The sequence below is a fragment of the Clostridium sp. OM05-5BH genome (genome assembly GCF_003481505.1).
GTDB lineage: Bacteria > Bacillota > Clostridia > Lachnospirales > Lachnospiraceae > Otoolea > Otoolea fessa.
Map to the genome: position 1 here is coordinate 1 of NZ_QULJ01000010.1, position 102516 is coordinate 102516.

Annotated in this window: 93 protein-coding genes, 2 tRNA genes, 5 pseudogenes and 1 riboswitch; of the genes and pseudogenes, 73 read left to right on the forward strand and 27 right to left on the reverse strand. The window is 45.9% G+C overall.

The annotated features are described in order from the left end of the window. The first annotated feature begins 21 nt into the window (after positions 1-21). The 5 genes from tnpA (at position 22) to metA (ending at position 6005) form a co-directional block, all read left to right on the forward strand. The gene (gene tnpA / locus DXB70_RS11510) at positions 22-462 is read left to right on the forward strand and encodes an IS200/IS605 family transposase (RefSeq protein WP_118673392.1); all 441 of its coding nucleotides are present in this window, start codon (positions 22-24) and stop codon (positions 460-462) included. A gap of 8 nt (positions 463-470) precedes the next feature. Continuing rightward, positions 471-1796, forward strand: coding sequence for an IS200/IS605 family accessory protein TnpB-related protein (locus tag DXB70_RS11515; RefSeq protein WP_118673362.1), 1326 nt, complete (start codon positions 471-473; stop codon positions 1794-1796). 250 nt (positions 1797-2046) lie between these two features. Further along, positions 2047-2835 carry a pseudouridine synthase gene (locus DXB70_RS11520; protein WP_117796006.1) on the forward strand — a complete coding sequence of 263 codons (789 nt, stop codon included), beginning with the start codon at positions 2047-2049 and terminating at the stop codon, positions 2833-2835. Between the two features lie 112 nt (positions 2836-2947). After that, the gene (ligA, locus tag DXB70_RS11525) at positions 2948-4909 is read left to right on the forward strand and encodes an NAD-dependent DNA ligase LigA (protein WP_118673363.1); all 1962 of its coding nucleotides are present in this window, start codon (positions 2948-2950) and stop codon (positions 4907-4909) included. A 172-nt stretch (positions 4910-5081) separates the two neighbouring features. Beyond that, complete coding sequence (metA, locus tag DXB70_RS11530) at positions 5082-6005, forward strand: homoserine O-succinyltransferase (protein ID WP_118673364.1); 924 nt, start codon at positions 5082-5084, stop codon at positions 6003-6005. 308 nt (positions 6006-6313) lie between these two features. Here the strand turns inward: metA and DXB70_RS11540 are convergent, their stop codons facing one another. From DXB70_RS11540 to DXB70_RS11555, 4 genes are all read right to left on the reverse strand, one after another. Beyond that, positions 6314-7729 (reverse strand): alanine/glycine:cation symporter family protein, encoded by a 1416-nt coding sequence (locus DXB70_RS11540; protein ID WP_118467008.1) that lies wholly within the window; start codon positions 7727-7729, stop codon positions 6314-6316. A 40-nt stretch (positions 7730-7769) separates the two neighbouring features. Beyond that, on the reverse strand, positions 7770-8702 hold the full coding sequence (glsA, locus tag DXB70_RS11545; RefSeq protein ID WP_107001281.1) for a glutaminase A: 933 nt from the start codon (positions 8700-8702) through the stop codon (positions 7770-7772). Positions 8703-8935: 233 nt separating this feature from the next. Beyond that, positions 8936-9868 (reverse strand): LysR family transcriptional regulator, encoded by a 933-nt coding sequence (locus DXB70_RS11550; RefSeq protein WP_107001280.1) that lies wholly within the window; start codon positions 9866-9868, stop codon positions 8936-8938. 118 nt (positions 9869-9986) lie between these two features. Then, complete coding sequence (locus DXB70_RS11555; protein WP_118673365.1) at positions 9987-11477, reverse strand: polysaccharide biosynthesis protein; 1491 nt, start codon at positions 11475-11477, stop codon at positions 9987-9989. A gap of 292 nt (positions 11478-11769) precedes the next feature. On the opposite strand from DXB70_RS11555, the gene DXB70_RS11560 reads away from it, so the two are divergent. Then, positions 11770-13065: a Na+/H+ antiporter NhaC family protein gene (locus tag DXB70_RS11560; protein ID WP_118673366.1), complete on the forward strand. Its 1296-nt coding sequence runs from the start codon at positions 11770-11772 to the stop codon at positions 13063-13065. Between the two features lie 19 nt (positions 13066-13084). Then, entirely contained in the window at positions 13085-13999 is a 915-nt protein-coding gene (locus DXB70_RS11565) for an AEC family transporter (RefSeq protein WP_118673367.1), read from the forward strand. A gap of 186 nt (positions 14000-14185) precedes the next feature. Here the strand turns inward: DXB70_RS11565 and DXB70_RS11570 are convergent, their stop codons facing one another. Beyond that, positions 14186-14986 (reverse strand): helix-turn-helix transcriptional regulator, encoded by an 801-nt coding sequence (locus tag DXB70_RS11570; protein WP_107001276.1) that lies wholly within the window; start codon positions 14984-14986, stop codon positions 14186-14188. 436 nt (positions 14987-15422) lie between these two features. Here DXB70_RS11570 and DXB70_RS11575 point away from each other — a divergent pair, with 436 nt between their 5' ends. From DXB70_RS11575 to DXB70_RS11585, 3 genes are read left to right on the forward strand one after another with little or no spacing between them, the layout of a single operon-like run. After that, positions 15423-15926: an NAD(P)H-dependent oxidoreductase subunit E gene (locus DXB70_RS11575; RefSeq protein WP_107001275.1), complete on the forward strand. Its 504-nt coding sequence runs from the start codon at positions 15423-15425 to the stop codon at positions 15924-15926. Between the two features lies 1 nt (position 15927). Continuing rightward, positions 15928-17391 (forward strand): NADH-quinone oxidoreductase subunit NuoF, encoded by a 1464-nt coding sequence (gene nuoF / locus DXB70_RS11580; RefSeq protein ID WP_181357230.1) that lies wholly within the window; start codon positions 15928-15930, stop codon positions 17389-17391. Continuing rightward, positions 17388-19112 carry an NADH-dependent [FeFe] hydrogenase, group A6 gene (locus DXB70_RS11585; protein ID WP_329751004.1) on the forward strand — a complete coding sequence of 575 codons (1725 nt, stop codon included), beginning with the start codon at positions 17388-17390 and terminating at the stop codon, positions 19110-19112. The genes nuoF and DXB70_RS11585 overlap by 4 nt, the downstream gene beginning before the upstream one ends. Positions 19113-19118: 6 nt before the next feature. Here the strand turns inward: DXB70_RS11585 and DXB70_RS11590 are convergent, their stop codons facing one another. Beyond that, positions 19119-20075 carry a DUF3878 family protein gene (locus DXB70_RS11590; protein WP_107001273.1) on the reverse strand — a complete coding sequence of 319 codons (957 nt, stop codon included), beginning with the start codon at positions 20073-20075 and terminating at the stop codon, positions 19119-19121. Positions 20076-20439: 364 nt separating this feature from the next. Between DXB70_RS11590 and DXB70_RS11595 the strand changes: the two genes are divergently transcribed. From DXB70_RS11595 to DXB70_RS11620, 6 genes are all read left to right on the forward strand, one after another. Beyond that, entirely contained in the window at positions 20440-20661 is a 222-nt protein-coding gene (locus DXB70_RS11595) for a DUF1858 domain-containing protein (RefSeq protein ID WP_107001272.1), read from the forward strand. A gap of 321 nt (positions 20662-20982) precedes the next feature. Beyond that, positions 20983-21939 (forward strand): LysR family transcriptional regulator, encoded by a 957-nt coding sequence (locus DXB70_RS11600; RefSeq protein ID WP_117795998.1) that lies wholly within the window; start codon positions 20983-20985, stop codon positions 21937-21939. A 626-nt stretch (positions 21940-22565) separates the two neighbouring features. Further along, positions 22566-23495: a fumarylacetoacetate hydrolase family protein gene (locus DXB70_RS11605; protein WP_118467031.1), complete on the forward strand. Its 930-nt coding sequence runs from the start codon at positions 22566-22568 to the stop codon at positions 23493-23495. Between the two features lie 66 nt (positions 23496-23561). Further along, the gene (locus DXB70_RS11610) at positions 23562-24356 is read left to right on the forward strand and encodes an SDR family oxidoreductase (protein ID WP_107001269.1); all 795 of its coding nucleotides are present in this window, start codon (positions 23562-23564) and stop codon (positions 24354-24356) included. Positions 24357-24629: 273 nt separating this feature from the next. Then, positions 24630-25877 carry a dicarboxylate/amino acid:cation symporter gene (locus tag DXB70_RS11615; RefSeq protein WP_107001268.1) on the forward strand — a complete coding sequence of 416 codons (1248 nt, stop codon included), beginning with the start codon at positions 24630-24632 and terminating at the stop codon, positions 25875-25877. 129 nt (positions 25878-26006) lie between these two features. Beyond that, positions 26007-27185, forward strand: coding sequence for a pyridoxal phosphate-dependent aminotransferase (locus tag DXB70_RS11620; protein ID WP_107001267.1), 1179 nt, complete (start codon positions 26007-26009; stop codon positions 27183-27185). Positions 27186-27455: 270 nt separating this feature from the next. Here DXB70_RS11620 and DXB70_RS11625 read toward each other — a convergent pair whose 3' ends face one another. Next, the gene (locus DXB70_RS11625) at positions 27456-28394 is read right to left on the reverse strand and encodes a LysR family transcriptional regulator (protein WP_107001266.1); all 939 of its coding nucleotides are present in this window, start codon (positions 28392-28394) and stop codon (positions 27456-27458) included. A gap of 781 nt (positions 28395-29175) precedes the next feature. On the opposite strand from DXB70_RS11625, the gene nifS reads away from it, so the two are divergent. From nifS to DXB70_RS11650, 5 genes are all read left to right on the forward strand, one after another. Next, complete coding sequence (nifS, locus tag DXB70_RS11630; protein WP_022358754.1) at positions 29176-30363, forward strand: cysteine desulfurase NifS; 1188 nt, start codon at positions 29176-29178, stop codon at positions 30361-30363. Between the two features lie 173 nt (positions 30364-30536). After that, positions 30537-30974 (forward strand): Fe-S cluster assembly scaffold protein NifU, encoded by a 438-nt coding sequence (nifU, locus tag DXB70_RS11635; protein WP_022358753.1) that lies wholly within the window; start codon positions 30537-30539, stop codon positions 30972-30974. Further along, complete coding sequence (mnmA, locus tag DXB70_RS11640) at positions 30974-32053, forward strand: tRNA 2-thiouridine(34) synthase MnmA (protein WP_118493206.1); 1080 nt, start codon at positions 30974-30976, stop codon at positions 32051-32053. The genes nifU and mnmA overlap by 1 nt, the downstream gene beginning before the upstream one ends. Positions 32054-32193: 140 nt before the next feature. Next, on the forward strand, positions 32194-33414 hold the full coding sequence (locus tag DXB70_RS11645; RefSeq protein ID WP_118673368.1) for an N-acetylmuramoyl-L-alanine amidase: 1221 nt from the start codon (positions 32194-32196) through the stop codon (positions 33412-33414). Between the two features lie 80 nt (positions 33415-33494). Continuing rightward, positions 33495-33584 (forward strand) — tRNA-Ser (locus DXB70_RS11650). Between the two features lie 175 nt (positions 33585-33759). Here the strand turns inward: DXB70_RS11650 and DXB70_RS11655 are convergent. After that, positions 33760-34608, reverse strand: a complete 849-nt coding sequence (locus DXB70_RS11655; RefSeq protein ID WP_118673369.1) for an aminotransferase class IV — start codon at positions 34606-34608, stop codon at positions 33760-33762. Between the two features lie 117 nt (positions 34609-34725). After that, positions 34726-35868 (reverse strand): hypothetical protein, encoded by a 1143-nt coding sequence (locus DXB70_RS11660; RefSeq protein WP_117795991.1) that lies wholly within the window; start codon positions 35866-35868, stop codon positions 34726-34728. 212 nt (positions 35869-36080) lie between these two features. Here DXB70_RS11660 and DXB70_RS11665 point away from each other — a divergent pair, with 212 nt between their 5' ends. Next, positions 36081-36992, forward strand: coding sequence for a LysR family transcriptional regulator (locus DXB70_RS11665; RefSeq protein ID WP_118522614.1), 912 nt, complete (start codon positions 36081-36083; stop codon positions 36990-36992). 210 nt (positions 36993-37202) lie between these two features. On the opposite strand, the gene DXB70_RS11670 is transcribed toward DXB70_RS11665, so the two are convergent. Together DXB70_RS11670 and DXB70_RS11675 are read right to left on the reverse strand one after the other, a co-directional pair. Further along, positions 37203-37547, reverse strand: a complete 345-nt coding sequence (locus tag DXB70_RS11670; RefSeq protein ID WP_107001261.1) for a cupin domain-containing protein — start codon at positions 37545-37547, stop codon at positions 37203-37205. A gap of 143 nt (positions 37548-37690) precedes the next feature. After that, a complete protein-coding gene (locus tag DXB70_RS11675) occupies positions 37691-38488 on the reverse strand; it encodes a 4Fe-4S binding protein (RefSeq protein WP_118673393.1) in 798 nt (265 codons plus the stop codon). Positions 38489-38842: 354 nt separating this feature from the next. Between DXB70_RS11675 and DXB70_RS11680 the strand changes: the two genes are divergently transcribed. From DXB70_RS11680 to holA, 8 genes are all read left to right on the forward strand, one after another. Beyond that, positions 38843-40018 carry an aminotransferase class I/II-fold pyridoxal phosphate-dependent enzyme gene (locus tag DXB70_RS11680; RefSeq protein WP_118673370.1) on the forward strand — a complete coding sequence of 392 codons (1176 nt, stop codon included), beginning with the start codon at positions 38843-38845 and terminating at the stop codon, positions 40016-40018. Between the two features lie 44 nt (positions 40019-40062). Continuing rightward, the gene (locus tag DXB70_RS11685; RefSeq protein ID WP_118673371.1) at positions 40063-40632 is read left to right on the forward strand and encodes a VanZ family protein; all 570 of its coding nucleotides are present in this window, start codon (positions 40063-40065) and stop codon (positions 40630-40632) included. A gap of 26 nt (positions 40633-40658) precedes the next feature. Continuing rightward, entirely contained in the window at positions 40659-41414 is a 756-nt protein-coding gene (gene truA, locus DXB70_RS11690; protein WP_118673372.1) for a tRNA pseudouridine(38-40) synthase TruA, read from the forward strand. A 120-nt stretch (positions 41415-41534) separates the two neighbouring features. Further along, a complete protein-coding gene (locus DXB70_RS11695) occupies positions 41535-42125 on the forward strand; it encodes a sigma-70 family RNA polymerase sigma factor (protein ID WP_118471852.1) in 591 nt (196 codons plus the stop codon). Next, positions 42122-43576, forward strand: a complete 1455-nt coding sequence (locus tag DXB70_RS11700) for a hypothetical protein (RefSeq protein ID WP_107001257.1) — start codon at positions 42122-42124, stop codon at positions 43574-43576. The genes DXB70_RS11695 and DXB70_RS11700 overlap by 4 nt, the downstream gene beginning before the upstream one ends. Positions 43577-43862: 286 nt before the next feature. Next, positions 43863-43935 (forward strand) — tRNA-Gln (locus DXB70_RS11705). A gap of 254 nt (positions 43936-44189) precedes the next feature. Then, the gene (gene feoB / locus DXB70_RS11710) at positions 44190-46550 is read left to right on the forward strand and encodes a ferrous iron transport protein B (RefSeq protein WP_118638522.1); all 2361 of its coding nucleotides are present in this window, start codon (positions 44190-44192) and stop codon (positions 46548-46550) included. Between the two features lie 212 nt (positions 46551-46762). Next, complete coding sequence (gene holA, locus DXB70_RS11715; protein WP_107001255.1) at positions 46763-47746, forward strand: DNA polymerase III subunit delta; 984 nt, start codon at positions 46763-46765, stop codon at positions 47744-47746. Between the two features lie 160 nt (positions 47747-47906). On the opposite strand, the gene rpsT is transcribed toward holA, so the two are convergent. Next, positions 47907-48170, reverse strand: a complete 264-nt coding sequence (gene rpsT / locus DXB70_RS11720) for a 30S ribosomal protein S20 (protein ID WP_022358531.1) — start codon at positions 48168-48170, stop codon at positions 47907-47909. A gap of 516 nt (positions 48171-48686) precedes the next feature. On the opposite strand from rpsT, the gene DXB70_RS11725 reads away from it, so the two are divergent. Then, positions 48687-49181: a DUF2798 domain-containing protein gene (locus DXB70_RS11725; protein ID WP_117795985.1), complete on the forward strand. Its 495-nt coding sequence runs from the start codon at positions 48687-48689 to the stop codon at positions 49179-49181. Positions 49182-49221: 40 nt separating this feature from the next. On the opposite strand, the gene DXB70_RS11730 is transcribed toward DXB70_RS11725, so the two are convergent. Next, positions 49222-49698, reverse strand: coding sequence for a GHKL domain-containing protein (locus tag DXB70_RS11730; RefSeq protein ID WP_182426599.1), 477 nt, complete (start codon positions 49696-49698; stop codon positions 49222-49224). Positions 49699-50193: 495 nt separating this feature from the next. Between DXB70_RS11730 and DXB70_RS11735 the strand changes: the two genes are divergently transcribed. From DXB70_RS11735 to ytvI, 8 genes are all read left to right on the forward strand, one after another. Then, positions 50194-50709 carry a hypothetical protein gene (locus DXB70_RS11735; RefSeq protein ID WP_227589619.1) on the forward strand — a complete coding sequence of 172 codons (516 nt, stop codon included), beginning with the start codon at positions 50194-50196 and terminating at the stop codon, positions 50707-50709. Then, entirely contained in the window at positions 50706-51641 is a 936-nt protein-coding gene (locus DXB70_RS11740; RefSeq protein WP_022359167.1) for a hypothetical protein, read from the forward strand. The genes DXB70_RS11735 and DXB70_RS11740 overlap by 4 nt, the downstream gene beginning before the upstream one ends. Positions 51642-51739: 98 nt before the next feature. Continuing rightward, positions 51740-52615 carry a diadenylate cyclase CdaA gene (cdaA, locus tag DXB70_RS11745; protein ID WP_118467076.1) on the forward strand — a complete coding sequence of 292 codons (876 nt, stop codon included), beginning with the start codon at positions 51740-51742 and terminating at the stop codon, positions 52613-52615. Then, positions 52593-53969, forward strand: coding sequence for a CdaR family protein (locus DXB70_RS11750; protein ID WP_118638523.1), 1377 nt, complete (start codon positions 52593-52595; stop codon positions 53967-53969). Before cdaA ends, DXB70_RS11750 begins: the two co-directional genes overlap by 23 nt. Positions 53970-54012: 43 nt before the next feature. Next, entirely contained in the window at positions 54013-54276 is a 264-nt protein-coding gene (locus DXB70_RS11755; RefSeq protein ID WP_107001249.1) for an HPr family phosphocarrier protein, read from the forward strand. A 53-nt stretch (positions 54277-54329) separates the two neighbouring features. Beyond that, positions 54330-55631, forward strand: coding sequence for an O-antigen polymerase (locus DXB70_RS11760; RefSeq protein WP_118673373.1), 1302 nt, complete (start codon positions 54330-54332; stop codon positions 55629-55631). 139 nt (positions 55632-55770) lie between these two features. Further along, positions 55771-56961 (forward strand): pyridoxal phosphate-dependent aminotransferase, encoded by a 1191-nt coding sequence (locus tag DXB70_RS11765; protein WP_107001247.1) that lies wholly within the window; start codon positions 55771-55773, stop codon positions 56959-56961. Positions 56962-56999: 38 nt separating this feature from the next. Continuing rightward, positions 57000-58115, forward strand: a complete 1116-nt coding sequence (gene ytvI, locus DXB70_RS11770) for a sporulation integral membrane protein YtvI (protein ID WP_118467082.1) — start codon at positions 57000-57002, stop codon at positions 58113-58115. Positions 58116-58278: 163 nt separating this feature from the next. Here ytvI and DXB70_RS11775 read toward each other — a convergent pair whose 3' ends face one another. Next, complete coding sequence (locus DXB70_RS11775) at positions 58279-59205, reverse strand: AraC family transcriptional regulator (protein ID WP_118673374.1); 927 nt, start codon at positions 59203-59205, stop codon at positions 58279-58281. A 542-nt stretch (positions 59206-59747) separates the two neighbouring features. On the opposite strand from DXB70_RS11775, the gene dapF (DXB70_RS11780) reads away from it, so the two are divergent. From dapF (DXB70_RS11780) to DXB70_RS11820, 9 genes and pseudogenes are all read left to right on the forward strand, one after another. Then, a complete protein-coding gene (dapF, locus tag DXB70_RS11780; RefSeq protein WP_118673375.1) occupies positions 59748-60608 on the forward strand; it encodes a diaminopimelate epimerase in 861 nt (286 codons plus the stop codon). A gap of 220 nt (positions 60609-60828) precedes the next feature. Beyond that, complete coding sequence (locus DXB70_RS11785; protein WP_118570476.1) at positions 60829-62148, forward strand: glutamine synthetase family protein; 1320 nt, start codon at positions 60829-60831, stop codon at positions 62146-62148. 31 nt (positions 62149-62179) lie between these two features. Continuing rightward, a complete protein-coding gene (locus DXB70_RS11790) occupies positions 62180-62734 on the forward strand; it encodes an ANTAR domain-containing protein (protein ID WP_117795975.1) in 555 nt (184 codons plus the stop codon). A gap of 46 nt (positions 62735-62780) precedes the next feature. Continuing rightward, complete coding sequence (gene dapF / locus DXB70_RS11795) at positions 62781-63581, forward strand: diaminopimelate epimerase (protein ID WP_117795974.1); 801 nt, start codon at positions 62781-62783, stop codon at positions 63579-63581. 72 nt (positions 63582-63653) lie between these two features. Continuing rightward, on the forward strand, positions 63654-64454 hold the full coding sequence (locus DXB70_RS11800) for an N-acetylmuramoyl-L-alanine amidase (protein WP_118673376.1): 801 nt from the start codon (positions 63654-63656) through the stop codon (positions 64452-64454). A 170-nt stretch (positions 64455-64624) separates the two neighbouring features. Continuing rightward, entirely contained in the window at positions 64625-65257 is a 633-nt protein-coding gene (locus DXB70_RS11805) for a cytidylate kinase-like family protein (RefSeq protein WP_022358543.1), read from the forward strand. Between the two features lie 131 nt (positions 65258-65388). Next, entirely contained in the window at positions 65389-66771 is a 1383-nt protein-coding gene (locus tag DXB70_RS11810) for an MATE family efflux transporter (protein WP_118673377.1), read from the forward strand. Positions 66772-66803: 32 nt separating this feature from the next. After that, positions 66804-68207 carry a 23S rRNA (uracil(1939)-C(5))-methyltransferase RlmD gene (rlmD, locus tag DXB70_RS11815; protein ID WP_118673378.1) on the forward strand — a complete coding sequence of 468 codons (1404 nt, stop codon included), beginning with the start codon at positions 66804-66806 and terminating at the stop codon, positions 68205-68207. 340 nt (positions 68208-68547) lie between these two features. Continuing rightward, positions 68548-68667: pseudogene (locus DXB70_RS11820) on the forward strand (TnpV protein); the annotation flags it as partial. Between the two features lie 2 nt (positions 68668-68669). Here DXB70_RS11820 and yeiL read toward each other — a convergent pair. Next, complete coding sequence (gene yeiL, locus DXB70_RS11825) at positions 68670-69341, reverse strand: transcriptional regulator YeiL (RefSeq protein WP_118673379.1); 672 nt, start codon at positions 69339-69341, stop codon at positions 68670-68672. A gap of 109 nt (positions 69342-69450) precedes the next feature. Between yeiL and DXB70_RS11830 the strand changes: the two genes are divergently transcribed. From DXB70_RS11830 to DXB70_RS11905, 17 genes and pseudogenes are all read left to right on the forward strand, one after another. Then, positions 69451-70068 carry a class I SAM-dependent methyltransferase gene (locus DXB70_RS11830; protein ID WP_243032329.1) on the forward strand — a complete coding sequence of 206 codons (618 nt, stop codon included), beginning with the start codon at positions 69451-69453 and terminating at the stop codon, positions 70066-70068. Next, the gene (locus DXB70_RS11835) at positions 70062-70721 is read left to right on the forward strand and encodes a DUF6198 family protein (RefSeq protein ID WP_118673380.1); all 660 of its coding nucleotides are present in this window, start codon (positions 70062-70064) and stop codon (positions 70719-70721) included. Before DXB70_RS11830 ends, DXB70_RS11835 begins: the two co-directional genes overlap by 7 nt. Positions 70722-71860: 1139 nt before the next feature. Further along, entirely contained in the window at positions 71861-72076 is a 216-nt protein-coding gene (locus DXB70_RS14415; protein ID WP_243032327.1) for a hypothetical protein, read from the forward strand. Positions 72077-72273: 197 nt separating this feature from the next. Continuing rightward, a complete protein-coding gene (locus tag DXB70_RS14185) occupies positions 72274-72438 on the forward strand; it encodes a hypothetical protein (RefSeq protein WP_182435390.1) in 165 nt (54 codons plus the stop codon). Positions 72439-72442: 4 nt separating this feature from the next. Continuing rightward, entirely contained in the window at positions 72443-72802 is a 360-nt protein-coding gene (locus DXB70_RS11845; protein ID WP_118673381.1) for a DUF4406 domain-containing protein, read from the forward strand. Next, positions 72762-73100: a hypothetical protein gene (locus tag DXB70_RS11850; protein ID WP_118684813.1), complete on the forward strand. Its 339-nt coding sequence runs from the start codon at positions 72762-72764 to the stop codon at positions 73098-73100. Before DXB70_RS11845 ends, DXB70_RS11850 begins: the two co-directional genes overlap by 41 nt. Then, entirely contained in the window at positions 73073-73537 is a 465-nt protein-coding gene (locus DXB70_RS14420; protein WP_243099960.1) for a zinc ribbon domain-containing protein, read from the forward strand. Before DXB70_RS11850 ends, DXB70_RS14420 begins: the two co-directional genes overlap by 28 nt. Next, positions 73500-74810 (forward strand): recombinase family protein, encoded by a 1311-nt coding sequence (locus DXB70_RS11860; RefSeq protein WP_243032320.1) that lies wholly within the window; start codon positions 73500-73502, stop codon positions 74808-74810. The genes DXB70_RS14420 and DXB70_RS11860 overlap by 38 nt, the downstream gene beginning before the upstream one ends. Positions 74811-74943: 133 nt before the next feature. After that, positions 74944-78069 carry a metallophosphoesterase gene (locus DXB70_RS11865; protein WP_118673384.1) on the forward strand — a complete coding sequence of 1042 codons (3126 nt, stop codon included), beginning with the start codon at positions 74944-74946 and terminating at the stop codon, positions 78067-78069. A gap of 342 nt (positions 78070-78411) precedes the next feature. Next, positions 78412-78918 carry a hypothetical protein gene (locus DXB70_RS11870; RefSeq protein ID WP_118673385.1) on the forward strand — a complete coding sequence of 169 codons (507 nt, stop codon included), beginning with the start codon at positions 78412-78414 and terminating at the stop codon, positions 78916-78918. A 343-nt stretch (positions 78919-79261) separates the two neighbouring features. After that, complete coding sequence (locus DXB70_RS11875) at positions 79262-79771, forward strand: hypothetical protein (RefSeq protein WP_118673386.1); 510 nt, start codon at positions 79262-79264, stop codon at positions 79769-79771. A 523-nt stretch (positions 79772-80294) separates the two neighbouring features. Next, positions 80295-80557: pseudogene (locus DXB70_RS14425) on the forward strand (penicillin-binding transpeptidase domain-containing protein); the annotation flags it as partial. Further along, the gene (locus tag DXB70_RS11885; RefSeq protein ID WP_243099961.1) at positions 80505-80993 is read left to right on the forward strand and encodes a DUF6070 family protein; all 489 of its coding nucleotides are present in this window, start codon (positions 80505-80507) and stop codon (positions 80991-80993) included. The pseudogene DXB70_RS14425 and the gene DXB70_RS11885, both read left to right, overlap by 53 nt. 37 nt (positions 80994-81030) lie before the next feature. After that, positions 81031-82263, forward strand: a pseudogene (locus DXB70_RS11890) (DUF6070 family protein). 59 nt (positions 82264-82322) lie between these two features. Then, complete coding sequence (locus DXB70_RS11895; RefSeq protein ID WP_118538395.1) at positions 82323-82763, forward strand: hypothetical protein; 441 nt, start codon at positions 82323-82325, stop codon at positions 82761-82763. 16 nt (positions 82764-82779) lie between these two features. Next, complete coding sequence (locus DXB70_RS11900; RefSeq protein WP_118297735.1) at positions 82780-84006, forward strand: hypothetical protein; 1227 nt, start codon at positions 82780-82782, stop codon at positions 84004-84006. Positions 84007-84058: 52 nt separating this feature from the next. After that, positions 84059-84499 (forward strand): hypothetical protein, encoded by a 441-nt coding sequence (locus DXB70_RS11905; RefSeq protein WP_107001154.1) that lies wholly within the window; start codon positions 84059-84061, stop codon positions 84497-84499. A 96-nt stretch (positions 84500-84595) separates the two neighbouring features. Here DXB70_RS11905 and DXB70_RS11910 read toward each other — a convergent pair whose 3' ends face one another. The 3 genes from DXB70_RS11910 to DXB70_RS11920 all read right to left on the reverse strand — a co-directional run bounded on the left by DXB70_RS11910 (position 84596) and on the right by DXB70_RS11920 (position 87231). Then, entirely contained in the window at positions 84596-86392 is a 1797-nt protein-coding gene (locus tag DXB70_RS11910) for a BlaR1 family beta-lactam sensor/signal transducer (protein WP_118673387.1), read from the reverse strand. A gap of 1 nt (position 86393) precedes the next feature. After that, positions 86394-86780: a BlaI/MecI/CopY family transcriptional regulator gene (locus DXB70_RS11915; RefSeq protein WP_118652847.1), complete on the reverse strand. Its 387-nt coding sequence runs from the start codon at positions 86778-86780 to the stop codon at positions 86394-86396. 190 nt (positions 86781-86970) lie between these two features. Beyond that, positions 86971-87231, reverse strand: coding sequence for a helix-turn-helix transcriptional regulator (locus DXB70_RS11920; protein ID WP_118673388.1), 261 nt, complete (start codon positions 87229-87231; stop codon positions 86971-86973). Positions 87232-87259: 28 nt separating this feature from the next. Here DXB70_RS11920 and DXB70_RS11925 point away from each other — a divergent pair. Continuing rightward, positions 87260-87610: pseudogene (locus DXB70_RS11925) on the forward strand (terminase TerL endonuclease subunit); the annotation flags it as partial. A gap of 1 nt (position 87611) precedes the next feature. Here the strand turns inward: DXB70_RS11925 and DXB70_RS11930 are convergent. After that, complete coding sequence (locus DXB70_RS11930; protein WP_118638240.1) at positions 87612-88133, reverse strand: type III toxin-antitoxin system ToxN/AbiQ family toxin; 522 nt, start codon at positions 88131-88133, stop codon at positions 87612-87614. Between the two features lie 382 nt (positions 88134-88515). On the opposite strand from DXB70_RS11930, the pseudogene DXB70_RS14565 reads away from it, so the two are divergent. From DXB70_RS14565 to DXB70_RS11945, 4 genes and pseudogenes are all read left to right on the forward strand, one after another. Continuing rightward, positions 88516-88884, forward strand: a pseudogene (locus tag DXB70_RS14565) (PcfB family protein); the annotation flags it as partial. 37 nt (positions 88885-88921) lie between these two features. Then, a complete protein-coding gene (locus DXB70_RS14055; RefSeq protein WP_147354054.1) occupies positions 88922-89158 on the forward strand; it encodes a hypothetical protein in 237 nt (78 codons plus the stop codon). A 287-nt stretch (positions 89159-89445) separates the two neighbouring features. Next, positions 89446-89536, forward strand: a riboswitch (cyclic di-GMP riboswitch). A 434-nt stretch (positions 89537-89970) separates the two neighbouring features. Next, positions 89971-92976, forward strand: coding sequence for a response regulator (locus tag DXB70_RS11940; RefSeq protein ID WP_347559618.1), 3006 nt, complete (start codon positions 89971-89973; stop codon positions 92974-92976). Positions 92977-93129: 153 nt separating this feature from the next. Continuing rightward, a complete protein-coding gene (locus DXB70_RS11945; RefSeq protein WP_118673390.1) occupies positions 93130-93327 on the forward strand; it encodes a histidine kinase dimerization/phospho-acceptor domain-containing protein in 198 nt (65 codons plus the stop codon). Positions 93328-93358: 31 nt separating this feature from the next. Here DXB70_RS11945 and DXB70_RS11950 read toward each other — a convergent pair whose 3' ends face one another. The 8 genes from DXB70_RS11950 to DXB70_RS11980 all read right to left on the reverse strand — a co-directional run bounded on the left by DXB70_RS11950 (position 93359) and on the right by DXB70_RS11980 (position 99756). After that, positions 93359-94867, reverse strand: a complete 1509-nt coding sequence (locus DXB70_RS11950; RefSeq protein WP_113993191.1) for a recombinase family protein — start codon at positions 94865-94867, stop codon at positions 93359-93361. Positions 94868-94956: 89 nt separating this feature from the next. Continuing rightward, a complete protein-coding gene (locus tag DXB70_RS14190) occupies positions 94957-95133 on the reverse strand; it encodes a hypothetical protein (RefSeq protein ID WP_005927581.1) in 177 nt (58 codons plus the stop codon). Between the two features lie 133 nt (positions 95134-95266). Then, positions 95267-95470: a hypothetical protein gene (locus DXB70_RS11955; RefSeq protein WP_117506436.1), complete on the reverse strand. Its 204-nt coding sequence runs from the start codon at positions 95468-95470 to the stop codon at positions 95267-95269. Positions 95471-95977: 507 nt separating this feature from the next. Then, the gene (locus DXB70_RS11960) at positions 95978-96400 is read right to left on the reverse strand and encodes a sigma factor-like helix-turn-helix DNA-binding protein (RefSeq protein WP_027643547.1); all 423 of its coding nucleotides are present in this window, start codon (positions 96398-96400) and stop codon (positions 95978-95980) included. 496 nt (positions 96401-96896) lie between these two features. Continuing rightward, positions 96897-97244, reverse strand: coding sequence for a YxeA family protein (locus DXB70_RS11965; protein WP_118324795.1), 348 nt, complete (start codon positions 97242-97244; stop codon positions 96897-96899). Between the two features lie 20 nt (positions 97245-97264). After that, the gene (locus DXB70_RS11970) at positions 97265-98035 is read right to left on the reverse strand and encodes an ABC transporter permease (protein ID WP_005927592.1); all 771 of its coding nucleotides are present in this window, start codon (positions 98033-98035) and stop codon (positions 97265-97267) included. A 1-nt stretch (position 98036) separates the two neighbouring features. After that, entirely contained in the window at positions 98037-98840 is an 804-nt protein-coding gene (locus DXB70_RS11975) for an ABC transporter permease (RefSeq protein WP_118673391.1), read from the reverse strand. After that, positions 98833-99756 (reverse strand): ABC transporter ATP-binding protein, encoded by a 924-nt coding sequence (locus tag DXB70_RS11980; RefSeq protein ID WP_055150037.1) that lies wholly within the window; start codon positions 99754-99756, stop codon positions 98833-98835. The genes DXB70_RS11975 and DXB70_RS11980 overlap by 8 nt, the downstream gene beginning before the upstream one ends. A 158-nt stretch (positions 99757-99914) precedes the next feature. Between DXB70_RS11980 and DXB70_RS11985 the strand changes: the two genes are divergently transcribed. The 3 genes from DXB70_RS11985 (at position 99915) to DXB70_RS11995 (ending at position 102445) form a co-directional block, all read left to right on the forward strand. After that, complete coding sequence (locus tag DXB70_RS11985) at positions 99915-100610, forward strand: response regulator transcription factor (protein WP_005927600.1); 696 nt, start codon at positions 99915-99917, stop codon at positions 100608-100610. After that, the gene (locus DXB70_RS11990; protein ID WP_005927602.1) at positions 100607-101977 is read left to right on the forward strand and encodes a HAMP domain-containing sensor histidine kinase; all 1371 of its coding nucleotides are present in this window, start codon (positions 100607-100609) and stop codon (positions 101975-101977) included. Before DXB70_RS11985 ends, DXB70_RS11990 begins: the two co-directional genes overlap by 4 nt. 102 nt (positions 101978-102079) lie before the next feature. Next, positions 102080-102445 carry a helix-turn-helix transcriptional regulator gene (locus DXB70_RS11995; RefSeq protein ID WP_005927604.1) on the forward strand — a complete coding sequence of 122 codons (366 nt, stop codon included), beginning with the start codon at positions 102080-102082 and terminating at the stop codon, positions 102443-102445. The last annotated feature ends 71 nt before the right edge of the window (positions 102446-102516 follow it).

Consider the following 102516-nt stretch of genomic DNA (forward strand, 5'->3'; position numbering starts at 1 on the left):
GGCATATGGTATAATATAAACATGGAAAAAGATATATTTACTATTAAGAGAAATACACTTTCATATGGTAGAGGATATGTGTATTCTTTGCAATATCATCTTGTCTGGTGCACGAAATATCGAAAACAGGTTCTGAAAAATGGGATAGACGCAGAATGTAAAAAAATGTTGTATGGACTTGCGGAGGAATACAAATTTAAGATTCTGGCGATGGAGGTTATGCCAGATCATATTCATTTACTTCTGGATTGCAAACCGCAATTTTTTATATCAGACATGATAAAGATTATGAAGGGGAATCTGGCACGTCAGTTGTTTCTTTCGCATCCGGAATTAAAACAGGAGCTGTGGGGAGGACATTTGTGGAATCCATCGTATTGTGCAGTCACCGTAAGTGACCAAAGCAGGGATCAGGTAGTGGCATACATTGAGGGACAAAAAGAGAAGGAAAAAAGAAAGTAGGAAATTTTATGCAGATTGTATCCAGCTATGGAGTAGAAATTAAAAAAAAGAATATACCGCTCCGCTCTACGCTGGATATTTTTCGGAAGGCAGTTTCCTATCTGATTCCGGTGTATGCAGAGACCTGGGAAGAACTTTCAGAAATCAGAAATCCACAAAAACGCTTTAATGAAGCGGAACATCTGGTACATGAGACAAAAAAGAATCATGCCAGATTTCTGTTTGACCGTCATTTCCCTAAGATGCCATCTTATCTGAGAAGAGCGGCGATTCAACACGCACTTGGAGCCGTGTCCTCCTATCAGACACGCCTTAGTTTGTGGGAAAAGGGAGAACTGAGAGGAAAACCGAAGCTGGTCTGTGAGAATCATGCGATGCCGGTATTTTATCGGGATGTCATGTATAAGGAAGCAGAACCGGGAGAAGATGCGGCACATTTAAAGCTGTTTGATGGGCGGGAGTGGAAGTGGTTTCAAGTAAAATTACTTCATACCGATATGGAATATCTGCGAAAAAAATGGAGTGGTAAAAAGGCATCTGCCCCTACTTTGGAAAGGAAACATCATAAATATTTCCTTCGGTTTTCATACACAGAGGAAGTAAGCTTATCAAAAACAGATGTAAAAGAGCAGGTGATATGCAGCGTTGATTTAGGAATCAATACGGATGCGGTCTGCAGCATCATGCGTGCAGATGGCACTATCCTGGGACGTAAATTTATAAATTTCTCCAGTGATAAAGACCATTTGTATCATGTGCTTGGCAGAATCCGCCGTTTTCAGAGGGAACATTCCTCCAGACAGGTCCAAAGCCGATGGGATTATGCAAAAAGGCTGAATATGGAGCTGTCCCGCAAAATAGCTGCGGAGATCACGAAATATGCCGCAGAGTATCAGGCAGATGTAATTGTGTTTGAGTATCTGGAAATGCAGGGAAAAATATCCGGAAAAAAGAAACAAAAGCTTCATTTATGGAGAAAGCGGGATATTCAGAAACTGTGTGAACATCAGGCACATCGGAACGGAATTCGTGTGTCCATGGTCAGTGCCCGGAACACCAGCAGGCTGGCCTGTGACGGAAGCGGAGCGGTAGTAAGAAACCAGGAGAACCATAGCCTATGTACCTTCCGGACCGGAAAACAGTATAACTGCGACCTGTCAGCATCCTATAATATCGGAGCGAGATATTTTATACGGGAACTTTTAAAACCCTTGCCGGAAACGGAAAGGTCTTCACTGGAGGCAAAAGTACCTGCAGTGAAGCGTAGAACCTCCTGTGTTTATGCAGATTTAAGAAAGCTTTATGTAGAAGTAAACAATTTAAAAGCGGCATAAATGCAGGCAGATATACAGCGGACTACCTGTAATGTGGAAACCAGCCGTATCCGGCATGGGAAAAGTGCGTATCCGCACGAATTCTAAGTTACTGGCGTATCCGCCGATATTTAGTCTTGCCGTTTAAAACGGCTGAGAAGCATGTGACTTTAGCCATGTGAGGTTCACCCCCATGGACGAAAATGTTATAATTTTTATACTTTGGTTGCCGGAATCCTACGGCACAATAAATCGAAATGAGATGAATAAAATGCAAAAAAATCAAAATGATAAATCATACAAGAGAGTACAGCCAAGTGAAAAGCAGGAATCCCGGATTCCAGCGGAAGGCGTTCGTTTAAACCGCTTTTTGAGCGAGGCGGGCATCTGCTCCCGGCGGGAGGCGGATCGGCGGATCGCGGACGGGCGTGTGACGATCGATGGGCGCGTGGCAGAGGTCGGACAGAAGCTGATGCCGGGACAGCGCGTGGCGTGCGATGGCGTAGCGGTGTCCGGCAAGGATGCGCCGGTGCTTTTAGCGGTTAATAAGCCGCGGGGGATTGTCTGCACGACTTCTGATAAAGATCGGGCAGAAAATATCGTAGAATTTTTAGATTATCCGGTCCGGATTTATCCGATCGGGCGTCTGGACAAGGATTCAGAAGGGCTGCTTCTCATGACGAATGAGGGCGAGCTGGTCAATCGGATTCTAAGGGCTCGTTACGGACATGAAAAGGAATATCTGGTAACGGTGGATAAACCCATTGATAGTGAGTTTGTCCGGAAGATGAGCGCAGGAGTGAAGATTTTAGATACGGTTACCCGTCCTTGTGAGGTGGAAAAGACCGGGAAGACGAGTTTCCGGATCATCCTGACCCAGGGACTCAACCGCCAGATCCGCCGGATGTGCGAGGCGCTTGGGTACCAGGTACAGACATTAAAACGCGTCCGGATGCTGAACATTACGCTGGATGGGCTGAAAACAGGCGAGTACCGGGAAGTGACAGCGGCAGAGAGACAAAAATTAGAAGATATTTTGAACGGAAAGAAGAATGGCTGAGACAATGTTGTCTGGCAGTCAGTGCAGGTTCACATATGAGGTTGCATAGAAATGCTTGAAAACGCATTCAGAGGTAGTTGGAGAGAGCGATGGGAAAGGTGGAGTCAGATAGATGGCAGAGGACAAGACAAAACGGATACGGGAGCTGATTGGGACGCTGCGGGCAGCAGGGCGCGCCTATTATCAGGAGAGCCGGGAGATCATGAGCAACTTTGAGTATGATAAGCTTTATGATGAACTGGTTTCATTGGAGAAAGAGACGGGAATTGTATTTGCGAACAGCCCGACGCAGAATGTAGGATATGAGGTAGTCAGCGCGCTTCCGAAGGAGCGCCATGAGAAGCCGATGCTTTCGTTAAATAAGACGAAGAGCGTGGAAGAGCTGGCAGACTGGCTCGGCGGGCAGACCGGGCTTTTATCCTGGAAGATGGACGGTCTGACGATCGTCCTGACCTATCAGAATGGAACACTTGTCAAGGCGGTTACGCGTGGAAATGGTGAGATTGGCGAGGTTATCACGGCAAATGCAAAGGCGTTTGTCAATGTGCCGTTAAATATTTCCTACCAGGGTGAGCTTATCCTGCGCGGTGAGGCGATCATCCGGTATTCGGATTTTGAGAAGATCAATGAGCAGATCGAGGATGTCGATGCGAAATATAAGAATCCGCGAAACTTATGCAGCGGTTCGGTGCGTCAGTTAAACAGCGAAATCACAGCGCAGAGACAGGTCCATTTTTATGCGTTCAGCCTTGTAAAGGCGGATGGCATTGATTTCAAAAATTCGCGGAAAGAGCAGTTTGAGTGGCTGAAAACACAGGGGTTTGAGGTCGTAGAGTACCATGAGGTGACAAAAGAGACGCTGCCGGAGACGGTCAAAATGTATTCTGAGGCGATTGCGGAAAATGATACGCCGTCGGATGGACTGGTGCTTTTGTATGATGATATTGCCTACGGCCAGTCGCTGGGGCGGACGGCAAAATTTCCGCGCGATTCGATCGCATTCAAGTGGGCGGATGAGATTCAGGAGACGAAGCTTCTCTATATTGAATGGAGCGCGTCGAGAACGGGGCTGATTAACCCGGTGGCAGTATTTGAACCGGTTGAGCTGGAGGGAACGACGGTCAGCCGCGCCAGTGTCCACAACATCAGCATCATGGAGGCGCTGGAACTGGGGGCAGGCGACCGGATTACGGTTTATAAGGCAAATATGATCATTCCGCAGATCGCGGATAACCTGACGCGCAGCGGCGTCCGGGATATTCCAGAGGCATGTCCGGTGTGCGGCGGTCAGACGGAGGTGCGCCAGCTCAACGATGTAAAATCACTCTATTGCACGAACCCGGACTGCCAGGCGAAGAAGATCAAGAGTTTTACTCTTTTTACAAGCCGCGATGCCTTAAATATTGCGGGACTTTCAGAGGCGACGCTGGAGAAATTTATCGGCGTCGGCATGATTCATGAGTATGCGGACATTTTCCATCTGGACCGCCATCAGGAAGAGATCGTCGAGATGGACGGATTCGGGCAGAAATCGTATGACAATCTGATTGCGGCGGCTGAGAAAGCGTCCCACACGACCCTGCCGAGAATGGTGTACGGTCTGGGCGTTGCAGGCATCGGTCTGGCAAATGCCAAGATGATTTGCCGTCATTTTAAAAATGATTTTGAGGCGATGCGCCACGCCACCGTGGAAGAGCTGGTCGAGATTGATGGAATCGGGGAAGTTCTGGCGCAGGCGTGGACGGCATTCTTTTCGGATGAAAAGAATAATGCGATCGTCGATCATCTGCTGGCTGAGCTGACCTTTGAGGCAGGAGACGAAGAAAGCAGCGAGGGTGCAGATGAGGCATTCGCTGGGATGAATTTCGTCATTACCGGTTCGCTGGAACATTTCAAAAACCGGAAAGAGCTGCAGGAGCTGATTGAGCGCCGCGGCGGCAAGGTGACCGGAAGCGTGACGTCCAAGACGAATTATCTGATCAATAATGATGTGGCGTCGTCGTCCTCGAAGAATAAGAAGGCGCGGGAATTGGGGGTGCCGATTCTTTCGGAGGAGGAGTTTTTGAAGCTATAAGAGAGGTGAAAAAGCCGGACGCCAGACAGTGTTTAGCTGGCTTTTTTTTGCAGCTTGTGTTATGATTAGGAATGCTGATATAGTTTTTATTGTAAGTAGAAATGAATCATATCGGTATATAATAGAATCCTAAAATTCAAACGAATTTTATATAAAAAGGGGATATATAACTATGCCAATTAAAATACAAAAGGATCTTCCTGCTAAGGCAATTTTGGAATCGGAGAATATATTTGTGATGGATGAGGATCGGGCGATGAGCCAGGATATTCGTCCGCTTGAGATTTTGATTCTGAACCTGATGCCGATCAAGGAGGATACGGAGACGCAGCTTCTGCGGGCACTTTCGAATACGCCGCTGCAGGTGGACTGTTCATTCCTGATGCTGGAAACGCACGTTTCGAAAAATACATCGCAGACGCATTTGAATAAGTTTTATGTGACGTTTGACGAGATCCGCCGCAAGCGCTTTGATGGTATGATTATTACCGGCGCGCCGGTGGAGAATATGGAGTTTGAGGAGATCAACTACTGGGACGAGCTGACGAAGATCATGGAGTGGAGCAAGACGCATGTGACCTCGACGTTTCATATCTGCTGGGGTATGCAGGCGGGACTCTATTATCATTATGGAATTCAGAAACATCAGAGAAAGACAAAGCTTTCCGGCATTTACAGACATCGTCTTTTGAACCGGAAGATCCCGCTGGTCCGTAGCCTCGATGATTATTTTTACTGCCCGCATTCCCGTTACACGGAAGACCGGGAAGAGGATATTCTGAAACATCCAGAATTGCAGATTCTGGCGAAATCGGATGAGGCTGGCGTATTTCTGGTGATGAACCAGGATGGAAGCCAGATTTTCGTTCAGGGGCATCCGGAGTATGATCGCATGACGTTAAACAACGAGTACCACCGCGATCTGAAAAAAGGCTTAAATCCGCAGGTACCGTGCAACTATTACCCGGACAACGATCCATTTTCCATGCCGGTGCTGAAATGGAGAAATATGTCCAACACGCTGTACTCGAACTGGCTGAATTACTATGTATACCAGATGACGCCGTACGTGCTGAAGGAGGACGAGCAGGAGTAGGAACAGAAATCTGCTATTTATGAGAGTATAAGATATAGAAATAGAGATTTCGATAAAATTGATCGGGGAAAATATCTTCTTCGAACTGGATGGTGGGAGCCGCCGTCGGAGTGGTGCTGCTGGCAGCTGGAATGTTTTTGATTTGGAAGAACCGCAAATAAGGCTGCAGATTAAAAAAACGGTAAAAAGATAGATATAATACAGATATGAAAAAATACAGGCAGGGCTGTCGGAATTTTGCACAGTGTGGTTGAAACCATGTGTGGGAAAGATTCTGACAGCCCTGTTTATGCGGATTTTTGTTTTTATTAATTCCAGAAATCGGTTTCTTCTTTCAACTCAATATCAGCTGCTTTAAAGACCGGATTCTTCCCAGCCTGTTTTTGAGCCCGGTAGTCTTCCAGGCAGCGGAGCGCCGGCTTGGCAATCAGGAAGATAATTGGTACGTTGATGACTGCCATCAGTCCCATCAGAACATCGGCGGTATCCCACACGATGCCGAGACTTGCCACAGAACCGATGAGGACAATCACGATAGCGATCACTCTCTGGGTAATCCGGACGCCCTTGACCGGAGTTTTGCCGCAGAGATAAGCCATGCCGGTTTCAGCAAAATAGTAGTTTCCGAGTAGCGTAGTAAAGGCAAATAAAATCAGGGCAACTGTGATAAATACAACACCTGCGGTGCCGAATACGTTATTCATAGCTGCCTGCACATATGCCATGCCAGCCATGTCTGCACTCGGTGCAACGCCGGAGCAGAGCAGTAAAAATGCGGTTGCAGAGCAGATGACAACAGTATCGATAAATACGGATAATACCTGAACAAGACCCTGTTTGACCGGGTGGCTGACACCCGCGGAACCGGCTGCGGTAGCGGAAGCACCGACACCTGCCTCATTGGAGAACAAGCCTCTCTTGATGCCGAGCATCACAACGGATCCCATGAAGCCGCCGAAGATAGCCTGAATATCAAAAGCCCCTTCAAAAATGCTTGCGAACATACCCGGAATCATGTTTCCGTGGAGAATAATCATCAGCAGGGCAGCTGCAATGTAAAGTCCGCCCATTACCGGAACAAGAATTCCTGTGATTTTAGCGATCTGTTTGCCGCCGCCGCTGATGCAGATGCCGAAGATAACAGCCTGGATGATACCGATGAGAATCGGAGTCAGGCTTGGATTGTAGAAACTGTATACTTTAAAAGAATCTGCCACATTGAAGGATGCAACGAGGTTAAATCCAACCATGTAAGTCAAAATCATGAAAATAGCATAGAGAACACCCAGCCATCTTTTTTTCAGAACGGCTTCAATATAGTAGGAAGGACCGCCGTAGCAACTTCCGTCCTCGGCACGGCGTTTGTAGATCTGTGCCAGCGTACTTTCTACAAATGCGGTTGCACTTCCGAGGATCGCGGTCATCCACATCCAGAAGATAGCGCCCGGACCGCCGAAACAGATGGCGGTAGAAATGCCGGCGATATTTCCGGTGCCGACGCGCGAAGCAGTGGAAACCATCAATGCCTGAAAGGCGGAAATAGACTCATCTTCCTTGTCGGATGGCTCCAGGATAACCCGGATGGATTCAAGTAAGTAACGAAGCTGTACCCCTTTGGTGCGGATGGTAAAATAGATGCCGCCGCCTACCAGCAGGATGATTAACACGTAGCTGTAAAGATAGTTGCTTGCTGTGCCGATTATCTTTGCGTATAAATCTGCCATTTTAAAATACCCCTCTCATACAATTTACATATTGTTTTTGCTATAAAGTGTGCCGCTGCGGATCAAACATATGGAGATGCAGTTCATGTGACATATATTCAAGCACGCATTCTCCAGCGACGCTGTTCCCCTTTTTATCTAACGCCGGTCCGAAGATGCCGATTCCCATCTCGCCGTCTACCACTGATAAGATACCGCCGCCGACGCCGCTTTTGGATGGGATGCCGACCCGGACGGCAAATTCGCCGGAACCATCGTACATACCGCAGGTAAACATGAGTGTTTTGACGATTTTAACCGCCTGGCTGCTTAAAAGCCGTTTTCCCGTGTCTGGATGAATGCCATCGTTGGCGAGAATCAGTCCCAGTCCGGCGAGGCTTTCTGCCGTCACGCTGAGAGAGCACATTTTGACATAAAAATGCAGGCTGTTTTCCACATCTTTATTCTTTTCGATGTACCCCTTGCTCTCCAGCAGATAGGCGATTGCCCGGTTGCGGGAAATATGAGACATTTCCGAGTGATAAACCTTTTTGTCGAGGTTGATGTCCGGATCCATGCAGAGAGCCCGGATGGTATCAAGCATGGTGTCAAAACTGATTTCGGAAGCAAGGCAGCTTGCCACCACGATGGCTCCCGCGTTGATCATCGGGTTGTAAGGCGAACTGTCTGTATTTTCCAGTTTCATCAACGAGTTGAATGGATCGCCGGTCGGCTCCATGCCTACTTTTTTAAATACCTGGTCGAAGCCGCAGATTTCCAGCGCGACTGCAAGGGTGATGATTTTGGAGATACTCTGAATGCTGAATCGGACTTTCGTATCTCCGACGGAAATCCGTTTGCCGTTCCGGCAAAAAACACTGACTCCGAGCTGACTGCCATCTACCTTTCCAAGCTCTGGTATGTAGGTGGCAACTGCACCCTCATGGGTATGTGTTTTTCCCAGTGCAACGGCTTGTTCAAGTACATCTCTCATACTTAAACGCCTCCTGTTTTTTATTCGGTGTTGCTTTCTGATAGTATGGTAGCATGGGGAAGGCAGTTTGTATAATGCGTGTCAGCTTTAAGGGATATGACAAAAAGGTATAACGGGATATATATGTCAGATATGAATAAATATTTATGATGAACGGGGAAGAGGTGCTGAAAAGGATCAAAAAAAAACTGCCGGGACGGCTGTGAATGTCCGGCAGCTTTGATGGTGTTTTTTTAGAGAAGTTTTTTCTTTAAGTCATAAATAAATTCTTGTACGATCGCCGTCATTGGCGTGTCTTTCCGCATTGCATATCCAAATTCCAGCATAAAACCACAGTTTGGAATCGGAATAGAAGTGGAGTGGTAGGAGGCTTCTTGTTTGGCGAAATCGTGGATGCCGATGCTGTAGCAGTCACTGATCGAGATCATGTACATCAGGGTGGCGCGGCTGGAAAGATAGGTGATTTTCGAGCGCATTTTTTCTGCATCCTGATCCCCTTCGGAGAGAAGTTGGTAAATATAATCATCGCATTGTCCAAGATACCAGAGAAAGCCGTACTCTGCCAGTGTGTGCAGGTTGACCGGTTTCTGTTGCAGCAGAAGCGGATGTTTGCGGGAAATGATAATGTGTGGTTCGATGTTGGCAAGAAAATGGTACTCCAGCCCTTTTGATTCGAGCAAGGCCTCCATTTCACGCCGTTTGCGGCTGTCAAAATGAAACACGCCTACATCGACACGCCCGGATACCACATCCTCGATGACTTCGTCTGAATTGCCTTCATACAGTCGATGGGAGAAGGATGGCTGATCGCGGTGACGCAGGACTATTTCACTGAAACTTTCCATGATATGAGAAAAACGTGTCATGGAGACAGCCAGCGGATCAGAAATTTTGATTTGTTCCTTCTTTTTCTGAAACCAGAGCTGTTCCATTTCGTCAATGATTTTTTCGGAATGTGTCAGAAATTCCATTCCTTCAGGCGTTAATGTTACGCCTGAGCGGCTGCGGTTAAAGAGCCTGGCGCCGAGATTTTCTTCCAGATCGTGCATGATTTTCCCAAGATACGGCTGGGAAATATAGAGCGCCTGGGCGGCTTTATTGATGGATCCGAGGCGCGCTACCTTGATAAAATATTCTAAATGCCGAAAATTGATATCGTATTTCAAAAAAGTTCCCCCTTTGTAAATCCCCCTGAATGTAATAAGTATAAAATAAAAAAATGTAAATTGCCAGAAAATACCTAAACATATTGCATTTAAGGGATATAGCAAAATAGCATATAATTTATTGTTTGACTGTACCTGTATGTAAGAGAAGCAGTCCTCCTATATACAGCAGGCAAAGGATACCGGACTGGATGAGGACAGGCGGAAACAGGTGAGGCAGGTAAGACGCGTTTGGAATAACTTCTAACATCCCAATCGAAACCAGCAGGCAGAATGCCGGTTTTACAATGCCCTGGCTGACTGGCAGGCGGATCGGGACTTCGCAGGCGAGGGCGTGGATGTGGAGAAAGGCGAGCACCAGTTCGCTGATGAGAAGCGCCGCCAGATAGGCGAAAATCCCCCATCGCGGGATGGCGAAAAGGACGAGCGACAGGGTGAGAAGCATGGAAACCGTATGGTGGATGAAGACGGTTCCCGTTTTCCCAAGCCCGTTTAAAATACTTCCCATGGTAGTGGAGAGGTAGAGAAACGGGCAGAGCCAGGATAAAATCTGGATGAAACGTCCGGCATCGGCGTTGTGGTAAAAGGTTTCGCCCAGTGCCGGACCGAAGCGGGTGAAGAGCCCGACGCAGAGAATTCCCATGTACAGGCTGTATCGGAGCGCCATGGAGATGGTGCGTTCGATTTTGTCCGGCTGATTCTGCGCCTGCGCCTCCGAGACTGCCGGGAGCAGGACGACGGCGAGGGAGTTGGTGATGGCGGATGGAAAGAGGACAAAGGGGAGTGCCATGCCTGTGAGAACTCCGTAAATACTGACCGATTCAACCCGCGAGAGCCCGGAGAGGAGAAGCTGGTTCGGTACAAAGATGGCTTCGAGACTCTGGAGAAAGCTGAGCGTGAGGCGATTCGCCATGAGGGGGAGTGCCATGGTGAGGAGGGGGAGGAGCAGGGGAGTAATAGGAGTGTTTGCATTTGGCAGTATGGCAATGGACTTCGAGCATCCATAAACTAACAGACAGAACACCGCCGAAGCCGCTTCCCCGATCAACAGCCCCCAGACAGCCAGCAGCACCGTGATCGGAATCCTGTTCGTGCGGCAGACATGGACGATCAGCAGGACGGAGAAAATGCGGATGCACTGCTCAACCACCTGTGAAAACGCCGGGACTGCCGTTTTTTTGAGCCCGTAATAATACCCGCAGCAGCAGGCATGGATCGCGCAGAAGGGGATCGAGAGGGCGAGTGCGGGCAGAAGCGGCGCACATTCGGGCGCAAGAAGGACGCGCGCGGCGAGAAAATCGGCGAAGGTGTAGATCAAAGAGGTCAGCGGCAGGGCGATCGATAGTGAGAGTGCGAGGCTGACCCGCAAAAAGGCGCGTCCCTTTTCCGGGGAGGCGGCGGTCAGGCGGGAGAGCGAAGTCTGGATTGGACCGGCGCAGAGAGCAAATGCGATGCCATGTACGGGAAAAATCATCTGATATAAACCCAGACCTTCGGCGCCGATCGTCCGGGAGAGAAAGATGCGGTAGAAAAAGCCGAGAATCCGGCAGAAAAATCCGACTGCCGTCAGGAGCAGGGTTCCGGTAATCAAAGGATGAAATCTTCGCATGGCAGATCTCCGGGGAGGGTATGTCAGAAAAGTATATGAGGAGGAAGATGAAAGTAGAAGAAAACCAAGATGTTTATAAAACACTGGGGACACATTTTTTTGGAAACTGAAAGAAGCCCCGAGTTGGCAGAAGGGCAGAAATAGCTTAAATTAAAGGATACAAAAATAAACTGTATTTAATACATAAATTAACAGATGGACATTGAGTTAGAACAGGAATATACTAAAAACATCAAAAAATAAAAAATTACTGCGAAAAATAACTGGTTGGTAGGGAAAAGAGTGTGAAGCTATGTTAGAAGGAATTGTATTACTTGCATTTATCGCGGCGCTGGCAGGCTGCGTGTTTACCGGCGCGTCCGTGCTCTGGGCGTTGGCGGGTGGCTATCTGATTTTCTGTGCGTATGGCCTGATTCGGAAGCACAGCCTCGCGGAACTCGGAAAAATGTCGCTTTCTGGCATTAAAACCGTCCGCAATATCCTGATGATTTTCGGACTTATTGGCTTTATCACAGCGCTGTGGCGGGCATCCGGCACGATCGCCGTGATCGTGTGCTGGTCGTCGAAGCTGGTGTCGCCGTCGGCATTTCTGGTGATCGCGTTCCTTCTTAACTGTATGGTGTCGATCCTGACCGGAACCTCCTTTGGAACCGGCGCGACGATGGGCGTTATCTGTATGGCGATGGGACGTGCGATGGAGCTTGACCCGTTCTGGATCGGCGGCGCGATTCTTTCGGGCATCTATTTTGGCGATCGCTGTTCACCGGTATCGTCCAGCGCGAATCTTGTCTGTGTGCTGACGAAGACCGATATTTATGAAAATATCCGCGAAATGGTAAAGACCTCGCTGGTGCCATTTGCGGCTACGTGTATTCTCTATTATATAGTGGGACGTTCCATGAGTGCCGGAAACGGACGGATGGATGTGGAAGGGCTGTTTTCCAATAGTTTTGTACTTCATTGGAGCGCGGTGATCCCGGCGGCGATTATCCTGGTGCTGTCTGTGTTCCGGGTGGAGGTCAAGAAAACGATGCTGATCAGCATTGTGTTGGCGGCGTTTCTGAGCGTGGTGCTGCAGGGGCGGACAATCGGAGAAATTTTACAGATGTGCCTGACCGGTTATCAGGCAAGCGATCCGGCGCTCAATGCCATGATGAACGGCGGCGGCCTGAAATCAATGATTAAGGTGGCTGCGATTGTGAGCCTGTCCTCCTGTTATGCAGGAATTTTCGAGGGAACTGGGCTCTTGAAGCCGATTCAGGGGAAAATAGAGGCGTTGAGCCGGAAAATTACTCCGTTTGGTGCGACCTTTGCGGTGGCGGCAGTTGCTTCCATGATCGCTTGTAACCAGACGCTTTCGATCATGCTGACCCATCAGCTCTGCAAGGAAGGAAATCCAGATAATAAACGATTTGCAATCGATCTGGAAAATACGGCGGTTGTGCTGGCACCGCTGGTTCCGTGGTCGATCGCCGGAGCCGTTCCTCTGGCAGCCGTCGGTGCTCCGATTGCGAGTGTGGTGGTGGCGTCGTATCTGTACATACTGCCGATCTGGAGTTTTTTGGTTCGTCTCATAAGAAGGTCGTAGGAAAAGGAGGAAGAGCCATATGAATTTACTCGAACTTTGCAACCTACAGGGTTCCTTATTCCTGATGATACTGGCGGGTGCGGTACTGAAACGTCGAGGGATCATCAGCAAGGAAGGCGAAAAATGTCTGACGGATCTCTGCGTGAATATCGTGATTCCCTGCAATATTGTGAAATCGTGCCTGATTTCATTTGATGCTTCGATTTTTAAAACGTGCGGGTTGCTGTTGGCGGTTGGATTTGTCTTGCAGCTTGTCTGTGTGGCCCTCAACAAAGTGCTGTTTAAGGAATATTCAGAGCAGCACCGGAAGGTGCTTCAATACTGTACGATCGTTTCCAACGGCGGATTCCTCGGAAACCCGGTTGCGGAAGGCGTATATGGAAGTATGGGACTTCTCTACGCATCCATTTTTCTGATTCCGATGCGCGTTGTCATGTGGTCGGCGGGTACATCCTATTTTGTTGGAGGCGGTTCTGACCGGAAAAAGGTATTGAAAAATGTCCTGACGCACCCGTGTCTGGTCGGTGTCTACATCGGTATGTTCCTGATGGCGACACAGCTGCAGCTTCCGGGCGTGCTGAAATCGACGGTTACCTACATTGGAAACTGTAACTCGGCGCTGACGATGTTTATTATCGGTACGATTCTGACCGATGTGAGACTGCGTGAGATTATTAATCCGACGGCCCTCAAATTCAGTGTGCTCCGTCTGTTCCTTCTTCCGCTTCTGGCATATGGAATCAGCCTGGCGGCCGGATTGGATTCGGTGGCAGCAGGTGTGGCAGTCATCATGACGGGAATGCCAGCCGGTGCAACTGCAGCGATCTTTGCGGCGCGCTATGACAGCGATGCACCGTTTGCAGCGAAAACGGTAGTGCTCACGACGCTGATTTCGATGATTACGATTCCGGCGTGGTGTCTGTTTATAGGATAAAAAGAATAGGTAAGAAGCAACAATAATAGAAAGAATACTAGAAAAATTGAGAAAATAATGTAAATATGGTAAATGAATATAAAAAGACCTGAAAGGTGCGGTAAATGGCTGCTCTTCAGGTCTTTTATATTTTAAAATGAATCAAAGGATAAGCAAACAGAGGTTGAAAGAATTAGTTTATGATTCTTATTCATTCGTTTCACTCTTTCGTGAAATCCGCGCTTCTTCCAGATAATTATACAGTGTATACTTGGAAATCTGCATCGCGTCGCACAGGAGCAGGCTGGTTTTTGTGATCTTGAAGACGCCTTTCTGGTCAAGATAGTCGAGTGCACGAATTTTTTCTTCCTTGTTCATCAGCATCATCGGTTTTCCGATCATGGACTCTGCCTGATAAATATAGTGCTGTAAAATATCATCGACATTCTTTTTGAGAATAAAGTCGCGGTCAGACATGGCTGCCTGATTTGCGCCATTCGTGCCGTCCGTGCTGCCAGTTCCGGAAAAGGTGCCATCAGAAGCCATTCCGGATGGTGTGCAGCCAGACATGCCGTCGATCTGTGCGCCCACAGCTGCCGATACGCCGATGGTGCCTGGGCGTCCGATCAGATTTTGCAGGGCGCTCTGTGCCAGATAGAGATCGCGAACATCCATATTTAAGCAGACAGATCCGATAATTTTGTGATGTTCGTCCTCGATGAGCGTTGTGCAGGACTTAAAAAGCCGGTCTTTCTGGCTGGTATCGAGGGAAATGATCGAATGCTTGAGCGGCTCGATATCATTGCCGAGCTGTGTGATCATGCCGCCGCGCGGGGAACCGCCGACGTCGCGCCCGCTTAGCTGTGAGTTGAATGCGTAGACGATCGTGTGATCGTAGCCTTTGCGGTAATCGTGGACGATGATCTCACAGTTATCTCCGAGAAACTTTTGAAGTCCTTCGAGAAAACGGATGAGAAACTGAAAGTCCATGTAGTTGGAAATTTCCATGAATACCTCCTTTGGGGTGCTCTGTGCCCCGAGTGTGTATCGCAAAATTTTGCGTCTTAAAATAATTCGGAAAATGAAATGCACAGGGATTGTCTTTCTTTTGTCAAAGTTCCTGAAAAAAATTTTATCGCGTTCATTTTGCTGCGTCAATCCTGTTTCTATAGAAAAAAGTTAGTAGATAGGGAACATAAATAAGAGAATGTTCTCCTTTTTTGTTTAAAAATCAAAAATTCAGGTACAAGATAACGGGAAATGAGAGCAAACCTGTTTCTTTCATCATACTCTCAGACAAACTGTTTGTCAATTAACAAACCAAACTGTAAGTTTTTCTTGACAATTTGTCAGTGCATCCCTATAATTGAGAAAAAATCAAACAGACAGTTAGTCAAACAAAAAATAAGTTTGGAAAAATACAAACTGAAAGTGAGGGAGCAGGATGGACAGGGACAGTTATGTATATAAGACACCGGCTTCAAAGCTGGTACAGGTGGCTGCGATTGCGGCGGAATACAAAGGCAGACCGGATATGCTGATGACAGTGATCATCCGGGCGCAGAAGGTTGTGTCGGCATTTTCCAAGGAGGTGGCGTCAGTCATCGCCAGGGAGATGGATATTCCGATGAACAAGGTGTACAGTTTCATCACCTTTTATGCGATGCTGTCGGTAAAACCGAGGGGGCGCTACATCGTCCGGATGTGCAAGAGCGCGCCGTGCCACGTACATGGGGCGCAGGCAGTCGTTCAGGCGCTGGAGGATCAGCTCGGCATCAGCATCGGGGAGACGACCGAGGACGGAAGGTTCACCCTGGAATACTGTCCCTGCCTGGGACTCTGTGAAATATCCCCGGCGATCATGATCAATGAGCACGTGTACGGCAACCTGACGCCGGAATCGGTGCGGGATATTATCAAACAATATATACGGGAGGATGTGGAATAGTATGGAGGAAATGCACGTATTGCTGAAAAACCGCGGCAAGATTAATCCGAGAAGTTCACAGGAGTATGCGGACCGCGGCGGATTTGAAGCGCTGAAAAAAGCACTTTCGATGGATAGTGAAGCGATTATCGATGTGATCCGCGCCTCCGGACTTCGTGGACGCGGCGGTGCGGGATTCCCGACCTACCGCAAGATGGAGTTTACCGCCCATGCATCTGACCCGACGAGATACATCGTCTGTAACGCCGATGAGGGAGAGCCGGGAACGAATAAAGACCGGATTCTTCTCTCGACCGACCCGTGTGCGGTCTTCGAGGGCATGGCGATTGCTGGAAAAGCAGTCGGCGCCCATACCGGATATATCTATCTGAGAGCCGAGTATACATATTTGTTCCCGGTATTAAAAGATGCGCTGGAGGATGCGGAAAAACGCGGATTTTTAGGAAAAAATATGATGGAGAGCGGTTTTGACTTTGAAATCAAGTTCCGCTCCGGTGCGGGTGCTTACGTCTGCGGCGAGGAGACGGCATTGTTTGAGTCCATTGAGGGAAAACGAGGCGAGCCACGTTTCCGTCCGCCGTTTCCAAGCATTCACGGACTCTTTGGAAAACCGACCATGTTAAATAACGTAGAGACGCTGGCGAATATTGCACCGATCCTCTTAAACGGAGCGGAGTGGTACCGCAGCATCGGCACGGCAAACAGCCCTGGCACGAAACTTTTTACGGTCTGTGGAAATGTGGTCCGCAGGGGCGTATTTGAATTTCCGATGGGCGTGAACCTCAAAGATATCATTTATGAGGTGTGCGGCGGTATCGCGGATGGAAAAGGGCTTCTGGGCGTGCAGACCGGTGGTACCTCCGGTGCGATCATCAATGCAGATCAGATCGATATGACACTGGATATTGATACAGTTTCGGCATCCGGCGGACGTCTTGGCTGCGGTACGATTCTGGTCATCGACGACAGCAACTGTATTGTAGATATTGTGCGAAACAATTTGGACTTCTTCCGCGGCGAGTCATGCGGAAAATGTACACCGTGCCGCGAGGGCGGCCAGCAGCTGTACAATCTGGTTACCCGCATCAGCCGGGGGCTGGCGACTCTGCCGGATCTGGAAAAAATCGATGAGCTGACGGAGACGATGCGTCTGACCGCACTTTGTGGTCTGGGACATTCGACCGCAGTTCCGGTGCAGACGAGTATCCAGAACTTCCGAAAGGAATATCTGGCGCACATTGATCGGGATTACTGCCCGGTCTGTACACAGGCAGCTGTGGCGGAAGGCATTTATGAAGCAGAAGAAGATTATAGAAACGATGGAAACAGCCGGATAGGAAGACAGCATGCAGCAGTCGGTGAACGTGATGTCATATATGATTCGTATGACGCGTATGCAAGACACCGCAGCCGGGGAACATCCTATGCGGGACAGTTTAAACGGAGAGGGGGAAGAGAAGCATGATGGTACATCTGACAATCGACGGACAGCCGGTAGAGGTGGAGGAAGGAACGACGATCCTCCAGGCGGCGAAGAAAGCCTGTATCCACATTCCGACTCTCTGCTATCATGAGGATTTGAGCATCAAGGCGGTCTGCCGTATCTGTGTGGTTGAGGTAGAAGGACAGAGACTTCTTCCGACCGCGTGCAGTACACCTGTTTCGGAGGGAATGGTCGTGCAGACGGCATCCCCGAAGGTACTGAAAGCGAGAAGAAATATTCTGGAACTGATTTTTGCGAGACATCCGCAGGAATGCCTCGTATGTCCGAAGGACGGAAAATGCGATCTGCAGAAGGTGGCGCAGGATGTCGGAATGCACCTCGATATCCGCTATGACAAGCAGCTCCGCCATCAGAAGGAGGACTGGAGTTCTCCGGCCATCATGCGGAATCCGCAGAAATGTATTCTGTGCGGGCGTTGTATGGAGGTCTGCAATGAGATTCAGGGAATCAACGTCCTTTCGAAGGAAAACCGTGGATTCCATACGCTGATTGCCCCGGCCTATGGGGAAAAACTGGCTGATACCAATTGTATTAACTGCGGCCAGTGCGTGCAGGTGTGTCCGACCGGAGCATTGACGGTGCATTATCATACCTACGGGTTATATCGCCAGAAAGAATTAGGCAAAAAACTGATTATCCAGGTGGCTCCGTCCGTCCGCATTACGCTGGCGGAGGCACTGGGTGAGCAGCCGGGTGTTGTCAGCACGGGACGTCTGGTGTCGGCACTTAAGCGCCTGGGCTTTTACAAGGTATTTGATTCTGATTTTTCCGCGGATCTGACGATCCTGGAGGAGGGAACGGAACTGTTAAACCGCCTGCAGAATGGCGGAACTCTGCCGATGATCACCTCCTGCTGTCCGGCGTGGGTTAAATATTGTGAGACTTACGCGCCGGAGTACACGAAGCATTTATCGACGGCAAAATCCCCGCAGCAGATGTTCGGTGCGCTGATCAAGACCTGGTTTGCGAAGCGCGAGGGCATCGATCCGGGTGAGATCTGCAGTGTTTCTGTTATGCCGTGTACGGCAAAGAAATTTGAGTGTACCCGTCCGGAAATGAGGGACAGCGGCTATCAGGATGTGGATATTTCCATCACGGTACAGGAACTGGCAGCGCTGATCCGTGCCGGTGGAATCGATTTTTCTGAGCTTCCGGATACGCCGTTTGACGATCCATTTGGCGAAGGAAGCGGCGCGGGACTTATTTTCGGTGCGACTGGCGGCGTCATGGAGGCGGCACTCCGCACCGTTTATGCGGTGGTAACCGGCAAAGAGATGGAACATCTAGACTATACACCGGTCCGCGGTTTCGAGGGAATCAAGGAATCGCAGGTTGATTTGAACGGCAGAGTGATCAAGGTAGCCGTGGCACACGGCATCAAGAATGCCAAGATTCTGCTGGAAAAGGTAAAGAACGGAACCGCCGATTATCAGTTTATCGAGATCATGGCGTGTCCGGGCGGCTGCATCGGCGGCGGTGGAAATCCGCCTAAGACATGGTCGATCATGGAGAAGCGGAAGAAAGCCATCTATGAGGCAGAGGCAGAGCTTCCGGTCAGACAGTCGCACAAGAACCCGGCGATCCAGAAAATTTATGAGACGTATCTGGGAGAACCGTGTGGGGAGCTGTCACATAAGCTGCTGCATACAGAGTACTGCAACCGGCAGGATCTGTTGCAATAGATTATGTTATTGATCTTCCCAAGTCTCAATCCGCGCCTTACGGTTCAAAATCCCTTTCTCCCATATCATTAAATGCATCTTAAATTCAATCGAATCCTGCGCTGTCGTAAAGGGTTCTTCACGCAGCAGTTCGGAGCGGATGCCGCGCTTTTCAAGCTCTTTCTGTCTTTTTTTGGCAAAAAGTTCGAGAGCCAGGTGACGGGTCTGCTGGGCTTTTCCGAAGGTGCGGGACGGGTAGGCGGAAGAGGCTTTTTGAAGCTTCCGGGTCAGGAGATCGACTGTCTTGGCATGGGCGTTCCGGTGCAGGAGGCGGGCAATCTGACGGGCGCGGCGCTTGGTGGGGTGCTGCTCATAGTCTTTCAGGCGATGTAGCAGTTTTGGATCACTGGCTTCGACGGCGATGGATTGGAAGACGCGCGAAGCGTCTTCGGAGAGATGCCAGGGATTTTCACGGATGACGCGGTATTTTTCCGGGACCGCCGGGTAGCAGCAGACGTTCAGTGGGGGAAATTCCGCGAGGGAGGCAAGCTCCCGCTCGTTTGCGTTGCAGGAGTTTTCCCCCAGATAGTCGAGTTTGTCGCGCAGGATGGCGATGCGGTATTCGAGCTGGCGGAGGTATTCGTAGCCTTTCATCCAGAAGTGCCCGAGCTGACTGTAGTCATAGTAGTGATTTTCGAGAGTCAGATCTTCGAAAAAGAGTGTGACAACCGAGTCTCCCTGATGGACGATCAGGGCATAGCGTTCGTTTTCATCCTGGGTTAAGAGGGCATCGAGTTCGCCCTCGTATGCCGGATCGTAGGTACCGGTCAGGCGGGCGTTGTGGAAGAGAAGGAAACTTTCGACTGCATCATTCATCAGGTAAACCAGGCGGATCGTGTCGGGAGCAGAAGTGCCGGTTTCCGGGAGAATAAGTTCGAACTGGTTTTCGGATAATAGTAATTCTAACATGGAAAAGGGATCCATTTTATAAAACTCCTTAATGTATAAAAATCAAAATGTTTTCCGACACAGGCAGAAAAACGGAGCCAGTGACTATCGTATTCTCAATACAGGAAAACATAGAACAATCATGGTAATTATAAGAGAAATAAGAAGAGGATGCAAGAGAAGAGCAATGCTGCTGCCGGATTGTACAAAATTTTCAGCTCAGAAAAATTTTTCCAGTGAATCGTAACATTTTCTATGTTTCACAAAAAAAGATAGTAAAACCGCGCGATTCGTGTTAATATAAGAAAGCATAAGAATAATCGCGGTGTTTTTGCAGCGGCGGTGAAAACCGCAAAGCTGCGTAAGAGACTGCAAGTATGAATAGAAAGGAAAATTTATCATGGAAATCACAAAAGCAACCACGATGGGCGAGATGCTTCAGTATGATATGGGTATTGCATATGTTCTGATGGAGGCAGGCATGCACTGTGTTGGCTGTCCGTCTTCGATCGGTGAGTCTCTGGAGGAGGCCTGCATGGTACATGGTCTGAACGCAGACGAGGTTATGGCAAACATCCAGGAGTACCTGAACGCAAAGAAAGAGTCTGAGCAGGCTGAATAATCGGAACTTAGATGTTCGATAAAATTTCGGATAAAAAGACGCTGTGTACGAAGTAATGAGGCTTCAGCATAGCGTCTTTTTCGTTGTTTTATAGGAAAGAACGCCTCATAAAGCAAGAGTGAAAAATGCTCGGATTGTTGTTTAGAGACTGAAAATTGTGTAAAAATAGTATACATTACAGAATTGACGTGATAAAAAGAACCCGTTATAATTGCGATAAAAATATTTTTACTTTTTTTCCGGGAGAGAGACTAAAACATATAACCGGATAAAAGCGGGTAGCTGATAGAGTACATAGAGATACAATGGAGGGATGGGAGTATGTTCAGTAAGCGTGAGTATGAATACGTGATGGAAATTGCGAAGGAAGGAAGTTTTTCAAAAGCAGCCCAGAAACTCTATATTTCCCAGCCGGCGCTCAGCGGTGCGATTAAAAAGATTGAGAAAGAGTTATATGGGATCTCGCTTTTTGACCGGAATGTGAACCCGGTGGCACTGACCCCGGCGGGGCAGTATTATCTGGAAAAAACGCGGAAGATATACGAGCTCAGCAATGAGATGGAGCAGCATTTTGCAGAGCTGGCGGGTATCCGTTCCGGTGTGATTAACATCGGAAGCTCCGGATATTTCTGTGCGTATTTTCTTCCGGAGGTGATCCGGGGCTATTGCAGACTGAATCCAAAGTGCCGGATCAACGTGACGGAGACGGATATTTCAGGGATGGATGCGGGGCTTAGAACCGGGCAGTTTGATATCACGATGGATGTCGAGGCACTCGACCCGGAGATGTTTGAGAGTGTGACGCTGGGGTATGAGTATATGATTATGGCGGTTCCTGCTTCCTTTGCTGTGAATGAGAAGCTGAAAGAGTTTCAGATCTCCAGGGAATCAATCCTGGAGCGGAGTTTTCTGGATGAAGCGGTGCGTGCGGTGGACCTTTCCAAAGTCTCGAAAGAACCATTTCTGATGCTGAAAAAGAATCAGGATTCTTATAAAAGGAGTATGGATATCTGCGCCCACGCTGGTTTCGAGCCGAAGGTGATTATGTATTTTGATCAGCTTCAGACTGCCTATAATGTGGCGCGGAGCGGACAGTCCGGTATCATCTTTTTTAGGGATGCACTGCTGAAATACACAGAGAAAACGGAAAAACTCTGTTATTACAAGATTGGCGATCCGCTGGCAAAGCGTGCAATCCTTTTGTCGATGAAGCGCTATCCGGGCGTGGGGGCAACAGTAGATGATTTTATCAAATACATTCTACTGGCTAAAAAATAGTTTAAAATTTCACAAAATACTGATAGAAAATTGCTTATAGTGCCATATTTAAAAATAACTCGGATTTTTAACCAGATAAAATACTGGAGTATATCCCATAGCTGAAAAAATAGAAACTTGGATGCAGAGCCTGGGCGGCGGCTATTCCCATGACTGTGCGAAAGCGATTGCACTGGTGCCGTTTTTCAAGGCTGCATATTAAAATAAGTGTTCAAATTCTCAGTGTCATGGACAGGCATAAGGATTCTCCTATGGACATCAAACATACTACTAGAATGATTAACTTATAAAAGCAATAATAAAACGATTATATATATTTAAAATCATACGTCTGGAACAGGCATTTCCACTTCCTCCAACTACAAGGAAAGCCTGTATCCAGGCGTATTTTCGCTTATTAGGGAAGGTCAAGTATCATTTTAGACACGTTATGGTCCATAACCATTTACCTATACGTCCATATTCGAAAGAGAGTTGGAACATTTTTGGTGGGAATGGTAAAGTAATGTCAGAAAGAAACAGAGAGCTTCAAGAGGTTGGGTTTCAGACGCTGAAACAAAATGAAAAGAAACAGACAAATAGAACTTCTGAAGAAGCAATCTCTGACAGATAAAGGAGGAAACCATATGAGATTTGCAACTATCAAAGTGAACGGAACAGAAAAAGCCGGTATCGTCTTAAAGAATGGAGTGCTTCCGATTGAGGCACTGAATGCAGCAAAGGGAACTGCATGGGCCGAGGATGTCATGAGTCTCATCCAGAAGCAGCAGATTCCGGGACTGACAAAATGGTATAACGCAGGCGGCAAGGAAGAGCTGGAGAGCATTCCGGGACTGGTTCCGAGTGAGAAAGTTGTATATGGACCGCTCTACCGCAATCCGAAACGTATCTTTGGTATCGGTCTTAACTATGCAGACCACGCTGGAGACATCGGTTCCGCAGCTCCGAAGGGATTTCCGGGAAGCTTCTTCAAACAGGCAGACACCCTGATTGGTCCGGACGATGAAATCCTGCTTCCGAAGTTGAAAGAAGCACAGAAAACTACCGCAGAGGCAGAGCTTGGAATCATCATGGGCAAGGATTGCAGAGATATATCCGAAGAAAACTGGCAGGATGCCATCGTCGGTTACACCACCATCCTTGATATGACTGAGGAATCCATCTTAAAGGGAAATGATTATGTAAGCGGCAACCCGAGATATTTAACCATCGTAAAGAACTTCCCGACCTTCTTCTCCTTCGGTCCGGAGCTTGTAACCCCGGATGAGGTACCGGATGTCAATGAACTTCTGGTCCAGAGTGTTCACAACGGTGAAGTTCATGCAGAAAACGTAGTAGCAAACATGACCCACAGACCGCCGCGTCTGGTATCCCTGCACAGCAGCATCCAGGGATGGTACGCAGGAGACATCCTTTCCACCGGAACACCGAGAGCGTTCCACATCCAGGATGGCGATGTAGCAGAGTGCCGCATCACCGGACCGGACGGATTCGAGATGACACCACTTGTAAACCCGGTTGTTGACTTAAAAAAACATCCGGAAAAGGAAGTGTAGGAAAATAAAAAATTCAAACAGAACATTCAAATCATTTTATATATTCATTTTACAGGAGGTAACAGTATGGATTTAGGATTAAAAGACAAGGTAGTTCTCTGTATGGCATCAGCAGCCGGACTTGGCAAGGGAATTGCAACCGAGATGGCAAGAGAAGGTGCAAAGGTTATGATTTGTACCGCAGAACCGTTTAAAGATCAGCTTCTGGAAGCACAGGCTGAGATTGAGAAAGAAACCGGAAACCGTCCGGAGACCTTCCTCTGCGATGTTAACAAGGCGGAGGACATCGAGGCACTTGTAAAACACACCGTTGAAACACTGGGCGATATCTACGCACTCGTAAATATGTGTCCGGGTCCGAAGCCGGGACCGTTCGTAAGCTTTGATGATGCGGCATGGGAGGGCGCTTTTGAGATGTGCCTGCTCTCCTACGTAAGAACCATCCGTGCGGTACTCCCGTCCATGAAACGTCTCGGCGGCGGCCGTATCGTAAACTCAACTTCTTCTTCCGTTAAGGACTGCCTGGACAACCTGATTCTTTCCAATACCATGAGAATGGGCGTTGTCGGCATGAGCAAGACCCTGGCGAGTGAGGTCGGCAAAGACAATATCTTAGTCAATGTCATTGGACCAGGTCGTATCGGCACCGCAAGAATTGAGAATCTGAACAAGATGCGTGCAGACAAGGCTGGCATCAGCGTAGCAGATTACGAGAAGGAAGACCTGAAGAAGTTCCCGATGGGACGCTACGGCACCATCGATGAATACGGACGTCTGGCTACATGGCTGTGCTCCGAGGCGAATACATACGTATCTGGTCAGACCATCCTGTTAGACGGTGCGATGACAAGAGCATACTAATTGCAAAACATGGCAAAGATGCATTTCCGGAATGCAGGACATCCGGAAGAGTTCACGGAAGGCATGTTTTGCAGGTGAATTGGGAAATTTACCCGGAACTGCAGATACCTCTCTCCCGGAGGACATTTGGGGAAATGAAATCTGGGAGAGAATATAGCATAGAGGAGGTTGTTTAAAGCAGGCACTTTTGAAATAGAAAGTGCTGTGAAACAACATGGTGGTCACATATGTGTGAACAGTAAGTGAGGGTATTGCATAAGAAGGGGAATATTCATGAAAGAAAAAAAGAAATTGAGCTTGGCGACAAAGACGTTCATCGGTTTTGGCCTTGGTATTGTCATCGGACTCGTATTTGGAGAAAAAGCAACCATTGTAAAACCTCTGGGAACCATCTTTTTAAATATGATTAAAATGATTGTCGTTCCGATGGTATTCTTTTCCATCACAGCGGGAGTCGCGAGCTTAGGAGACTTGAAAAAGCTTCGGAACATTGGCGTGAAGGTGGTTGGACTGTATGCGCTGACATCTGCACTCTGTGTAGGATTAGGGCTTATCATGGCAAACATCATCAATCCAGGAAAAGGATTTGATTTAACCGCGTTATCACAATCGACTGATTATGAGGCGCAGGCGATGCCGAGTATCATTGATACGTTAATCGATATGTTCCCATCCAACATTTTCACTTCTTTTACCAACACAAATATGCTGCAGATTATCGTATTTTCGGTATTCTTAGGCGTAGCACTTATCATGATGGGAAAAGAGGGGGAACGCCTTTTAGCAGGTGTACAGAGCTGTGCCAATGCAATGTATAAAATCACAGCTATTGTTATGGAGTTTTCTCCGATTGGTGTATGTGCACTGTTAGCAGATTCAGTTGGTGCATATGGTCTGAAAATCTTTGGACCGCTCGGAAAGCTGATTCTCACGGTTTATGCTTCCGATGTAATCCTTGTTTTACTGATGTATATTCCGATGGTAGCGCTTCTGGCAAAGTTCCCGGTAAAGAAATGGCTGCAGGGTATCTGGAAAGTATGGGTTGTAACGGCCAGCACCACCAGCAGCAGCGGTTCTCTTCCGATCACAACCTCTGTTACGAATGATGAGTTTGGCGTATCTTCCGAGTTATCATCGTTCTCCCTGCCGCTTGGCGCAACCATCAACATGAATGGTGGATGTATCTACTATGCAGCAGCTATCGTCATGACGGCACAGATTTATGGAATGAACCTGACACCGTCCGCATTGGTAAACATTATTATTTCTACTGTATTAGTAGCTATGGGCTGTCCGGGTGTTCCGGGAGGCGCGATCATCATGACCACGATTCTTCTGACGAACATGGGACTTCCGCTGGAGATTGTAGGTCTGATTGCCGGTATCTTCCGACTGATTGATATGGCAAATACAACCTTTAACGTAACCGGTGATGTGGTAACTACCATGGTAGTAGCACGCAGCGAGGGCATGATGCATACGCTGGGAACTGGTGCGGAAACCGAGACGAAGGCAGCGTAAGGGCTGGAGAACAGAAAAACGGAATTCCGGCCGGCTACCAGGAAAAATAAAATATTCTTGGAAAAGTGTCAGCAGATGCGGACCAATGAGAATCTGAGAGTATATGCAGAATGAAAAGGAGATTTTATTATGGATAAATTATTCGCAAAAAGAATGGATGAACTGGTTCCGTCTGGAATCCGTAAAGTAAACGAAAAGGCGCTGGCAATGGAGCGCGCAGGAGAGACGGTCATTCACTTTGAGTTAGGGCGTCCGGATTTCGATACACCGGAATACATCAAGAATGCCTGCATCGAGGATATCAAAAAAGGCGATGTATTCTATACTTCCAACTTTGGTACCATGGAGCTGCGGGAGGCGATTGCCTGGAAATTAAAGACGCAGAACAATGTAGAGTACAAACCGACTGAGATCATCGTCAGTGTAGGTCTTTCCGAGGCAGTTTTTGATGTCATGGCAGCAATTCTCGACGAGGGCGATGAGGTTCTGGTTCCGAATCCGGGCTGGTTAAACTACTTAAATGTTCCGAAGCTTCTGGGCGCGGTTCCGATTACCTATACATTGAAAGAGGAGAATGATTACCAGATTGATCTGGATGAGATTCGTGCAAAGGTTACCCCACGGACCAAGGCACTCGTTCTTATCACTCCGAGCAATCCGACCGGCGGTGTGCTGGCAGAGGATGTGCTGAAAGAACTGGCAGAGATTGCTGTGAAGAACGATATCATGATTATATCAGATGAGGTATATGAGAGACTGTTATACGATGATGCAAAACACATCAGCATCGCCTCTCTTCCGGGCATGAAGGAGAGAACCATCACATTAAACGGCTTCTCCAAAGCATACTCCATGACCGGCTGGCGTCTCGGCTACGCAGCCTGCAGCGAAGAGATTGTCAAGACTGTCAATAAGCTGCATCAGCACGTGGTTACCTGTGCAAGTTCCTTCGTACAGAAAGCCGGCGTCGTAGCGCTGAAAGAAGAGAAGAACGAAGTAGCAGACATGGTAAAAGAGTATCAGAGACGCCGCGACTATGCAGTTAAAGCAATCAACGAGATCGACGGACTGAGCTGCCGTTGCCCGAAGGGTGCATTCTACATCTTCATCAACATCGAAAAGCTTGGCATGAGCGGCCAGGAATTTGCTCCGCTGCTTCTTGAAAATGCCAAGGTAGCAATGGTACCGGGTGATGTATTCGGAAGCGAAGGCGACCACTATATCCGTATGTCCTTTGCAAACAGCTATGAGAATGTTGTTGAGGGATGCAAGAGACTGAAGGAATTTGTGGAGAAGATTCGTAAGTAAAAGTTACTTAAAAAATTTGCTTTACGAATTGAAAGACCGAGTGAATGGTCGGAATCTGGATAAGGAAGAATAGTAGAATAAAAATTCTTCAAATGTTAAATAAATTCGACCAAGAAATGATAGAAAAATATGAAATAAAACACAGGCAGCTTCGACGGATATCGTCTAGGCTGCCTGTGTCTATTAGGGGCTGAAGTCCCATTTTGTACGTTTTGTGCAAAAATTCTAAAATATATGTAGAAACAGAATGCACAGAGAAAGAGCAAATTCTTATGCCTTAATCTTCTTTTCCTCCAGATTCCGGTAATACTCCTTCACCATATCGATAAAATCCTTCGCGTGTGGTGAAATAATGCTGTTCTTCTTATATAAAAGCAGCAGCGGCACGCTGAACGGTGGATTGTCTACGGTGAAGAATGCAAGCTGCTCCACGTGGGCAGTGTGGCGGATTCCGCCTTCCGGGAGGAAGGTGATGCCGAACCCTCTTGCCGCCAGGTTGACCGAAGTCGTACTGCTGGTGGTGTATAGGGCATCCTTTGGTTCCATATTCATCTTGGCAAAGAGGTTTTTCATGGCGTGTCCCATGACCTGATCCTCCTGCAGCAGGATGAAGCGTTCCCGGCGCAGCTTTTTCATGTCGATTGGAAGCGGATGGTCCGGAGTGCCTGCTTCCAGACCGCGGATAGCCGGATGGTCCTTGCTGGCTACCAGAAGGAGGCGCTCATTGAAGATGGTGTCATAGACGAAATCATCCAGATTGAGCGGCATATTCATCAGGGCAAAATCGATCTGATCCTCCTGTAACAGCTTGGAAAGCTGGGCAGTGTGGTGTTCACGTAAGGTGATGCGGACATCCGGGTGGCTTTCAGAGTAGCTTGGCAGGATATCCGGCAGCAGGACGGATCCGCGCCACAGCGTCATGCCGACATTCAGAGTACGGCTGCGTCCCGTTTTCAGCTCGCCGAGCTGTTCCTCAAACTGCCCGGTCAGGACTCCGACACTTTCCAGATAACGCATATAGATTTTTCCTGCCTCAGTTAGTTTGAGCGGCATATGGCTGCGATCGAAGAGCTTGACACCTAATTCCTTTTCGGTTCGTGCGATACACTGGCTTAAATATGGCTGTGACAGATATAATTTTTCAGCCGCTTTGGAAATGCTTCCCTCACGGACGGTGGTAATAAAATACTCCGGGTTTTTAATATACATTTTTCCGCCTCCATTTAGCTTAATTAGCCTTTGCTTTATAGGACTATTTTTAAATGCTTATACTATTGTAAAAAAACAATATTTATATTCTCGTTCCGGGGATGGTATTTCAAGTTGATGCGTGTTATATTATAGCCATCAGGAAAAAACAAGAGTTTTCACTTAGAAGTATCCTAATAATATATAATAATATTACAATAGCGATATGTCAAGTGAAGAACCGACCTGATTCTATACCAATCCCTTTTATGTATAAGTATTGACAGGTATCCGTTACCAGTTTATTTCTTTTTATTTATGTAAACCCTATTGCATCAACCCTCCATGTGCGGTCAGAAGCCAATGACAGCACTACAGCAGTTATCCGAAGATTCCCTCTTGGAGGATAACATGCGTTTCCACGGAATTGCTGCCGATTGGGTAACGGATTTCAAGGCAGAAGTGGAGCAAAGATTTAATAAAAAACCGTTTAGTCAGGAGTTGACCCCTCCTAGCTGGACGGTTTTTTATTGTCTGGATAAGTAAGGTGGAATAGCTTGAGCACATTATATACCCCATTTTTAACTAGGTTTTTTCAAAAACCCGCTCATTCTTGCTTGTATTTTTTCAATTTTCCTATATAATAATAAAGAACGTAGATGAAGCTTTTACCTTTATTGCTACAAACTATGTACGCAGCAAATGTTTACAGGCGGGGAGTTCCTGCTGTGAGATTCCGTGTGATACAATCACAATAAAGGCAGGCGTGCATACACTAAGAAGAAAGGCGGATTTATTAGTTATGAAACAGTTGATTTATCTGGACAATGCGGCGACAACCAAAACGCGTCCGGAAGTAGTGGAGGCAATGCTCCCGTATTTTACGGAGTATTACGGCAACCCGTCTTCCGTTTATGAATTTTCGGCAGAGCCGAAGAGAGCGATTGCACAGGCTCGCGAGACGATCGCGAAAGCGCTGGGCGCAAAGTCCAACGAGATTTACTTTACCTACGGCGGCACGGAGTCTGATAACTGGGCGCTGATTTCCACAGCAGAGGCATATCAGGCAAAGGGCAAGCACATTATCACGACCAAGATTGAGCACCATGCGATTCTGCACACCTGTGAGTACCTGGAGCAGAGAGGTTTTGAGGTTACTTATCTGGATGTAGATGAGTTCGGTGTTGTTAAATTAGACGAGCTGGAGAAGGCGATCCGTCCGGACACCATCCTCATCTCTGTTATGTTTGCAAACAATGAGATCGGTACGATTGAGCCGATCAAGGAAATTGGTGAGATTGCGAAGAAACACGGCATTTTATTCCACACCGATGCGGTACAGGCATTTTGTCATGTTCCGATCAATGTAGATGAGTGCCATATCGATATGCTCAGTTCCAGCGCCCACAAGTTAAATGGACCGAAGGGAACCGGCTTCCTTTATATCCGTACCGGATTAAAGACTCGTTCCTTCATCCACGGCGGCGCACAGGAGCGTAAACGCCGCGGCGGTACCGAGAATACGGCTGGTATCGTAGGATTCGGCAAGGCAGTTGAGATTGCGATGGCGACGATGGAAGAGCGCACAGCAAAAGAAAAAGCGATGCGTGACCACCTGATCGAGCGTGTATTAAAAGAAATTCCATTTGCACGCCTCAACGGACATCCCTCCCAGAGACTTTCCAACAATGCAAACTTTGCATTCCAGTTCATCGAGGGTGAATCCATGCTGATCATGCTTGACATGGAAGGCATCTGTGGTTCCAGCGGTTCTGCATGTACCTCCGGATCCCTGGATCCGTCCCATGTACTTCTGGCGATCGGGCTGCCGCATGAGATTGCACACGGTTCCCTGCGTCTGACCCTGTCAGCCGAGACAACCATGGAGCAGATTGATTTCACGGTAGACTGCTTAAAGAAGATTGTAGAACGTCTTCGTTCTATGTCTCCACTGTATGAGGATTACATTAAGAAACATCCGCAGCAGTAAGATTTAGACATTTTAAGCAAAATGAACATCCACAGATAGGTACTTTTGCAACTGAAAGTGCCGTAGGATAACGTGGTGGCAGCAGAAATTTGCCGTATTTAAAGACGAAAGCACGGCAAATTCCGTTACTGTACACATACACAGTGAATGAAGATATAGAGAGGAAACACCCGATGTATTCAGAGAAAGTAATGGATCATTTCCAGCATCCGAGAAATGTAGGCGAGATTGAAAATGCCAGCGGTATGGGTACCGTCGGCAACGCAAAATGCGGTGATATTATGCGTATTTACCTGGATATCGATGACAACCAGATCATCCAGGATGTAAAATTTAAAACATTTGGCTGCGGTGCAGCCGTTGCGACCAGTAGCATGGCGACCGAGATGGTAAAAGGAAAAACTATCCAGGAAGCGATGGAAGTTACCAACAAAGCCGTTATGGAGGCACTGGACGGACTTCCGCCAGTTAAGGTACACTGTTCTCTGCTCGCAGAGGAGGCAATTCACGCTGCTCTCTGGGATTATGCTCAGAAGAATGGCATTGAGATCAAAGGACTCGTAAAACCGAAGACGGATATCGGCGAGGAAGACGTCGAAGAAGAGTATTGATGAAAAAGAAAAAAGTAGTAGTCGGCATGTCAGGAGGAGTTGACTCCTCCGTGGCTGCCTGGCTTTTAAAAGAACAAGGATACGATGTGATCGGCGTCACAATGCAGATCTGGCAGGATGAGACGAATGTAGAGCAGGAAGAGCACGGCGGCTGCTGTGGTCTGAGCGCTGTCGATGATGCCAGACGGGTTGCAGAACGGCTTGAGATCCCGTATTACGTGATGAACTTCAAAAAAGAGTTCAAAGAAAATGTCATGGATTACTTTGTACAGGAATATCTGGACGGGCACACACCGAATCCATGTATTGCCTGTAACCGATATGTAAAATGGGAGTCCCTTTTGCAGAGAAGTCTGGAAATTGGGGCTGATTATATTGCAACGGGACATTATGCGCGCGTGAGGAAGCTGCCGAATGGCCGCTATGCGATCTGCAAGTCTGCGACGGCGGCGAAGGATCAGACCTACGCGCTTTATAACCTGACCCAGCATCAGCTTGCACACACTTTGATGCCGGTCGGCGAATATACGAAAGACAAGATTCGAGAGATGGCGGAGGAGATTGGACTTTCGGTGGCACACAAGCCGGACAGTCAGGAGATCTGTTTCGTGCCGGACAACGATTATGCAAAATTTATCGAGGAAAATAGTAATTGCCGGATTGACGAAGGCAATTTTGTAGATAAGTACGGCAATATTTTAGGTCATCATAAAGGAATTACCCATTATACAGTGGGACAGAGAAAGGGCTTAAATCTGGCACTCGGTCATCCGGTGTTCGTGACGGAGATCCGTCCGGAGACGAACGAGGTTGTGATCGGGGAAAATGAGGATGTCTTTTCCAACTGCCTGACCTGCCGGAATCTCAACTGGATGGCGATTGAGGATCTGGGCGATCAGGAGATGCGCGTCAGTGCGAAGATTCGTTACAGCCACAAAGGGGCGCTCTGTACGATCCGCAAGATTGGCGAAGATCGGGTGGAATGCGTATTTGATGAGCCGCAGAGAGCGGCGACGCCGGGACAGGCAGTCGTTTTTTATGACGGCGAATATGTCGTAGGCGGCGGTACGATCGAATAATATAGAAATGAAAGAAGATTTTAATTGGGCAGAAATGTCTGTCGGCATCAAAGTTGTGCTGCGATGGGATTGATTGGAAACAGTGAATGCGCGGATCATGGAGAGGTTAGAATCTTCTGTAAGATTGGAGTTTTTTATAAATGGCAAGAGGAGAAAGCAGAAAAAGAAAGCCAGGCACACCGGATTACCGGAAACGTTTCTGGGCGGCGGTGACCGCGATTGTGGTCGCGGCGGGTTCCATTGGCGTAAGCCATGCGGGATTTACCCTTCCGAATCAGGCACAGAAGCAGGTGCAGATGGCGGCTGCTGAGACAGAACCGGCGGAACAGACAGCGAAGAAACAGGTGCCGAATGCGGCAAAGCGAAGTCTGGAGCTGGAAGATGCACAGGGCATTCAGGAGGCGGATGCAGCGGCGGTTGCGGACCAGAGCGAGCTGGAGAGTGACAAAACGACGGCGAGCGGCTTCCGGAGTGTCGATGAGACAGTGTATGCGACTGAGAACCTGCTCAACGTGCGTTCGGGCTGTGGAACGGAGTATGAGATTGTGACACAGCTGAATCAGGGCGACAGCGTGCAGCGCGTCGGTATCGGAGACGGCTGGAGCGAGGTGCTTTATAAGGACAAGAGCTGTTTTATCCGTTCCGAATACCTGACGACGACCGAGCCGGGCAGTGAGGAAGCGACGGTCACAGCGCAGGGGGCAGAAGCGGATGCACAGGGTGCACCGGTGTCCAACGGACGTATCGTAGCGATCGACGCGGGACATCAGGCAAAGGGCAATCCGGACAAAGAACCAGTTGGACCGGGCTCCTCGACCATGAAGGCGAAGGTGGCTTCCGGCACCGAAGGTGTATCGACGAAGCTGCCGGAATATGAGCTGACTTTATCAGTTTCGAAGAAGTTAAAACGGATTCTGGAAGAGAGAGGCTATCAGGTCGTCATGATCCGGGAGTCCAACGATGTCAACTTAAGCAATGCGGAGAGAGCGGAGATCGCCAACAAGAGCGGCGCCTCCATTTTTGTCCTGATTCATGGCAATTCGCTGGATAACACGACAGTCAACGGAACACTCTCCATGTGCCAGACGGCGACCAACCCGTACAACGGCGGGCTTCACGCGGCAAGCTATTCTCTTTCCAAGAAGATCACGGACTCTGTCTGCGCGGCAACCGGCTTCAAGAACCGCGGTGTGCAGGAGACAGACAGCATGAGCGGCATCAACTGGTGTAAGATACCGGTTTCCATTGTCGAGATGGGCTTTATGAGCAACCCGGAAGAAGATCAGAAGATGGCACGGGATGATTATCAGGAATTGATTGCCGGGGGAATTGCGAACGGAATTGATGCGTATTATCAGTAAATAGTGAAAAAAACAGATGACAAAAGTCAAAATATCATGTATAATAGTATAGGTGTTTCGAAGAGAAACACCTAATATCTGGAGACGTAGCGAAGCGGCCGTAACGCGGCGCACTCGAAATGCGTTTGTCGGTTCATCCCGGCACGAGGGTTCGAATCCCTCCGTCTCCGCGTCCTGGGGATCCTTGTAAATACAGGGATCCCTTATTTTATTTCATAGGAAATTGCGTCCTGTGAAACAAAAAATGCTCCGCGAGGATGCGCACTTGTGCGAAGCAGAAACATGTCGCAAGCGAAAAAGAGCTGCCACGTTTTGAGTGACAGCTCTTGGCAAATTTATGGATTTTTACCGTACCTTCGTATCTTCCGCATAAAACTCCGCATAAGCATCCTGCAAAGTCTTCAGCGTCTTCGGATCTTTTCCTCCGATTGGTTTTCCATCGAGTTCAACGGCCTGGATGCAGAGCCCGCCGGAGCTGCTGACAATGATTTCGTCGGCGTCTGCCAGTTCCTGCATGGTAAATGGTGCCTCGCTGGTCGGGATGCCGTTTTTCTCAGCTAACATCAGCAGATGTTTTAACGTGATGCCCGGAAGAATCAGATTATCTCTCGGTGGGGTGCGGAGAACGCCGTCCTTGATGATTAAGATATTGCTGTGGGCGCATTCGGTGACGCGTTCGCCGCGGTGGAAGACCGTTTCCTGGCAGCCCTGTTCGATGCAGCGCTGGTAAGCGATGACACTTGGAATCAGGTTCAGCGTCTTGATGTTGCAGTGCAGGAAACGGGTGTCCTCCATCGAGATCAGGCGGAAAGTCTTATCAAATGGAATCAGGTCGCACGGAACAGTAAAAATCATCAGATTTGGTTTTACGGTAGCAGGTGGAAACTGATGTCCACGATAGGTAGTTCCGCGGGAACACTGCCAGTACAGCATACCGTGGTCAATTTCATTGGCATCGATGCATTTCTGCAGCTCGGCACGCAGTTCTTCACGCGACATTTCAAACGGGATTTCCAGCAGCTTGCAGCTGTTGTAGAAACGGTCCAGATGGTCGTCTGCGGCAAAAATGTTGTTGTTTGCAAAGGTGGTGGCATCGTAGCAGCCATCTCCAAAATAAACGGCGCGGTCCAACATCGGGATTTTCATTTCCTCGAGGGGGCCGATTTCTCCATTGTAATATCCGACATATTTCATTGCATATACTTCCTTTCTATGTTGATTCGAAAATACCTCGTCAAGTGTTTACATTATACCACATCCGCCTATAAGATGAAATCTCCCACAGGCGGATGTGTTCTTATCATTACATATTTATTTGTCTTTATGTTTAATAATCTTATATCCGCCTACCAGCAGCGTCGGCAGCAGGTAGAAGAGGATAAATCCGTAAGACAGGTACGAATAGCCCTGCTCGATCAAGGTGACAACGCCGACGCGGGATAATACGAGTGCAGCGATCAGCGTGATGACCGTAATCAGACCGCGGTTTGTATCGGACAGCTTGGCAGCGCCCTTTTCCTCCATGGCAACGTCGAAACGGTCGATGATCATGTGGATGCAGCCAGTTGCCGTCTCAACCAGCGTCCAGCCCATAACGAGACTGAATAGTGCCATCAGTGCCGGTCCGCCGTTGACTGCCTTGATCATTTCCATCCACGGGGTTGTGACATCCGCGCCGACGATGGAGGTGTCACCGTAGAAGCACATCATCGCAAAGTAAGACAAAAACCACGGAATAACCATCAGAAGACCGGCGATCAGACCGGAAATAAAGGTTTCTTTCCGTTTGGTCTGGCGTGTCAGGGAGAACATGCCCATCGGGATGGAATTGATGTTGTAGGCAACATACAGGATACCGGTGTAAATGCACAGCGGAACAGTGACAGAGCCGTCGTAGGTGCTGGTGTCCATCGTGCTGAATACATGGGAAATGTTGCTGCCCTTGTTGACGAGTACCAGAATTGTAAACAGAATATAGCCGCCATACAGTAAAATAGTACCGATCGATTCAAATTTCTCGATCACCTTGGAACCCTTAAAGTTCAGGAGTCCGCAGATCAGAACGATCACAACGGAGCCGAGAATATTCGGAAGTCCGACCTGCTCGAAAATACTTCCAGTTGCGGCTGCCATAACGGCAATCAGCAGAATCGCGATGAGGACAGTTAAAATATCCATCATCGGCCAGAGCGGTCCAATGACCTGCTTGATATAGTTTTTATAATCGTAAACCTTGTAGATCCGGCAGATCTCAAAGGTCAGGAAGGCAAACAGGGCAAAACCGATGCCGATCGTCAGTCCGGAGATCCAGCCCATCGCTCCGAATTTTGCACCGTAAGAATAAATCTCACGTCCGGTTGCATAGCCGCCGCCAATCAGAACCGATTGCAGCAGGACGCCCGGCAGAATGTACTTGGCGTATGTGCCTTCGTAGAAATTTTTGAATTGTTTCATACCTTTCACTCACTTTCTTTTGTTGACTATTAAAAATTATAAAGGATGAATGAAAAACTTGCCAATAGAAAGAACAGATATTATAATAAGGGAAACTTATAACAAAACAGGAAAAGCCAGATCGAAAGCCCGTAAATTGGACGGCGTGATTCATTTTTCTGCTCGATCGAAAAGACGCGATTACATATAGGATATAGAAATGGGGAAATGAGATGAATTTAAAACAAATGGAATATTTTGTGGCGGCGGCGGAGCAGCTGAATTTTACGCGGGCGGCGAAAAAATGTTTTATTTCGCAGACAGCGATGACGCTGCAGATTCGGTCGTTGGAGGAGAAGATCGGGGTGCCGCTTTTTGTGCGGGACAAGCACCATGTCGAGCTGACGGCGGCGGGAAAGGTATATCTGAACGAGGCGCGGGCGATTCTGGTCCGCGCCGAGGAGGCGGCGAAGCTCGCGCGGACGGCAGCGGAAGGCGTAGCTGGGGAGCTGACGATCGGATTTATCCGGGGATATGAGCAGAGCCGTTTTTCGGAGACGCTCAGAAGTTTTCATGAGGCGTACCCGAATATTTCGATTCATCTGCTGCGGGAAAATATGAGTGCGCTCTATGAGCTGTTAGATAATGGAACCTGCGATCTTGCGTTTAATCTGTCTTTGTACACGCAGAATTACGAGGATTTAAAGCATCGATTCCTCAAACGGTTTCCGATGATGGCGGTTCTTTATCCGGGACACACGCTGGCGGGAGAGAGCCATCTGATGTACCGTGATCTGGCGCGGGAAGACTTTATCATCATGCAGCCGCAGGGACGTTCCAACGATGAGGCGGAAGAAGTATTGATTTGTTACAATAAGGGCGGTTTTATACCGAATATCGTGGCGCGTGAACGGGAGGTACAGACGGTGCTTCTGGAGGTGTCAGCGGGATTTGGCGTGGCGATTCTCCCAGAATATGCCGTCCGCCATTATCGGAATGCGCGGAATCTGGTAGTGGTTCCGCTTCTCCGCGCGGACGGCAGCCCGGAAGAGCTTGATTTTGAGATCGCATGGCGTCAGAGCAACCCGAATCCGGCGATTGAAAAGCTGCTGCAGTGGGTGGAGACACATGAGTATGTGGAATAATGAAAGCTGGAAGCTGCTGTTCATATCTGTTGAAGGGAGATTAACTGGAAAAATGAACACAACCATGTGCTTATAAAATGAAAAACAGGCATATCGCAGAGAAAAGGATGAAAATCATGCATGGATTCCTGCGGTATGCCTGTTTTGGAATAAATGGATAAGGGCTGCTATCAGTCGGGCTGCATGGTAAAAAGAGTTTGAGCGCAGTCTTTATTTAAATGGGAAAACAACCGTCAACATCCATTTAAATGCTTCCGGTGCATAAACGGCGTGCGGCTTTTTCGCCGGCATGACGAGAACTTCGCCTGCGTGAACCAGGTGCTCGACGCCATCGACCGTGAAGCGGCCGGTGCCTTCCAGAACGGTCACCATCGCATCTCCGGTGGAATCATGGGTGGAGATTTCTTCGCCTTTTGCAAATGCAAACAGAGTAACGCTGACAGCTTCGTTCTGTGCCAGAGTCTTGCTGACGATCTGACCGTCTTCTGCGTTTACCAGGCCGGCTAAAGACTGCACTTTTTCGTGAGTAATGTTTTTGATGTATGGGTATTCCATAATGAACCTCCTTAATAAAATCTCGTTTAGATATATAAATTTTCGTATTCTTTTGAGTCTGATTGAGTCCATTCGGCAGGTGTGTATGGAGAGCGGAACCTGCACGAAATGGTTGGGTAGGTCAATCGGGGGAATGGCAGATATTAATCTAAAATCCGCCCATCGATCGAAATGGTTGTTACCTGCCATGGAATGAATTTTCCGCTTGCCTGCAAGGCATTTTTAACTGCCTGTTCAATGCCTCCGCAGCATGGAACCTCCATGCGGACAACGGTCACGCTCTTGATATCGTTGCTGCGGATAATTTCGGTCAGTTTTTCGGAGTAATCGATGCTGTCCAGTTTCGGACATCCGATCAAGGTTATTTTACCATGGATAAAGTCCTGATGGAAGCGGCTGTATGCGTAAGCGGTGCAGTCGGCAGCGACCAGGAGCTTTGCCCCATCGAAATACGGTGCATGGATCGGAGCTAATTTAATCTGAACCGGCCAGTTTTGAAGGGCGCTCACCGGGATGGATGCTGAATCAGAAGGATTAAAAGTCTCGGCGCTATCTGCATGAGTATCGTCATGTTCAGAAGGAGCGCTTTCAGTGCGCTTCAGGAAACGGCTCATGGATCCTGGACATCCGCTGAATGCAGGGCGGGCGGAAGCGTTTGCAGAAGCAGCAGTATTTGCATTTTCCAGCACCTGTTTTGCCTTGCGGGCAGCCATATGAACCTGGACGGCCGCTCCATCGTAAGCCGCTGCTTCGCGCTCGACAAAAGAGATGGCACCGGTCGGACAGGCTGGCAGGCAGTCTCCCAGACCGTCACAGTAATCATCTTTTAAAAGAGCTGCCTTTCCATCAACCATGCCGATGGCGCCCTCGTGACAGGCAGAAGCGCAGAGCCCGCAGCCGTTGCATTTTTTTTGATCAATTTCAATAATTCTTCGTATCATGATAAAAACCTCGTCTTTCTTAACTTTCATGTATGAATTTCCTGTCCGTGAGGATAAAAGCACGGAACAATTACTGTTTCAATTACGAGATTAAGTATAATTGTTTTGCTGAGAAAAGTCGGTTGTTTTTACAACGTTTTTAGAAAAGCTACGGCAAATTCCGTTGTTGGACACGCCTTTACTTTCCTATATGCTTGTACTATAATTAATACTTATATAGCCAGATAAAAAGAATGGCGGAGAAAGGCTGAGAACCAGAAAAATCAAAGATAGAACGATGGAGAATGACGGAGTCAGGGGCTGTTGACTCAGCTGGTGGATAGAAGAACTTCTGAAAGCGAGGAAAAACATAAGATGAAATTTGCAAATAAAATGGACCGGTTTGGCGAGGGCGTGTTCTCCATGCTGGCGCAGATGAAGAAGAAAAAATTGGAAGAGGGGGAGATGATCGTTGATCTGAGCATCGGCGCACCGAATATTGCCCCCGCACCGCATATTTTAAAGGCGCTCAGCGAAGCCTGTCTGGTACCGGAAAATTACCTGTATGCAATTCAGGATCAGCAGGCACTTCTGGAGGCAGTGTCCGACTGGTATGCGCGCCGCTATGGAGTGGAGCTGAACCCGGAGACAGAGATTTGCTCTTTGCTCGGTTCCCAGGAGGGACTGGCGCACATCGCACTTTCGATCGTGGACGAGGGCGATGTGGTTTTGGTACCGGATCCGTGTTATCCGGTGTTTGCGGATGGTCCGTCTTTGGCGGGGGCAGAGCTTTACTATATGCCGCAGCGCGAAGAAAATCACTACATCATTGATTTGAAGGAAATTCCGGAGGAAGTCGCTCAGAAAGCGAAATTTATGATTGTTTCCTACCCGAACAATCCGACGGCGGTGCTGGCTCCAGACAGTTTCTATGAGGAATTGATTGCATTTGCAAAGAAATATGATATTATCGTTCTTCACGACAACGCCTACAGTGAGCTTGTGTTTGACGGAAGAACCTGCGGAAGTTTCCTGCGTTTTCCGGGCGCACGCGAGGTCGGCGTGGAGTTTAATTCGCTGTCAAAAACGTACGGATTGGCGGGCGCGCGCGTCGGCTTCTGTGTGGGAAATGAGGAAGTGGTCAGTCATCTGAAAACATTGAAATCCAACATGGATTATGGTATGTTCTTGCCGATTCAGAAAGCGGCGATCGCGGCGATCAGCGGTGACCAGAGCTGTGTGGCTTCGACGAGGGCGGCATATGAGAGACGGCGCGACTGTCTGTGCGACGGACTTGCATCCATCGGTTGGAAGATGGAAAAACCGGAAGGCACGATGTTTGTGTGGGCGCCGATCCCGGCAGGATTTACGGATTCGCTGGAATTTGTACAGACTTTGTTTGAAAAGGCTGGGGTTCTGGTAACACCGGGCAACGCATTTGGACCGTCGGGCGAAGGTCATGTGCGGATGGCACTGGTGCAGGACGAGGATGCGATTGCGCTGGCGGTGCGCCGGATTGCAGAGAGCGGCATTTTACAATCCAATCAGTAAAGATATAAATCAATAGAAGATAGAATGGATACAGGAATTTATAGATGAATGTGGAAAAAAATATCCGGGGAAGACAGAGAGTCCTGGTGAAGGTCTGGATCTGGCATATTGTTTTAATTTTATATATTTTGTTTATCTACTCCAATTCCATGCGTCCGGCAGTACAGTCATCGGCGGAGAGCGGACGGATCCTCCGGTTTTTGCAGAAGCTGGCAGCAGAGTCCGGAGTGGCTGTACCATGGCTGACCGAACATATTGTGCGCAAATGTGCTCATTTTATTGAATATACAGGGCTGGGAATGCTGCTTAGACAGAGTGATGCCTGTGTGCGCAGGAACCGGACTGTCTCAGAAAAAATGCGGATAGAGGATTTGGTTGATCGGGGAGATGGGACTGGGAGAATGTGTGCGCTGACACCGGACGGACATGTATGGCTGGAACTCCATCGTATCGCTATTTTTGCGGTCCCGTTTCTGGATGAGACGATTCAGCTGTTTACCGAAGGACGTTCCGGGCAGCTCAGCGATGTATGGCTGGATATGGCGGGAGCACTGACTGGAACGGTGCTGTATCTGGCAGCGAGGCGGATATATTTGCGAATAAAGAAAGAATGAAGATAGATAACACATGGAGAAAAAATATGCCAGATCGAAATATAAAAATTACCCTGCAATATGACGGAAGCCGTTATGACGGCTGGCAGAAGCAGGGAAACACGGACAAGACGATACAGGGAAAATTAGAGCAGATTCTGGAGAAAATGGCGGGGCAGGCGGTAGAGGTGCACGGTTCCGGACGGACAGATGCAGGCGTCCACGCATGGGGACAGGTGGCGAATTTCCATCTTCCGGCGTCCTGTGCCGGGATGAGCGCGGAGGAGTTGAAAGCGTACCTGAACCGCTATCTCCCGGATGATATCGCTGTTTTATCGGCACAGGAGGCGGGAACGCGTTTTCACAGCCGTTTAAATGCTGTTTCCAAGACGTACTGCTACCGGATTGAGACGGCAGCGAAGAAAAATGTATTTGAGCGCCGATATGTGTACGGTCTGGGGGAACCTCTGGACATAGCGGCCATGAGGCGGGCGGCTGCGTATCTGACAGGTGAGCACGATTTTAAAGCATTCTGCTCGTTGAAACGGATGAAAAAATCGACGGTGCGGAATCTCACTGCCATCGAGATTGCCATGCGGGAAAGTGTGTGCGAACTACATTTTCGTGGCAATGGCTTCCTATATAATATGGTAAGAATCCTGACCGGAACACTGATAGAGGTAGGACTTCATAAGCGGACACCGGAATCGGTGGCGGAGACGCTTTTTTCCTGTGACCGAGCGTTGGCGGGCTTTACGGCGCCGCCGGAGGGGCTTTTTCTGGAACGGGTCGAGTATGAATAAAGCTGCATTGATTTTTGCCAGCTGCTGCGAGGAGCTGGACAGGAATCAGAAAAAATTCATAACAAATGCAATAAGAACTGGTTTATCTGCATTAAGTTATATAGAAAGGAAATTTCGTCCATGTTTTTGATGGGGCTTTTAACGACCATGGAAGAGACGGTCGCCTATGATAAGATGAGCGATGAAAAGCTGCTTTTGCGAGTGGCAGAGGGAGATAAGGCGGCGTTTCAGCAGCTTTATCAGAATACGGATAAAACTATATACGGTTTTATTCTGTCGATTTTGCGGAATCCGCAGGACTCTGAGGAGGTCATGCAGGAGCTTTATTTAAAGGTCTGGACTTCGGCTGGAAGCTATCAGTCGCAGGGCAAACCGCTGGCGTGGATGTTTACGATCGCTAGAAATCTTTGCTATATGCGTTTCCGTGACCAGAAGCATGAAGCGGATATCGGGCTTTCGGATCTTTCTGAGATGGAGACAGGGGAATTCTGTCCCCAGATAGAGGATGCTGCGGATAAGATGGTATTACACGCAGCACTCAAAATATTAAATGAAGAAGAACGGCAGATTGTACTTCTGCGGACATCAGCGGGGTTAAAACATCGTGAGATCGCGGCAGATTTGGAGATGCCGCTGGCAACGGTGCTTTCCAAGTACAACCGTGCTATGAAAAAACTGAAAAAACACCTGAGAGAGGAGGGAGTACATTGACCGATCACTCTGAAACAGCGTGGGAACAGGATGAGATTGAGTCACATCTGCGGTCGGCGATGGACGCCCTGACTCCCAACGTATTTGATAAAATCGATCTCTCGACGCCACAGGAGATCTATGTAAAACCATCCAGACGTGTACGGATGTACCGCCGGATGCGGACCGTGGCGATGGCAGCAGCAGCCTGTCTGTGTGTGGCTGTGTTAGGAGGCGGTGTTTCATTTTACCAGAATCACCGTGTCGATTCGGTGATTGGCATCGATGTCAATCCGAGTATTGAGCTTTCCGTCAACCGGAACGAGAAAGTATTGCAGGCGAATCCGCTTAATGAGGATGCGGAGACGATCCTGGATGATATGAATTTGAAAAATGTAGACCTTGATATTGCGGTCAACGCATTGATCGGTTCGATGGTCCGGAACGGTTATCTGGATGAACTGGACAATGCGATTCTGGTTACCGTGTCCAATGAGAATGAGAAAAAGGCATCATCTTTGCGTCAGGATGTCGTAGGGGATGTAGAGTCTTCCCTGCAGGAACACGCGGTACAGGCGGTTGTCTATGACCAGCGGATGAAGGTAACCGGGGAGATTCAGGATCTGGCGGAGAAATACAATATTTCTTATGGAAAAGCGTATTTTCTGCGAGAGCTGATTCGGGATAACGACCTGACCGAAAATGATATGAAAAAATTTGCCGGTATGACGATGGAAGAGATTGCGCGGGAGATCGCGGATCGTGCTTATACGGTAGGTTATTCGAAGACGGACAGCACCATTGAGACGGATGCGGCTCTGGTTCGTGAGGTGACATTGCCGCAGACCGAGGAAGAAACCTTAGCGGAGACGACCGTGGAAAGCACCGGTCAGCCGGAAAATGAACCGACGCCGGCAGAACAGCCATCGACTGCAGTACGCCCGGTGGAGACAACCGCCGCAGCAGATGAGGACGAGGAAGAAGTCGATTCGGGAGGCAAGAAAGCGAAGATTGACTATGTAGATTACGAGAGCGGTTCGCTGAACATCGTTTTTAAGGAAAAGGTTAAATGGAAAAATCCGACCGTGTCGGTGGTAGATCCGGACGGTCAGAGCTATTCGGCGAGAATCACGGACACAGGCGGAACCTCCTGTGAGATTCACGTCAAAGGGCTTCCAGCCAATACGGAGTGCACGTTTACGCTCGGCGGAGTGGCAGTGCGGGACGGCGGTTCCTTTGGTACGGTAAAAGGCTATTTCGAGACGCCGGATATTGCGGACGATCTGATTGATGAGGATGACGACGATGCGGATGATGAGACAGTGGAGACAAAGCCGTCCGAGACATCCCGTGCGCCGGAGACACTGACAGAAGCAGTAAAAGAGAGCACGCACTCGGAGACAGAGTACAGTCAGATGGAGACAAAGCAGACGGAAAAAGAAACGAAGACAGATGCGGAGTCAGCTAATTAAAGCGGAGTGTATGAGGATATATGATTCCTGTTGCCTGAACCATGATATGTCTGGAGTTATCAGAAGTTGGATTCGGGCAGCAGGAATTTTAAGAACCATTAGAATTATTTGCAGGAAGCCTCGTGACGGAAAAATATCCGGGGCATTACGAGACTGTAAAATGTTTCGAACTGGTAAATAATTATAATTGTTCAAAAAAACATAAGTGTTTGAAAAAAATACTTGACGAAACAAAAATTTATGATATAATAATAAATGTGGCTGAGACAGCTATGAAATAAAAGATTGGGCTATCGCCAAATGGTAAGGCAACGGACTCTGACTCCGTCATTTTCAAGGTTCGAATCCTTGTAGCCCAGCTATTTTGAGACAGTGAGGATGATTCATCCTTGCTGTTTTTCTTTTATCTTTTCTATTTTTTTCTGATTGGTAGATTCTTAAAGATTCCAACGATTGACAAATTCCCTAAAGTACAATAGACTTATCTGGAAACATAATTGAGAAAAAGTTTCAATAGTATTTTTCTCTCTATGCTTTGCTTCAAAATCAGGCGGATGTAGAAGCCTGATGACATACAATGAGTTTGACTAATGAAGAGAGATGGAGGCAGAGAATGACATTAAAGGATTTACCAATAGGAAAAACTGCAACCGTTCGGGCAGTTGGCGGAGAAGGTGCACTGCGGCATCATTTTCTGGATATGGGATTGATTCCGACTGCATCGGTTACGATGGTAAAATATGCGCCGATGGGCGATCCGGTTGAGGTGCGGATTCATAGCTATGAACTGACGTTGCGCCTGGCGGATGCAGAGAAGATAGAGATTGAGAATGTACGCGAGGCAGGAACCGAAGCAGCGGACAAAAAGGAACATGGGATTCCGATGGCGCGCGCGATCGATCACCCTGGACTCGGAGAAGGTGGAAAATACCATACAAAGGCGGAGGAACACCCATTGCCGGATGGCATCGTCCTGACGTTTGCCCTGGCAGGTAATCAGAACTGTGGCAAAACGACGCTTTTTAACCAGCTGACCGGATCCAATCAGCATGTGGGGAATTTCCCGGGTGTGACGGTGGACCGGAAGGATGGCACGATCCGCGGACATGAAAATACGAAAGTGACCGACCTGCCAGGAATCTATTCCTTATCGCCATATTCGAATGAGGAGCTGGTGACGCGCCAGTTTATTTTGCAGGAGCACCCGAAGGGAATCATCAATATCGTGGATGCGACAAACATTGAGCGCAACCTGTATCTGACCATGCAGCTTCTGGAACTGGATATTCCGATGGTTCTGGCGCTTAATATGATGGACGAGGTGCGCCAGAACGGCGGTTCTGTCCGTGTCAACGAACTGGAGGAAGAACTGGGAATTCCGGTTATCCCGATCTCAGCGGCAAAGAATGAAGGAATCGGAGAGTTGATCGATCATGCGCTTCATGTAACGCATTTTCAGGAGAAACCGGGACGGCAGGATTTCTGTGATGCGGATTATCACGGTGGTGCGGTGCACCGCTGCCTGCATGGCATTATGCATCTGATCGAAGATCACGCGCAGAATGCGGGTATTCCGGTGCGCTTTGCTGCATCAAAGCTGGCAGAAGGCGATGAGGAGATTGAGGCGCGTCTGAATCTGGACACGAATGAAAAAGAGACGCTGGAACATATTATCTGCCAGATGGAGAAGGAACGCGGGCTGGATCGGGCAGCTGCGATTGCGGATATGCGGTTTGGTTTTATCGAAAAAGTCTGCAGGCAGACAGTCGTCAAACCGAGGGAAAGCCGGGAACACCAGCGAAGTGTGAAGATTGACCGTCTTCTTACCGGAACCTACACGGCGATTCCGGCATTTATTGCAATCATGGGTCTGGTATTCTGGCTGACATTTAATGTGATTGGCGCGGTCCTTTCAGATGGTCTGGAACTGGTGATTGAATGGCTGACAGAGCGGGCAGACGCAGCGCTGACAGCGGCCGGTATCAATCCGGTGCTCCATTCCCTGCTGATCGATGGTGTGTGCAATGGCGTGGGAAGTGTTTTGAGCTTTCTGCCGATCATTGTGACGCTGTTTTTCTTCCTGTCACTTTTAGAGGACAGCGGTTATATGGCACGTGTGGCGTTTGTGATGGATAAACTGCTTCGAAAGATCGGCCTTTCCGGACGGAGCATCGTGCCGATGCTGATTGGCTTTGGCTGCACGGTACCAGGAGTCATGGCAAGCCGGACGCTTTCTTCGGAGCGAGATCGAAAAATGACGATCCTGTTGACTCCGTTTATGAGCTGTTCCGCCAAGATTTCGATTTATGCGTTTTTTACCGCTGTATTTTTCCCGCATCATGGGGCGATTGTTATGATTGCACTTTATCTGTTGGGAATCCTGATGGGAATTTTGATGGCAATGCTTCTTAAAACAACTTTATTTAAGGGTGAAGCCGTTCCGTTCGTCATGGAGCTTCCGAACTACCGGATGCCGGGGGCGCGCAATGTCGCCCAGCTTCTCTGGGAAAAGGCAAGGGATTTCCTGCAGAAAGCATTCACGGTTATTTTTGTGGCGACGATTTTAATCTGGTTCCTTCAGACATTTGATCTGCACCTGAATGTTGTGTCCAATTCCCAGCAGAGTCTTCTGGCGGTTATTTCTGGTGTGATTGCACCACTGTTTGCGCCGATGGGATTAGGCGACTGGCGTGTCTGCACGGCACTTCTGACCGGATTTATGGCAAAAGAGAGTGTTGTATCAACGCTGTCGGTTCTGTTCGGGACGACTCAGAGCCTGCGTGACATTCTGACCCCTCTTTCAGCGGTCAGTCTGCTGGTTTTCTGCCTGCTCTATACGCCGTGCGTGGCAGCGATCTCATCGGTCAGACGCGAACTGGGCGGAAAATGGGCTTGCTTTGTCGTGATGGCGCAGTGCGTGATTGCGTGGATCGTAGCGTATGCGGTCTATCTTTTGCTGGGGATGGTAATGTAGGTTTTGACAGAAAGTGAACCAAGGAAAAATTTCAAGTAACAAAAGGAGCTGCTGTTTTATTCTTTTTATGGGTTTACAGTAGACAACATTTTAGAAAAATGTTTATAATAGTAGGAAGTGAAAAAATAGACAGGAAAGTAACCGGATGGACAGTCATTCGAAAAAATGGATCTGTTTTTATCGAATAGAACCAGGAGGCGGGGACGGAGTTAATGCAGACGATCAATGAAGACATCAAAAATGGCACATTTAAGCCGGTTTATCTGCTATACGGCGAAGAGGCGTTTTTGAAGCAGAGTTATAAAAAGAAGCTGCGGGCGGCGATCTCGGGCGATGATACGATGAACTACAATTATTTCGAGGGAAAAGGGCTGGATGTGAACGAGCTGATCAGTCTGGCGGACACGATGCCATTTTTCAGCGAGCGGCGTCTGATTCTGATCGAGGACAGCGGATTTTTCAAGACTTCTTCGGAGGCGCTGGCGGAGTATCTGCCGATGATGCCGGACACGACCTGCATCGTATTTGTGGAGGAGGCGGTCGATAAGCGAAACAAACTCTACAAAAAGGTCAAGGATCTGGGTCACATTGCGGAGATGAAGCGGCAGGACAGCGCGCAGCTCGCCAGATGGGCGGCGACGATCCTGGCGCAGAATGGGCGGAAGATCACGCCCTCCACGATGAATCTCTTTTTGGAGCGCGTCGGCGATGATATGGAAAACATCCGGATGGAGCTGGAAAAACTCATTTCCTACACGATGGGCAGTGAGGTAGTGACGGCAGAGGATGTGAAAGTCATCACGACCGTGCAGATCACGAACAAGATCTTCGACATGGTAGCGGCGATCACGGCGGGAAAGACGAAGCGGGCGATGGATCTGTACGAAGACCTGCTGACACTCAGGGAGCCGCCGATGCGGATCCTGTTCCTGATTGCCAGACAGTTTAACCAGCTTTTGCTGGTGCGAGAATTGCAGGCGTCCGGCGCAGACCGGGGGACGGTTGCCTCGAAATTGAAAGTACCTCCGTTCGTAGCCGGAAAACTCAGCAGCCAGGCGGCGGCATTTACGAAAGAACAGCTCATTTCCTATGTGCAGACCTGCGTGGATGCCGAGGAGGCAGTCAAGACCGGGCGGATGGGCGACCGGCTGGCGGTGGAGCTGCTGATCAGTCAGCCCAGAAGTTCCGTGCGCTGATTCTAAAGGGCAGTGCCAGCATCAGAATCAGCGGTTCTTCGGCCGGACCCGGCTGGAAAAGAAGCAACAAAAAACCATTATTCTGTCACACCCACAGAATAATGGTTTTTTAATTTGGGTTAATTTTTAATATATAATTCGAAAGATCCGCTCTGGATAATTAAGCCAGAGTATTTACAGCCTTGGAAAGACGGGATACTTTGCGGGAAGCTGTATTCTTGTGGTATACGCCCTTGGAAGTAGCCTTGTCGATCTCGCTGGTAGCAGCTAATAATGCAGCCTGTGCAGCAGCCTTATCTTTTGCAGCAACAGCAGCTTCTACTTTCTTAACAGCAGTTTTAACTTTGGATCTGATAGCCTTGTTTCTTGCAGCTCTTGTCTCTGCAACTAAGATTCTTTTTTTTGCGGATTTAATGTTAGCCAATGTAGTGTACCTCCATCATAAATTCTTTTATTTTGATTCGTAATTCATTTTGTATTTGGTTTGCATTAAAGCCTGGACACGGACAGTTCAATGTAAACATACTATTACATTCTATCGAATAAAGGCAGTATTGTCAATATCTATTTGCCTGTTTTTAGGGAAAAATTCGGAAAAAATGAAAGGGGAGCTGAAAAAGCAGCTCTTGTCAAGTTGCATAAGCGGAATAAAAAATAAAAAAATTGATCGTTCAATATGATGAAATTGTGAAAAAATAAAAAAAGTGCTTACACGAATGGAAAAAAGACGTTATAATAGCGAACCGTAACCCAAATCGAATATAGTTTGAAAAAACGCAGTGAGATTGCATACAGCAGTAGAGATCGAAACGAGTTTCCGATTTCTGCTGCCTTTTATTTTGTGAAATTTATCACGGACAGCATCTTGTGCGTGGGTGTGTCGGACTGATTTGCCGTTGCATCTGGATAGAAGCAATTATTTTATAGGAGGAGAAGGAAAATGCCAAGAAATAAGAGAGAAAGTTTTATCTATTCCGTTATCATGTGTTTCACGATGGTACTCTGGATGAGTATGTACAATGTAACCCTTCATATGGGACATTTATCCTTGGAAACGATCCGCGAAGGATGGATCGGATTCCCGTTTGCATTCGTGTATGCGTTTCTGTTTGACTGGTTCATCGTGTCCGGTCCGGCGAAGGGAATTGCGTTCCGTTACTTTGTATCACCGGAGAGCAGCACACTTCGTAAAGTAATCACGATCTCCTGCTGCATGGTCGTTCCGATGGTATTTGTTATGTCCTTATATGGCGGTCTGGAAGCCTGCGTGAAATCCGGCGCATGGAGCCAGTTGCTCATCATCTGGCTGACCAATATTCCGAAGAACATCATCATGGCGCTTCCGTTCCAGCTCATTGTAGCAGGTCCGCTGGTGCGCCGCGTGTTCCGTACCGCATTCCCGGAGGGAACCGTGCTGCAGGAACCGGTTATGTAGGGAGATAGCAGAAAAAACTGGATATCCCCTTTTTGTGTCATTACGGATTCAGCAATACCGAAGCATAAAATACGCCGTCCCGCCATTCAAACCGCGCATCGCCGTGGTACTGTTCGGCGATCATGCGGATCGATTCGGTTCCGATGCCGCTTCCAGCAGGTTTGGTCGATACCAGTTTTTCATTCATCCAGGTAGGGCTGAATGCGCTGGTGTTGTCCGTGGTGATGGACAGGGTGGAGGTACCCGTCTGCACCGCGGAGAGACGGATGAAAGGCGGCGTGTTTTCAGAGCTGGAACACCCGGTCTGACAGGAGAAAAAGTTGTAGCCGAAGAGCGCCTGACAGATGCAGAAAGCGGCGGCACGCACGACCAACAGATAATCGATGATAAATAAATATAGAAATAAAATCATTCCGATCTCGGCGTCTACTATCAGCTTAAATAAAACGCCAAAGCAAGGGAGCGCGAGGTATTGCACCCATACACTGGACAAACCATCTACAATCGCGATTTTCAAAACAAAATCCCTCTTTTCTTCTGATTGTCTGGGAAAAGGCTGCTTACGCATGTTTCGAACCTTTTGATCCTAATATCATAAAGATGTTGGGGTCAAAAGGCATTTTGACCCCTCTGATACCAGATTGCTCCGCACTATATGCTCCCGCAATCTTCAAAAACATTCGTAATTCGCTCATTTTTCTTTGAAAAATGGCTACTTACTCATGTTTTTGGCGGGTCCCAAGGTCAAAAATGCTCCTGCAAGCAAGCTTGCGTCGAACTTCTGACCTTTTGACCCTGGTATCATCATAAAAGTATCATAACATAAAAAGAAGCAAAAAAGGCATAGTTTTTACATCTTATGAAACAGACTTGATACGCTCTGCCGATCATGCGAAAATGTGTGATCGGCAGAGCTCTTTTTTGATGTCTGACAATCCCTTACAAATTTATGAAAAACCTATGAAAAATCCCCCCGCCCCCTCGCCAAGAGAAAAAAGTTATGTTATAATTTATGGAAGAATGCGTTTTTGGCGCAGCGGTTTCAGAAACGGGACGTATCGGACCGGAAGCCGCGGCATATATAAAAAAGGAACCATGTATGCTCAACGAAGACAAGATAAAATTAATGACCGAACTGGCACTGTTTGAGAAGAAGCATGCTTCCCAGATGAAAACAGTCAATCAGTATTTTAAAAGCGACTATATCAGCCGCAATCTGCTCCGGGGATTTATAAGCTATACATTGTGCAGCATACTTCTCTTTGGAATGTGGGTATTATTTAATGTAGAAGTAGTTCTGAGTTCGATAGGAATGGATGAACTGAAGGGACTGGCTTTTCGAGGAGGAGCTTTATACCTCGGGGGGCTTTTTCTGTATGTCGTCCTGACGATCATCGTGTATGGCGGGCGGTATGAGTACGAGGAAAGGATGAACCGGATCTACATAGCGAAACTGAAACATCTGGATAAGCGCTACGATATACACCGGCGCGCCAGAAAAATGGAGAGAGAGAGGAGAGGCAGATGAGAGGACTCCTTGCAGGGAAAGAAGCACTCAAGGCTTTCTATGCGAGATACAGTGCATTTGTGAATGCATTCCTGCGTTTTATAACTGCCTTTGCGGCGGTGTTTCTGATTAACCAGAACATCGGACTGATGCCGAAACTGAGCGGCGGTCTGGTGCCGCTGTTTGCGGGAATTATATGTGCATTTCTCCCATTTGGAGCCATTGCGTTTCTGATTGGGATTTTTTTGCTGGCACAGCTCTTTGCAGCATCGATGGAAGTGGCGCTCATCACCTTGGTGTTCCTTCTGATCGTGGTGCTGCTGTATTACGGATTTCAGCCGGGTGACAGCGCGTACCTGATTGTAACGCCGATCTTGTTTTTTCTGAAGGTGCCGTTTGCAGTCCCGATGATTCTCGGACTGACTGGAAGCCTCGTATCGGTGATTCCGATGAGCTGTGGGATTTTTCTGTACTACGTGATTCTGTATGTGAAGCAGAACGGAAGCTTCTTGGCAGGCAGTGAGCAGACTGAGATCACGCAGATGCTGGCGCAGGTCATCAAAAACCTGCTGGCAAACCCGGCGATGCTTGTCATGATTGCGGCATGCTGCCTGGGGGCGCTGACGGTCTGTGTGCTCAAGAAACTGTCGATCAACTACTCCTGGGGGATCGCGATCGGAGCTGGCCTTATTTTACAGATTCTGGTTGTGTTTATCGGCGATTTCCGCTTTGGCGTTCCGGTGTCAGTGCCGGAGCTGGTTGTGGGAATGATTGGTGCGGTCATTGCATCGCTGATCTATCAGCTGTTTGTTTTTTCGGTCGATTACAGCCGGACCGAGTACACGCAGTTTGAGGATGACGATTATTATTACTATGTGAAAGCGGTTCCAAAGATTGCGATCTCGAGGACGGATGTAAAGGTACAGGAAATCAATAAAGTAAAGAGAAGATAGACTATTTTATAAAAGAAACTTGTTGTTAAAAGAAATGCGTGACGGGTCATATGTACGTGACTGGTAACAGAAACGCAGCCCGAAAGGGAGGGAAAAGAATGGCAGAGATACTGACGGAGATTTATTCGTGGATCTCGTTCGTACCGAAGATAACCTTTAAAAATTTAATAGAGATCGCGATTATAGCAATTCTGGTATATGAAATGCTGATCTGGATCAAAAATACGCGGGCGTGGACGCTTCTGAAGGGTATTGTTTTTATTCTTGCATTCTTTCTGGCAGCTGCGATCCTGGAACTGGATACGATTCTGTGGCTTCTGGAAAAGACATCGTACATTGCGGTAACGGCGATCATCGTTATTTTCCAGCCGGAGCTGCGGAAAGCACTGGAGCAGATCGGAAGCCAGAACGTGCTGACGACGCTGTTTTCAACGGATGATACGAAGAAAAATGAGGATTTCAGCGAAAAGACGATTGCAGAGCTGGTGCGTGCTTGTTTTGAGATGGGAAAAGTCAAGACGGGAGCCCTGATCGTCATCGAGAGGGGCACGCCGCTCGGAGAGATCGAGAGGACGGGCATCGAGGTCGATGGTATCGTGACGAGCCAGCTTCTGATCAATATTTTTGAGCACAACACACCGCTGCACGACGGCGCGGTCGTGATTCGCGGTAACCGTGTGACGGCGGCGACCTGTTATCTGCCGCTCTCGGACAATATGGATATCAGCAAGGCGCTGGGAACCAGACACCGTGCGGCAGTCGGAGTCAGTGAGGCGACCGATAGCGTGACGCTGGTTGTATCGGAAGAGACGGGGCGTGTGTCGGTGGCTGTGTCCGGACGGCTTAAGAGTGTCAAGGATGGAGATGAACTGAGAGATATATTGTCAGTTCTGGTAAAACGGGAAACGGAAAACACAGGTCGTTTCAGAATATGGAAGGGAAGACGCAGAAATGAAAGAAAAGCTGACGAATAATCTTGCGATCAAGCTGATTGCCCTGTTCTGTGCTTTCTTTGTGTGGCTGGCGGTCGTGAATGTGGCGAACCCGATCAAGGTATCGACGAGGGAGGTTCCGGTCACGATCACGAACGATCAGGTGCTGGAGCAGGCGGATCTTGCCTATGATGTGGTAGGCAAAAAAACGGCGACGATCAGTTTCAAGATCCGGACGAAGGATGATTATAAGGTAAAGGCGTCGGATTTCAACGCCTATGCGGATTTATCGGAAATGTATGATGTGACGGGTGCGATCCCGATCCGAGTGGAAGTGGTGAACAATGAGGAACTGCTGGAGTCCACGCCGGTTGTGAAGTCCCCGGAGGTCATCAAGATCACGACCGAGGCTCTGCAGACCAAGGCATTTACGCTGAAAGCGTATCCTCAGGGCAAGGCGGCAGAGGGTTACGAGGCGGGTGAGGTGACAATGGTGCCATCTCAGGTGACGGTCAAAGGACCAACCTCCCTGATCGGACAGATCAGCAGCGTGGGTATCCGTTTTAATATTGACGGTGCTGCGGCGGATGTCGGTGGAACAGCAACACCGGAGTATTTTGACGCCAATGGAAATGTGCTGTCAGATTTGGGAGATTCTGTCAAGACGGTTGGCGGAGATGTCTCTTATACGATGCAGATCCTGAAAGTAAAAGAAGTACCGCTTGATTTTGACGTCAGTGGTGAAGTGGCGGATGGATACCGCTATACGGGTCCGAAGACGGATATCAAGTCGGTGTCTGTGGCGGGGCTTAAGACGGATCTGGCATCGGTCAGCACGCTCACGATTCAGGGACCGTCCCTTAATGTGCAGGGCGCGACGAAGAATGTGGAGTGCGAGATCGATCTGGATGATTATCTGCCGTCCGGGCTTACGATCGTGGGACTGGACAGCACGACGATCAACGTGACACTACAGGTCGAGAAGTTGATAGAGAAGACCTTTACGGTCAAACCGGAGGATGTGACTCTAAACGGAAAGAACAGCAGCTACAGCTATACCGTCGAAGATACGAAGATGGAAGTCAAGGTACAGGGACTTGAGGAGGATTTAAGCAGCCTGTCGGCGGCGAAGATGAATATCCGGGTCGATGTATCAGGCATGGGACTGGGCGAGCACACGGCAGCGGCGCAGTTCCAGCTGGGGGACGCGTATAAGATGCTGTCGGCGCCGGCTGTGACAGTGCGGGTCAGCGAACATGGAAGCTCCAGTGCCCAGACGACGGAAAGCACCGAGAGTGACCGTGGAGACATGGGCAGCCAGAGCAGTTCCAACCGGGAGAGCGGGGCAAGCTCGGCAAAAGAAAATGTGGATGCAGAGAGCGGCAATGCTGCATAAAGTATGGTATGCCATCCACAAATGAGGAGAAAGAAGTTAAACAATGGTAAAAGCAAAAATTAAATTAAAAAACCCGACTGGTCTGCATTTGAGACCGGCGGGAATCCTGTGTAATGAGGCGGTAAAATTCGATTGTTCTGTCCAGTTCCAGTTCCGTGGCACCGTGTCCAATGCAAAGAGTGTCCTGAGCGTGCTTGGGGCGTGCATCAAGAGCGGTGATGAGATCGAGTTTATCTGTGATGGAAAAGACGAGGAGGAAGCTCTGTCGGCGATGCTGAAAATAGTTGATGACGGGCTGGGCGAGTAGGGAAAACCGGTGCGGTAAAAGAATGTGTACAGACGTACAGATAGGATGAAACTATGATCGTTTATTTGGTTTGCTATGCGGCTTCGCTGCTTCTGGCGCTTGGCCGCCATTATCTTTTATCCGGCGCAGGGCTTCTGGCGGCGGCGGTGTATCTGTATGCGTCAGACTATATCCGGAGTGGAAATCTTCTGCATCTGCGGGGGATTTTCGCTCTTTCCTTTGTAGGTGGACAGGGACTGGCGTGTATGAAGCTTAGTTATTTAAGTCAGGCATGGAGTGCGGGAACGTGGCTGGGACTTTTGGCGGCGTTTGCGGGCTTTTATCTGGCTTTTTATTATCTGGAAGCATTTTCCGGTGAGGCGTCCGTCCGCGTGGGCGGTCATTCCGGCGCGGTGCAGCGCCGGGGGTTGGAATCTTATGCCGGAACCGTCTTTTTCTGCGCGGTGGCGCTGGCGGCGCTATCGGCAGGCTGTTTCGCGATCGAGGCGGTCTATATGGGCTATATTCCGCTGCTGCTCCGGGGCGTTCCGCATGCTTATTCCTATTTCCATGTGACCGGGCTTCATTATCTGACGGTGTCCTGTGTGCTGGTTCCGGCGCTCTCTGTGATCTATTTTTGCATCGAGGGCGGTCGCAGCCGGGGACGGCTGGTATGTATGCTTCTGGCAGATGCAGCGGCGGTGGCGATTCCGCTTCTGTGCGTGTCGCGCTCCCAGCTTCTGTTTGCGGTACTGCTGGCATTGATTACCTACATACAGATGGAACACCAGCTGAATCCGATTTATGTTGTTTTTGCGCTGGCAGGGCTGATTGTGCTCTACATTCTGCTGACGATCGCGCGCAGCCATGATACTGCCTACTTGAATACGGTTTTTGAGATGAAACGGCACCTGCCGATTTTTGTGACGCAGCCGTATATCTATATTGCAAACAATTACGATAATTTCGACTGTCTGGTCAAGGGACTTGTGAAGCACAGCTGGGGCATGAAGATGCTGGCACCGTTCTGGACGCTGACGGGACTCAAGTTTCTGGTTCCGTCGTTGACGGCATTTCCGTATTATGTGACGAAGGAAGAGCTGACGACGCTGACGATGTTTTATGATGCGTACTACGATTTCGGCATAATTGGCGTGTTCATCTTTTCTGCCATATTAGGAGCGGCGGCGTATCTGCTGATGCGGATGATGCGCCAGGTGCAGAATCCGATTACCTATCTTCTGTACGCACAGTTTGCACTTTACATGCTGTTATCGTTTTTCACAACCTGGTTCAGCAATCCGTCCACATGGTTTTATTTCGCGGTGACAGCGGTTGTGGCCTTTCTGGTATCGCATAAGGTTGCAGGGCGGTAAAAATATATGGATTAAGATATAAAAATGAAATAAAATCTGCTATAATAACAAAAAGACGACAATTCAGTAAGTTAAAGTGCTGCTTGTATACAGATAGAGTTGCCGCATGGATCAGTTTTACAGAAAAGAGGGCAAGCCAATGATTTCAGAAAAAATGATACCGCTTATGAAAAATAACTCCGCCATCCGTATGATGTTTGAAGAGGGCAATAAGCTGGCGGCGAAATATGGACGTGAGAATGTGTTTGATTTCAGCCTTGGAAATCCGAGCGTACCGGCTCCGGCAGAGGTAAATCAGGCAATTCAGGATATCGTAAAGGAAGAAGATTCCCTGTTTGTACACGGATATATGTCCAACGCAGGCTATGAAGATGTGCGTGAGACGATCGCTCAGTCGTTAAACCGCCGGTTCGGCACCTCCTTTCACGCAGGCAACATCCTGATGACGGTCGGTGCGGCAAGTGGTTTGAATGTCATTTTAAAGACCCTGTTAAATCCAGGAGAGCAGGTCATTACCTTTGCACCATACTTTGTAGAGTATGGTTCCTATGTCCGCAACTATGACGGCGAGCTGGTGGTTGTATCTCCGAATACGGTGGATTTCCAGCCGAATCTCGTTGAATTTGAGGAAAAGATCAACGAAAAGACCAAGGCAGTGATCATCAACACCCCGAATAACCCGACCGGCGTTATTTATTCCGAGGAAACACTGCAGAAGATTGCAGCAATTCTGGAAAAGAAACAGAAGGAATTTGGCACATCGATCGTGCTTCTGTCCGATGAGCCGTATCGTGAGCTGGCTTACGACGGCGCGGTTGTACCGTATGTGACAAAATATTACCGCAATACAGTGGTTTGCTACTCGTACAGCAAGTCCCTGTCCCTTCCGGGCGAGCGTATCGGTTATCTGGTAATCCCGTCTGAGATGGATGAGAGCGCAAATGTATTCCAGGCGGCAACGATCGCGAACCGTGTTCTGGGCTGTGTCAATGCGCCATCCCTGATGCAGAGAGTCATCAAGCGCTGCGTAGATGCGAATGTGAATCTGGAAGCTTACGACCGCAACCGTAACCTGCTTTACAACGGATTGAAAGAGTGCGGATTTTCCTGCATCAAGCCGGAGGGCGCGTTCTACCTGTTTGTGAAATCTCCAGTGGAGAATGAGAAGGAATTCTGCGAGGTATGCAAACAGTACAATGTACTGGTAGTACCGGGAAGTTCATTCGCGTGCCCAGGTTATGTGCGCATCGCATACTGCGTATCATATGGACAGATCGAGAGATCGCTTCCGGCATTCAGAAAGATTGCGGAACACTATAATCTGGTATAGCGAAATTGTATCATCGTCTTGGAAAGGAAAAGGATGAGATGAAACGATGTTTTAGAATGATTCTGAATATTGTGATTCCGCTCCTTGGTTTATGTCTGGTCATCTTTTTAGGTCCCAGACTTCTGCATTTTTTCATGCCGTTTGTGGTCGGATGGATTCTGGCACTTTTAGCAAATCCGCTGGTTCGGTTTCTGGAACGGCGCGTGAAGCTGGTGCGGCGCCACGGCTCGATGCTGATCATTATTGCGGCGCTGGCGATCGTGATCGGTCTTTTTTACGGGGCGGGTCTTCTGGTTTACCGGGAAATGGGAAGTTTTCTGGCGGATGCACCGGAAATATATCAGAGTGTGATCGCTGAGATCGAGAATGCATTGCAGAATGGGCGGAAGCTTGCAGAATATTTTCCGCAGAATTTACAACCGCCGCTGCTGGCATTTTCGGATAATCTGGATGGTCTGTTTGGAAAACTGGTATCGCGGGCGGCGGAACCGACCGTGCAGATCGCCGGACATGTGGCGAAGAGTATTCCGAATCTTCTGGTAAATATGGTCATTATTATCCTGTCTTCATACCTGTTTCTGGCGGATCGGGAGTCCATCATGCGGTGGCTGAAAGAGCATCTTCCGGCATTTGTATTCCGCTATATCGAGTATATGAAACGGGACGCAAAGGGACTGATTGGTGGATATTTTCTGGCACAATTCCGTATCATGTGTGTGGTGGCGCTGATTCTCGCGGCAGGATTTTTGGTGCTGGGTGTCCGCTACGGTGTCCTGTTGGCGTTTTTGACGGCGATTCTGGATTTTCTGCCGATCTTTGGAACGGGAACGGTGCTGTTCCCATGGGCGGTTGTGAAACTGTTTGCGGGGGAGTATGCGTATGCGACCGGGCTTATCCTGCTCTACATCCTGACGCAGGTCGTCCGTCAGATCATCCAGCCGAAGATCGTCGGGGAGTCGATGGGATTGCCGCCTCTGATGACGCTGTTTCTTTTGTATCTGGGATTTAAGCTGCGCGGGCTGACAGGCATGATTCTGGCGGTGCCGGTGGGGCTTGTCTTTATCAATTTTTATAAATATGGGGCGTTTGATTCAATGATCCGGAATTTCAGAATGCTAATGGAGTCGATTCAGAAATTCCGGAGGGAAGAATAGGGGAGGTTTCCTTCTATTTCTATATAGTAAAATTTTCTTGTTTCATAGGAAATTGCGTCCTATGAAACAAAAAACGCTCCGCGAGGATGCGCACTCGCGCGAAGCAGAAACATGTCGCAAGCGACCGCGCGAGACGCCCGAATGTGCTGAGGCACATTCTTTTTTAGTAATTTAATCTGGATAAATTATGCGGCGTATCGCGATATTTTTTCTTATATGCCCGGAGGAACGCAGCATAATTGCGGAATCCGGATTGATAGCAGGCTTCTGTGACGGGGGTGCCCCGGCGCAGGAGCTCGTTTGCGTTTTGGAGGCGTTTTTCGGTCAGGTATTCGGTAATGGTGTAGCCGGTTTCCTGGCGGAAGAGGCGCATCATGTGGTATTTGCTCATGTAAAAGCGGGTGGCGAGCTGGTCGATCGTGTGGTCTTCTTCTGGGTGTTCAGAGAGGTAGCGCATGAGTTCCAGGATTTTTTCGCCGGAAGGGGAGGTCGGAACGTATTCCCGGTGGTTTTCGGAGGCGGCGCGATCAAGGTGTACCATAAATTCCAGGAATAATAAACGCAGAAGAAGCCCGGCGCCATAACTGCCGCTGCCATCAAGGGATTCAAAGTTAGCATTGTCTGTGCCATTGTCATTTGTAGAACCTGTCTGATAGGCATTTTCCAGTCTTGACAGCGCCTCTAAGAGCGGCGTCATGGCGAGGGAACCCAGACGCAGAACGTCGGACTGCTGTTCTCTGGCAAGCTGAAAACAGAGGTCGAGCGCACAGTCAGCACAGGAGAATGCATCCAGACATTCCGGCGACAGGTAGAGGATGATGCGCTCATATCGGCTGTGGTATGGTACGACCGGCTTGTGCAGGCAGTGCGCGCCGACGAGGACGATGTCGAGCGGGCGGAGGTGGTAGGAACGGCCTTCCACGATGTAGTCCGCTTCGCCATTTAACAGGATCAGGACTTTGTGGAAATCATGATAGTGGTAGGCAACCGGTGTATCCATCTGCCCGCGCAGGTGGAAAAGGCGGAATTCGTGGTTGAGGTAGCCGCGTTTTTCGTAGGCGGGGGATTCGTGGGTGGTATTTTCTGGCATAAGGGGACTCCTTTTTTTGAGTGTATTGCAGGTTGATTGTTGCGGGAAATTATATCAGATGTGAGTTGACTCCCATCTCGGCATTCTTGAACTTGTATAAATGCATTGAGTTTGTTATGTTGCTCTGAGATAAATATGTTTTGAAACACAGATATTTCATTTCTTATTTCATATTATATAGCATTATATGCAATATTTAAAGCATAATTCTTCTATTAAAAGCTGCTATATTTTCCTAAAATTGAAATTAAAGAAAGCATAGATGGAATATTATGAAAATGCAGACATATTCAAAACATAAATGGATATGCATGATAAAGTGATTTCAAGAACGGAAGTAGAATAGAAATCATTGATGAAAGGTAACTGTTCAGTAGGTCTGCGCATTTACTGCGCTGACCGTACGAAAACATGGGTCAGCAGGCAAAAATCCCATTGCCGTAGGCAATTTTAATGGATTTTTGCGCGTGACTGTGAAGGTACTGAACAGTTACGATGAAAGATTTTTATGGTATTGATTAAAAGGGGCAGGAGGTATCGCGATGAAACAGGTTGTGCTTGAAAAATATCACTGTATGGGAAATGATTACCTGGTGTTTGATCCAAATAAGAATGATCTGGAATTGAATGCGGAGAATATTCAGAAGATGTGCAGCCGTCATTTTGGCATCGGCGCGGACGGCATTCTGGCGGGTCCATATCTGGGGGAGAATGATTTTTATGTACGCATCTACAACGCGGACGGCAGCGAGGCGGAGAAGAGCGGCAACGGCATGGGTATTTTTGCAAAATATCTGCGGGACGCGGGATATGTGCAGAAAACGACGATCTCCTGGAAAACGCTGGGAGGCGAGGAGACAGTCTTTTATCTCAACGAGGATGCGACCCGTGTGAAAATTTCGATGGGACATCCGACGTTCTGGAGCGATGAGATTCCGGTGACCGGCGAGCGGCGGGAGATGGTAAACCAGACGATGGTATTTGGAAAGATTCCGTATGTCACGACTTGTCTTTCAATGGGAAATCCGCACTGTGTTATCTGGATGAATGAGATTTCGAAGGAAATGGTGTGCCGGATCGGCGAGCATTCGGAAACATCCGAATATTTCCCGGAAAAGGTCAATACGCAGATTTTAAATGTTCTTGACCGGACGAATATCCAGATCGAGATCTATGAGAGAGGCGTTGGATATACGCTGGCGTCCGGAAGCTGCGCCTGCGCGGCGGCGAGTGCGGCATACCGCCTGGGACTTGCCGATCCGCATATGTACGTCCATATGCCGGGCGGCACGCTGGAAGTGGAAATCAAGGAGGACGGCATGGTTTACATGGTCGGCGAGGTCGGCTATGTGGGACATATCCAGTTGGGAAATGAATTGAGCGAACAGCTGCGGATTAAATAAAAAAGTATTTGACAGAAAAATATCGGACTGCTATATTTTATTTATAAAAATTGTGAAAAGAATGACAGGGGCATTCTCACACAGCAAAACGATCATAAACGTATGCTTGAAATTTTGGGGGCTGTATAGGCAGGAAAATTCTGGGCGTATATGAAAAGAGGGCGAGGGGGCTGACTGGAAACAAAGACAGCTGCCTCGTTTTTTATAGGAGGAAATGGCGATGGGAGAGAATACGAACCGATCCGAACCTTTTTTTGATGAAGATGTTGATTTGGTAAAGCTGCAGTTTACCGATATTTTTGGACAGTGCAAAATGGTCCAGATGACGCGGAGGCAGGCGGAAAAAGCGATGAAAGAGGGGTATGCAATCAACCGGTTTGCGCTCGGCGGCTTACAGAAAGCTGGGATCGAGGGCGCGGCGGCGCCGGAGTATCTGACGGACCAGAGCGAGAGTGTGGAATTGTACTTGAAGCCGGATGCATCAACGTATCAGGTTCTTCCGTGGGATTCCGGGCAGGAAAATGTAGCGCGTGTGATCTGCCAGGTCTGCAATGCGGATGGGACGCCGTCCTGGACGGATTCGCGTCATATTTTACAGGAAACGGTAAAACGTGCCGAGAAGATGGGACTGGACTTTGATTTTGATTTCCAGTGTGAGTTTTATCTGTTTCACACGGATGATGATGGGAGACCGACGACGGTGACGCATGAGGTTGCCGGGTATTATGACGCGGGGCCGATCGATCTGGCAGAGGGCGTCCGCCGGGACATGGTTCTGAGCCTGGAGGAAGCAGGATTTGCGGTCGAGAGCACGCATCATGGTCTGACTGCCGGACAGCACAGCTTCGTCCTTCCGGCGCGCCGGGGCATTGAGGCAGCAGATTATTTACAGACGTTCAAGGCGGCGGTCAAACGGATTGCGAAACGTCATGGTCTGCATGCGACTTTTATGCCGAAGCCAAACATGAGCGGCGACGGATCGGGGCTTCATGTGGGCGTGTCGATCTCTTCCAGACGGGGCGCGGAGGCGATGGCGCAGGCGAAGCATTTTGCAGCAGGCGTGCTTAAAAATCTGAGTGATATGATGATTTTTACGAATCCGACCGTCAATTCATATAAACGTCTGGCGGCGGAGCGGAGCACGGTGTTCCAGCCGGAGTTCCCGGCGGCTGTGTGGGAAAAAGGAAGTGAAAAGGCAGTTCATGTGAAGGAAGACCGGAACGGACGTATTTCCGTGGAAGTGCAGTTCCCGGATCCGTCTGCGAATCCGTATCTGGCGCTGACGGCGATTCTGGCAGCAGGACTGGAAGGAATCGAGAAGGCGCTGGTGCTGGATGAAGAAGCGGGCGATGAGAATGCGCCGCGGTTCCCGGAGACATTGGGGATATTGCTCCAGAAGCTGGATCAGAATGAATTTGCACACCGTGTATTTGGGGAAAAGTTCTGCCGGATGTACGGCGAGGGCAAGAAAGAGGAGTGGGAACGCTTCTGTGCCTATGTGACGGATTGGGAGACAGCGGAATATCTGTATCGTTGTTAGGGGGTACGAAATCGCAGTGAGGTGAGACCACGTGGGAAACATCATAGTAGCATTTTCGAAGCCGCAGGACGGACGAAATATTAGAAATATACTCGTAAAACATGGAATACAGGTCACAGCCTCCTGCACATCGGGCGCGCAGGTTTTAGCGTTAACCGATGATTTGCGAAGCGGGATTGTGGTGAGCGGCTACCGGTTTGGTGATATGACCTGCCGGCAGCTTGCCGACCAGCTGCCGCCGGGATTTGATTTGCTTCTCATTGCTTCCCCGAGCCGGTGGAGCGGCGAAGCGATGGGAAGGATTGTCTGCCTGCCGGCGCCGTTTAAAATGGGAGATTTAGTTTCGACAGTCCGCATGATTGAGCAGTCACAGGCGGAAAAAAGACGGCGGATGCGCCGCCAGCCGCCGCAGAAGCGTAGGGAAGAGGATCAGAAAGCGATCGACACCGCAAAGGCTATTTTGATGGAGCGGAACCGGATGGCGGAGCCGGAGGCGCACAAATATCTGCAGAAATGCAGCATGGACAGCCAGGTCAGCCTTATTGAGGCGGCACAAATGGTAATCAGTCTTTACAAAATGGCGTAAGATCCTTTACAATAGGATCAAAAAGGCAGAAGGAGCAGCAAAAACGATGAAATTTACAAAAATGCAGGGACTTGGCAATGATTATGTCTATGTCAACTGTTTTGAAGAAACGGTAAACGATCCGGAGAAGCTGGCGATTGCCGTCAGTGACCGCCATTTTGGAATTGGTTCCGACGGATTGATTCTGATTACCCCATCTGAGGTGGCAGACTGCCGCATGGATATGTACAATCTGGACGGTTCCCGCGGCGCGATGTGCGGCAACGGCATCCGCTGTGTGGGAAAATATGCGTATGACCACCATATCGTGGACAAGCCGCAGATTTCTGTTGAGACATTGTCCGGGATTAAATATCTGGATATGAAGGTTGAAAATGGCAAAGTAACGGCGGTCACCGTCGATATGGGCGAGCCGGAGCAGACTTCCGAGCTTCCGGAGAAGATCGAGGTAGATGGAACGGAATACGAATTTACCGGAATTTCCATGGGAAATCCGCACGCCGTTCTGTTTATGGATGAGATTGATTCCCTGGATCTGGAGACGATCGGACCGAAATTCGAGTTCCATAAGCGTTTCCCGGATCGTACCAACACCGAGTTTGTCAAGGTCATTGACCGCACACACGTAAAAATGCGTGTCTGGGAGCGCGGATCCGGCGAAACGATGGCATGTGGAACAGGTGCCTGCGCGGTTGCCGTTGCATCCATTCTGGCAGGGCATACGGAGGATGCGGTTGAGGTCGAGCTGCTGGGCGGCTGCCTGCAGATCCGCTGGGACCGCGAGAAAAACCGCGTGTTCATGACTGGACCGGCGGTGGAAGTGTTTAGCGGGGAGTATGAGGAATAATTAAACAGGAAACTTTGGGACTTCTTTCACATATGGTAGTAGTACAACGATATGTGAGAGGAGTCTTTTCTTTTGGAAGAAAAAAAGAAAGTGATGATAGATGCCGGGCACGGCGGAACGAAAGATCCGGGAGCAGTATTTGAGGATCGGATGGAAAAGGACGATACCCTGCGTCTGGCGCTGGCAGTAGGGAGGATTCTCGAGGAAAATGGGGTGAATGCCGTCTACACGCGGTCAACGGACGTCTATGACACGCCCTACCAGAAAGCAGAGATGGGAAATGAGGCGGGCGCGGACTATTTTGTTTCCCTGCACCGCAATGCGGCGAGTGATCCGGGAAAAGGTTCGGGCGTCATGACGCTGGTGTACAAGACAGGCAGGGAATCAGAACAGCTGGCGGATTCAATCCAGAGAGAGCTGGCGCGCACCGGATATGTGGATCTCGGCGTGATCGAGCGCCCGGATTTGATTGTGCTGCGGAAAACGCAGATGCCGGCGGTTCTGGTTGAAGCCGGATTTATCGACAATCCGGAGGATAACAAGCGGTTTGACGCACAGTTTGACGAAATTGCGGCGGCGGTTGCATCTGGGATTCTAAATGTAATCGATGACGACATGGATCGCCGTCCGGTGGAAGAGAGCGACTATTATTACCAGATCCAGACGGGGGCGTACCGCATCCGATCGCTGGCAGAGCAGCAGTTAGAAGAACTGCGCCGTATGGGATTCCCTGCATTTCTGGTGTACGATGGGACGTATTTCAAGCTTCGGGTCGGTGCGTTTAAAAATCTCGACAACGCTGTGCGGATGGAACAGGAACTGCGGAAGGCGGGATTTCCGACGGTGCTTTTGTATGAGAGGGAGGTGAAGTAGGGGAGAAAAGCTGAAAAACAGGCACTATCTGAAAATAAGAATAGAATGACTTATTTGATTGATTTTTGCTGTGCTTTTTGTAAAAATGAATGGAAAAAATTCCCTCATTATGGTATGCTGAAGATAGAAAGCAACGTGCATTTTCTTGTAGATAAAGGGAGGGGTTTGGTATGTCAGAGAAGAAAAAAATTATCATCACGATTGCGAGACAGTATGGAAGCGGCGGTGCGGATACGGGCAAAAAGCTGGCGGAAGATCTGGGGATCAGTTTTTATGATAAGAACATTCTCCGTATGAACTCAGATGAGAGCGGTATCAAAGAGAGCTATTTCCATCTGGCAGACGAGAAGGCGGGCAACCGGCTTTTATACAAGATTATCAATACATTGACGCCGGAAAAGGGCGCACCGTCGTTCGGTTCCGATCTCATTTCAGCTGACAATCTGTTCCGCTTCCAGTCGGAAGTGATCCGGAAGCTGGCGGCGGAGGAATCCTGCGTCATCATCGGTCGCTGCGCGGATTACGTGCTGGATGGCACCGAGGGACTGATCCGCGTGTTCCTCTACGCGGATATTAAAGTGCGTGAGGAGCGCGTGCGTGAGCGGAATCTCTACGCGGACAAAGACGTTCTCAAAAATATCCACCGGATCGACCGGGAACGCCGCGATTATAATCGTTATTATGCAGGGCGCGACTGGGAGAAACCGGAGAATTACGATCTTTTAATCAATACGACGCAGATTGGTGTGGACGGGGCAGTTCAGTTGATTAAGGATTATTTAAAAATGAGGGGGCTTTTGTAAGGGAAAAAGAATGACTTCCACTTGCAATTCAATATAGTATCGTGTAAAATGGCACATGCAGCCGGGCGAATACGAGAGTGTTTGGACGGCTGTATGTGCTGTTTTGTTATTATTACAAGTAAGGGGAAAATATGAAATATCAAAATGATATTGACAAAATGAATACGAACCGGAATTTATTTCTGATGTCGCTGCCGATCTTCGTGGAGCTGTTATTGCAGCTTTTGGTCGGAAACGTTGATCAGATGATGGTAAGCCGGGTATCGCAGCCCTCAGTGGCAGCGATTGTCAATGCGAACCAGATCATGAACCTGGTAATTATCGTGCTGAGCATGGCATCGACGGCGGTTACCGTGATTTTGTCCCAGTATCTGGGCGCGCAGGATGAAAAAAATGCATCCCGGACCTGCATGGTCTCGATCGTGCTGATCGGCGGCGTCAGTCTTGCGGCAACGATCCTGGTTTTTGCCGGGCACACGCCGCTTTACCGGGCGATCCATGTGCCGGAGGAGGTTTTTGATGAGGCGTCGCTGTATCTGCTGATTGTCGGCGCATTTATTCTGGTGCAGGGACTTTATCTGACATTCTCAGCTATGATCCGCGCATTTGCCATGGTAAAGGAAGTCATGATTATATCAGTTATCATGAATGCCATGAATATTGTGGGAAATGCGATTTTAATCAACGGTTGGTTCGGAATGCCGCAGCTTGGGGCGGTCGGGGCGGCGATCTCGACGGATATCAGTAAGTTAGTTGGTCTGGCATTGATGATCGGAATGTTTTTCAAGAGCCGCCGCGTCAAAATGGGAATGAGTTATCTGCGTCCATTTCCGGTGCAGATTTTAAAAAATCTCTGCCTGTTGGCAATTCCGACGGGGGTCGAAAGTTTTTCATACAATCTCTCCCAGATGATGATTCTGGGAATTGTTAATTCCTTTGGAACGCTGGTTACTGTAACCAAGGGATATTGTACGATTTTTGCCAATATTGATTATGTTTATGCGATGGCGATCGCGACGGCAACCCAGATTGTGCTGGGCTACCTGATCGGAGCGCGCCGTCTGAATGATATACAGAAACGAGTGAATGCGACACTGAAGGTTGCGATTGCGGCGTGTGTCGGGATGGCGGTGCTGATGTGCCTGGGAGGCAAATACATTTTCCTGATTTTCACAGACAACCCGGAGATCATTGCGCTTGGACGGCGGATTCTGGTGATTGAGATTGTGCTGGAGATCGGGCGCGCGGTCAACATTGTTATGACCAAATGCCTGATTGCGGTCGGCGATGTCCTGACCCCGACCACGGTCGGAATCACCTTCCAGTGGGTCGTAGCTGCCGCCGGCTCCTGGTTGCTCGGCAGCAAGCTCGGCTGGGGGCTGGAAGGCGTCTGGATTGCAATGGCAGCTGATGAATGCGTGCGCGGACTCATTTACGCGATGCATTTTAAGAAAGAACGTTGGAAGAAGAATTTTAAGGGCGTGAAGACGGAAGCAGAGTTGAGAGAGGCGTAGAAGATAAGCGAAGAAAGAAAGTGTGAGAAAAAATGAAAGAAACAGGATGGAAAAAGACAGCAGGGAATGGTTCTGATGGAAAAAGAACGGAAGGAAAGAAATCGTTTGGCCGGGGGGAGAAAACAACTGGATTTTCCAAGAATAGTGCAAAAGTGGGAGTCAATGGGGAAAAACAGGGAAAATCTGCCCGTAAAGTGTCTGGAGTTGAGGATAAATGGGGCACACATGGGGACAGGAAACGAAATGTAGGGGAAAAAGACGGTCAGAAAACGGTTCATGGTGGACAGCGTGGAAAAACAAAATGTCCGATTTACCGTGAGTGCGGTGGCTGTCAGTATCTCCATTTAACCTATGATCAGCAGTTAAAAGAAAAACAGAAGCGCATGGAAGAACTGCTGGGCGGTGTCTGTCCGGTTCGGCCGATCATTGGAATGGAAGAGCCGTATCATTACCGCAATAAAGTTCATGCGGTATTTGGATTGGATCGGAAAAATAATCCGATTTCTGGCATTTACAAAGAGGGGACACATCGGATTCTTCCGGTGGATTCCTGTCTGATTGAGGATCAGAAAGCAGACGAGATCATCGTGACGATCCGGAGTATGCTTCGTTCGTTCAAGATTCGTGTTTTTGATGAGGACACCGGATACGGTCTGCTGCGTCATGTATTGATTCGCCGCGGCTTCACAACCGGCGAGATTCTGGTCGTTTTGGTGACAGCATCCCCGGTATTCCCGTCGAAGAACAATTTCGTCAAGGCGCTTCGTGAAAAGCACCCGGAAATTACTACGATTGTCCAGAATATCAACGGCAGAAGCACCAGTATGGTACTGGGGGACAAAGAACATGTACTGTATGGAAAAGGATATATCGAAGATGAACTCTGCGGACTCCGGTTCCGTATTTCGTCCCGTTCCTTCTATCAGATTAACTCAGTTCAGACTGAGAAGCTGTACGGAAAAGCGATGGAACTGGCAGGACTTACAGGCAAGGAGACGGTACTGGATGCTTATTGCGGTATTGGTACGATCGGTCTCATTGCCAGCAAACACGCGGGCAAAGTTATCGGCGTAGAGTTAAATCAGGATGCAGTGCGGGATGCAGTGCAGAATGCGAAGAAGAACGGCATCACCAATGCACAGTTCTTCTGCAATGACGCCGGACGGTTCATGTCTCATATGGCAGCCAGAGGCGAGAGTGCAGATGTGGTATTTATGGACCCGCCGAGAAGCGGAAGTACCGAGGAATTTATCGATTCGGTAGCACTTATGCAGCCGAAACGGGTGGTATACATCTCCTGCGGTCCGGATACATTGGCACGCGATTTGAAAGTATTCGCAAAGCATGGTTATCGGGCGAAAGAAGCATGGCCGGTGGATTTGTTTGGGTGGACGGGGCATGTTGAAACCGTGGCTCTTCTCGTTAAAAAACGTTGATTTTCCGGGATTTTCCGGCATTTTTGGAAAAAATGAACTTGTGTTTTTACGAAGAAAATAGATGTGAATTGAAAAATTTACTCCAGGTGGGGTAAATGGAAAACAGGGTTTTGTTCCGTGATATTCGGATAAATGGATACCACGGGACGAAACCCTGTACGTTTTGGCAAAAGTCTATACTCCGCGGCAAAAGTGGAAACCACGGGACGAAAGTGAAATGATTACCTTACGCGAAAGAACAGAGGGAACTTGCCAGCGAGATCGCGGAGCTGGAAAAGGCAATCCGGGACTATGAACAGACCCGGAAATCTGCGGGGATGTTTATTGCGATGATTTTATGAAAGCTGCCGGTGTGACCGAAGAATTAAAAGCCGCCAATCAAATGAAGTGGGTAGGGCTGGTAAATAATTGTAAGGCGCAGGTGGAAGAAATAATACAAAATGAATTAATTTTTAGATAATTTTAATATTGGGTGCAATGAGCCAGTTTTTGTAGCGCAGCCAAATTACTTATATAATAACCACTATTGGTTTTTGTTAGTATGCCACGCTTAACAAAATCAGCCAAAACATATAGAAGATGTCGATATGTAACCCCCAAAAATTCTGATGATTCTGTATGTTTCTCTCTGTAATATCCATTTTGTGATGTGAGTAAAATAAAATTTGCCAAACGTACATCCAAAGGGTAAGACTGATTACGTGAATAGTTATATGTATTTCCTATTGCTTTTTGACTGAGAAAAAGGCAGAGATGGCGCAAAAATCTTATATCCTCCAAAATTTTATGCTTACAACTGCTTATGTTAATTGCATAGCAAGTACATTCTGTAATTGCTGTAATTCCATTTGATGTGTTTTGCGCTCCAATCAATTCCATTTCCCCAATGAAACAAGGGGCATTTAAGAAATTGATTAGGGATATGCATCCGTTTTCGTGCGATAGAAACAATTTTGCTCTACCATTGATTAGATAATACAAGTGTGCAGGGGCGGTCCCCTCCTGCATTATTACTTCGTCACTTTCAAATTGAACAATCGAAACATACGGTCTTATGTCAAAATTGAAATAATCTGTCAAAGGAAAGTGATTGTAATATTCATCTATGAGATTTTGCTGAACTATCTTTTTCATGAATATTCCTTTCTGCAAAAGTGTGTGAAATTTCTCATAGTAGTCTAACATAAATAGCGCTATAATTCAAGAAAAGAAAGGAGGACATTGCAATGGAGCAAAAAAAATATTGGGATCAAGTATCAACAAAAAACAATTTACAACACCTTTTCATGCAGCTGAATTTGAAAAGTATGTGGGAAGAAATTCTGTAATTCTCGATGTGGGATGCGGCTATGGACGTACCCTTAATGAGCTTTATCAACTTGGTTTTCAGCATCTAATAGGAATTGACTTTTCAAGTGGGATGATCGAACGGGGCAAAGAGCAATTCCCTTATTTGGATTTAAGAACAAAAATAGCAGACAATATTGATTTGCCTGATCAGAGCGTTGATGCCGTTATTCTGTTTGCAGTATTAACTTGCATTCAGAATAATTCCGAGCAGGAGAAGCTAATCAGAGAAATCGAAAGAGTTTTAAGGCCAAACGGCATACTATACGTTAATGATTTCCTTTTAAATGATGACGACCGAAATAAAAAGCGCTACGCTGAATTTGCCTCCAAATATGGAAATTATGGCGTTTTCGAGTTGCCAGAGGGGGCTGTTTGCAGACATCATGATGAAAACTGGATTCTTAATCTACTTGCAGGTTTCAATGCGCTAAAATATGAGCATTTAACTTTTACTACCATGAATGGTCATAAATCAAACGGCTTCTATTTTATTGGTAAAAAGATATGCTAAAAAAATTAAAATGCGGAGAACTGGTCTTTGTACTTGGAACAGTTCTTTCTGCCTTGGGGATCGCATTGCAAACAAAAGCAGACATTGGTATTTCAATGGTTGCAGCACCTGCTTATATTTTATCACTAAAAATCCCTGTTCTTTCTTTTGGCATTTCGGAGTGTTTGGTTCAATGCGGATTATTTATACTATGCTGCTTTATTACAAAGAAATTTGCATGGAGAATATTATGGTCATTTTTAGTAGCAATTCCTTATGCTGGTGTACTGGATTGTATAATGAACATTGTCAGTAACATACAACTTGTGTCGTTTGTGGATAGGCTGTTTTTATTCCTGATAGGAACTGCTGTCTTAGCAGCCGGAATTGCCTTCTATTTTAGGACAAATTTACCAGCTCAAATTTATGAGATGTTTGTAAAAGTCCTTTCTGAATATAAAAATTGGAATATCAATAAAGTAAAGATTATATATGACTGGATTAGTTGTATCATTGCAATACTTATGTCCTTACTTTTTTTCAAAGCACTGCGAGGAATTGGTTTTGGCACAATTATCTGTACACTCTTAAATGGTCCGTTAATTGCCTTGTGTGGCAAATTTTTAGACAAACATATGGATTTTAGCCCGTTAATAAAAGGAATGCAAAATTAAGAATCACTAAAGTAATAGACTGGTTTTACGATTGCCACCCAACGGTAAATAAAAAAAACCGTTGGTAGAGGTGGTAGATTTGGTGCGTCTAATTTTGGAATACCATGCTTTACGGCGGTTTTGAGAAATCAAGGCCGCCGTTTCTTTTGTCCTCAAATGAAATGACGCGCTGACGCTGATAGATACGGCGGCTTATAGGAGGAAGTCGCCATGATACAACCTAACCGCCGACAAATTCTGACGATATTTGCGTTACCGTTAAAAAAGCCAGACTGCCCAACAGGAACAGTCTACTAGTAATTGCGAAAATCGTCGTTTTTTAACTGAATACCGCACCTTTTGCGCTCGAATAGCTTCATGCTGTCCGGGCGTTTTTCTATGCTCTCCCCGGTGCCGCTCCTCGCTTGCCCCATTCCGATTTTTATAAAAAATTCCTTGGGGATAGTAAGCATGGAATTACCGATATAGTATAAACAGTGCAAGTACAGATTAGACTGCCTGTTATCATCTTTTTAATGAAAATGGAGTTGGGGGGATGTAAGGCAGGACTAAGAAGTGTTTAAGAATATTTCTATATGGGAATAATCTTGTTACATGGTAGATTATGGAAAGTGGGATTGCATCGTAACAGACAGGCCCAAGGCAGATTGCATTAGTACATGAGAAGTCATGAATATGTGCGGTACTGCCGGGAAGGAGAGAGACGATGCCTGACCCTGCGCTTTTATCGGCTGCGAAATGCTTGATAAGCGGAATGCCAGACACCAATGAAAAATATTGTAGTATCAGTCAAAATCAAATAATGCGTCCGCCGGGACATGCCCCGTGTGGAAGGATTTATTTCAAAGACCGTAAAAAGTTGAATGATAGCTTTTTGCGGTCTTTTTTTGCGTATATGGAATCGGCTGTCAGTTTTTTCTGGCTTTACCGCAAGGTAAAGAAAGGAAAGCTGTATGGCAGATCGAAAAATCAAAATCCGGTCAGGAAAACTGGAAGTCTGGATGGAGGTTACAGAAGAGGAATATCAGAACTATTATCGCCCATGGTGACAGCAGAAAAAGCGGGAGCAGAGGAACAGGGAATCAATGGAGGAACAAGGGTATACGGAAGAATCGTATGAAGCATGGAGAGATAATTCGGTGGATGATATGGGAATCAGGGATATGGATGCAGAGAGCATAGAGACGTTGCTGGAGAAAAAGATGCTGCTTGGAATTTTAGAAGAAGCGCTGGAATCTTTGCTTCCAGACGAAAGGGAGTTGGCTGAGAAGGTGTTTGGAGAAGAAATGAGTGTCTGTGAATTTTCAAAATCAATGGGAAAAAACAGGAGGACGTTGGCTTTTCAAAAAAAATAAAGTATTGGAAAAACTGCGTGATTTTTTTAGGAAAAATGGTATTGATGTGTAGGAAACAAGAGATTCGACATGATTTTTATTGTTTGTCGAACGGTTTTTATAAAAACTTTTCATTTTCATTGCCAGTTTTCAAAAAAGTGTCATTACGGGTAGTAGAAGGATCTATTTGATTTCCTTCAAAACGTAGGAAAGGAGTTATGGCACTTATGGAAAATGCACAGGAACTGATCGGCATTTTGCAGGCGATCAGTATTGTAGCAAAGAGCTTGGCAGTGAAGCTGATACGGATTGAGCAGCAGGTAAGGGCTTATGAAGCCACAGGTCAGGAATCATCCGGAAGAAAGATGTGGAAAGGAAAATAAGAAAATGACGGAAAGGAAAAAAGTGTTTATCTGCAGCCCGTTCCGTGGAGATATGGAGGGCAATGCAAGAACGGCGGCAGTTTACAGCCGGATGGCCTGTGACCTGGGATATCTTCCAATCGCACCGCACTTGCTGTTCCCGCAGTTTTTGAATGAAGGTATCGAGGCGGAGAGGCAGATTGGTATCTCTATGGGAATGGAACTGCTTTTGTACTGTGAGGAAGTGTGGGTGTTCGGGGAAGCCACGGAAGGAATGCAGGCGGAGATCGCCTTTGCCACAGAGCAGGGGAAGAAAATATGGTTCATGGAAGGAGGCGGTGCGGATGCAGACAGTGATGGTGCTGACACAGGTTACCGGATGTGAAGAGATTGACCGCCAGAGGGCGGAGGATTACTGCCGTTTTGCGGCGCACAGAGGAAAAATACCGCTAAGCCCGTACCTTGCTTTCCATGGGATTTTTAAGGATGAGCTTGGCGGTGCGGTGGAGGGCATCCTGCTTTCACGCCTGATGGAAAAGGTGGATGAGATATGGTTGTTCGGGTTTGAACAGGGAGATACACGGAAGAAAAGAGAGACGGCGGTACGGGAGAGGTATGGCACAAAGGCACGGTATTTCAGCCACCCGGAGATTATATGGAGGACAGCCATCCGGCGATTTTAAGCGCGGAGCAGTGGGACAGGCTTCAGGAGAAGATGAAAGAAAACCGCAGGGATGGAAGCAGCACGCAGGATAATCCCTCGAAATACCAGAACCGATATCCGCTGACCGGAATGCTGTATTGCCCGCACTGCGGACGGACGCTCCGGCGCAGGCAGGGGTACAAAAAGAGGATCGAGTGGCTGTGCTCCACTTACATTGAGGAAGGAAAACAGGCGTGTCCGGGGGTAAGGATTCCGGATGAATCCGCATCCCGGCAGAATATCACAGAGCCAACGGTGGCAGAGGAGGTTGTAAAGGATGGCAAGAAACATTACCGTTATACCGCCAAAGAAAAATTCGGCAGCAGGGAAAGGGAAGAAAACACAGCGCCGGAAGCTCCGGGTAGCGGCGTATTGCAGGGTGAGTACAGACCAAGAAGAACAGCTATTAAGCTATGAGAACCAGGTGCGGTTTTACACGGAGAGCATCAACAGCAATCCGGAATATGAATGTGCCGGGATATACGCGGATGAAGGGATAAGCGGCACCAATACGAAGAAAAGGGAAGAATTTAACCGGATGATCGCAGACTGCCGTGCCGGGAAGATTGACCGGATCATCACAAAATCCATTTCTCGGTTTGCCCGGAATACGCTGGACTGCCTGAATTATGTCCGGGAGTTAAAAGCTCTTGGTGTTGGCATCACATTCGAGAAAGAAAATATCGACACACTGGACGCAAAGGGAGAAGTGCTGCTGACGATCCTTTCTTCTCTGGCACAGGATGAGAGCCGCAATATTTCTGAAAACAGCACCTGGGGTATCCGGAAGCGGTTTGAAGTCGGACAGCACAAAATGAGTACGGCACGGTTCCTTGGGTATGACACGGATGAATCCGGGAAGCTGGTGGTGAACCGGAAACAGGCGAAGATCGTGCAAAGGCTTTATATGGAATTCTTGCATGGAAAGACTACCGATTATATTAAGCGGATTTTTGAGCGGGAAGGCGTGGTAAATTGGAACGGCAGCACGAAGTGGCAGGCTACCACACTTGCCAGTATGCTGGAAAATGAAAAATACAAAGGGGATGCCCTTTTGCAGAAAAGCTATACGGCTGATTTTCTGACAAAAAAACGTGTGATGAACGAAGGGGAGATTCAGCAGTTTTATATTGAGGATGACCATGAAGCCATTATTGAGCCATGGATTTGGGAATGCGTACAGTTGGAGATGGAACGTAGGAAACGGTATCTGGAAGAGCATGGGACAAATTCCTTTTCCCATAATACGGAACAGAATCCATTTGCGGCGAAGATCGTTTGCGGGGAATGCAACAAGGTTTTCCATAGGAAAGGATGGCAGAGCAGCACAGGAGAAATACGCAGGATCTGGCAGTGCAGTGAGCGGTATAAGGTAAAAGGTGTGCTGGGATGTTCCAATCGGCATATAGATGAGAATACCGTGCGGAAGATTTATTTCATGGCATGGAATAAGCTGCTGGAATGCCGGGATGAGCTTCTACCGGAGTGGAAGGAAAAAGCACAAGGAGAGGATTTGTTGGCGAGGTTCCGGGCGGTAGATTTTATGGAGCTGACGGAACATGCACAGCCCATACAGGAATTGGACATTGACCTGATGCTACGGACACTGGATCATATCAAGGTGTATGAGAGCGGCGTGGTGGTGACGGTGTTCTTGGATGGGACGGAGATTGAGTATAAAGCAGAATAGAGAGAAAAAGAGTCAATTGTAAAAAATTCAGTTGGCTCTTTCTTGTTTTTTGCGGTAGAAAGAAGTAGAGGGCTATGGTAGAATACAAGTAGTAGTTGGATAATAGTACAAATGAAAAGGGGGATACCTTTAAATGGAACTATTACTTGTTCATTTAACAGATATACATATTGAAGCAGAACGTGATTTTGATATTCTTTTGGGCCGTAGTGAGGCGATTAGCCGAGCTATCATGTTGCATATAACAAATGTTGAAAATACAACCATTTTTTTATGTGTGACAGGAGACATTACATATTCTGGAACAAAGGAACAATTTGTTTATGGTACCTTATTTATTGGGGAAATAGTAGATATTATAAAAAAAAGGTATAACAAGATAATGGTTCAAGTAGTTGTTATACCGGGAAACCATGATTGCAATTTCGAGGATGATTTTGCTCCGACAAGAGAACTGTTATTAAAAAATATTGATATATCTACAGCAACCTTACCAGAGATTATGAAGTCTTACACGACCATTCAAAGTGCATATTTTGAATATGCAGATTCATTGAGTAAAGAGGGGATAGGATTTGGTTGTCAAAATGACAAGATTTTAACGGAAAATGTTTTTAATGATGAACAAAATGGAATCACGATTAGATTTCATTGTATAAATACTGCTTGGTGTTCATCAAAGCATGAAATCAAGGGGAAAATGCACTTTAAGATAAAAGATAAATATGAAAAAAATGAAAATGATATCGTAGTAACACTTATGCATCATGATGAGTCTTGGCTTGATTGGGATGATGCCGAAAATTGGAAAGATTATTATAAAACATATTCAGATATTGTATTGGTTGGACATGACCATACGGCAGAATATGTGTATAAAGAGAATTATAATGCAGCATCAAACTATTTTATAAAGGGAAATCAATTATATAGTTCTGGGAATAGTGAGCAAAGTGGGTTTAATATATTAAAAATTGATTTATGTGCAAATATTCAAAATTTCTTTTCATATAAATGGAATGGAAGTATATATGAGAATATTATTGATACAAAAGGAATTCCGTTTAATCGGAATAGATTTTACAAATCAGGCATAGAATTAAAGAAAACTGTAAAGGATTTTCTTGAAAATATGGACATGGATTTGTTCAGTAGGTATAAGGATACCTTATATTTATCAGATATATTTGCATACCCTACTTTACGAGGGGAAGCTTTAACAAATAAGAAAAGTATTGTTCATTATAGAGAAAAAGATACAATAATGAAAGCCATTTGGGAAAAGAAATTTATATTGATTTTAGGGGAAAAAGAATTTGGTAAAACCGCCTTATTGAAGAAATTATACAGAGAATTTTATGATGCAAATAAAATACCAGTTTGGATAGATGTGTCAAAAATAAATTCAGCAGATGGTGAAATTTTAAATGATAAAATGAAGGGATTTTATAATGACGAATATGATAATGTAAGTGCGGAAGAAATATTGCAGATGGATTCTGAAAATAAAGTGTGTATTGTTGATAATTTTGATGAAATCTCTCTTTCGGATAAGAGTATAAAAAAAGTCTTACAGTATTTAACGGACAAGTTTGGAGTTGTGATTTTGTCAAGTACACCAACTAAACGAATGGTCAATTTCCTAAAAAATATTGAAGCCAATAAATATATAGAAGAAGAATTTTTTGAGCTTCAAATTTGTGAGTTAAGGGCTTATGGAAAAAGACAGTTGGTAAATAAATGGTTACTCCTGTCGGATTCAGAACAAGATATTGACAGTATTCAGTTTGATAATTTAAGAAAAGAAAAATTATTTCAAGTAGAAAGCGTGATGAAAAATGGATTTTTCCATAGGACACCGCTTGAATTTTTATTAGTGTTGTCATATTTAGAAAACACTACTAGCATGAATGTTGATTATAGTAGATATTCCTATATTTATGATTGCTTGATTAAAGATAAGATTAATAAAATCTCAGATGGGGACACTAATGATGCAGCAATGTATCAAACGATTTTAGAACAACTGGCTTACAAGATGTATGAAGAAAAGCAATCTAACAGTGTTGAAGAAAGTTTTCTTACAACGGTTATATATGATTATAATCAAGAGTATACAGGGGCAAAAGGTGAGGTAATAGACATTGTTAATAGGTTGTTGGATTATAGACTTATTTCAAGAACCAGAGAAGGGTATCGATTTAAATACGATTATATGCTTTATTATTTTGCTTGTGGTTTTATGGAACACCAGATTGCGCCGCGAGATAGAGATAAAATAATTGAAAACTTATTGAGTGATGTTTCTAAAGAGGTAAACTATAATATTTTACTATTTTTGGCATTTGGAGCAAATGTGGAGTATGAGATATTACCTAAAATAATTGAAGCCTCAGAGAAAATTTTACCAGAGTGTAAAGACTTTAAATATGAGCAGCAATATGAAATGGTAAAAGAGTTGGAAAAGGATATTGAAACAAAAGTGGATGATATCTTTGCGGTTCCTAAGAATAAAAATATTTCTGAAATACAGGAAAGGAATGCAATAATTGCAGATATGATAGAGGAACAGATTGAAAAGGATGAATCCAATAATGTGGCTGAGGAGATGGATAAAATGACGCTAGAATTAATTCAATTAATGCGTTTAACAGAGTTGCTCGGAGACATTATTAAAAATTATGCTGGAAAACTCAAAAGAAAGCCGAGAATGATAATTATAGACGAGATGCATAAGGCAGTAATGAAAACTATGGGAAAAATGGTAACATCCATGGAATTTATTATTGGGAAAATAATGAAGTTGATTGAAGAAAAACAAAAAGAAGGTGATAACGAATACTTAATAAAAAGTGATTTTATTGTTGAACTGAAGAACCTGTTTTACCAATTGTGGAAGACTTTTGTTATTGGAAATGTAAGAATATTGGCAAATAGACTAGAGTGTGATAGAATAACGAAAGAAATTTTGGAATTTAATGATGAGTTGGATTCGGAATTTTTTAGAATGGTTTCGATTGAGTTTTTAATCAATACTCAAAATGGAAATTTGCCTGTGAAGGAAATTGATTCATGTTTTAGGGGGAAAAGGACATTGGGGAAATTTTCTCAATATGTTATGAAGGAAATTATTGCACGAGATTTATGCAGTTATCAATTTGAGCCTAATTCCAAACAGGCAGTATGTGATTTGCTAGGCTTTAATATTAAGGATTTTAGAATCGAAATGCAGAAGAATTTAAATTTAAAGGATGCATAAATGAAAAGCCTAAATTCCTTTGGTATGGTGTGTTGATTTAGTATAGTAATAGTAGATGATGTAGCTGCGGTATCCGTTAGTTGAATGCTTAAATCCCCAATATTTGCTGAAAGAATGAACTGGTATTGATAGGTAATACAGAAACCTGAAGGTATACTGGACGGATAGCCAGTCGTTGGTAGATACCCTCCAATTAGCCATAAAAGAGAGTTGGTAATGTTACGATCATCGCTCTCTTTTTTGGTTTAAAAGGGAATCTTTACATAAGAGGAAAACCGCTTGACAAATTGGCAATCCAGAGTGATTACTGGACTACCAAATTTGTTAAGGAGTTGATATCAGATGACAAAAGAACAGCAGCAAACTATTGAGCGCCTTCGGAATATGGGGTTAGGCTACCGGAAAATAGGAATTGCATTAGACCTTCCAAGGGACAAAGTCAGAAATTATTGCAAAGCAAATGGTTTGGATGGATATGCAAAAAAACGTCTTCAAGCCAGAGAAGGAAAGCAAATGGAAGCAGTCTGTGCTGACAGTGTATGCAGACAATGTGGCAAGCCATTAGAGAAGAAATCCGGCGGACGAAAACGGATTTATTGTTCTGATGAATGTCGCAGATTATGGGTGAAAACCCATCCGTCTCTTTACAAGCATGAGTGTATGTTTTGCGGAAAAGAATTTGAGAGCCAAACGAAAAATCAGAAGTTTTGCAGCCATGACTGTTATATTCGCAATCGGTTCTGGCGGCAGGAGGATACCGAAGAAATTATGAAACTGATCCTTGCCGGGAAGAAAGTTCCGATGGTTCCCAAGTGGCTCAAAGACATACTCAATGGCGAAACAAAATGAGCAATAGTTTTGCCGAAGTGTATGGATGGGGTTGCGCTTCCAGAAAAGGGGTGAAAACCGCTAAAAAGGGGTGAAAATCGTCTGGTGGAGTAAACTGAAAAAACGCTATACTCTCTGGCAAAAGTCGGGGATAAATTTGAGTGATAACTTTTGCCATGTAGTATTCTGGTTCCGTCCCCACGCATGTGGAGACAGTCTGCCTTCTGTCGAAAAAAGCCCAATAAATCAAAGGATTTCGCCATTTTGGGAATAAAATAGATGTGTGTTTCTGTTTCCGTAGAGTGATGATATAATCGGAGATTCACCCCAGGGGATAGGCTTTGGAGAACGGGAAGTATACATTTTGGCGAAAGGATACATTTGGGCAAAAGTGGTTTTGTTAAAGGAGCGTATGATGAAGGAAGTTAAACAGTTCGCAACCCAATTTCGAAGAGCGATTGATTTGGCTTTGGAAGCAGGAGAGTTTGATAATGACAGCATATATCGCAGATTTCCACGTGCTTGCTGCGGAGATACGAGTGATTTGTTAGCTCAGTATTTATTGGATAAAGGTATCAAAACAGATTATGTCTGTGGAACATATTGGGGTAAACCGGATGGAAACGGACAATCTCATGCGTGGCTGATGGTAGACAAACATATTAATATAGATATCACAGGTGACCAATTTAGTGGCAAGTCTACTTTTCTTAATTATGACAAATCAGTTTATGTAGGTGAGGGAGATGATTTCCATAGGCTCTTTGAGGTTGAAGATAGAGATGTTCATGAGCATCGTGGGTTGAGTGCTTTGGGTGGGTTTTGTGAACCGAGGCTGTGGGATTTATATAGAAAAATCTTAAAATACATTTAGTCAACCACTTTTTATGGGGATAAAACCATTACCCCACTTTGAACACCTATTGCATACTTTCGCTATGCAGTATAAAATCAAAGTTCAGGGGAATATTGAAACCGTTCGTCTGCTTTCAAAGAAACCTTGATTTTCTGCGGTTTGTAGGATATTAAGGGGAGAAAATGAATGTGTGTTTTCAGACTCTGCTGAATAATAGGCTTTTGCTAAAAGGTATCATTTTTGCGAAAATGTATGATACCTTCCGGCAGAAGCCTTTTTATATAAAGATAACTTGACTTCTAAATCTTACTGATGTAATATTTACACAAGTGCAGCAGGAGTTCGAACGATATTTTTTTGTTGTGAAATCTTACATATGTAATAAAAAAGGGAGGAGGAATGTATAGTACGATATATTCATAAAAGAGGAATTTTTTCACTCCAAAATCTTACAAATGTAATATTTTGGAGATATAGTGTACATTGAAAATAGAATATGACCATATCAGCAAAGCAAAATGAATGGAGGTCAATATGAAGAAATGATTCTAATGGAACTGGATATGCAGCCCATCGGGATGACATTCTTTTAGCAGGAAAAACAGGTACGCAGAAATCAAGGCATCGAAGGATGATACTTCGGGTACGGAATTAGGATGGTTTGCAATTTTTACAGCAGAAGATACGGTAGAACGTCCTATATTGATTATCAGCATGGTAGAAGATGTAAAAGGAAGAGGAGGAAGTGGATATGTTGTTAAGAAAGACCGCCTGGTTCTGGAAGAGTGGTTTAGTAGTAATTAGTTTTTTACTGATGCATAGTGTTTCGGGGTGCAGCGATGCACCCCCGGAAGAAGATACAGTTTCGGAAACAGTAATTGATATTCAGGCTATTCCAGAAGAACCTCAGGAGAATGCAGAAGAAATTATAAACATCTGTATAGATCTTTATAAGAAGGCAGCAGAAGAAAACAAGATAGCTGATTTGGAAACGATTCGCAGTATTGTAAATTGCCTTGGAGAAAATGGATATCCGGCTGTTGACAGCAGAAATCAAGTTAACATGACTGAGGCAGAGCAGGTACTGGAATTTTGCGAAAAGGTGGATGCACAGGAAGAAGCAGAAATAACGATTCTTGAAGTCAGTTATTTTGGCGGATTTGTAAAATACGATTTGCACTCAAAAGACGGAAGGGTGGATGTGGTCAGAAGCTATTACAAGTATGAAAAGAAAGGATGATATTATGGCATTAAAAAGAAAAAGCATTCTACTGCTCATGGTATTTCTGATTGGGTGTTTCGTGTGTGCCTGTGGAAAAGAAGATAGTGTTGCGGGAGAATCTCTTGTGGAAGATACGGAAGAAGTATCTTCCACGGAGAAAATAAAAAATGCCGAGGAAGAGGCTGCAGAACAATGGGAAAAGGGCTACGACCTTCCAGTAGATGAACAGGAAAGGGAAGAAGCTGAGACTGACTGTAAAAAGCTGATGGAACATTATCTTGATATTTATGAAACTGCAGATAAAGGGATAGCATCCAATGTTGTTTTGGATGATCAAACGGTTCTTGAAATGCAGAAGAAGGTAAAGGACGCAGGATATCCAATTGCTACGATGGTAACGTATTTTAACATGGGGAATTATGAAAGTGTCGATAGTTTTCTTAAAGAATGTATGGAAGGGCAAAGCGGTTCTGTAGTAATTTATGAAATCCACAACGATGGTGGACTGGGCAGAATGAAATTCTTTTTTGATGGAACGGATATGTATGTTGTAAGTGCAAGAGGAATCTGGAATGCTGACAACGAGCCGGGAATTTCGTACATTTCATATACGAGACTCAAGGAATGGAAATACACGGAAAAAGGATGGTTCTGCTATGAGTTGTGTGTGCCGGAGCCACCGGAAGTCAGTGAAATTGTGGATGGAAGCTGCCTGATTAGAATAAAACCTATGACAGAGGAACAGCGTGAAATGTCTGAACATTGTGTTCGAGGTCTTGGATATCAGGGAAATAACCTTTTGTGTTCAAACTGGAATATAGAAAATCTGAATGAGTTGGATTATAACGGGATGTTTGAATATCTGTATGGAATGAAATAGGGAGAAAAATTTAATTCCGAAGATTATCCAAAGGGTATCCCAAAAGAAGAATTCGAAAGTCTGATTATGGAATATCTTCCGATAACAGCAGAGCAGATACGGGATTACGCAGTATTTGATGAGGAAAACCAGACCTATTATTGGGTGCGACTTGGATGCTTTAATTATGCGCCTACTTTCTTTGGGACATCTCTGCCAGAGGTTGTCGACATCAAAGAAAATGAGGATGGGACGGTTACGTTAACGGTGGAGGCAGTTTGCGACATGGTCATTTGCGATGATGCAGTCATTACCCATGAACTTACGGTAAGATTTGCAGAGGATGGCAGTTTTCAGTATTTGGGGAATGAAATCCTAAATGACGGAATTATGCAGATACCCGATTACCAATACCGGATTAAAGAATGATTTGATGATAATGGTGTTCTATGATAATCTTACACGTGTAAGAAAAGAAAGGAGGACACATGAAAAAATTAAAATTAGTTGGAATATTGGTAGCAGTTGTATTGATAGGCGGAGTAATATCCATTTCATTCATAAATAATAACATTGCCTATAAAGTGGAAAAGGAATTATGTGAAACACCACTGCCAGAGAAAACGGAACTGATAGAGTCAATATCACGGACAGGGAAGCTGACAGGTAACGGAAACGGGATGCAATATTTTGGTGCGATTCTAATTCAGAGCGAGTTGTCCTTGAAAGAACTGGATGATTACTATTCGGATCACAGAAGCAATGAATGGGAGTATCTTGTGGAAATTCAGGAAGGACAGTCTATTGATGTGATTGACAACGAAACTCTGAATTTTGGGAAAGAAATAAATGACGCCGGATATTACATTGTATATTCATGGGAAAGCGAAAATTCTCTATTGAAAGAACTGGATATACGAGGACATTAAAAAGGGGGCTATATCAATGAAAAAATTTATGCTATGTATTATGGGCTCGCTCATTGCACTGTTTGTAGTATTTTGGTGTTGCATTTCGTATACGGTAAATTACAAGAAGATAACTTGCGATACATCCGTTTCACCAGATAAAAAATATGAAGTGATACTTCAAGCTGTTGGAGAACCGGAATGGCCTTTTGGTTCAGCAAGTGGACGGTTAGTCCTTAAAGAAGGCGAAGATAAGATATCGCAAACAGATTTTGAATTGCACAATGACGGTGCAAGCATCAGTAGCAGCTGTTGGAAGGTTACCTGGCATGAGGATTATGTAGAAATAATTCTATCAGGTGAAGAGCAATTTGATGAACAAGTCATTTTATATTTCGATGGTACGAAAGAAATACAGCAATTGACAGATGTAGCAGATATTGAAGTAGAATATCCATCAGGAGAGAGATTAGATGAAAGCCGGGTTATAACTGAACAATCCTTTGATGTAGAATTGAATGATTGGGGTGAAGTACAGTTTGTATCTTATCTGCCGACTTATGAAACGCTCTGGGAAGATGTTTCATTTGTGCTGGCAAAAGACAATCAAATTATATATTATTTTCCGGAGTGTTATGAAAATAATAGTACAGAGAATGATAGTGTAGGAATGTTTGATAGTGTTGAAGCGGTTGGATTTCAGGATATAGATGGAGATGGTGCAAAGGATGTGATTGTCATCATAAACTATGTTACAGGAGCAGGACCGCAGGGAATGATGCCACGAAAGACCATTAGAATATTCAGTTCACAGGATAATGGTTTTGTCATTCAACACGATTTAATGGATGAATTAATGGAAAATATGAAAGAGGATGATATTTCTATTCCTGCGATCTGTGATTATGTGACATTAATGGAAACAAATGAAATATATGATGGATATCGTACTATATATCAACAATACTTCGCAGACGAAGGATGTGATTTTATGATATCATACGGTGCGAATGGAAATTCTAGAGTTATCTTAAATGAGAATGAGGAAATAATAGAATATCTTGTATATGACAGACTTTCGGAGAATGAAAAATGCGAATTATATGTTTTATACAGAAGTAAGAAAAACACAGATGGTTCATGGTATATCTCAGAGGCGGAGATCCTTGATATATTTGCATATAGTATGTCTACAAAAGATGTGGTCAGTAGTGGTAAAACATCATGGTCAGCGACTGGAAGTGAAGAGCATGAAATAAATTAAGATAAGCTTTTGATTTTAATTCGATTATCTACATGTGGTGTGAGGTGTTTTTATGAGAAAGTTTGTTAGAACGTATTCTCCATTTTTAGTATATTTTGTATGTGTGGCTTTGGCTTATTTTCTTTGTTTTTATTTATTTCCCAAATATAATGCGGCCTTAGCCTATTTGGGTTTTTTAATTATATATACATATATTGATATTGGGGTTTTTATTTTAGGTTTTTTTATGGGAAAAATCATTGTCAAACGCAGCATTGACATTAGCTTTTTGCTGTGCCTAATATATGCATTAATTTCTTTCGGGTTGATGCTCTTGATAGGTTCTCTGAAATACGTTTTTTATGATTATATGTATAGTAACTTTACGTTTACATTTTCAATCTTCATTGAATCATTAGGTGATAGAGATAGTTTGTTTGTTTCAATTGGGACATTTATATCTTTTTTTATTGGAGAAATTATAGAATACATCAATGATAAATCTAATTCTTGACGTATAGAACTGGATAATTGAAACGCTTTTATGCATAAAGTGAAAATAAAAAAATCGGGCAAAGGATTATACGACTATGACCTTTACCCGATTTCTTTATTTCCAGATATTCATGTCGGACAAGATAGACATGGTTATTTCAGTTGCGTTGCCTCCGGTAGCATCGCTGTCTGCACCAATGTTGGTAGCGAAAAAGTATGTATTATCTACAGTTTCGATATAGCCGATAAACCATCCGTTCACATCCTGGCCATCCACACGTCCGGTTCCGGTCTTTCCGTAGAATGTTCCGGCATCGGAAGAGGAAAGGCAGATGGCATCTTTTACTGCATTGATATTTTCAGGGGTGAAGCCAAGGCTGTTATTCTGCAGCCTGGTTAGAAGTTCGACCTGCTCTATTGGGGAAATCTTCAAGGAAGATTCCATCCAATAAGTGGAGAGATCACCACTTATATTTTCGTTTCCATATCCAATTTCCTGAATATAGTTGGAAATGTCAGCGGCTCCAAGCTGTTCGTCCACAGATTCAAAATACCAATTCACAGAGGAATTCATTGCAGACTGTAAGGTCTGATCCGCATTCCATGCTTCAAATGGATAAGTTTCGCCATTCCATGCAATGAACGAATTTTCCGGTGTAATGATATCTTCTTCCAATCCGAACAGGGCATCATATATCTTGTAGGTGGAGTTTGGAGCAACTCGTAAGGTGGAATGCTCCATGTCGTGTATGCTCCATGCATCATTTTCTAAATCGTACAAAACAAAGCTGCCTTCGTATTCTCCAAAGTAGGAAGAAAAGTCAACATAGGAAATATTCTCAGAAGAAGTTTTCCATTGATAATGGCTGACCTCTGCTGCGTATGTAGATAAAATCGGAGCGAGACCAAGAAGCAGGACAGCGGTCAGCATGAATGCAGTCATGCCCTTTAGCCTTTTCATAAATGTCGGCTTCTCATATGAGGCAATATTGATGATTCTTCGTTTCATCTGTTTCATGTTTCCACCAAGGCCGGCAGCAAACGGAAAAGGAGTAAGTGAAACCTTCTCTGCAAAGTTAATTAGTGTATTGCCATAATCTTCGTAAGCATCCTCTTCAAGCATTTTCAAAACGGAAGTGTCACAGGCAACCTCTCTGTCATTACGCATTTCTTTCAATGCATACCAGACAAGAGGATTGAACCAATATACCACTCCGGCAAGGTTCATCAGATAACTGGCAATAGCATCTTTGTGCTTATAGTGCTGCAGTTCGTGTAACAGCATGTACCGCATATCGGATTCGTTGTAATCAGAGATCAGATGAATCGGCAGATAAATACACGGTTTCAAAAGTCCCACAATAATCGGGGATTTCAAAAATGCGGTGCTGTAAACAGGTATATTTCTGTGAATTCCCATTTCCTCTAAACATTGATGATATAGTCTGCGTACTTCTGGGTTCTGGAGGGAAAGTGCAGATTTCTCCAAAGTGCGTAGACGGAGCGAGGATTTGATTACCAATATAATCATTGCAAAAATGCCTACAATCCATATCCCTAACAATATGTATCCGGCAATGGATGGTGTCTCGCTATTTACAGAAAGTGCGAAGTCATTCATCCAGTCTGTATTTCCTGCTGGATTAATTCCCACAGCTTCTCCTATAGCGGTTGCGGTACCAGAAGCAGGAGAGCTTCTTAAGTTGCCAAGCCACGAGAAGATTTGTGGAAATCCGATGAGACGGAACGGTATAAAGGGAACTGTCAGCAACCCAAGAAGCAGGAACCACAGATTATACTGCATCCGGCTGGACAGGTTGTTTTTGAATATCCACTTGGTTATCAAAAGAATTCCGATGATACCGCTGATAAATAAATTGCATATTAAAAAGCGTATCATAAAATCGGCCACGTTAATTGCCTCCTTTTTTTGACCTCTTGGAAAGAAGGGAGCGGAGAGTGTCTATTTCTGTTTCAGATAGTCTGTCATTTTCTATATATGCAGACAGCATGGCAGTGATATCCCCGTCATAGTATCGTTCCAGAAAAGAATTGCTTTCCTGGCCGATGTATTCGCTTTCTTTCACGACTGGGGTGTAAACAAACATGCGGCTCTGTTTTTCATAAGTCAGAGCACCTTTGGTCACAAGGCGTTTGATTAAAGTCTGTATCGTTTTCGGACTCCAGCTTGTGGTCTGTAATAATTTATCTGTTATTTCATTTGTACTGATCGGAGCATGTTTCCATACAATTTTCATAACTTCAAATTCAGCTTCAGAAATCTGTGGTAAATCACTCATTTCAAATCCCTCCTTAAATCTTACGACTGTAATAAATGTATTATAGACGTTATTTATGTGGTTGTCAATTTCAGAAAAAAGATATTGACTTGACTCTTACCTGTGTAATAATTAAAACATTACAAGAGTAAGACTTAGAGATGGCAACAAAAAGAAAAGAACCAGAATCACAACGGATTAGCTGGTTCCTTTACTCGTTTGAATTACCTCTTTTATGTATAAGTGCTAAGAGGTATTCAATTGCTGGAAGAATCTCGGCTGCCTCTTGCTCATCACATTCCTGTAGCATCAATAACAGTTTTTGCTTTTTCAACCCGTCCGTAGCAGTGTCAGGGTGAAAAATACGGTCTGCAGGAATGTGTAAATAAGCGATGATCTGGCACAATACTTCGAACTTGGGATTACCACGGTCGTTTTCAATATTTAGTATTGTACGTTCATCACAACCTATTTGTTCAGCTAATGCTGCTTGAGATAGATTCTATCCCGTGATTTATGGTGCATCCGATGAGGATGATTGGAGGATCGAAGCTACATGGTATAAAGCCAATCCTTCCCTTGGAGAAACTATCGATATTGAAAAGGTTCGAAATGCCTATATCAGTGCAAGGGAAAATGCTGCAGAAGAGAATATCTTCCGGCAGCTTCGATTAAACCAATGGGTAAAACAGTCCACACGTTGGATGCAGATGGATAAATGGGATGCGTGTGCATTTCTCGTAAATGAGGAGGAACTTATCGGAAGAACCTGCTATGGCGGTTTAGACCTTTCAAGTACATCAGATATCACGGCATTTGTACTTGTGTTTCCACTGAGAAATGATGAAGAGTTTATGTATCGGAATAAGAACTGCATTTTTCTTCCAACATTTTGAAGTCACAGCATCTTGCAGCAAGGGAAGAATCGGGCTTGGCAATGCATTTCTGATATAATTTCATGGCTTTATTTTGCAGAGTGTCCTGAACATTGTCGATTAAAGCTTTTTCTTTCTGGAGAAGGTAGACATAGTCTGTTTTTTCTTTTTCGTTACTGAAAGAACGGAAGCTTTCTACCTGATTATATTTTAACTGTGTAAGACAGTTATCAGGAACCGGAATCATATTATTGATATTTAATACCGCATAAAGATATCCGGTGGATTCATCCTGGAGTTTGTGGAAATCCAGACTGTTGGACATCTTCTGATGTTTTGGTTTTGCAGAGGAAATAGGGACATAGTAGTGGAAATCTCCGATAGTAAGAAGAATTCCCACATGGAGTTTCAAACGTTCCCCATATTCCACATATCCGACACGGGAATCAAACTGTGTCAGGTAATTGATGTATTTCTTATCGACAACGTACCAATCCATAAAGTCTCCTGAAAAGTAAAAAAGTGGGTGGATTACTCCACCCACTGCTGTTAACCGATTGTTTTAATTGGACAATCTAACCGCTTTTAAACGAGCATTTTAACTGGACGCTCTAACCACTGCACAGATATTTCTATCTGTGTTTTTATTATATGCAATTTACAGCAAAAAATCAATGCCTGTAATTGCTAAATTTTTATGACCTTTTTTCGATTTCTACAGGATTGATTTTATCACAGACAGGTACAAAAAGAAAGAGAGGGATCACTGATAAATCCACAGAAGTTCAGAATTTGAACTTCAAGAAGTCTAAGAATTTGATTAATTTCTGTTTGTAAATTTGAAATAGAACATAGACATAACAGCGTAAGGGTAGTTATAGACCGCAAGTGTTTTACAGAAAGCAATGAAGATGTATCTGGAGCATCAGAAGCATAAGGAGCCTTCCCATGGGAAAATCCCGGTAAAGAAGCTGGTCGGTCAGGGAGAGGGTGCAAAGTCCATTGAGGTTACGGATAGCAATATAAAATCCTTTGAGCGTGTCGCAAGGAAATACAATGTCGATTTCGCAGTAAAGAGGGATAAGACCACGGAACAACCCAAGTATCTTGTATTTTTCAAGGGCAGGGATGCCGATGTGATTGCACAGGCGTTCAAGGAATTTGTAAAAGTTAATGAGAAAAAGCAACAGCGTCCGTCATTACGGCAGAAACTGAAAGGACTTCAGAAGATGATCGCACAGAACAAGAACAGTCTTTGGAACTGTATATGCAGTGCAATGCCAGACTGTGGAGACAGGAACAGAAGGAAACAGTAATGATTTATCATATCATCAACAAAGGAACATAAGAAGCCGGAAGAAGCTGGGAACGGATCAGGAGAAGACTGGAAAATATACGGGTGCTGGCTGTTTTACTATTGTTGCTGAGGCTGATGGTGTTGGAGCATCAATGAGGGGGCTGCTGAAAGCATATGAGAAAGAGCGGAATGAGTGGAGCTCGCTGGATTTTGTGACAAGAATATAATGGGTGAGTGATGAGGCTTTGCATTGCGAGTTGGTTCGTGGTGTGAAGCCTCTTTTGGGATCTAAAATTTATTATCGAACAATAGGTTATGTTTAGTTAATGGAGAGAATAGCACTATAAATGATGAATGAGTTTCATATGAAAAAAATGTTAGGTTTTTAGGATTCATCGATTTAGATTTTTTATAAAGAGAAGTTCAAAAACAGAAGTAAAATATGTGTAGATTTTTCAAAAAAAAATTATTGACGTGCGGAAAACCGCGTGGTATGTTTTTTTGAAGAAAGAGATTATTTTAAAGGCAAACCTATTGAAAGGCAGGGTCGCAAAGCCAGAAGGGACTAAAGTCAGAAAGCTTGACCATGTCAGCCGGTTGTCACTGTTTCCATATCATCATAATATATGGAAAAGATGTTTGAACAGAAGAGATTCCGATACCTTTTATACTATATAGATGTGTGATTTAAAAAAAATATAGTAGGGACACTGGCAGATCTTGGCAAGTGTCCTTTTTGTATGCAAAAATGGGTAACAAAACTAGCAGGGACAGGTTTTCTGTATACAGATAAAAGCAGGATGAAGAAGGCATAAAACGGAGAGAGGACTTTTATAAAATGAAAAATTATGAAGACAAAATATATTCCTTAGGTGAGACTGTAACGGGACAGACACAGGCTATGTCACAGGTCATACAGAAAACACTGGAAAATAATGGCGGGGTAGGTATAATGACAGGATCTTATGACCAAAACCTGTCTATTTTGTCTGTGGATAATCTGCTGTTGCATAGTACAGGATATACATTCGATACTTTCATGGAACAGACAAAAGGTTCATTGAGAAACTTCTTTTATGACGCGGAAGATATACTGGAGCGAGACCGCTTTTTGCAGCTTCACGGAACAGGGGAAGCACAAATCATTGCAGCAAACGGTACAGTGAATAATGTACGGCTTTGTAAAGAGGACGCGACAGATGAGGCGGGCAGACAGATCTGGGTAATGTCCGTACAGGTCAACTGGGATCATGTAAATTTGGCACTGCTCAATGAGGCTATCTATTCCGGCTTCTGGTATTTTGACTGTGACGAAAACAGTGAGATTGTGAATGCAAACTGGAGTCATGAATTCCGAAAAATGCTTGGCTATCATGATACTCTGGACTTTCCGAATAAACTGGAATCCTGGTCAGATCTTCTGCACCCACAGGATAAAGAAAGAGTAATGGTGCAGCTTCAGGCGGTAATTAAGGATAAGACGAACCAGATAAAATACCAGGTAGAGTATCGTATGAGAATGAAGGATAATCAATACCAGTGGTTTCGGGCATCGGCGGAAGTAATACGCCGTCTGGATGGTTCTGCCAGCAGGATTGCCGGGATTTTTATTAACATTGATGGGGAGAAAAAAGAAATCATGCAGGCACAAAAATCTGCTGCTTTCCACCGGGCTTTTACGAAAGCAGATTTGTGCGAGTATTATGTGAATCTGGAAGCGAATACTTTTGATACCTTTAAGGTTGAACCGTCCCTGATGACCGTCTTTGAACAGAGTTATACATGGGATGAATTGATTCGGCATTTTGTGGATTCCTATGTTGTGGAGACAGATAAGAAGGCGGTATCCTCTTTTTACGACCGTGGTTATATTGCAGAAAGGCTGAAGGGTCTGGAAACCGAATTGGCTTTAGAGTGCCGTATCAATCTGAATGGAGAAGAACGATGGGTCCGCAATGTGGTCATACGTGGCGAAATAGAGGATTCAGAATATGCCATGATTTTTCTGCGTGATATCACAGAGGCAAAGGTAGAGAGCGCACGGCATCTGCAGATGGCAACGGATAATGCTTCCATGGAGCAGTTGATTCAGAGTATTGTGCGTCTGGTTGACCGCTTTGTTGTCTGTGATCTGGAAAATGACAGATATGAATTCTACAATCTGAATGGACAGATGATATATAAACCTCTGGGATTTTATCATGATTTTCAGATGCAGGTTCTTGAAAAATATAAGACACTGGAACCATTAGAAGCTATAGATATCCTGATAGACCCGGATAATATTCGGAAGAAACTGAAAAGTGAAAATGATATTTATAAGTTTGAGTATTGCAGCCTGGATGAAAAGACTTATAAAATCGCTTCTTATATTCCCTTGGAATGGAAGAAAGGAAAGCTGGAAAAGGTATTGCTGGCATCCATGGATGTGACACAGGAGAAGAAAGCAGAGATTGAATCCCGTCAGGCACTGAAAGAGGCTTACCGGTCCGCAGAAAATGCAAATCGTGCGAAAACAGAATTCCTTTCCAATATGTCCCATGATATCCGGACACCAATGAATGCGATTGTGGGTCTGACGGCAATCGCAGGAGCAAATGTTGAGAGCAAGGACAGAGTCATTGAATGCCTCGGCAAGATCACAGAATCAAGCCGCCATCTGCTGGGGCTGATCAATGAAGTATTGGATATGGCACGTATTGAAAGTGGAAAAATGACACTAGCACAGGAAGATTTCAATCTGTCAGAGCTGGTAGATAATCTTATTACACTTACGAAACCGGTGCTTGATGAACATAAACATAATTTTGATATACACATCAATCATATTGAACATGAGGCTGTCTGTGGTGACAGCTTGAGGATTCAGCAGGTATTTGTGAATCTGATGAGTAATGCGATCAAGTATACACCGGATGGTGGAAATATTACTTTTTCGATAGAGGAAAAACCCAATGGATTTTCAGAACTTGGATGCTATGAATTTACGATTGAGGATAATGGAATCGGTATGTCACCGGAATTCCAGAAAATCATGTTTGATCCGTTCAGCCGTGCAGATGACCACCGGACAACCAGAGTTCAGGGAACCGGTCTTGGAATGGCAATCAGCAGAAATATTGTGAACCTGATGAATGGCACTATTAAAGTGGACAGTACCTTGCACAAGGGAACTAAAATCACAGTAACAATTTATCTGGAGCTTCAGGAAAAAGAAAAAGAACAGGACAAAAATCTGATGAATCTGCCGGTTCTGGTAGTGGATGATGATAAGACATGCTGTGAAAGTACAGTTGCCACACTGAAAGAAATCGGTATTACAGGTGAATGGGTTCTTTCTGGCAAGGAAGCTGTTGAACGTTGTTATGCACGTCATGAGCTAAAAAATGATTATTTTGCTGTTATCCTGGACTGGAAGATGCCGGAGATGGATGGTATAGAAACTGCCAGACAGATCCGGAAACGGATCGGGAAAGAGATTACCATCATTGTACTGACATCCTATGAATTCAGCGAAATTGAAGAAGAGGCAAAGGCGGCAGGTGTAGATGCTTTTATTGCAAAACCGCTGTTCCGTTCCCGACTGACGGCTACACTGCGGCAGTTTACTTCAGGCAGAAAAGAAAATACAGCGAGAAATTATCTGGAGAAACTGTCAGAAGCAGATTATACAGGAAGAAGGATTCTGCTGGTTGAGGATAATGAGTTGAACAGAGAAATTGGTGTTGAAATTTTGCAGATGACAGGGGCAGAAGTGGAAACAGCAGAAAATGGGAAAATCGCAGTTGAAAAAGTGGAAGCTTCTCCGGAAGGATTGTATGATCTTGTTTTTATGGATATCCAAATGCCTGTCATGAATGGTTATGAGGCAACTGCAGCAATCAGGAGTCTTCCGGGTGAAAAGGGAAAACTGCCTATTGTTGCCATGACTGCCAATGCTTTTGCAGAAGATGTACAGCTGGCCAAAAATACAGGCATGAATGGGCATATCGCGAAACCGCTGGATATGAATAAGCTGAATGATGTTCTGGAAAACTGGCTGTAATTGTCTTCCTGGATGTATGGGAAAAGCAGCTAGGAAACATAGAGAGGGTTTTGTTATGACAGAAACTAAATATATATTTTCGAAGCAACCGCAGTCCATGGCAGTTTTGGTTTTTATAACCGTGCTGCAGAAGCAGCAAAGCGGGAAGCCGAAATGAAAACAAGGTTTCTGGCAACTATGAGTCATGATATACGTACACCACTGAACGGTATTATCGGTATGGTAAATATGGAAAATCAGTACGCAGATGATTCACAGATACAGCAGAAGATCAGAGAAAAGGTAATGGAATCCCTGAAATATCTGGTGTCTCTGGTAAACATCAGTGTACAAGGGGTACAAACAAGATAAAATAGAAATGAGGGGCGATAGAGCGGAAATGTCAGATTTTCCACTCTATCTGAACACGGTCGCTGGTGGCCTTGATCGTAGAGATCAAACCATCGGCGGCTTTTCTTTTGTCGTCAAAATCTATGCTGTCCCAGTTGTCGAGATAATAGGATAACTTCTTTATCTGCTGGGGAGATATGGTTTCAACGCTCAATTCAGCGATTGCCTTTGAAATGGTCTGGCGTCGGTTGTCCAGTTCTTCAATTTTTTTGTTAGCGTAGGCAAGCAAGGTCGCATTGGCTCCGGTCAGCGTATCCAGCAGCTTTTCAATTTCTGACTCCACCTGTGCCAGCTCCACTTGATAGGCGGTCAGTTTCGGATTGACTTTTTCCTCTCTGCCGTGGAGTATCTGAAAGTCTTTGAATTTCTCCTGCATGGCCGAGAAAATGAATTGCTCAAATTCTTCTTTGCGGATTTTCCCGCAGCCCGGACAGCCTTTGTTTTCCGTCCGTTTGGTACAGCGGAAATATCCAGTGCTGTTTGGTACATGGGTGGCTTTCAGAGCATACCCACAATGACCGCATTTGATTTTTCCGGCCAGCCAAGTGTTCTTCGGTTTCCGTCCCTGTTGGAAGGTGGTATTTGCCATAAGTTTTTTCCGGCATTTCAGCCATGTGTCAGAGGAAATGAGTGCTTCATGGGGAGCGATAACAAGTATCTGGTCTTTTAAGCACCTGTCCTTGTCCTCCTTCACATCCCGCCCCTGATAGAGATAGCAGCCGTTTGTTCCGGCAAAGTCAGAAGCGTCATTGACAATCGCTGCGCCCTGGCTCTTGAAAAATTCGTACAGCTCCAAATCGGCCTGTGCGTAAACCGGGTTTCTTAAAAGCTGGGAAAGAAATGTACGGAACATGGATTTGCCATAAATTTTTATGTCATGTTCCTCGAAGTATCGGGTAATATCTCCGAAGGAGGTTTCCGGTTCAGCGTACATTTCAAACATCAGCCGAACATGGTCGGCGGCTACGGGGTCGGCAACCATTTTCTTTGTGCGGATACCCTCTACCACAGTAGGCTCTAACTGATAACCGTATGGCGCCTGTCCGCTCATGTGAAAGCCTTTCAGGCACCGTGAATAGTAGGCGTCTGTGACACGCTTCTGAATTGTCTCACGTTCAAGCTGGGCGAATACAATGCAGATATTCAGCATGGCCCGGCCCATCGGTGTCGAAGTATCAAACTTTTCCGTGGAGGATACAAACTCCACATCGTACTCTTGAAACAGCTCCATCATCGTTGCAAAGTCCAGAATAGAGCGGCTTATACGGTCCAGCTTGTACACGATGACCCGCCGAACCTTTCCCTTGCGGATCTCGCCCAGCAGCTTTTGAAACTCCGGCCTGTCCGTGTTCTTACCGGAATAGCCTTTGTCCTTGAATACCCGGCAGCTCCCACCTTTCAATTCATACTTGCAAAAGTCGATCTGACTTTCAATGCTGATACTGTCCTTGCGGTCTACTGACTGTCTTGCGTAAATACAATCTTCTCTGATAAATTCCATATTGGGCTCCTTTCCTTGTTGGAATGGAGCTACCAACCTTACAACTATATTATACCATCAGCAGCCCCGGACAACAATGTTGCGAATGATTAGGGAAATCTGTCTCCATATTTGCTGAACACCTCGTAAAGACAACGCTCAATTTCTTTTTTGCGCTGTGCTTTCTCCTTCGGGGGAAGTACCGGCGTGAGGCTTTCCAGCACAATGATCTTCCCTTGAAATGCGACAGACTTTGTTTCTCGTTCATAAGTGACAGCTTGCGTCATTGAAAACCTCCTTTGCGAAAGTGCGTGTATATGCCAGCCTTTCCCACTTGTCCCGTGGGGAAATGTCAAAAGACGGCACCCGGCAGGTGCCGCCCTTTGAGTTTTCTCCACTTCGGGTCGATGTGGCCCGAGGTCAGTAAGGACTGGAATGGTACTTTTCTTTGGCGTCCTCCACGCTGTTGAGGTCAAATACTTCATAAAGCTGCCCCACAACACGCCGTATATCCTTCTTTGAAAATCCGCAGTTCTCCATTGCCATAATGACATAACCACGGCAAGCGTCATTGCTCCATTCGTCCGGTTCCAAGCCGGGGATCATTCCAAACGCATTTCCCATAAAGTGCTCCTTTTTTGAAAAGATGGGGAGCCGCGCCGGATCGGTTGGCCTATCATCAGACAGCATTGCCGGGGGCTCCCCATAGGTTTTCACTTCATTTCAGACACACCGGACGGACATAGGCTTCATGCCCCATAGTATTTCAACTCTCCCCATTCTGATGGCAAGGCGTTCTCATTGCCTGCGACGGCTCACGGCTTGCAAGGCCGCTTCAACGCTCGGACTGTGACTAAACGCAAGTATCCGGGGCCTGCACCTGTTCCGGTGGAGCCAGCCTTGCCCCACCTATGGCATGGACCTGTTCGCTCGCTCAGTTTTACAAAGACTGTATTCTCTGAAATCCGAGGTCATGGCGGGTCTGTCACACAGCGCGTTCCCCTTCGTATCCGGGTGTCTTTTTATTCAATTTTCAATCTGCATGAGGCTTGTCTGAACCTCAGGCCATTGTGACCCGAAGTGTTTTACCTCTCATAAGCCATTTCATTTTCCGGCCTAAATCGGTACGCCTTACAAAGAAATTTTCAAAATTTTTTCTAAGCGCCGCAGACCTCGCTCGATTGCGACACGAACCACTTTTTCATGGACGCCCTCTGCCCGGGCAATGTCCTGTTTGGTCATGCCGAGAATGAAATGAGCATAAATCCGTTTTGCCTGTTTGTCCGGCAGACTGGCAATCGCTGCGTGAAGTTCCTGCATGGTAACTTTTCGCTCGTACAGCTCATGGGGCGAAAGTGCGACAAAGACAGCCTCATGCTCCAGCCCATCATCCCGATCAAGGGAATAGTAGGCTTTGTGGCGGTATGTACGCAGCCGGTAGGCAGCCTCTTTACGATCAAATTCTTTGAACATTTCTGCAACTTCTTCCGATACTTCCATGAAGCAATCTGATGTATAGAATGGGTAATAGTCCCGCAAATTGATAATAGCCATATTGACCTCCGTTTCGGTTGTTGGTTGACGAGTGACCGAAACGAAGGCGGCGGGGAGCGACACCGGGGAATGACTTCGGGCCAACATGACCCGAAGCAGCCCCATAAGAACACAAAAGCGCCCGGGCGGCATGAAGCCACACGGACGCATGAAATGACATAATAGTTAAGGTTCCAACAAATTTCGCATACATAGCCGGAATAACCCGGAGGGGGAGCTATGCTTTTTTTAACTGATGTAGGTCATGGGTACTGTGAAAAAAGACAAAAATAGACACGGCGGCAATCCTCCTATATGCCGCCGTGGATTTACACGGTGTTAGGTCGTCGTTGGTTTAGGATAAACGAAAGAAACGGCGGCTCTGAAAATCAAAGCCGCCGCTAGTCGTATGGGCGTGTCAAAAGGGCTGCTGTACGACGGCTTTTTTTTCTTTTGCCGTCGTGTGGCAGCTGATCTAAATATATTTCATTACAGGCACCTTTATTGTCCTGCGGGGTTATTCTTTATATTTTTCTTGAACAGAAGAAGGTAATTCATCAAACTGCATTTCAGCCCATGTTACAACCCCTCTGATGGGAGCCACTTTCAAGCACAGATACGCACCATCTGTGAGAACTTTGCTTGTTTCAAAAGTAACGTCTTTCGCATTACCACTTTCATTATAAGCAACCAATGTGTATTTATAGTTCATCGCACCATGCGGTGCAATATCTGTTACCCATCGGTTATCAATCTGCGTATAGTAGTCTGTATTGGTTTGCGTAGTGAGAAAAGCTACAGTCATAAAAGTAATTGCTAGTACAGCAACGACAATCACAATTCCTATTTTTTTCTTAGAACTCATAAAGGTTACCTCTCTTTCTTTTACCAGCCCTTTTTAGGTGCTGTGTGCTGTGTTTTTTTAGCTTCTCTCTTTTCTGGTTTCTGTTTTACAAACATCAAAGCAATTCCAATAGCACACATAATCAGAATGCTAATAAAACACAGTCCTTTATTCCACATAACTCCTTCTGCCCCAGCTCGATAATTGATTAAACCAAGCGCAGCGGAGACAGGATATATAGATTGTAAAGTCCCATTTGCAAACATTCCTATAAACCCATATACAAAAGCGACGATAACCCCTACAAGGAAACTCCCTTTATATCTGCTTGTCAGAACAATAATGGGCAGCATTGTCAAGTAAAGGAAGAATCCTAACAATGCCATTTGCACCAATCCTGTAAGCGCAGGAATCAAAGCAAATCCATCATATCCCATGATAAAATTTGCAATGACTGTGAAAACAAAGCACACAATTCCTAAGAAAAGCGACAGAATTGCAGAAACAATCAATTTACCTGCCAGAAGTTTCCTAAATGAAATGGGTAATGTTTCAATATTTTTTAATGTGTCGTCTGTATATTCACGGGAAATCATATACCCACTAATCAGCGTGATACACATTGGGAAAATCATTGTTACAAAATGCTTAACTACCTGTTCAAAAAGAAATTGGTAGTCCCATACCATTCCGTCATCGGCCATTGTAGTAAACAAGGTTAGCAGAACTGTAAGAAGCATGAGGGACACGCCAATCCAGACAATAAAATATCTTTTCAGCTTCATAAACTCGGTTTTTATAATTGTTACCATTTCACTCACTCCTTTTCTTATAAAGATAGACCGCCAGAAGAAGTGAAACAACCCCAATTACCCCCAAAGTTATAATTAGTTGAGGAGTAGAAGGTATCAATCCCATTTGAATGAAGTTCTGCAAATCCTCTGTGTCGTTTATAGCAGTACGAGAAGACATTTGCTGGGTTCCCCACAACATAATGCTCGGTGTAGGCAGAGTAAGTACAAGCCATTTTGGAAGTGCTGTCATAGAAAATGTTGAGAGCAGGTTGAATACACTATAAAATACACAAAGCATAATGGAAAAAACATAGGATCTGCTGAAAAATATAATCAGCAATATCAGCGGTAATGCACTAATCGCAATCAATAATCCGTAAATAGCGGAAAACAATACCTTAAACAAAATATCGGTCACTCCGAAAAAGACAAAACCGCAAAGGATAGAGGCTACAGTCGAAGATATACAAAACGCAATACTAAGCAATAATAAAACAATGCACTTTGCGATAACCATCTGTGAACTTGTTATCGGAATTGTCCGTAGGTTTTTAAAGGTGTCGTTATCTCGCTCCATAAAAAAGAGGAGTGCTGCAACAATTCCTAAAATGCAGGGAAGAAGTAGCAACATACCAAAACCGATTACGGATTGCCACAGGGCGTCAAAAGCTGCTGCTTTTGTAGCGTATTTGTTCTGCGCCGTGTTCAGATAATAGATAATGGCAGTTAGCGGGATTGGAAACAGAAAAGATGCCGCCAATACCAACTGCACGAACATTTTTCTTTTCAGTTTCCAAAACTCGCACCGAATCAAGTTAAGCAATCCCCTCACCCCCTGTTATCTTTTTGAAGTAGTCCTCTAAAGTATCCTCACAAAGATGGACTTCTTGAATCTCAATTCCTGATTCGACAAAAGAACGGTTAATCTTTTCCACTGGCAGAGTCATATCGTAGAGATACAGATTATTGGCATCTGTAAGGCGAAAATCTTTGCTGTGAAATGTTGCAGCAATAATTTTCGCAGCTTTTTGTGCATCCGATACGCAGAAGTGGATGAACTTGGCGTTTTTCGCCTCCAATTCTTTCAGACTTTCTTCTTCTAGCAACTTGCCGTGGTCAATAATTCCCACATCGTCTGCAAGCAGAGAGATTTCCGAAAGAATATGACTGGAAATTAAAATGGTTTTACCGCTGGTATCACACAATTCTCGGATAAAATCTCGCACTTCCGCAATGCCGATGGGGTCGAGGCCGTTAATCGGTTCGTCCAAAATCAAAAGTTCCGGGTTATGCATGACGGCCAGAGCAATCGCCAACCGCTGCTTCATGCCAAGAGAATATTGGGAAAACAACTTCTTGTCCCGGTAAGGTAGATTAACAAGTTCCAATGCATTTTTGATATATTTGGGGCTCCTTAATCCTCGAAGTTCAGCAAAGATTTTTAGGTTTTCCGTTCCTGTCAAATTGGGGTAAAAGCCCGGCGACTCAATCAGACAGCCTATATGGGGCAGGATATTCTTTTCGTTGCCCTGAAAGGGCTTTCCAAATATCGTTACCTCGCCAGACGTGGGAGCCGTCAGTCCTAGCAACATCCGCATGGTCGTGGTCTTACCTGCACCGTTGCGTCCCAATAGCCCGTAGATACGGCCCTTTTTCACATGAATATTCAGATGGGAAACACTGGTCTGACTTCCATACTTTTTTGTCAGATTATGTGTTTCAATAATGTAATCGTTCATCACTTATGCCTCCTTTTTTGTTTGTGTACTCAGCATAACATATCAACTTTGAGATAACATTGAGCCAACCTTGAGTTTACTTTGAGATTTCAAGGTCAGAATAGGCATTTTACCTATCTTGAGGTATAATAAGAGCAACAAATAAAAGGTGGTGCCTTATGAACGATAAAAGAATCCTTGTAGTTGATGATGAAACAGATTTGTTGGAGATGGTAAAATCTATTTTTACAAGAGCAGGATTTACACAAATATTGACGGCTTCGTCTGGCGAGGCAGCCTTAAAAATGTGTGAGGAACAAGAACCAGATATGATGATACTCGATGTTATGATGCCTGGTATGGATGGGTTTGCTGCATTAAAAGAACTACGAAAGACCAGCAAAATTCCTGTCTTAATGCTAACAGCTCGTGGCGAGGCTGAAGATAAATTTGTAGGCTTTGAAAATGGTGCAGACGACTATCTGTTAAAACCATTCTTACCAAAAGAATTACTATTTCGAGTACAGGCTATATTGAAACGCGTTTACCCGGAGAAAGAGCGGAAAGTGTTCTTTGAAGCTGCTACGGTTGATCTGGAAAAAGCAATCGTCCAGAGAAGCGGAGAAAATATTTCGCTGACAGCCAAAGAGTTTCAACTTTTTGAAAAACTGTATGAAAATCAAGGCAGGATCGTTACCACAGGCGCATTATGTCAAGCAATATGCGGTGATTTCTGGCAAGGATACGAAAGTACATTAGCAACTCATATCCGACATCTAAGAGAAAAAATCGAGGAAAATCCTTCAAAACCAGTTGCGCTTGTAACAATTAAAGGAATTGGGTATCGTCTGAATATTAAGGGGGTGCAAACATGAACAAATCAGAGCGATTTTTTCGCCGCTATATATTTTCAATAGTCAGTATCATCATTCTCTTTCTATTCGTCAATATTTTGTTAGTAGCCTCTTTCTTTGCAGCCGCCTATTTAGGGAATGTAAAAAACTCAAATTTCCCGATTGAAGATTTTTCAAATCATATCACAGAAACTAACGGGCAATTCAATGCCGATATACAGGCAGAGGACATGTTAAACAATGCTTGCGCATGGGCCATGATTTTGGATGAAAATGGAAACATAATTTGGGAAATGAATGTGCCGGAAGAATTGCCGCGCCACTATTCCACAACGGACGTTGCTATGTTCAGCCGTTGGTATCTTAACAGTTATCCAGTTAATATTTGGAATCGACAAGGCAGCCTTTTAGTTGTTGGTTTCCCGCAGGGATATGTAACGAATTACTACACTTCCATCAAAACTCAATATGTTCGGCCGATAGCGTTTGGATTTTTAGCCGCTGTCTGTATCAATGTTTTGTTAATGTTGTATCTATTTGTCCGAAATGCCCACCGGATTGAAAAAGCTATGGAGCCGATTTTGAATGGCATACGACATCTTTCATCCGGGCATCCCGTTCATCTGGAAGAAAACGGGGAGTTAGCAGAAATCAATGCCGGTTTGAATAAAGCCGGTGATTACTTACTAAAAAAAGATAACACCCGCGCCGAATGGATCAGGGGTATTTCTCACGATATACGCACGCCGCTTTCTATGATTTTAGGGTATGCCAGCGAAATTGAAGAAACTTCTTCTTTGCCGGAAACCACCAGAAAGCAAGCGGAAATTATCCGCAAACATAGCGAAAAACTAAAGAATTTAGTTGAGAATTTGAATTTGACTACAAAACTGGAATATTCCATGCAGCCTATGCAAAAGCAAACACTTGTCCCGGTAGAATTGGCGAGGCAAGCCGTAAGTGAAGTTTTGAATGATGGCCTATCAGACAAATATGAATTAGAGCTATCAGAAGATAATCCCGGAAAAGCTATCACTATTACTGGCGATCAATCCTTACTAAATCGGATGTTATGCAATTTAATCAGGAATTGTATTGTCCATAATCCAAACGGGTGTAGGATACAAGTATCAGTAGGAAGCTGTGATAGAACGTGTACCTTTTCTGTAATAGACAATGGCTGTGGAATAAGTGAGCCGCAACTAAACACATTGAATAACGACAGAGATATTTCCAGTACGCAAAAGCAAACGGGAGAAATCGAGCATGGGCTGGGTCTTAAAATCGTGCGGCAGATTGTGAAAATACATCAAGGCACAATTCAATTTTCTGATACTGCCCCGCACGGATTAAGCGTAGAAGTTGTTATTCCAATAGAAATATATTAACTTATAATAGACAGACAAAAACAAGAAATAAAATACTACCTTACATCAAATTTCATTACATTCTCATAATTCAACCCGAAATGTACAATGATATAGGGTGATATGAGAATGAACCAAGATGAAAGAAGGTTTGACTTTCACGGCCTCGGGTTGGCGCTCAAAAGAGCCAGAGAAGAAAAGGGCTGGACACAAGCCTATGTTGCGGAATTAGTAGACCGTGACTCCCGCACCATTATGAATATTGAGAACAAGGGGCAGTATCCCAGCTTCGACCTTTTTGTTAAACTCATTACCATGTTTGACGTCTCAGTTGACCAGTTTATTCATGCGGATGGAGGGGCAAGGTCAAGCTCTTGCAGAAAGCACATTGATGTGCTTCTAAACTCCATGAATGAAAAAGAGCTTGTCGTAATAGAAGCCACAGCCGAGGGCATTAAGAAAGCCAGAGAAACGGAGGTTCCAGAATAAGGGCCTCTGTTTTTTTGCGCCATTTTAGGGGCTGCCGCTAAGTGGCAAGCAATGCCTCTGTGGCCACAAGT

Excerpts from the sequence above, each read along its gene's own strand:
- DXB70_RS11915 (WP_118652847.1), bottom strand. The coding sequence starts at position 86,780 with ATGAGTGATTTACCACAGATTTCTGAAGCTGAATTTGAAGTTATGAAA.
- feoB (WP_118638522.1), top strand. The coding sequence starts at position 44,190 with ATGACATTAAAGGATTTACCAATAGGAAAAACTGCAACCGTTCGGGCA.
- DXB70_RS14420 (WP_243099960.1), top strand. The coding sequence starts at position 73,073 with ATGGAGGACAGCCATCCGGCGATTTTAAGCGCGGAGCAGTGGGACAGG.
- DXB70_RS11885 (WP_243099961.1), top strand. The coding sequence starts at position 80,505 with ATGTTGTTAAGAAAGACCGCCTGGTTCTGGAAGAGTGGTTTAGTAGTA.
- DXB70_RS14185 (WP_182435390.1), top strand. The coding sequence starts at position 72,274 with ATGGCACTTATGGAAAATGCACAGGAACTGATCGGCATTTTGCAGGCG.
- DXB70_RS11835 (WP_118673380.1), top strand. The coding sequence starts at position 70,062 with ATGCTAAAAAAATTAAAATGCGGAGAACTGGTCTTTGTACTTGGAACA.
- DXB70_RS11785 (WP_118570476.1), top strand. The coding sequence starts at position 60,829 with ATGGGAGAGAATACGAACCGATCCGAACCTTTTTTTGATGAAGATGTT.
- DXB70_RS11600 (WP_117795998.1), top strand. The coding sequence starts at position 20,983 with ATGTTCAGTAAGCGTGAGTATGAATACGTGATGGAAATTGCGAAGGAA.
- DXB70_RS11735 (WP_227589619.1), top strand. The coding sequence starts at position 50,194 with ATGGAAGAATGCGTTTTTGGCGCAGCGGTTTCAGAAACGGGACGTATC.
- DXB70_RS11610 (WP_107001269.1), top strand. The coding sequence starts at position 23,562 with ATGGATTTAGGATTAAAAGACAAGGTAGTTCTCTGTATGGCATCAGCA.
- DXB70_RS11740 (WP_022359167.1), top strand. The coding sequence starts at position 50,706 with ATGAGAGGACTCCTTGCAGGGAAAGAAGCACTCAAGGCTTTCTATGCG.
- DXB70_RS11775 (WP_118673374.1), bottom strand. The coding sequence starts at position 59,205 with ATGCCAGAAAATACCACCCACGAATCCCCCGCCTACGAAAAACGCGGC.
- DXB70_RS11765 (WP_107001247.1), top strand. The coding sequence starts at position 55,771 with ATGATTTCAGAAAAAATGATACCGCTTATGAAAAATAACTCCGCCATC.
- DXB70_RS11870 (WP_118673385.1), top strand. The coding sequence starts at position 78,412 with ATGACAAAAGAACAGCAGCAAACTATTGAGCGCCTTCGGAATATGGGG.
- DXB70_RS11895 (WP_118538395.1), top strand. The coding sequence starts at position 82,323 with ATGAAAAAATTAAAATTAGTTGGAATATTGGTAGCAGTTGTATTGATA.
- dapF (WP_118673375.1), top strand. The coding sequence starts at position 59,748 with ATGAAACAGGTTGTGCTTGAAAAATATCACTGTATGGGAAATGATTAC.
- DXB70_RS11995 (WP_005927604.1), top strand. The coding sequence starts at position 102,080 with ATGAGAATGAACCAAGATGAAAGAAGGTTTGACTTTCACGGCCTCGGG.
- DXB70_RS11900 (WP_118297735.1), top strand. The coding sequence starts at position 82,780 with ATGAAAAAATTTATGCTATGTATTATGGGCTCGCTCATTGCACTGTTT.
- DXB70_RS11905 (WP_107001154.1), top strand. The coding sequence starts at position 84,059 with ATGAGAAAGTTTGTTAGAACGTATTCTCCATTTTTAGTATATTTTGTA.
- DXB70_RS11680 (WP_118673370.1), top strand. The coding sequence starts at position 38,843 with ATGAAATTTGCAAATAAAATGGACCGGTTTGGCGAGGGCGTGTTCTCC.
- DXB70_RS11805 (WP_022358543.1), top strand. The coding sequence starts at position 64,625 with ATGTCAGAGAAGAAAAAAATTATCATCACGATTGCGAGACAGTATGGA.
- DXB70_RS11950 (WP_113993191.1), bottom strand. The coding sequence starts at position 94,867 with ATGGAATTTATCAGAGAAGATTGTATTTACGCAAGACAGTCAGTAGAC.
- tnpA (WP_118673392.1), top strand. The coding sequence starts at position 22 with ATGGAAAAAGATATATTTACTATTAAGAGAAATACACTTTCATATGGT.
- DXB70_RS11810 (WP_118673377.1), top strand. The coding sequence starts at position 65,389 with ATGAAATATCAAAATGATATTGACAAAATGAATACGAACCGGAATTTA.
- DXB70_RS11965 (WP_118324795.1), bottom strand. The coding sequence starts at position 97,244 with ATGAGTTCTAAGAAAAAAATAGGAATTGTGATTGTCGTTGCTGTACTA.
- DXB70_RS11560 (WP_118673366.1), top strand. The coding sequence starts at position 11,770 with ATGTTAGAAGGAATTGTATTACTTGCATTTATCGCGGCGCTGGCAGGC.
- DXB70_RS11685 (WP_118673371.1), top strand. The coding sequence starts at position 40,063 with ATGAATGTGGAAAAAAATATCCGGGGAAGACAGAGAGTCCTGGTGAAG.
- DXB70_RS11940 (WP_347559618.1), top strand. The coding sequence starts at position 89,971 with ATGGAACAGACAAAAGGTTCATTGAGAAACTTCTTTTATGACGCGGAA.
- DXB70_RS11670 (WP_107001261.1), bottom strand. The coding sequence starts at position 37,547 with ATGGAATACCCATACATCAAAAACATTACTCACGAAAAAGTGCAGTCT.
- DXB70_RS11620 (WP_107001267.1), top strand. The coding sequence starts at position 26,007 with ATGGATAAATTATTCGCAAAAAGAATGGATGAACTGGTTCCGTCTGGA.
- DXB70_RS11960 (WP_027643547.1), bottom strand. The coding sequence starts at position 96,400 with ATGGCTATTATCAATTTGCGGGACTATTACCCATTCTATACATCAGAT.
- DXB70_RS11665 (WP_118522614.1), top strand. The coding sequence starts at position 36,081 with ATGAATTTAAAACAAATGGAATATTTTGTGGCGGCGGCGGAGCAGCTG.
- dapF (WP_117795974.1), top strand. The coding sequence starts at position 62,781 with ATGAAATTTACAAAAATGCAGGGACTTGGCAATGATTATGTCTATGTC.
- mnmA (WP_118493206.1), top strand. The coding sequence starts at position 30,974 with ATGAAAAAGAAAAAAGTAGTAGTCGGCATGTCAGGAGGAGTTGACTCC.
- metA (WP_118673364.1), top strand. The coding sequence starts at position 5,082 with ATGCCAATTAAAATACAAAAGGATCTTCCTGCTAAGGCAATTTTGGAA.
- DXB70_RS11725 (WP_117795985.1), top strand. The coding sequence starts at position 48,687 with ATGCCAAGAAATAAGAGAGAAAGTTTTATCTATTCCGTTATCATGTGT.
- truA (WP_118673372.1), top strand. The coding sequence starts at position 40,659 with ATGCCAGATCGAAATATAAAAATTACCCTGCAATATGACGGAAGCCGT.
- DXB70_RS11930 (WP_118638240.1), bottom strand. The coding sequence starts at position 88,133 with ATGGATTGGTACGTTGTCGATAAGAAATACATCAATTACCTGACACAG.
- glsA (WP_107001281.1), bottom strand. The coding sequence starts at position 8,702 with ATGAGAGATGTACTTGAACAAGCCGTTGCACTGGGAAAAACACATACC.
- DXB70_RS11760 (WP_118673373.1), top strand. The coding sequence starts at position 54,330 with ATGATCGTTTATTTGGTTTGCTATGCGGCTTCGCTGCTTCTGGCGCTT.
- DXB70_RS11590 (WP_107001273.1), bottom strand. The coding sequence starts at position 20,075 with ATGGATCCCTTTTCCATGTTAGAATTACTATTATCCGAAAACCAGTTC.
- nifU (WP_022358753.1), top strand. The coding sequence starts at position 30,537 with ATGTATTCAGAGAAAGTAATGGATCATTTCCAGCATCCGAGAAATGTA.
- DXB70_RS11985 (WP_005927600.1), top strand. The coding sequence starts at position 99,915 with ATGAACGATAAAAGAATCCTTGTAGTTGATGATGAAACAGATTTGTTG.
- DXB70_RS11625 (WP_107001266.1), bottom strand. The coding sequence starts at position 28,394 with ATGTATATTAAAAACCCGGAGTATTTTATTACCACCGTCCGTGAGGGA.
- DXB70_RS14190 (WP_005927581.1), bottom strand. The coding sequence starts at position 95,133 with ATGACGCAAGCTGTCACTTATGAACGAGAAACAAAGTCTGTCGCATTT.
- DXB70_RS11595 (WP_107001272.1), top strand. The coding sequence starts at position 20,440 with ATGGAAATCACAAAAGCAACCACGATGGGCGAGATGCTTCAGTATGAT.
- nuoF (WP_181357230.1), top strand. The coding sequence starts at position 15,928 with ATGGAGGAAATGCACGTATTGCTGAAAAACCGCGGCAAGATTAATCCG.
- DXB70_RS11990 (WP_005927602.1), top strand. The coding sequence starts at position 100,607 with ATGAACAAATCAGAGCGATTTTTTCGCCGCTATATATTTTCAATAGTC.
- DXB70_RS11845 (WP_118673381.1), top strand. The coding sequence starts at position 72,443 with ATGACGGAAAGGAAAAAAGTGTTTATCTGCAGCCCGTTCCGTGGAGAT.
- DXB70_RS11575 (WP_107001275.1), top strand. The coding sequence starts at position 15,423 with ATGGACAGGGACAGTTATGTATATAAGACACCGGCTTCAAAGCTGGTA.
- DXB70_RS11755 (WP_107001249.1), top strand. The coding sequence starts at position 54,013 with ATGGTAAAAGCAAAAATTAAATTAAAAAACCCGACTGGTCTGCATTTG.
- DXB70_RS11605 (WP_118467031.1), top strand. The coding sequence starts at position 22,566 with ATGAGATTTGCAACTATCAAAGTGAACGGAACAGAAAAAGCCGGTATC.
- DXB70_RS11655 (WP_118673369.1), bottom strand. The coding sequence starts at position 34,608 with ATGAAATATGTCGGATATTACAATGGAGAAATCGGCCCCCTCGAGGAA.
- DXB70_RS11645 (WP_118673368.1), top strand. The coding sequence starts at position 32,194 with ATGGCAAGAGGAGAAAGCAGAAAAAGAAAGCCAGGCACACCGGATTAC.
- DXB70_RS11980 (WP_055150037.1), bottom strand. The coding sequence starts at position 99,756 with ATGAACGATTACATTATTGAAACACATAATCTGACAAAAAAGTATGGA.
- DXB70_RS11520 (WP_117796006.1), top strand. The coding sequence starts at position 2,047 with ATGCAAAAAAATCAAAATGATAAATCATACAAGAGAGTACAGCCAAGT.
- DXB70_RS11970 (WP_005927592.1), bottom strand. The coding sequence starts at position 98,035 with ATGGTAACAATTATAAAAACCGAGTTTATGAAGCTGAAAAGATATTTT.
- DXB70_RS11615 (WP_107001268.1), top strand. The coding sequence starts at position 24,630 with ATGAAAGAAAAAAAGAAATTGAGCTTGGCGACAAAGACGTTCATCGGT.
- DXB70_RS11675 (WP_118673393.1), bottom strand. The coding sequence starts at position 38,488 with ATGATACGAAGAATTATTGAAATTGATCAAAAAAAATGCAACGGCTGC.
- yeiL (WP_118673379.1), bottom strand. The coding sequence starts at position 69,341 with ATGAAAAAGATAGTTCAGCAAAATCTCATAGATGAATATTACAATCAC.
- DXB70_RS11540 (WP_118467008.1), bottom strand. The coding sequence starts at position 7,729 with ATGGCAGATTTATACGCAAAGATAATCGGCACAGCAAGCAACTATCTT.
- rlmD (WP_118673378.1), top strand. The coding sequence starts at position 66,804 with ATGAAAGAAACAGGATGGAAAAAGACAGCAGGGAATGGTTCTGATGGA.
- DXB70_RS11570 (WP_107001276.1), bottom strand. The coding sequence starts at position 14,986 with ATGGAAATTTCCAACTACATGGACTTTCAGTTTCTCATCCGTTTTCTC.
- ytvI (WP_118467082.1), top strand. The coding sequence starts at position 57,000 with ATGAAACGATGTTTTAGAATGATTCTGAATATTGTGATTCCGCTCCTT.
- cdaA (WP_118467076.1), top strand. The coding sequence starts at position 51,740 with ATGGCAGAGATACTGACGGAGATTTATTCGTGGATCTCGTTCGTACCG.
- ligA (WP_118673363.1), top strand. The coding sequence starts at position 2,948 with ATGGCAGAGGACAAGACAAAACGGATACGGGAGCTGATTGGGACGCTG.
- DXB70_RS11660 (WP_117795991.1), bottom strand. The coding sequence starts at position 35,868 with ATGAAACAATTCAAAAATTTCTACGAAGGCACATACGCCAAGTACATT.
- DXB70_RS11945 (WP_118673390.1), top strand. The coding sequence starts at position 93,130 with ATGAAAACAAGGTTTCTGGCAACTATGAGTCATGATATACGTACACCA.
- holA (WP_107001255.1), top strand. The coding sequence starts at position 46,763 with ATGCAGACGATCAATGAAGACATCAAAAATGGCACATTTAAGCCGGTT.
- DXB70_RS11565 (WP_118673367.1), top strand. The coding sequence starts at position 13,085 with ATGAATTTACTCGAACTTTGCAACCTACAGGGTTCCTTATTCCTGATG.
- DXB70_RS11585 (WP_329751004.1), top strand. The coding sequence starts at position 17,388 with ATGATGGTACATCTGACAATCGACGGACAGCCGGTAGAGGTGGAGGAA.
- DXB70_RS11515 (WP_118673362.1), top strand. The coding sequence starts at position 471 with ATGCAGATTGTATCCAGCTATGGAGTAGAAATTAAAAAAAAGAATATA.
- DXB70_RS11955 (WP_117506436.1), bottom strand. The coding sequence starts at position 95,470 with ATGGGAAATGCGTTTGGAATGATCCCCGGCTTGGAACCGGACGAATGG.
- DXB70_RS11695 (WP_118471852.1), top strand. The coding sequence starts at position 41,535 with ATGTTTTTGATGGGGCTTTTAACGACCATGGAAGAGACGGTCGCCTAT.
- DXB70_RS11850 (WP_118684813.1), top strand. The coding sequence starts at position 72,762 with ATGCAGACAGTGATGGTGCTGACACAGGTTACCGGATGTGAAGAGATT.
- DXB70_RS11750 (WP_118638523.1), top strand. The coding sequence starts at position 52,593 with ATGAAAGAAAAGCTGACGAATAATCTTGCGATCAAGCTGATTGCCCTG.
- DXB70_RS11865 (WP_118673384.1), top strand. The coding sequence starts at position 74,944 with ATGGAACTATTACTTGTTCATTTAACAGATATACATATTGAAGCAGAA.
- nifS (WP_022358754.1), top strand. The coding sequence starts at position 29,176 with ATGAAACAGTTGATTTATCTGGACAATGCGGCGACAACCAAAACGCGT.
- DXB70_RS11555 (WP_118673365.1), bottom strand. The coding sequence starts at position 11,477 with ATGCGAAGATTTCATCCTTTGATTACCGGAACCCTGCTCCTGACGGCA.